The following is a 114,637-nucleotide window of genomic DNA, read 5'->3' on the forward strand; positions in this document are numbered from 1 at the left end:
AGTCGACGCGGGCCACCCTGAGCGTGCCCTCAGCGGCGACGGGCGGGGCGGTGTGGCCGGGGGCGAGCAGGAGGACCCGGTGCCCTTGCCGTGCGGCGGCGAGCGCGGTGGCCGCCGCGACGGTACTCCGCCCGGCGCCGCCGGGGCCGGTGACGAGAAGGGTGTGCATGCTGCTGCTCCTAGCTCCGCGGGTGCGTGGCCCCCGGAGCCCGGGCGGGGCGGACGGCGGCCGCTGCCAGCCTGCCACGCCCCCGAAGCCCACCCTGCCCCCGGGCCCCCGGCCGCCTGCGCGGGGCCATGGCCACGGTGGACCGCTGCGCGGGGCGGAGCCCCCTACCCGCCCTCGCCCGTTCCCCGGGCGCTGCCTGGGCCCCCTGCAGCTCTTCTAGCCGTCCGGCGTTTGAGAACCGGGGTCTGGGGCGGAGCCCCAGGGGGGGCCGGGCGCAGCCCGGGGAACGGGCGAAGGGCGGGTAGGGGACCTCGCCCCGCAGGGCCGACCCACCCGCACCCGCCCACCGGGCCCCACGCCGGGACGGCGGTGGCGGCAGCCCCGCCCGGCCACCGCCGGACGGAGTCCGGCGCAGCGGCGCGAAGCCGGTAAGGCCCGCCGGGGCCGCACCGCGCGAGCGGCGCGTCAGGAGGCGGCGGCGGGCCGGCTCTCGACGCGCTTCTTCAGGCCCGCCAGCGCCCGGTCGATGATGACCTTCTCCGCCTTGCGCTTGATCATGCCGAGCATCGGGATCTTGACGTCCACGGTCAGCGAGTAGGTCACCTCGGTGCGCGCACCGCCCGCGACCGGCGCGAGCTGGTAGGACCCGTCGAGCTGCCTGAGCATCTGGGACTTGTCCAGGGTCCAGCTGACCGTGTTCTCGCCGGGCCAGCTGTACGCCAGCGTGTGGTCGTCCTTGATCGCGCCCGCGTCCAGCAGGAGGCGGACGAGAGAGGCGCGGCCGGCGTCGTCCTTCGCCAGCACCTCGGCCTCCTTCACCTCGCCGGTCCACTCCGGGTAGCGGGCGAAGTCGGCGATCACGGCCATGACGTCGGCCGGGGACGCCTCGATCATGATGCTCGAGCTGGTGTGTTCCGCCATCGCGGTCGCTCCTCCGGGGGGAGTTCGAGGAAGTGTGCGGACGGCCGAGCCGCCGCGTGAAGGCTATCGCGCGTCATGGCCTCACCACTCCAGGGCCCACGGCCTTCCCGTGGCGGCGAAGTGCCCGACGTTCACGCACTCGGTGGCGCCGATCCGCATCCGCCGTGCGAGCGGCTGGTGCACGTGGCCGAAGAGCGCGTACCGGGGCTTCATCCGGCGGATCGCGGCGAGCAGCGCCCCGCTCCCCCGCTCGAAGCGCCGCGCCACCGTGTCGTAGCAGAGCTCCGGCACCTCGGGCGGGATGTGCGAGCACAGCACGTCGACCTCGCCCAGCGCCTCCACCTTGGCCGCGTACTCCTCCTCGGGCACCTCGTACGGCGTGCGCATCGGCGAGGGGAGTCCGCCCCCGACGAAGCCGAAGACCCGGCCCCCGATCTCGACCCGCTGCCCGTCGAGCACGGTCAGGCCGGGTCCGGCGTACTCGGGCCAGAGCCCGGGTACGTCCACGTTGCCGTAGGTGGCGTACGTGGGCCGCGGGAAGGCGGCGAACATCTCCGCGTACTGGCGCCGGACCGCGCCCTCGACGAGCCGTTCCCGGTCCAGCCCGGTCCACAGCCCGCGGGCGAACTCCCGGGCCTCCTCGAAACGGCGGGCGGTGCGCAGTTCGACGATGTGGTCGGCGTTCTCGACTCCGAACAAATCGGGGAAGATGCCGCGCGAGTGGTCGTCGTAGTCGAGGAAGAGGACGAGGTCGCCGAGGCAGATCAGCGCGTCGGCGCCTTCCCCGGCCCGGGCCAGGGCCTCGGTGTTGCCGTGGACGTCGCTGACGACGTGGACCCGTGTCCGATTCTTCGTACCACCCAGAGAGCCACCCATGCGGCCACCCTAGGGGCGCTTGGCCACCACGGGTAGGGAATCGGGCCAGGCTGCCGGACCTGCGGTTACTTCCGAGTCGCAAACCGGGTCGACTACTGTCGGCAGGACACGGCCGCTCCATGTGACGCATGGAACATCTGGCCGGTTCCCTCTATCCGGAACCCACTACCGGTGGGTAACGTCCGGTCGGTCCACATGGTGGCGATGGCGCCCAGAGGAGCAGCAGTCTTGCGCGAGTTCAGCCTTCCGGCCCTGTACGAGGTCCCGTCGGACGGGAACCTGACGGATCTCATCCGCCGCAACGCCGCTCAGCATCCCGACACCGCCGTCATGGCCCGCAAGGTCGGCGGCGCGTGGCAGGACGTCACCGCGACCCAGTTCCTGGCCGAGGTCCGTGCCGCGGCGAAGGGCCTGATCGCGGCCGGCATCCGGCCCGGCGACCGGGTCGCCCTGATCTCCCGCACCCGCTACGAGTGGGTGCTGATCGACTTCGCGATCTGGAGCGCGGGCGCCGTCACGGTCCCCGTGTACGAGACCAGCTCCCCCGAGCAGATCCAGTGGATCCTCGGCGACTCCGGCGCCGTCGCCGTCGTCGTGGAGTCCCCCGGGCACGCCGCGGTCGTGGCCGCGCTGCGCGACCGGCTGCCGGAGCTGCGCGAGGTCTGGGAGATCGAGCAGGGCGCCCTGGAGACGCTGAAGGCGGCGGGCGCCGAAATCTCCGACGCCGAGGTCGACGAGCGCAGCGCGCTCGCGGGCGCCGACGACCCGGCCACCATCGTCTACACCTCCGGCACCACCGGCCGCCCCAAGGGCTGCGTGCTGACCCACCGCAGCTTCTTCGCCGAGTGCGGGAACGTCGTGGCCCGGCTGCGTCCGCTCTTCCGGACCGGCGAGTGCTCCGTGCTGCTCTTCCTGCCGGCCGCGCACGTGTTCGGCCGCCTGGTGGAGGTGGCGGCCGTGCTGGCGCCGATCCGGCTGGGCTGCGTACCGGACATCAAGAACCTCACCGACGAGCTGCAGTCCTTCCGGCCCACGCTCATCCTCGGCGTGCCGCGCGTCTTCGAGAAGGTCTACAACTCGGCCCGCGCCAAGGCCCAGGCCGACGGCAAGGGCAGGATCTTCGACGCGGCGGCCGAGACGGCGATCGCGTACAGCCGCGCGCTGGACCTGCCGGGCGGGCCGTCCCTCGCGCTCAAGCTCAAGCACAAGGTCTTCTCCAAGCTGGTCTACAGCAAGCTGCACACGGTGCTCGGCGGGCGCGGCGAGTACGCGATCTCCGGCGGGGCCCCGCTGGGCGAGCGGCTCGGCCACTTCTACCGCGGCATCGGCTTCACGGTGCTGGAGGGCTACGGCCTGACCGAATCCTGCGCGGCCACGGCCTTCAACCCGTGGGACAAGACGAAGATCGGTACGGTCGGCCAGCCGCTCCCGGGCTCCGTGGTGCGCATCGCCGACGACGGCGAGGTGCTGCTCCACGGCGAGCACATCTTCAAGGAGTACTGGAACAACCCGACGGCCACCGCCGACGCGCTGACCGACGGCTGGTTCCACACCGGCGACGTCGGAACGCTCGACGAGGACGGCTACCTGGCGATCACCGGGCGCAAGAAGGAGCTCATCGTCACGGCGGGCGGCAAGAACGTGGCACCCGCCGTGATCGAGGACCGGATCCGCGCGCACGCGCTGGTCGCGGAGTGCATGGTGGTCGGCGACGCGCGCCCGTTCGTGGCCGCGCTGGTCACCATCGACGAGGAGTTCCTGGGCCGGTGGGCCGCGGAACACGGCAAGCCGGCCGGTGCGACGGCGGCCCAGCTGCGCGAGGACGCGGATCTCGTCGCCGCCGTCCAGCAGGCGGTGGACGACGGCAACGCGGCGGTTTCCAAGGCGGAATCGGTGCGGAAATTCCGCATTCTGCCCTCCCAGTTCACGGAGGAGTCCGGGCACATCACGCCTTCGCTGAAGCTGAAGCGGAATGTGGTGGCGAAGGACTTCGCGGACGAGATCGAAGCCCTCTACCGGGGCTAGGGACGGATTCCCGGGGTCGGCGGGAGCCGGCCCCGCGGCCGGAGGCCGCCGGTCAGCGCGGGTCGGCGAGGACCCTCTCCATGTTCCGTTCCGCCAGGGCGGTGACGGTCACGAAGGGGTTCACGCCGAGCGACCCGGGGATCAGCGAGCTGTCGGTGACGTAGAGGCCCTGGTAGCCCTTGACCCGGCCGAAGTCGTCGGTCGCGTCCCCGAGGACGCAGCCGCCCAGCGGGTGGTAGGTGAAGTTGTCGGCGAAGTTCCTGTTGTCGCCGAAGAGGTCGTAGCGGTAGATGGTGAAGTTGGCCCGGTTGATCCGGTCGAAGAGCCGCTTCGCGGACTGGACGGACGGGGCGTTCTGCGCCCGGGTCCACTGGAGCTTCGCCGAGTCGCTGGCGGCGTCGTAGGTGAAGTGCCCGCGCTCCGGATTCTTGGTGATGGCCAGGTACATCGAGATCCAGTGCTCGAACCCCATCGGGAGCGGGGCGATCTCGGCGAAGACCGGGTTCGAGGCGTTGTCCCAGTCGTCGATGCCCAGGGCGGGCATGGTGGCCTGGTGGGCGCCGACCGTGTCCCACAGGTGGTTGGCGCGGGCGGTCATGACGTTGCCGTTGGGGCCCCAGCCGAGGCCCACCTTGTCGCTGAGCGCGGGCAGGGTGCCGGTCTCACGGGCGCGCAGCAGGATCTCGGTGGTGCCGAGACTGCCGGCGCCGAGGAAGAGCTGTTTGCAGCCCAGTTCGCGGACGTGGGTGACGCGGCCGGCGAGGTCGCTGGTCCGGACGGTCAGGACGTAGCCGCCGGCCGGGTCCTGCCGTACGCCGACCACCCGCTGCATGGTCTCGATGGTGACGTTCCCGGTGCCCAGGGCGGCGGCGAGGTAGGTCTTGTCCACGCTCTTCTTGCCGTGGTTGTTGCCGTAGATGACCTCGCCGGCGAGGGCGGACTTGGCGGCGGTCCCGGCGGCCTCGCGCTTCATGTACTCGAAGTCGTAGACGTTGGGGACGAAGGTGGTCTTCAGCCCGGTCTTCTGGGCGTGCCTGCGGGAGACGCGGGCGAACCGGTACCACTCCGTGGACTCGAACCAGGCCGGGTCGATGTCGTTGACCCCGAGCATGGCGCGGGCCCGGGGGTAGTAGGTGCCGTACATCTCGTCGGCGTCCACCCGGGGCATGACCTCGGTGAAGTACGAGCGCTTCGGCGTGGGTGCCATACCGCCGTTGACCAGGGAGCCACCGCCGACGCCGCGCCCCACGTACACCGACATGTCGCCGTAGTTCACCCGGTCCAGGACGCCGGGGTACGGGCTGATGTTGCGGTTGACCACGTCCAGCCAGAGGAACTGGGCGAGCGGGGCCTCGGTGCGGTTGCGGAACCACATCGAGCGCTGGTCGGGGGCGGAGGTGGCGGGGAAGACCTTCCCGTCGGCGCCGGGGGTGTCCCAGAGCCGGCCCATCTCCAGGACGACGGTCCGCACGCCGGCCTGCCCGAGGCGGAGCGCGGCCACGGCGGATCCGTAGCCGGAGCCGACGACGATGGCCGGGGCGTACGTCGCGGCCGCGGGCTCGGCCGCGGCCGCGGACTGCAAGCCGATCCGGGTGAAACCGAGGGCCGCCGCGGTCTGGAGGGCGCCGAGACCGAGAACATGACGGCGTGTCAGGTTTGGTGTCATGGCCGCATCATGAGCGGATTCCGCTCAACCGGCCATAACCCGCACTGACACGCTTCTGAGTGACAGTCAGACATGGCTCGACCCTAGACAGGCCCGCCCCGGCCCGTGCGGTTTGATCGACTCTGCCCGCGATCGGCCCCTCGGGAGCGATAATCCCCCCTCCGTACGGAAAGGGGACCCCGGACGTCGTGCACGGCGGGTGGCCGCCCTGCGGACGCGGACTGCGGACGCGAACTACAGCAGCTCGCGCAGCCGTTCCGCCAGCAGGTCCCAGCGCCACTTCTCCTCGACCCAGGCCCGGCCGCGCTCGCCCATGCGTGCCCGCAGGGCCGGGTCCCGGAGCAGGGTCACGATGCGGTCCGCGGCCTCGGCCGGGGCGCCGCCGCGGACCACCCAGCCCGTCTCCCCGTCCAGTACCGCGTCCGGGGCGCCGCCGGAGTCTCCGGCGATCACCGGCAGCCCCGTGGCGGAGGCCTCCAGGTAGACGATGCCGAGGCCCTCCACGTCCAGCCCGCCGCGCCGGGTCCGGCAGGGCATCGCGAAGACGTCGCCGGCCCCGTAGTGGGCGGGCAGTTCGGACCACGGGACCGCGCCCGTGAAGACGACGGACTCCGCGACCCCGGTCGAGCCGGCCAGTGCCCGCAGGTCGGCCTCGTAGGGGCCGCCGCCCACGATCAGCAGGACGGCGTCGGGCAGCGCCGCCAGGATCCGCGGCATCGCCTCGATCAGCGTGTCCTGGCCCTTGCGGGGGACCAGCCGCGAGACGCAGACGACCACCGGCCGGTCCGTCAGGCCCAGCCTCGCCCGGACCTCCGCGCCGCCCGACCCCGGGTGGAAGGTCTTCTCGTCCACCCCCGGCGGGAGCTGCGTCATGCGCGCCGCCGCACGCTCCGTCAGGGCCGGGGCGATCCGCGAACGCGTGTACTCCCCCAGATACGTCAGGGTGTCCGTGCCCTCGCCGATGCGCCGCAGCAACTGACGCGCGCCGGGGAGCTGCGCCCAGCCCGCCTCGTGCCCGTGCGTGGTCGCCACGATCCGGCGCGCACCGGCCCTGCGCAGCGCGGGGCCCATCAGGCCCAGTGGGGCCGCGGCACCGAACCACACCGACGAGCAGCCGTGTTCGCGCAGCAGGCCCACGGCCCGGCGGGTGACCCTGGGGGTCGGCAGCAGCATCGTCGTGCGGTCGCGGACCACCTGGAAGGGCTGCTCCGCGTCGAAGGCGGCGGTGGCGGCGCGGGCCTCGGCCGAGTGCTTCCAGGTGGAGGCGTAGACCACGACCCGGTCGGGGTCCAGGCGCAGCGCCATGTTGTGCAGGAATGCCTGGATGCCCCCCGGCCGCGGCGGGAAGTCGTTGGTCACGATCAGCGTCTTGTCCATCGCCTGCCGACCCTACCGGAGCGGGGCCCTGCGGGGCGGTGCGCGGGCGGCGGCGCCGGGGGCTCGGAGCCGTGGAACCGGGCTGCGCCGGGGGCTCCTGGGGCTCCGCCCCAGACCCCGCGCCTCAAACGCCGGCGGGGCTGGATCTGGCCGACGGGGCGAAATCAGCCCCTCCGGCGTTTGAGGCGGGCGGAGCCGGTGCCGGGCTAGCGGAACTCTCGGCGCAGTGCCTCTTGCCAGGCCAGGGTCAGGCCGGCGGGATCCGTCCCGAGAGCCTCCGCCACCGCCGTCGGCAGGGACTCCCAGCCGGACTTCTCGTACAGGGAGACCAGCGCCGCCTCCCCCCACCGCCGGGCGATGAGGCGGCAGGCCAGCCAGGAGCCCTCGTAGGCCCGCGCCAGCGCGTCCGCGTCCCCGCCGAAGGCGAAGGCCCCGGGCTGCGGGAGAGCGGCCGGCAGGTCGCCCCCGCGCACCGCGCGGGCGAGGGCGGGCGCGGCCTCGGCCGGGGTGCGGCCGCTGTCGCGGTACGCGGCCCAGTCCGCGAAGCCCTCGGAGAGCCAGAGCGGGGTCCGGGCGGTGGTCACCGCCCGGGTGGCCACGTGCGTGGTCTCGTGGGTCAGGATCACCTGGCGGCCCTCCGCCGTGAGCTGCCCGTACCCCTCCGGGTTCACCACGACCCGGTCGGCGGGGGCGGGGCCCGCACCGGTCCGCCCGGTGGTGACGGCGCCCAGGCCCCGGTACTCGTCCGCGGGCCGCCCCAGCAGCGCCGCCATCGCGTCCAGCGAGCCGGGGACCAGCACCACCACCCGGCCCGCCCACGGCCGCGGCCAGGCCGCGCTCGCCGCGGGCACCGCCTCGTCGGCCTCGGCGGCGATCTCGGAGAGGGATCCCGCGCTCCGGCCGGCGCCGCCGAGCACCAGGGCGTGCGCCCCGCGCTCCACGGACACCGGGCCCTGGTCCCACAGCTGCGGCAGGGCCCCCGGGGCGGGCCGGTCGGCCACCACCGCCCAGGAGCCGCCGCCGCGGGCGAGCTCCACCTCGCGGGCGGAGCCGGCCGGGGCGGCGTCGTAGCCGGTGAGCCGGTAGCGCAACTCGGCGCGCGCGAAGGCCCGTACGCCGTCCACCCGGACCGCGGAGACCCCGTACGACCACCCCTCCAGCGGGATCGCCGCGAGGGCCGCGGGCGGGGCCGCCGACCAGTCGGCGACGGCCCGCCGGACGTCCCGCTCGGCGGGGTCGGCCGAAGGGCCCGCGGAGGCGGACACGGAACCGGAACCGGAAGGAGAACCGGAGCCGGAACCGGAGCCGCATCCGGCGAGCGGCACCCACAGCAGGAGCACGCAGAGCAGCACCAGCGGCAGTGCGCGCGGGCGCCGGCGAGGAGGACGGCCCAGGACCGGGAGCATCACCCGATCGTACGCAGGGCAGCCCTTGGGCCGTCTCCATCGGATCTCTCCCGGGCCGCGCCGCCCGGCGGGATCCGAAGGGAGGACCTACGGCCGGGTCACCGAGGAGACCGGCATCATCCCGACCGGGTCGTACCGCACCCGCGCTCCCGGGTACGGCGCGTGCACCACCTGGCCGTTGCCGACGTACATGCCCACGTGGCTGGCGTCCGAGCGGTACGTCACCAGGTCGCCCGGGCGCGCCTCCGACAGCGACACCCGCCGCCCGGCGTGCCGCTGTGCCTGCGAGGTGCGCGGCAGGGCGACGCCCGCCTGCCGGTACGACCACACCATCAGCCCGGAGCAGTCGAAGCCGGAGGGCCCGGTGGAACCCCATACGTAGGGCCGTCCGACGGCGGACCGGGCCGCCATCACGGCGGTCATGGCACGCCCGGAGGAGGGCCCCGCGGCCGCGGGGTCGGGCAGCTCGGGCAGGGCCTCGGGGCGGCCGCCGGAGCGCGAGGCCCGGTCGAAGTCGGCGCGCTCCTGCGTGGGCATCGCGTTCAGCAGCCGGCGGGCGGCGGCGAGCTTGGCGGTGACGGCCCGCTTCTCCTTGGCCACGTCGGCGCGCAGGGCGTCGAGTTCGGAGAGCTTGCGGGCGGCCTCCCCGCGTTCCTGGCCGAGCCGGCGCTGCTCGGAGCGCAGTTCGTCGAGCTGCCGGGCCTGCCGGCCGGACAGCCGGTCGATGGCCGCGGCCTTGGCGAGGTAGTCGTCCGGGTCGTCGGAGAGCATGAGCTCGACGGCGGGGTCGATGCCGCCGGCCCGGTACTGGGCTCCGGCGTAGGCGCCGAGCACCCCGCGCATGGTGTTGATGCGGTCCTGCCCGCGGGCCACGGCGTCCTGGATCCGGTCGACTTCGGCGCGGACCCGGCCGGCCCGCTCGCCCGCCTGGTTGAAGCGCTCGGTGGCCTGTTCGGCCTCTTCGAAGAGCCGGTCGACCTGGGCGCGGGTGCCCGCGGAGGGCTCCTGCGGGAGGCCGGGGGCCGCACCGGCGGGTGCGCCCGACATGGCGACCGCCGCTCCCGCCGCGGCGGCGGTGAGGACGGTGACCTTCGTGTTCCGGTCGAGGGCGCTGGGCCCGGACCGGCGATGGGACGCCACGTGAAACCGCTCCCTCCTGCTGAGCGGGACCCGGGTCCGCCCTCCGTGGACGGCCGTGTGCCGGGGTTCCGCGCTGGCAGACAGTAGCGGCGCCGGAGGGCACCGGCCAACGACCCCGGGCGGGCACGCACAGTGACGCCCCGTCGGAGACGCAGGTCACCGGCGGGGCGTGTGGTCGGAGCGGGGCCTCGGAATTCGCCCGGATGGGCGGTGTGCGGCGCGTCCGGTCGGGTCCTGGGCGGAGGGGGCGTCAGCCGACGCGCACGCCGAACTGGAAGGGCATGTTGTTGATCGATTCGTACTTCACGCCGCCGCGCGGGTTCGAGGCGTGCAGCACCATGTTGTTGCCCGCGTACAGGCCGATGTGGTGGAGGTCGCCGTAGAACAGCACCAGGTCGCCGGGCTGGAGCTGGCTCTTGCCGATCCGGGTGCCGTCGTTCGCCTGCGTGTACGTGACGCGCGATATGTTCACGCCGGCCTGCTTGTACGCCCACTGGGTCAGACCCGAGCAGTCGAACGAGTTGGGGCCTTCGTGCCCGGATATGTACGCGCTGCCGACCTTGGTCTGGGCGGCCGCGAGGGCGGCGCCGGCCCGGCCGGAAGGCTTCACGCTGCCGAGGTTGGGGACGCGGTCCCCGGCGCTGCGGCTGGCGCGGCTGTCCTCGTCCTTGATCTGCGCCCGCTCCTGGGCGGTCAGGGTGTTGAGGAGGGCCTGGGCCTCGGCGAGCTTGTCCGAGGAGGCCTTCTTCTTCTCGCCGAGCTCCTTGCGGGTGGCGTCGAGGTCGGTGAGCTTGCCCGCCGCCTCCTGGCGCTGCTGCGCGAGGGTTCGCTGCTTGGCCTGGATCTTCTGGACCGCTTCGACCTGCTGACCGCTGAGCTGCTCCAGCGTGGAGGCCTTGTCGAGGTAGCTGTCCGGGTCCGCCGAGAGGAAGAGCGCGAGGGACTGGTCGATGCCGCCGCTGCGGTACTGGGCGCTGGCCATCGAACCGAGCGTACCGCGGAGGGAGTTGAGGTCCTCCTGGCCGCGGGCGACCTGGTCCTGGAGCTGCCCGATCTCGGTTTCGAGCTTGTCCTGGCGCTCCTTGGCCCCGTTGAACTTCTCGGTGGCCTGCTCCGCCTCTTCGTAGAGGGCGTCGACCTTGGCCTTGACCTCGTCCTTGCTCGGCTTGGCGGGAGCGGCGTGGGCGGCCTGCCCCGAGAGGACCACGGCGGCTGCCGCGGTGACTCCGAGCACGGTCGTGCGCATGCGGGTCGGCTGCTTGGGTCGACGGTGGGACGCCACGAAGGCGAGCTCCTTCTTCCTAGAGCCGCCGAAAGAACGCAAGACTCGGCGACACCTTCGCTGTCACCCCGAATGAGTGAACTACCGCACGAAGGTTTGACTGACCCTAGTGACCCTTCTGTGATCAGTTCAAATCCTGTCGGCAAAAAAATCGCCGTCCGACCAGGATCTTTACCTACAGTGCACGCTCCGTGCCGACGGCTTGACGGTCCGTCCCCCCGATCACATGCCAATTCCGGCATATGTCCCAGCAGTTACGAAACGCGCGAAAGCCGCTTCAGCAGCAAGGCGGACGCCACGGGCCGCGCCCCGGCCTTGGCCACCCCGTCGGCGACCTCGCGGTCGGTGGAGACCACGACCACCGGACGGCCCGCCGGCTCGGCGCGCACCAGCTGGCGGATCAGCTCGTCCGCCGTCACCCCGGCCTTGGAGAACAGGACCCGCACCCCGCGCGGCGGCGCGAGCAGCACGGGGGCCGCCAGCTCCGCCCCGTCGAAGACACAGGTCATCTCGGCGCCCGTCTGCGCGGCGAGCATCGACAGCCCGCCCAGCAACCGCAGCCGCTGCTTCTCCAGCGGCATCGTCGGGTACCCGGTCTTGGTGACGTTGTAGCCGTCGACCACCAGATGGGCCTGGGGCAGCGCCAGCAACTGGTCCAGCAGCGCCGGATCGGTCTCCGACAGGGCGCGCGCCGCGATGTCCTTCGGGGTCATCCGGCCCGGCTCCACCGCCTCCACCGTGTCGGCGGGCCGCGTGGACACCGGGGGCAGGGCCAGCTCCCGGCGCAGTCCCGCGGCCGCGTCCAGCACGGTGTCCAGCAGCAGCCGCAACCGCATGTCCTCGATGCTGCGCCCCTCCCGGGTGGCCCGGCGCGAAGTCTCCAGCGCCGATTCCACCTCCGCGAGGCGGGACTTGAGCCGCCGGGTCTCGCTCTCCGCGGTGGTCACCTGGGCGGCCGCTTCGGCGCGGATGCCGTCGACCTCCGCATTGATCTTGCGCAGGGCGGCGTCACCCCGCTTGACGTCGCTCAGGGCGCTGCGCAGCTTGCGCTGAAGCGATTCCGCTTCCTTGCGGGCCGCGTCCAGCTCGGCCCGCACCTGGTCGACGCCCGTGCGCTGCAGTTCCCGTACGTGGGCCAGCTCCTCGCGGAGCCGCTCCATCTCGCGCCGGGCCTCCTCGTCGACCCGCTCGGCGTCGGCGCGCTGCGCCTCCTCGCCCGCGGCGGCGACCAATTTGACCCAGCCGGCCGGCCGCAGGACGTACGCGGCGGCCGCCACGTCCAGCGGATCGGCGGCGGCGGGCGGGGCGCCGGACTCCAGCGCGGCGGCCAGGTCGGCCTGCGCCTCGCGGAGCTTCCCGGCGACCCGGCCCCGGAAGACGGGGTCGCTCTCCACGGCCGTGGCCATGGCGTTGCCCGCGAACTTGGCGCGCCGGGTCGGGGTGAACCGGGCGTACTGGCGCAGCTGCGCCGGGAGGTCCGCGACCGTCAGCCCGCCGAAGGCGTCGGAGACGAGCGCGACGACCCGGCGCCGCACGCCTTCCGGCAGCGGGCGGTCGAGGACCTCCGCGGCGTCGCCGGCGTCGGCCGGCTCAGCGCCGCTTGCTGGCTCCACAATCCGTCACCCCTACCGTCATTCACCTGCGGGCGGGGCTCCGTCAGGAGTCCGCGCCCGGCCTGTCCACGAGCTCGATCTGGTCCACAGCGTTGCACCAGCGGCAGCGCACCGACTCGATGGTCTCATTGACCACCTCGCGCTCCTCGACCTTGGGCTCCCCGGCGAGGTCCAGGTGGACGTACTCCACGACCTTCGACGAACGGGTGACGTCGAAACGCGTGAGGTTGCCGCACAGGGTGCAGCGCCACCGGGTGGTGTCGGTCGGCAGGGGAACCGTCATCAGGCCGTTCTCTCCTTCTATCCTTCTATCGCGTACGTGTCGCACGCGGCGCACACGCCCGTGTCGTACTCGGGTACGTGCGTGCGTGCGTAGCTCGTAACCCTACGGCCTGCCGCACCCGCGGGTGGGCCCGGCTGGGTCATGCTCGGTCGCATGATCGTAAGGTGGCAGGCCGTACGCGAAGCTGCCCGGGGCCCGGTGGTCACCCACGCGCTGATCGCCGGCTGCTGCGTGGTGTTCGTACTGAGCCCGGCGTCGGGGCTGAACCCGGTCTACGGGACGGGCGACCAGCTCCTGGAGACGGGGACGGCGTACTTCCGGCGCTGGGGCGTGGTCCCGGACGAGCTGTTCACCGGCTCGGGCCGGGCCCTGCTCACTCCGCTGACGGCCCTGTTCGTGCACGGGAGCTGGCTGCACCTGCTCGGCAACATGCTCTTCCTCTACGTCTTCGGGGCGATGACGGAGCAGCGCATGGGCCGAGCCGGGTTCCTCTGCTTCTACGTCTGTACGGGCTACCTGGCCCTGGCGGCGTACGCGGCGGCCTACGCCTCCTCCGACCAGACCCTGGTCGGGGCCTCCGGGGCGATCTCCGCGGTTCTGGGGGCCTTCCTGTACCTGTTCCCCAAGGCCCGGGTGACGAGCCTGTTCCCGTTCCTCTTCTTCCTGCCGCTGCGCTTCCCGGCGTGGATCGTACTGATGTTCTGGTTCGGCCTCCAGTGGCTGGCGGCACACCGGGCGGCGAGCGGGCCCGGAGTCGCCTACCTGGCCCACGTGGTGGGCTTCTCGCTCGGGTTCCTGTACGCGTGGGCCCGCTACCGGCGCAAGGCTAAGGGGCGCTCCGTGATTCGGGAGCAGTTCCCTCAAGAGGACACGCTGTAGCGAGACAATCGCGTAGCGTTCCGTGTCCCCGACGAGTGCGTGAATGGAGGTGACGGTGATTGCAGGCTGATCACACGCGCACGTCCCGGGGGAAGAACAAGGCCCTGAAGTGGACCAAGCCCGCCAATGGGGTCGTGTCGGTGATGGTGCTGCCGCTGGCCGTCACCGACCCCTCTGAGCTGGCCCGACTGGAGAAGCTGTTCAGGGCAATGTGGTCGGTCAAACGCGCCGTCCAGCGGGATGCCCGTGCCAAGGTGGGCGCCTATTGGGCCGCGAAGCATGAACGCGAGCGCGACAAGGGCAAGTCCGCCCGACGGCGCCTGGGCCTGTCCCGTGAGGGCCTGGAGCGCAGTGCATACAAGCACTTGGAGGAGTCGGGACACCTCAAGCACCACGCTAGCAAGGCCTTGGCCATGCACATGGCCGATGAGGTCTGGAACGGGGTGCAGCGTCACCTGTTCCCCGACGCCACCGGCCAGCGCTTCGGTCGCCCGAAGGCCGGCAACTGGCACGACTTCACCCGCATCCCTGGACGCGCCCGCTCCCACACCACTGAGAACAAGTGGGAAACCTTCCGCCTGGTCGGCACCCTCCACGGCCACTCCATGGCCTACACCGACGGCGGCCAGCACCCGCTGACACAGCCCCGGCGGATGCCCAAACCCACCGTGCCCGGCGTCCGTGTGCCCACCGGCAAGGTCACTGCCTCGGGCAAGCCCGCCACCCGTAAGGCGACGTGGTGGGACCACACCGGTCCACTCGCCGTGGTGTTCACCTCAGGCCCCGACAGTAAGCGCGGTGACCTCGTACTCCCCGTCCGCATCCCCCAAGGTGCAGGCCAGGGGAAGCGCGTGCAGCACTTCCTCTCCAGCCCTGGCCGCTGGCACAAGGTGGACCTCGTCCGCCGCCGGAAGTCGTCCGCACCTGGCGGATGGGTGTACGAGGCGCACCTGATGATCCTCGGTCCTGGCTACACGGCACTCGGCGTACGGGCCATGCGCGACCGCGCCGCCCAGCTCGACCGTGTCGGCGGGGTGGACGGCAACGTCTCCAACCTCTCAGTCGTCTCCTTCCCCGCCGATCTCACCGGAGGCAAGCCCCTCTCCACCGAGATCACGCTCACCGAATCCGAGCGGGTCCTGTTGGAGAAGCAGGCGAAGAAGCGGCGGGACCGTGCGCGGGCGCTGGAGCGCTCCCGTCGTGCGACGAACGCCGCGCAGTACGGGCTGTCGAAGAAGCAGGTCAAGCAGGCCGCCCGGCGCGCCGAAAAGGGTCTGCGGCCCAAGGCCGTGACCGTGCCCGGTGGTGCCCGCGCCGCCCGTTCCGACGGGGTCCCGAAGCAGGCGTTCCGCCGTGACCGGCTCTCCGGCAACTACCGGGAGCAGCGCGCCCGCCAGGCCGAACAGGCAACGTCTACCGCCGAGCACCGCCGCCACCGCGCCCGTCTGGTGGCCCGCGAGATCATCGCCGCCCACGGCCCCGTACTCGTGGTCGAGGACTGCGACATCCGCACCTGGTACCGACTGTGGGGCAAACGCCTCTCCCAGACCACACCCGGCATGCTCATCTCCGCCCTCAAGGCCGAGTGCGAGGCCGCCAGCGGTCGGCTGGTCCGGGCCTCCACCTGGTCAACGGCCCTGTCGCAGCACTGCCTGTGCGGCGAGCGTGTCTCCAAGACCCTGCGGGACCGCGAGCACCACTGCACGGCGTGCGGCCTCACCGGCAAGCGGGACCTAGTCTCCGCCGCGCTGGCCGCGTTCGTCCGCTTCACCGACGTGGACGACCCCAGAACCGCGTACTTGGACACCACCTCATCCAGGAATGCCCAGATCACCTATGCGCAAGCGCTGGAAGAAGCGCTGCGGGAGTCAACCACACCGAGCCCGAAACCGCTCCGGCGGCCGGGTCGCGTGGCAGTCCCGCGGCAATGCCGTGAGACCACTGCTCCCCGAACCCCCGGACAGCGGAACCGAGCGACCCCGGATGAGCCACGCTTGCGCGGCCACGCCGGGAAGCCCGGTCCCCGCCCCGCGTGCAGTCCGCAGCTCACCCTTTGGTGACTTACGGATCAAGTCTTAGAGTGAGGCGACCAGTGCCTGACTGAATGCGCCGTCGAGGGAGACAGCCAACCGTGATCACCGCGATCGTGCTCATCAAGACCAGCGTGGACCGGATCCCCGAGATCGCCGAGGCCATCGCCGCGCTGGAAAGCGTCAGCGAGGTCTACTCGGTCACGGGTACCTACGACCTCATCGCGCTGGTCCGGGTGGCCCGCCACGAGAACCTGGCCGACATCATCCCGGGCCGCATCAGCAAGATCCCCGGCGTGGAGGCGACGGACACGCACGTGGCGTTCCGCACGTACTCCCAGCACGACCTGGAAGCGGCCTTCGCGATCGGCCTCGACGCGTAGCCGTTCAGAGCACGCCCGGGGCGCAGTCCCGGGCCCGGCACGCTCCGCCAGTCCCGCCGCTCCCATCCGTCCGGCGCCGACAGGGACCAGTCGTCTTTCACCAGGGCGCCGCTTCAACGTGGCAGCGGCTCGCCCACCAGGGCGCGGGCGGTCGGTATCGGGTCCCGGTACGTCATGCCCCGCGGCCTCTCAGACGGCCGGGACGCAGCGGCCCTCTTCGGTGCGGTACCGCCACTTGGCGCCGTCCGCGACGAGCTCCTTGACCGCGCGGACGAAGCGGTCCACGTGCTCGTCGGGGGTGCCGGCGCCGAAGCTGACGCGGATCGCGTTCAGGGACCGCTCCCCCGGTGCCGCCTCCGGGGCTCCGCACTCGCCCTGGGCCTGCGGCTCGCTGCCCAGCAGGGTGCGGACCAGCGGGTGGGCGCAGAACAGGCCGTCGCGGACGCCGATGCCGTACTCGGCGGAGAGCGCGGCCGCGAAGTGCGAGCTGTTCCAGCCGTCCACCACGAAGGAGATGACGCCGACCCGCGGGGCCTCGTCGCCGAAGAGGGACAGGACGCGGACGGCGGGGACCTCGGCGAGGCCTTCGCGGACCTTGGCGACGAGGCGCTGCTCGCGGGCGACGAGGTTCTCGAAGCCGGCCTCGTTCAGCGCCTTGCAGGCGGAGGCGATGGAGTAGACGCCGATGACGTTCGGGGAGCCGGCCTCGTGGCGGGCGGCACTGGTGTGCCACTCGACGTCCACGCCGCCGGCATCCTCCCCGCTGACGCGTCGCGTCACCTTGCGGGAGGCGCCGCCGCCGGCGAGGTACGGGTCCGCCTCCTGCAGCCAGTCCGCGCGGCCGGCGAGCACGCCCGAGCCGAAGGGGGCGTAGAGCTTGTGACCGGAGAAGGCGACCCAGTCCACGTCGAGGTCCTGGACCGAGACGGGGTGGTGCGGGGCCAGCTGGGCGGCGTCCAGGACGATGCGGGCGCCGTGGGCGTGCGCGGCGGCGGCGAGTTCCTTGACGGGCCACAGCTCGCCGGTGACGTTGGAGGCTCCGGTGACGCAGACCAGCGCCGGGCCGTAGCCCTCTTCGATCGCTGCGGTGCGGTCGGCGAGGGCGCGCTCCAGGGTGGCGACGGCCTCGTCCGGGGTGCGGGGGGCGTTGAGGTAGGTGACCTGCGCGTTCGTCCACGGGAGCAGCGAGGCGTGGTGCTCGGTCTCGAAGACGAAGACCTGGCAGTCGGCCGGGAGCACGGCGGCGAGCAGGTTGAGGGAGTCGGTGGTGGACCGGGTGAAGACCACCTGGTCGGATGGGCGGCAGTCGAGGAACTCGGCGACCGTGACGCGGCTCTGCTCGAAAAGGTCGGTGGAGAGCTGCGAGAGGTACCCGGCGCCGCGGTGGACGCTGCCGTAGTACGGGGCGTACGCGGCCACGTCGTCCCAGACCCGCTGCAGCGCGGGGGCGCTGGCCGCGTAGTCGAGGGCGGCGTAGGTGACCTCGCCGCCGGTGACGAGCGGCACGGTGACCTCGCGGCCGAGGACCGCCAGCGGCTCGGCACAGGCGGGGTCGACGGCGGCAGCGGTGGTCGCGGTGGCGGTGGCGTTCAGGGTTGCGGACATGGCGGTATCTCCCGGCAGGCAGGTCTGAATGGCTTCGGTGTGCCCGTACGCGGATACGGCGCTGCGGCCGTTCGGGGTACGGGAGTGCCCCGGAACGCGGATCGGCCGCCGCACACGGATGTGCTGCCGCAGGTGTCCTGCGGGTACGCGGAAGTGACCCTGTTCCGAGGGGAGAAGAAGGGGCGGACTCGCCCTATCGCATTCGCTTGCTCACGGAAACGCTCCTCGAGAGACCAGGACCCCTGGCCCAGCACCCCGATGAGAGTGTGAGGGATCCGCGCTTGCCGTAGACCTCACTGCCTACGACCTGGTCATCACCCGGGGCACCCCGCCACGGAAGGAGGGTTGCCGGACAGCAAGCCGGGGCCTAAACGCTGTCACTCGTGACCTGAGGAGAATCCTGCCACACGATCTTCCGAACGCAAGACCCCGGTCCACATGGCGGACCGGGGTCAGGGCTGGATCTTGGCCGGATCCCGTCGAAAACGGGGACGGGGACGGGGACGGGGACGGGGGGACGGGGACGGGGGGACGGGGGGACGGGGACGGCTACGCGTTGCTCGCCGCCACCCAGCGTGCCAGCGCCTCGCGAGCCGATCCCGAGTCCACCGACTCCGCCGCCCGTACGACACCGGCTGCGAGCTGCTCCTCCAGGGTGCCCGGGCCCGGGTCCAACGCGACCAGGGCCGCCGCCGAGTTCAGGAGCACCGCGTCGCGGACCGGACCGGTCTCGCCGGCCAGCAGCCGGCGGGCCACGTCCGCGTTGAACGAGGCGTCCGCGCCGGCCAGCGCGGAGACGTCCACCAGCGGGATGCCGATGTCGCGCGGGTCGAAGCCCTGCTCCCTGACCTCGCCGTCGCGGACCCACCAGACCCGGGAGGTCGCCGTGGTGGTGAGCTCGTCGAGCCCGTCGTCACCGCGGAATACCAGTGCCGAGGAGCCCCGCTCCGCCAGGACCCCCGCGACGATCGGGGCCACCCGCGCGTCGGCCACGCCGGTGGCCTGCGCCCGGACCCGCGCCGGGTTGGTGAGCGGGCCGAGGAAGTTGAAGGTGGTCCGGATGCCGAGCTCCCGGCGGGCCGCGGCCACGTGCCGCAGCGCGGGGTGGAACTTGACCGCGAAGCAGAAGGTGATCCCGGCTTCCTCGGCCACCTCCACGACCCGTGCGGGGGTGAGGTCGAGGTTGACGCCCAGCTTCTCCAGCACGTCCGAGGAGCCGCTCGCGGAGGACGCGGCCCGGTTGCCGTGCTTGACGACCTTGGCACCCGTACCGGCCACCACGATGGCCGACATCGTGGAGATGTTGACCGTCTTGGCCCCGTCGCCGCCGGTGCCGACGATGTCCACCGTCCGGCCCGGCACCTCGATCAGGTTGGCGTGTTCGTACATGGCGCGGACCAGGCCGTTGATCTCGGCCACGGTCTCCCCCTTGGCCCGCAGCGCGACGGCGAACCCGGCGATCTGGGCGTCGGTGGCCTCCCCGCGCATGATCCGGTCCATGGCCCAGGCCGTGTCGTCGGCGCCGAGGTCCCGGCCGGACAGCAGGGCGTCCAGAACGCCCGGCCAACCGCGGGCCGCCACGCTGTCGCCGCCTGCCGGGGTCACCAGGTTCATGGTCCGCTCCTGCTGCTCGTGGGGGATTCCACGTCGAATGGGAAGGGCTTCAGCCTATCCAGCGCCGGGGACGGCAAAGAGCCCCGTCCAGACACTGGACGGGGCTCTCGTCGTGGCGACACCAGGACTGACCGAAATCAGTCCCTCAAGCAGTCATGCGTCATGCGTGGTGCGTACTGCGTGAATCGTGAAGCTGTGAAGCGTGAAGCCGTGGTGCGGGAGATCAGTGGTGGCCGTGGCCGTTCTGGATCTCCTTGTACTCCTCCACCGTGGGCTTCGGGATCTGGTTGTTCTCCCCGTAGTAGCCCTTGCTGAGCTTGACGCGGAGCTTCTCCAGCGGCTTCACCTTGCGCTCGACACCGTTCTCGTCGACCGTGGGGCCGATCTCGGCGGGCTCGTACTGCTCGTACGAGGTGAGCGTGTGCAGCTTGCCCTGCGGGAGCGGCTCGTGGACCTCGACGAACTCACCGTGCGGCAGGCGCTTGATGATGCCGGTCTCGCGACCGTGCAGCACCTTGTCCCGGTCCCGGCGCTGGAGGCCGAGGCAGATCCGCTTGGTGATGACGAAGGCGATGACCGGACCGACGAAGAAGCCGATGCGGGCGAACCAGGTGATCGCGTTGATCGACAGGTGGAAGTACTGCGCGAACATGTCGTTTCCACCGGCGATCAGCAGGATGACGTACCACGTCAGCCATGCCACACCGAAGGCCGTACGGGTCGGGACGTTGCGCGGGCGGTCCAGGATGTGGTGCTCGCGCTTGTCCCCGGTGATCCAGGACTCGATGAACGGGTAGACCGCGATCACGACCAGGACCAGCGGGAAGATCACCAGCGGGATGAACACGCCCAGGACGAGGGTGTGGCCCCACAGGTTGATCTCCCAGCCCGGCATGGCACGGATCAGGCCCTCGGAGAAGCCCATGTACCAGTCGGGCTGCGCACCGGTGGACACGTGGTCCGGGCGGTACGGGCCGAGCGCCCAGATCGGGTTGATCGAGGCGATCGCCGAGACGGCCGCGATGACGCCGAAGACCAGGAAGAAGAAGCCTCCGGCCTTGGCCATGTAGACCGGGAGCAGCGGCATGCCGACGACGTTCTTCTCCGTCTTGCCGGGGCCCGCGAACTGCGTGTGCTTGTGGTAGAAGACCAGGATCAGGTGGGCCACCAGCAGGCCCATCATGATGCCGGGCAGCAGCAGGATGTGGACCGAGTAGAACCGGGCCACGAATTCGCCGCCGGGGAACTCCCCGCCGAAGAGGAACATCGACAGGTAGGTGCCGACGACCGGCACGGACAGCAGCGCGCCCTGCATGAAGCGGACACCGGTGCCCGAGAGCAGGTCGTCCGGCAGGGAGTAACCGGTGAAACCGGTGAACATGCCGAGGACCAGCAGCAGGAAGCCGAAGACCCAGTTGACCTCGCGCGGCTTGCGGAACGCGCCGGTGAAGAACACGCGCATCATGTGCACGAGCATCGCCGCGATGAAGATCAGCGCCGACCAGTGGTGGATCTGCCGGATGAGCAGACCGCCGCGGACGTCGAAGCTGATGTCGAGCGTCGAGGCGAAGGCCTCGGACATCATGACGCCCTGCATGGGCACGTACGAGCCGTGGTACACGACCTCGTTCATGCTCGGGTGGAAGAACAGCGTCAGGTACACACCCGTGAGGATGAGGATGATGAAGCTGTAGAGGCAGATCTCACCGAGCATGAAGGACCAGTGGTCCGGGAAGATCTTGCGCATGTTGGCCTTGGCCAGGCTGTAGATGCCCAGCCGGCCGTCGGCCCAGTCGGCTACGCGCTCGCCGGCCGGGGCCTTGCGCTCTTTGGTGTCTGAGGCAGTGCTCATCCGCGCTCCCAGAATGCAGGACCGACGGGCTCTTCGAAGTCGCCGAGCGCCTCGAGGAAACCTTCGTCATTGACGCCGATCCGCAACTGCGGGAGCGCGTGACCAGCCGGGCCGAAGATGACTCGGGCGCCGTCGGAGAGGTCGAAGGTGGACTGGTGGCACGGGCAGAGCACGTGGTGCGACTGCTGCTCGTACAGGCTGATCGGACAGCCGACGTGGGTGCAGATCTTGGAGTAGGCCACGATCCCGTCGTGGGACCACTCCAGTTCCTTCTTGTCCTTGATGTTCTCCGGCTGGATGCGGACGATCATCAGGGCAGCCTTGGCGATCTGCGTCTGGAAGTCGTGGGCGTGCTCGTCCAGGCCTTCCGGCATGGCGAAGGTCAGCGACCCGACGACGATGTCCTCGGGACGCAGCGGCTCCATCGTGTTCTGGTTGATGAGCATCTTGCCCCGCGCCCAGATCGTCTTGCGCAGCTTGTCCTCGGGCAGCGGGCCCAGGTCGCGCAGGATCACGACGGCGGAGAGCGGCAGCAGGGCCAGCGCACCGAACATCGTGTTGCGGATGAGCGGGCGGCGGCCGATGGCCGATTCGCGCGCGCCGTCCGCGAAGTCCTGCATGACCTGCGCCTTGACCTCGGGCGGCGCCGCGATCTCGTGGCGCTCGGCGGCGACCTCCACGTCGGACATCAGCGTGCGGGCCCAGTGGACCGCGCCCGCGCCGATGCAGAAGAGGGCCGTGCCGAGGGTCATGCCCAGGGCGAAGTTGAGAGCGCTCACCTTCCCGATGGGGAAGATGTAGACGATCTTGTCGACGGGCAGGGTCACGAACGAGGCGATGAAGCCGATCGTGGCCAGCATCGACAGGGTGAACAGGAAGGCCACCGTGCGCTCGGAGCGCTTCGCGGCCCGCTCGTCGATGTCCTGGATCCGCGGCTTGTGAACCGGCAGACCGGGGTCGGCGAACGGGTCGTCCGGTACTGCCACGGCACCGTGGTGCGCGTCGCCCTGCTCGCTCGGCAGGTGCTTCTCGGGAATGTCTTGGCTACTCATGACTTCTTGGCCTTAGCGGTGTGGGCCGCGACCCAGACGGCGACAGCGATCAGCGCACCCAGTCCGAAGATCCATCCGAAGAGACCCTCGGACACGGGGCCGAGGCCGCCGAGCTTGAGGCCACCGGGGTTGGTCGACTTCTCGCCGTTGACGTGCTGGAGGTACGCGATGATGTCCTTCTTCTGCTTCTCCGGCAGGGTGCTGTCGGGGAAGGAGGGCATGTTCTGCGGGCCGGTGAGCATGGCCTCGTAGACGTGCTTCGGCTCGACACCCTCAAGGTTGGGGGCGTACTTGCCGTTCGTCAGCGCGCCGCCCTCGCCCGTGAAGTTGTGGCACTGCGCGCAGTTGTTGCGGAACAGCTCACCACCCTTGGCGATGTCGGCACCCGCCGGGTCGTACTGCTTCTCGGTCGGCACGATCGGGCCGGCTCCGAGGGACGCGATGTACGCGGCGAGCTGGTCGGTCTGCGCCTGGGTGTAGATGACGGGCTTCTTCGGCACCTGGGCGCCGGGCTGCTGGGCGGGCATGCGGCCCGTCATCACCTGGAAGTCGACGGCAGCGGAGCCGACGCCTACCAGGCTGGGGCCGTCAGAGGAACCCTGACCGCCGGTACCGTGGCAGCTTGCGCAGCCGACGGCGTAGAGCTTCTGGCCCTCCTCGATGGCGAGGGACTGGACGGTTTCGTCGGCCTTCGCATTGCCCGCGGGCGCGAAGGCGGAGTACAGCCCCCCGGTAACCGCCAGCGCGAAGAGTAGAACGACGACCGCCGCCAGCGGATGGCGTCGTCGTGCGGAGAGCTTTTTCACGGATTACCCCGGTGTCAGGATCTTCTGCGTCGGTGTGTCTGGATGGAGTGCCGGGCCGGGCCCGGCGACGTGTTCGCTACTTGATCAGGTAGATCGTTGCGAAGAGGCCGATCCAGACGACATCGACGAAGTGCCAGTAGTAGGACACGACGATGGCCGACGTGGCCTGTTCGTGGGTGAACCTCTTGGCCGCGTACGTCCGGCCGAGGACCAGCAGGAAGGCGATGAGACCGCCCGTCACGTGCAGACCGTGGAAGCCGGTGGTCAAGTAGAAGACCGAGCCGTACGGACCGGACGAGAGGCTCATGCCCTCGTGCTTGACCAGCTCGGTGTACTCGAACACCTGGCCGCCAATGAAGATCGCACCCATGACGAACGTGATGATGAACCACGTCCTGAGCTTCTTCACGTCACCGCGCTCGGCGGCGAATACGCCGAGCTGGCAGGTGAGCGAGGAAAGCACCAGGATCGTCGTGTTCGTCGCCGAGAAGGGCAGATTCAAGGCCGAAGCCTGTTCTGTCCAGTACTCGGCGCCTGTCACGGATCGCAGGGTGAAGTACATCGCGAAGAGGGCCGCGAAGAACATCAGCTCGGAACTCAACCAGATGATGGTTCCCACGCTGACGAGGTTCGGCCTGTTGACCGTCGGGTGCGCGTGCCCGGTATCTACTGTCGTTGCTGTCGCCACGACCGACATTATGTCGGTCCCTTATCCCGCCCTCACCCCGGGGGGTGCCGTTCGGAGTGTCAGGGGCGTGTGCAAGGCCCGAACGGCCCATCAGATCGCCCTACGGACGCCCGCCGCACATCCCTCGGGCGAGGCTGTGCGAACCGATGTTGACACCGGGTCGGACGGAGTAGCATCCCGCGCAACATCAACGTGATTCACGGGACACGTGGAGGAACGAAATGCGGGCGACTGCGCGGGTTCTGGTCTACAGCGACGACGCGGGCACCCGGGAGCAGGTGCGGCTGGCGGCCGGGCGCAGGCCGGCCGCCGACCTGCCGCCGGTGGAGTTCCTGGAGTGCGCCACGCTGCCGGCCGTCCTGAAGGAGCTGGACGCGGGCGGCATCGACGTGTGCGTGCTGGACGGCGAGGCGGTTCCGGCCGGGGGCATGGGGGTGTGCCGGCAGATCAAGGACGAGATCTTCCAGTGCCCGCCCGTACTGCTCCTGATGGGCCGTCCGCAGGACGCCTGGCTGGCCACGTGGAGCCGCGCGGACTCCGCCGTCACCCTTCCGGTGGATCCGGTGGACTTCGCGCAGGCCCTGGCGGGTCTGCTGCGCGCGCGGCTCTCCCCGGCGGCGTAGCGGGGCCTGTACGCCCCGCACAGCCCCTCACCGGCGCATGCCGGGCCCACGGGTGCCCGTACGGTCCGTACGGGCACCCGTGCCCCGGCTGCGGCCCCTCCGGGCGCTCCTGGCCCGGTGGTTACACCTGCGGGCGCAGTCGGGCCTGGTCGACCGGGCTGCGGCCCTCCTGGGTGCCCTTGAGGAGGGCGCTGCCCTCGCGCCAGTCCTTCCAGTCCATGTTCCAGTCGCCGAAGCCGTTGCCGAAGATGTCCATGTCGTCGCCGATGCTGTTGATGACGCGGACGATGTCGCCTTCGGTGATGTTCTCGTAGAACCAGGCGGCGTTGCCCGTGCTCATGCCGGTGCAGCCGTGGCTGACGTTGGCGTATCCGTGGGAGCCGACGGACCACGGCGCGGCGTGGACGTATTCACCGCTCCAGGTGACGCGCGTCGCGTAGTAGACGGGCAGGTTGTAGTACTCGCTGCCGCCGATGCCCACGGTGTCTCCGCGCATCTGGACGTAGTACTGCTTGCCGAGGACCACCTTGACGCCGTTGCGGGTGGAGAATCCGGGCTTGCCGGTGGTCACCGGGATGGAATTGATCACTTCTCCGTTGCGCCTGAACGTCATCCAGTGCGAGGAGGCGTCCGTGGTGACCTCGACGCGGTCGCCGATCTCCAGCTTCAGCGGCTTGGAGGCGGCTCCGTGCAGGTCGTCGGAGATCTTGATGCCCTCGAGGTTGCTCCGGACGGACACGGTGGTGTTGGCGGGCCAGTAGTCCTTGGGCCGGTAGTGGAGCTTCTTGTCGTCGACCCAGTGCCAGGCGCCCTCGGCGCCCGGCGGGGTGTCGACGACCAGGCCGCGCTCGATGACGGCTCGGGCGGCCTTGTCCTTCACGGGTTCGTTGAGTTCGGCCGTGAGGGGCTGTCCGACGCCGTACTTGCCCTCGTCCGGGCCGAATTCGACCTTGAGGACCTTCTGGGCCGGAGTGGTGTCGAAGGTGAGCGTGCGCTGCCCGGGCGCGCCGCGTTCGTCCTCCGTACCCACGAGGACGGTGTAGCGGACGCCCGCGGCCATCGGGACGGTGCTGTGCCAGCGGTCGCCCGAGGCGGACAACTCGCCCGCCAGGCGGCGTCCGTGGGTGTCCACGGCGCTCACGTCGGTGATCCGGCCGTCGCCGCTCTTGGCGGTGACTTCCAGGGGCCGGTCCGGGTCGACCGGACGGCTGCCCGAGGACTGGTTGAGGGCGACTTGGTCGCCCGCGTCGTAGGGGCGGGCGGACAGCGGGTTGTCGTCGCCCGACCCGCATGCGGTGGCGCCGGCCCCGAGGGACGCGACCAGCAGGGAGCAGCCGATAACCGTCCAAAGACGCGGTGACTGGTTCATGGAGCCAACGCTATGAAGATATGACAATTACGGCGCGCGGGGTGACTGCAAACGAGGGGCCCGGACTCCTCCATTGGAGGTGTCCGGGCCCCTGGTCTCACGCTGTGGCCGCTGCGGGAAGCAGTGGCGCGGGTGGTGCGGCTACTGGTTCTGGTTCTCGCCGCGGTAGTACTCGTACACCCAGCCCCACAGACCGACCAGGATCAGCGGCGCCGAGAAGTACATCAGCCACCAGCCGAAGACGACGCCCATGAAGGCGAAGAGGCCACCGATGGCCAGCGAGAGCGGCTGCCAGCTGTGCGGGGAGAAGAACCCCAGCTCGCCCGCCTCGTCGGCTACGTCGGCTTCCAGGTTGTCCTGGGCCATCTCGTCCACGCGCTTGGCCGTGAAGGCCAGGTAGTAGCCGATCATGGCGCTCAGGCCGAAGGCCAGTGCGAGCGCGGTGGTGCCGACCGGCTCCTTCGACCACACGCCGTACACGACGGTCATGATCAGGATGAAGACGGCGAGCCACAGGAACATCCTGCCCTGGATCTTCACTTGCCGGCCTCCTTGCCACCAGCGACGGCCTTGGCGGCCACGGCGTGGTCCTCAAGGTGGTCGAGGGCCGCGATCTCGGGGTGGTGCAGATCGAATGCCGGGGATTCGGACCGGATCCTCGGCAGGGTGAGGAAGTTGTGCCGCGGCGGCGGGCAAGACGTCGCCCATTCGAGCGAACGGCCGTAGCCCCACGGGTCGTCGACCTCGACCTTCTTGCCGTACTTCGCCGTCTTCCAGACGTTGTACATGAACGGCAGCATCGACAGGCCCAGCACGAAGGAGCTGATCGTCGAGATGGTGTTCAGCAGCGTGAAGCCGTCCGCCGCGAGGTAGTCCGCGTAACGACGCGGCATGCCCTCGGCGCCCAGCCAGTGCTGCACCAGGAAGGTGCCGTGGAAGCCGATGAACAGCGTCCAGAAGGTGATCTTGCCGAGGCGCTCGTCCAGCATCTTGCCCGTGAACTTCGGCCACCAGAAGTGGAAGCCGGCGAACATCGCGAAGACCACGGTGCCGAAGACGACGTAGTGGAAGTGCGCGACGACGAAGTACGAGTCGGAGACGTGGAAGTCCATCGGGGGCGAGGCCAGGATGACGCCGGTCAGGCCACCGAAGGTGAAGGTGACCAGGAAGCCGATCGTCCAGAGCATCGGAGTCTCGAAGGACAGCGAGCCCTTCCACATCGTGCCGATCCAGTTGAAGAACTTCACACCGGTCGGAACCGCGATGAGGAACGTCATGAAGGAGAAGAACGGCAGCAGCACACCGCCGGTGACGTACATGTGGTGGGCCCACACGGTCACCGAAAGGCCGGCGATCGAGATCGTCGCGGCGATCAGGCCGATGTAACCGAACATCGGCTTGCGCGAGAAGACCGGAATGATTTCGGAAACGATTCCGAAGAACGGCAGCGCGATGATGTACACCTCTGGGTGTCCGAAGAACCAGAAGAGGTGCTGCCACAGCAGGGCGCCGCCATTGGCCGCGTCGAAGATGTGCGAGCCGAACTTGCGGTCGGCCTCCAGCGCGAAGAGCGCGGCGGCCAGCACCGGGAAGGCGAGCAGGACCAGGACACCGGTCAGCAGCACGTTCCAGGTGAAGATCGGCATGCGGAACATCGTCATGCCGGGGGCGCGCATGCAGATGATCGTGGTGATGAAGTTGACCGAGCCGAGGATCGTGCCGAAGCCCGAGAAGGCCAGACCCATGATCCACATGTCGGCGCCGATGCCCGGCGAGCGGACGGCGTCCGACAGCGGGGAGTAGGCGAACCAGCCGAAGTCGGCGGCACCCGAGGGGGTGATGAAGCCGGCCACCGCGAGGGTCGAACCGAAGAGGTACAGCCAGTACGCGAACATGTTCAGCCGCGGGAACGCCACGTCGGGCGCGCCGATCTGCAGCGGCATGATCCAGTTCGCGAAGCCCGCGAACAGCGGGGTGGCGAACATCAGCAGCATGATCGTGCCATGCATGGTGAACGCCTGGTTGAACTGCTCGTTCGACATGATCTGCGTACCCGGACGGGCCAGCTCGGCGCGCATGAAGAGCGCCAGGAGTCCGCCGATGAGGAAGAACACGAACGACGTGAGCAGGTACATCGTGCCGATGGTCTTGTGGTCGGTAGTGGTCAACCACTTCACGACGACATTGCCCGGCTGCTTGCTCCGGACCGGCAACTCGTTCTCGTACGAGTCGGCCTCGGCACCCTGAGGCTGATTGAGGATGCTCACAGTTGGTTCACCTCAGCATTGCGGGCCGGGTCGGTCTGCTGGATGCCGGCCGGGAGGAAGCCGGTCTGACCCTTCTCCGCGAGCTCCTTCAGGTGCGCCTTGTACGCCTCCGGGGAGACGACCTTGACGTTGAAGAGCATGCGGGAGTGGTCGACACCGCAGAGTTCGGCGCACTTGCCCATGAAGACGCCCTCTTCGGTCGGGGTGACCTCGAAGACGTTGGTGTGCCCCGGAATGACGTCCTGCTTGAACAGGAAGGGGACCACCCAGAAGGAGTGGATGACGTCGTTGGACGACAGGATGAAGCGGACCTTCTCACCCTTCGGCAGCCAGAGCGTCGGGCCGGGGTTGCCGGTCTCCGCGTTCCGGTCGCTCGGGACGCCCTTGGTGTAGACGCCTTCGGCGCCCGCGGGGAAGTCCTTGGTGTAGCGGTCCGGAATGGCGGCGAGTTCCTTGGAAACCTCGCCGGCCTTCGGAGTCGCCGCATCGCCGTCGACGTCCTCGACGTAGTTGAAGCCCCAGCTCCACTGGAACCCGACCACGTTGATCGTGTGCGCCGGCTTGGCGGAGAGGGCGAGCAGCTTCGACTCGTCACGCGCGGTGAAGTAGAAGAGCACCGAGACGATGATGAGCGGGACCACGGTGTACAGCGCCTCGATGGGCATGTTGTACCGGGTCTGCGGGGGAACCTCGACCTTGGTCCGGCTGCGCCGGTGGAAGATGACGCTCCACATGATCAGGCCCCACACGAGGATGCCGGTGATCAGAGCGGCCGCCCAGGACCCCTGCCACAGGGAGAGGATGCGAGGCGCCTCTTCAGTGACCGGGCTGGGCAATCCGAGGCGGGGGAAGTCTTTCCATGTATACGAGCAACCAGTGGCGGTCGCCAGGACCACGCCCGCAGTCAGCGCCTGCAGCAGCTTCCGCCGCATCGGGCGCCGCGGCGAGCGGTCGGAGCCGTAGGGACTCACGTAGCGCCTTCCCGAGAGTCTCGGCCCGCGCGGCCGGCCGCGGCCGCATTCGGGTCGGTCGCCGGCCCTGACGCAGGCAGGGGTTTGGATGTTTATGCGGACCAAACCCTACTGGACGCTATTTGGGGTCGCGCGGGGAGGGTGCCCAACGCGCCGTTACTGACCCCGAAGGGATGGATCCGCCGTACGGGGGACGGCCCAACGGGCCCCGAATGGCGGGGTCCCGACGACATCTGACGGGCCCTGACCTCGGCCGGTCGTCACGTCGGCGCGGCGGCCGGTTAGCGTGACCGGATGCCGTACTTCGACACCGCGTCCGCCGCCCCGCTGCACCCCGTGGCCCGGCAGGCGCTCCAGGCCTCCCTTGACGAAGGCTGGGCCGATCCGGCCCGGCTGTACCGGGAAGGGCGCCGGGCCCGGCTGCTGCTGGACGCGGCGCGGGAGGCGGCGGCGGAAGCGGTGGGCTGCCGTGCCGACGAGCTCGTGTTCACTCCTTCGGGGACGCACGCGGTTCACTCGGGCATGTCCGGGGTGCTGGCGGGGCGTCGGCGCGTCGGCGGGCATCTGGTCGTATCAGCGGTGGAACACAGTTCCGTGCTGCACGCGACGGAGATCCACGCAGCGGGCGGCGGGCGGGTCGAGGAGGTCCCGGTGGACCGGTTCGGCCGGGTCTCCGCCTCCTCCTACGGGGAACTCGTGGGGCCCTCCACCGCGCTGGCCTGCCTCCAGTCGGCCAATCACGAGGTCGGCACCGTCCAGCCCGTGGCGGAGGTCGCCGAGGTGTGCGCCGCCGCCGGGGTGCCGTTGCTGGTGGACGCCGCGCAGTCGCTGGGCTGGGGGCCGGTCCCCGGAGACTGGTCCGTGCTGTGCGCGAGCGCCCACAAATGGGGCGGTCCGGCCGGGGTCGGCCTGCTGGCGGTCCGCAAGGGAGTCCGCTTCTCCCCCCAAGGCCCCGCCGACGAAAGGGAGTCGGGGCGCTCCCCCGGCTTCGTCAACCTCCCCGCGGCCGTCGCCGCGGCGGCCTCCCTGCGGGCGGTGCGCGCCGAGGCGGACGCGGAGGCGGCCCGCCTGCGGATCCTGGTGGACCGGCTGCGGCGGCGGGTGGCCCGCCTGGTGCCGGACGTGGAGGTGGTGGGCCATCCCGACCTCCGGCTCCCGCACCTGGTCACCTTCTCCTGCCTGTACGTGGACGGGGAGACCCTGCTCCACGGACTGGACCGGGCGGGCTACTCCGTGTCCTCCGGCTCTTCGTGCACCAGCTCGACGCTGACGCCGTCCCATGTCCTGCGGGCGATGGGGGTGCTGTCGGAGGGAAACGTACGGGTGTCCCTGCCGGCCGGTACGACGGCCGCGGAGGTCAACGGCTTCCTGGAGGTCCTGCCGGGGCTGGTGGCGGGGGTCCGCGAGCAACTCGGCGTGGTGGAACCGGTGATGGACCCCGATCCGGAGGCGGCATCCCTGGAACTGGACACCCTCGGCCTGCGGTGTCCGCAGCCGGTGATCGAACTGGCCCGGGCCATCGGCCGGGTGCCGGTGGGGGGCACGGTGACCGTCCTGTCGGACGACGAGGTCGCGCGGCTGGACGTTCCGGCGTGGTGCGCGATGCGGGGGCACGTGTACGTGGGCGAAGCCCCGCGCCCCCTCGGTACCGCTTATACGGTCCGCCGGGCGGTCTGACCCGGCACCGGTCCTCAAACGCCGGACGGGCTGGATTTACCGCTGCGCGGCACAATTCAGCCCCGCCGGCGTTTGAGGCGCGGGTGCCGGGTCGGATCTCCAGGGGGTCCGGCCCGGCACCCGCCCACGGACGGCAGCGGTACCGGACGCCGCGAGGGGCTACGCCGGGAGGTGGGCCTGGACTTCCGCCGCCGCCTCGTCGCCGTACGCCTTCGCGAAGCGCTCCATGAAGTGGGCGCGGCCCAGGGTGTACTCCTGGGTGCCCAGGGTTTCGATGACGAGCGTGGCCAGCATGCAGCCGACCTGCGCGGCCCGCTCCAGGCCGACGCCCCAGCCCAGACCGGTCAGGAAGCCCGCGCGGAACGCGTCGCCGACGCCCGTCGGGTCGACCTTCGCGTTCTCCTCCGGGCAGCCGACCACGATCGGGTCGTGGCCGATGCGGTCGATGCGGACGCCGTTCGAGCCGAGCGTGGTGACCCGGGTGCCGACCTTCGCCAGGATCTCCGCGTCGGTCCAGCCGGACTTCGCCTCGATGAGGCCCTTCTCGTACTCGTTCGAGAAGAGGTACGTCGCGCCCTCCATGAGGGTGCGGATGTTGTCGCCGTCCATCCGGGCGATCTGCTGCGAGAAGTCCGCGGCGAAGGGGATCGCCCGCGTGCGGCACTCCTCCGTGTGGCGCAGCATCGCCTCGGGGTCGTCCGCGCCGATCAGGACGAGGTCCAGGCCGCCGACCCGGTCCGCGACCGACTTCAGCTCGATCAGGCGGGCCTCGCTCATCGCGCCCGTGTAGAAGGAGCCGATCTGGTTGTGGTCGGCGTCCGTCGTGCAGACGAAGCGCGCGGTGTGCAGGACCTCGGAGATCCGCACGGACTGGGTGTCGACGCCGTGCCGGTCGAGCCAGGCGCGGTACTCGTCGAAGTCGGAGCCGGCCGCTCCGACGAGGATCGGCCGGGCGCCGAGCTGCCCCATGCCGAAGCAGATGTTCGGGCCGACGCCGCCGCGCCGTACGTCGAGGTTGTCGACGAGGAAGGAGAGGGAGACCGTGTGCAGCTGGTCCGCGACGAACTGGTCGGCGAAGCGGCCGGGGAAGGTCATGAGGTGGTCGGTGGCGATGGAGCCGGTGACTGCGATACGCACGGCGTGGACGCTCCTGCGGAGGACGGCATGGGGACATTCAAAACTACCCGGTCGGCGGGCTCCCTGGCCGACCGGCAGAAACTACCCCGTAGTAGGTCTTTCTTCGCCCGCCGTGCCGTGCCTACCGTGCCCGCATGACCTACACGGATGGTTTTGGGCACGCCCGGCCCGCCCAGAACGCGGCGGACACCGAGTTCGAACAGCTGTTGGGCGACTGCGCCCGGATGGCCCCGCATTGGCCGGTTCCCGCCGATCTCCGACCGGATCGGGTGAGCCCCTCCCAGATCAACGGGATCCGCGTCCCGGCATCCTCGGCCCGGCTCATCGCCGGCACGGCGGTCTACGGCTACTAGGGCGTCGGCAGGTCCGGCCCCGGCGGGAACCGGATCCGCGTCTGTTCCGTCACACCCGCATCACCCCATGCGGGACGGGCAAAGGAGCGATGCGGTGACCAGCGAACAACCCGAGGCAACCGGGGCAGCCGATGCACCCGGCACACCCGAGGCATCACGTGCCACCCGACGGCGGCCGGCCTGGGTCGTCGGTTCGATCGCGGCCGCCGTCCTGCTCACCGGCGGCGGCACCGCGTACTGGGCGTCGACCGCCCACGGCGAGGGGCGTACGGGCGACAGCGCGGCCTCCGCGCCCCGCACGCTGCCCACTCCGCCCGGGCCCGGTATCGCCCCCGGCGAGCCCGACCCCTCCGGCGGCGGGGTCACGTACACCGCCGACGTCCGGCTCCCGGACGGCCCGGCCACGGCGCCTGCGTTCACGGCGAGCGGCGAGGTGACCGCCGCCGAGGTGGCGCGGCTCGCGACGGCGCTCGGTATCTCCGGCGCGCCCCGGCTCGCCGGCGGGACCTGGCAGGCCGGGGAGACCGCGGACGGCTCCGGGCCCCGGCTCACGGTGAACCTCAAGGCCCCGGGGACCTGGAACTTCTCCCGCTTCCAGGCCGGCGGCACCGGCGACGACTGCGTGCGCGGCAAGGACACCTGCGGACCGGCCACCCTCCCCGAGGACCTGGGCCAGGAGCACGGCGGCACCGTCGGGGCGCCCGTCTCCGAGGAGGCCGCCAAGGCCGCCGCCGCGCCCGTGCTGGCGGCCGTGGGCCAGGGCGCGGCCGCGCTCGACGCCCGGATCGCCCAGGGCTCCGTACGCCTGGTGACGGCCGACCCGGTGATCGGGGGCCTGCCCACCCAGGGCTGGTCCACCCGGATCGGCGTCGGGACGGACTCCCGGGTGGTGTCGGGCAGCGGCGAGCTGAAGGTTCCGGTGCGGGCCGCCGAGCAGCAGGTGATCGGCGCCGTGGACGCGCTGGCCCGGCTGAACGACAAGGCCCGGGGCTCCGACGGTACGGGCCCGGACCCGAGCGGCTGCGCCACGAGCGTCCCGCTGACTCCGGACGCCCCGGACGGCGCCACGGACACGCTCCCGTGCAACCCGGAGCCGCGGCCCATGAAGCCGCCGCGGACGGAGTCGGTGCGGGGCGCCGAGCTCGGGCTGGTCCCGGGCACCGTCGACGGGGCCCGCGGCCTGGTGCCGGCCTGGCTGTTCGAGGTGGCGGGCAAGGACGGCGGCCCCGGCCACACGGTGGCCCAGCCGGCGGCCCTGACGGAGGAGACTCCCCCGGTCGACCTGCCCACCCCGGTCGACCCGCCCGCGAAGGGGCAGACGGTGCCCGGGTTCTCGTACTCCTCGGCCGACCGGACGCTGACCGTGAACTTCTGGGGCGGGGTGTGCAGCGCGTACGCCCTGGAGGTCCGCGAGCAGCCGGAGTCGGTGATGGTGAAGATCACGGACACCCCGAACAAGCCCGGGCAGGCCTGCATCATGCTGGCGCAGGAGATGACGGTGACGGCCTCGCTCCAGCAGCCGCTCGGCGACCGCAAGGTGATCGACGCGACCACGGGCAAGGCGGTTCCCCGCCAGTAGGGGGCGCCGGGACGTGCGAGAGGGGCCCGCCCGCGGATGTCCGCGGGCGGGCCCCTCTCGTGGCCCTACGAGCTCAGCCGCGACTTACCAACCAGCCGGGCGGCCTGGGCCTAGCTGAAGGAGTCGCCGCAGGCGCAGGAGCCCGTGGCGTTCGGGTTGTCGATCGTGAAGCCCTGCTTCTCGATGGTGTCGACGAAGTCGATGGACGCACCGTGCAGGTACGGGGAGCTCATCCGGTCGGTGACGACCTTCACACCGTCGAAGTCCTTCACGACGTCGCCGTCGAGGGAGCGCTCGTCGAAGAAGAGCTGGTAGCGCAGGCCGGAGCAGCCGCCGGGCTGGACGGCGACGCGCAGCGCCAGGTCATCGCGGCCTTCCTGCGTCAGCAGGGTCCTGACCTTCTCGGCGGCGGCGTCGGACAGGAGGATGCCGTCGCTCACGGTGGTCTTTTCGTCCTGTACGGACATCTGCATTCACTCCCGAAGTGGGCGGCTCCCCACTCGAGGCGGGGAAACGTCGGACTCTTGCCGTCGGTGGCAACGAGCGGGACCGCGGATTCATTCCGGGACCCGACGCGTGTTTCAGAAATTCCATGCTCGCACACACCCGCGGGGTGGTGGGTCCCCGCGAGGTGCCCGCGCCGGGCGGGCGAATTCGTCACATCGACACTATCGGCATCGTCAAAGTGACGTGAAGCAGTTATGATAGATAGCGTCAATCAGACGAGAAGTCGAAGCGATGGCTTCAGAGTGGCTTCAGAAGTCCCTTGTCGCAGAACAGAAAGGGTGCGTGTCGTGACCACCGCCCAGCCTTTGGACAACCAGCCTTTGGACGTCCAGCCGACGCCCCTTGCCTTGCTGCTGCTCGGCCGCGAAGCCGACCCCAAGAGCGAGCGCGGGGTGGAGTGCCCCGGCGACCTGCCCTCGCCGTCGGACCCGAACCTCGTGGCGCGCGCCCGCGCCGCCAAGGAGAAGCTCGGGGACAAGGTCTTCATCCTCGGCCACCACTACCAGCGTGACGAGGTCATCGAGTTCGCCGACGTCACCGGTGACTCCTTCAAGCTCGCCAAGGACGCGGCCGCCAGGCCGGAGGCCGAGTACATCGTCTTCTGCGGCGTCCACTTCATGGCCGAGTCCGCGGACATCCTCACCTCGGACGACCAGAAGGTGGTCCTGCCGGACCTGGCCGCCGGCTGCTCGATGGCCGACATGGCCACCGCCGAGCAGGTCGCGGAGTGCTGGGACGTGCTGACCGAGGCCGGTATCGCCGGAGCCACGGTCCCCGTCTCGTACATGAACTCCTCGGCCGACATCAAGGCCTTCACCGGCAAGCACGGCGGCACGATCTGCACCTCGTCCAACGCCAAGAAGGCCCTGGAGTGGGCGTTCGAGCAGGGGGAGAAGGTGCTGTTCCTCCCGGACCAGCACCTGGGCCGCAACACCGCCGTCCGCGACATGGGCATGTCCCTGGACGACTGCGTGCTGTACAACCCGCACAAGCCGAACGGCGGCCTGACCGTCGAGCAGCTCCGCAACGCCAAGATGATCCTGTGGCGCGGGCACTGTTCGGTGCACGGCCGGTTCTCCGTCGACTCGGTCAACGACGTGCGCGCCCGCATCCCCGGCGTGAACGTCCTGGTCCACCCCGAGTGCAAGCACGAGGTCGTGGCGGCCGCGGACTACGTCGGCTCCACCGAGTACATCATCAAGGCGCTGGAGGCGGCTCCGGCCGGCTCCAAGTGGGCCATCGGCACCGAGCTGAACCTCGTACGCCGCCTGGCGAACCGTTTCGCCGCGGAGGACAAGGAGGTCGTCTTCCTCGACAAGACGGTCTGCTTCTGCTCGACCATGAACCGCATCGACCTCCCCCACCTGGTGTGGACCCTGGAGTCCCTGGCCGAGGGCAACCTCGTCAACCAGATCCAGGTCGACAAGGAGACCGAGAGCTTCGCCAAGCTCGCCCTGGAGCGGATGCTCGCGCTTCCGTAGCCGGACCCGGCAGCGACGACCGAAGGGCCGCCCCTCCTGTGAGGGGCGGCCCTTCGGCGTGTCCGGGTTCCCGGTGTCCGGGTTCCCGGCGTACGCGTTCCCGCGCGGGTCAGACCTTGACCGGGCTGTCGTCCTCCGCGGAGGCGGACGGGGCCGGGGCCACGGTCAGGCGGGCCGTCTTCTTCGCGCTGCGGCGCTCCTTGCGGAGCTCCAGCATCGTGTAGAGGGTCGGCACCAGCAGGAGGGTGAGCAGGGTGGAGCTGATCAGGCCGCCGATGACGACCACCGCGAGCGGCTGCGAGATGAAGCCGCCCTCGCCGGTGACGCCCAGCGCCATCGGGAGCAGCGCGAAGATCGTCGCCAGTGCCGTCATGAGGATCGGGCGCAGCCGGTGGCGGCCGCCCTCGACGACCGCCTCGATCACGCCGTAGCCCTGGGCCCGGTACTGGTTGACCAGGTCGATCAGCACGATCGCGTTGGTCACGACGATGCCGATGAGCATCAGCATGCCGATCAGGGCCGGGACGCCGAGCGGGGTGCCGGTGACCAGGAGCAGGCCGAGCGCGCCGGTCGCGGCGAACGGGATGGAGACCAGCAGGATCAGCGGCTGGACCAGCGAGCGGAACGTCGCGACCAGCAGCATGAACACGAGCGCGATGGCCGCGAGCATGGCCAGGCCCAGCTGTGCGAAGGCCTCGCTCTGGTCCTCCCCGACGCCGCCGATGGAGGCCGTGGCGCCCGCGGGCAGGTCCAGGGCCTTGATCTTCGACTGCAGGGTGGAGCTGACGGCGCCGGTGTTGTCGCCGATCGGCTTCGCGCTGATGGTCGCGGCGCGGGCGCCGTCGATCCGGGTCATCGCGACGGGGCCGGGGACCTCCTTGACCTCGGCGATGTCGCCGAGCCTGACCGGGCCGACCGGCAGCGCCTGCAGCTCGGCCAGGGTGGCGGCCGGCTGCGCGGACTTGATGACGATGTCCCGCTCGGTGTCGTCCAGTACGGCCTTGCCCGCCGGGTTGCCGCGTACGGCCTGTCCGACGATGGCGCCGAGCGCGGCCTGGTTCAGGCCGAACTCCGCCGCCTTGGGGGTGGCGGTGACCGAGATCCGGGGCACGGACTGGGACAGGTCGCTCTGGACGTCGGTGACGTCCTCGATCTTCGCCACCTCGGCGCGGACCTGCTCGGCGGCCCGGGCGAGTACGGCCCCGTCGCCGGCCTTGACGACGACGCTGAGGTTCTGGCTGGCGAAGCCGTCGCCGGCCGCGATGGTGGTCTCCCCGATGCCCTCGATCCCCTTGAGGGCGGTCTCGATGGTCTTCTTGGCGGACTCGGTCTTGTCCGATCCCTCCAGCGTGACCTGGTACGAGGCCTGGTTGGAGCCCGTACCGCCGCCGAAGGCGGCCATGAAGCCGGAGGAGCCGACGGTGACCTGGTAATCCTTGACCCCGTCGGTCTCGGAGAGGACCTTCTCGACCTTGCGGCTCGCCTCGTCGGCGGCGGCCAGCGAGGTGCCGGGCGCCAACTGCTGCTTGATGCTCAGGACTTCCTGCTCGCCCTGGTCGAAGAAGTTCGTCTTGAGCAGCGGGGTCATGCCCAGCGTCGCGACGAGCACCACGACGGCGACGGCCACGGTGGCGAGCCGGCGGCGGGTGACCAGGTCCAGCGCCCGGACGTAGAACTGCTGGAGCTTGCTGCGGGACTCCTTCTCCTCGGCCTCGCGGCGGGCCTTCTCGATGCTCGCGGCGTCCCCCTCCACGACGCCCTTCGGCGCGCGCAGGAACCAGTACGAGAGCACAGGCACGACCGTCAGGGAGACGATCAGCGAGGCCAGCAGGGCCGCGGTGACGGTGATGGAGAACGGGCCGAAGAACTGGCCGACCATGCCGCCGACGAAGGCGATCGGCAGGAAGACGGCGACGGTGGTGAGCGTGGAGGAGGTGACCGCGCCGGCCACCTCCTTGACCGCGGTGATGATCGCGTGCCGGCGCTCCTCGCCATAGCCGAGGTGGCGCTTGATGTTCTCCAGGACCACGATCGAGTCGTCGACGACCCGGCCGATGGCGATGGTGAGCGCGCCCAGCGTCAGCATGTTGAGGGAGAGGTCGCGGGTCCACAGCACGATCAGCGCGAGGACGACGGACAGCGGGATGGAGACCGCGGTGACCAGCGTCGAGCGCAGCGAGCCGAGGAAGACCAGGATCACGACGACCGCGAAGACCAGGCCGAGCAGGCCCTCGGTGGTCAGGCCCGAGATGGACTTGGCGACGGCCGGGCCCTGGTCGCTGACCACGGTCAGGTCGGCGCCGGAGCCGAGGGTGGAGCGGAGCTCGGGCAGCTTGTCCTTGACCGCGTCCGAGATGGCGACGGCGCTGCCGTCCTTGTCCATGGTGAGGACCAGGGCGAGGCTGGGCTTGCCGTTGGTGCGGGTGAGGGAGTCGGCCCTGGCGGGCTCCTGCTTCACGCCCGCCACGTCGCCGAGGCGGACGGCGGGCTTGCCCGGTCCGGCGGTGAGGCGCAGGTCCTCCAGCTGGGCGAGCGAGGTGTAGCCCGAACCGACGCGCACGGTGCGGTTCTTGCCCCCCTCGTCGAAGGAGCCCGCGGGGACGGTGGCGCCGCCCGCCTGGAGGCCCTGGGCCAGGGCCGCTCCGTCGAGGCCGGCGGCGGCGAGCTTGGCGTTGTCGGGGGTGACGGTGACCTGGAGGTCCTGGACCCCGTCGACGGTGACCTGGCCGACGCCGGCGATGTCCTCCAGCGCGGGGACCACCGACTTGTTCAGCTGGTCGGCCAGCGCCTGCTGGTCCTTGTCGGAGGTGACGGCGAGGACCACGGTGGGCATGTCGTCGGTGGAACCGGCGATCACCTGCGGGTCCACCTCGGCGGGCAGCCGTACGCGGGCCCGGTTGACGGCCTGCTGGACGTCGGCGACGAGCTGCTTGGTGCCGTCGTCGCCGTAGTCGAAGGTCGCCATGATGAGGGCGTTGCCCTCACTGGCGGTGGAGGTGATGCCGGTGATGCCGTCGACGCCCTTGAGCATGGCTTCGATCGGTTCGACGACCTGCTTCTCCACCACGTCGGGCGAGGCGCCCTGGTACGGCGCGAGCACGGACACCATCGGCAGGTCGATGGAGGGCAGCAGCTGCTGCTTGAGCTGCGGGATGGCTATGGCGCCGAAGAGGAGCGCGACGAGCGACACGAGGCCGATCAGCGCCCTTTGGGCGAGGCTGAAGCGGGACAGCCGGAACATGGCTATGGGGATCTCTCTGCAGGGACGCGGTGACGTCTACGAGGCATGACGGGGCCGTGCCTTCGGGCACGCGCGGGCTCCCTCAGCCTCTCCCGCACACGGGCCCGGCCACGTCGGCCCCAGGTCCCGTCCTTATCCGGGGCATACCGCGTCCGCAGTAGGCGGGGCTACTGCGAACTGCTCGGAACTCCCCCGAACTAGTCGGCCCTGGGCCGGACTAGTCCCGATTCGTAGGCGATGACCACCAATTGCGCCCGGTCGCGGGCGCCGAGTTTGGACATGGCGCGGTTCACGTGGGTCTTGACGGTGAGCGGGCTGACTTCCAGCCGGCGGGCGATCTCGTCGTTGGACAGGCCGGCCGCCACGAGGACGAGGACCTCGCGCTCGCGGACGGTCAGCGCGGCGAGGCGCTGTACGTGGTCGGCGCCCGCGGCGGGCGTGGCCACGGCGCCGCCGCCCTGCGCGAGGAAGGTGGCGATGAGCCCTTTGGTGGCGGCCGGGGAGAGCAGCGCGTCGCCGGCCGCCGCGACGCGGATGGCGTTGAGCAGTTCCTCGGGCTCGGCGCCCTTGCCGAGGAACCCGGAGGCGCCCGCCCGCAGGGCCGCCGCCACGTACTCGTCCACCTCGAAGGTCGTCAGCATCACCACGCGTACCGCGGCCAGTTCGGGGTCCGCGCTGATCAGCCGGGTGGCGGCGAGGCCGTCGGTGCCGGGCATCCGGATGTCCATCAGCACGACGTCGGGCCGCTCCGTGCGCGCCAGTTCGAAGGCCTGCGCCCCGTCGGAGGCCTCCCCGACGACGCACATGTCGGCCTCGGAGTCGACGAGCACCTTGAACGCGCTGCGCAGCAGGGCCTGGTCGTCGGCGAGGAGCACCCGGATGGGCGTCTGGGCCTGGTTCGGGGTCGTTTCCACGCCCTGACCCTACGTCGTCCCGCGACGGGGTCCGGGCGGGCGGCGCGGGCCAGGCAAGATCCGAAAGAGACGGCCTAGCCCAGGGCCAGTACCACCAGGGCCGTCGTCGCCGAGACCTCGGCCAGGGCTCCGAACACGTCGCCCGTGACCCCGTCGAAGCGGCGTACGCAGCGGCGGAGCAAGGCCTCCGCCACCAGCAGGGCGGCCAGGACCGCAGCCGCGTGCTGCGCGGCGGCCGGCAGGCCCAGCGGCAGCGCGGCGGCGGCGGACAGGGCCACCACCAGCGCGGCGACCGTCCCGGCGGCGCCGCCGGGAACCACTCCGGCGACCGCCGCGCCCAGCCCCTCGGGGCGGGCCGGGGGGACCCCGTCGCGGGAGGCCAGGGTCATCGCGAGCCGGGCGGTGACGGCGGCGACCACGGCGGCCAGCGCGCCCCGGGTCCAGCTGTCGGCGTACACGTTCGCCAGCGCCGCGACCTGGACCAGCAGCACGAACACCAGCGCCACCACCCCGAAGGGGCCGATGTCGGACTGCTTCATGATGCGCAGCGCGGCGTCGGCCGGCTTGGCGCTGCCCAGTCCGTCCACCGTGTCGGCGAGGCCGTCCAGGTGCAGGGCGCGGGTCAGGGCGGCCGGCACGGCGACGGTGACGGCCGCGGCGAGCAGCGGGCCGCCGCCGCACAGCAGCAGGAGCACCCCGGGCGCGGCCGAGAGGAGCCCCACGGCGAGCCCGGCGAGCGGGGCGCAGGCCATGCCGGTGCGGGCGGCGGGACGGTCCCAGCGGGTGATGCGCGCGGGCAGCACGGTGAGCGTGCCGAAGGCGAAGCGGACCCCGTCGAGCAGCGAGGCCCGGTCCGGGGGCGGGGTCAGGGGCGGGCCGTCGTACGAATCTGTCATCGGCGCGAACGCTACCCGCTCGACGGGACCGGTAAGTTACCCATAACGCCCCAAAGCGGAAGGTGGTGGCATGGGTCACTGGTGGTATCGCAACATTGTGGAGCCGGGGAAGCTCCCGCTGCTCCTCGCGCTGCTCGCCTTCGTGCTGTCCTTCCTGGTCACCCGCGTGATCACCCGGATGATCCGGGCGGGGCGCGGGCCCTTCAAGAACGTCACGCCGGGCGGGATGCACATCCACCACGTGGTCCCGGGAGTGATCCTCGTGATCATCGGCGGCTTCGGCGCGATCGGCAGCGCCCGGCACAGCTTCGGGGCGGGCCTGTCGGCCGTGATCTTCGGGCTGGGCGCGGGGCTGGTGCTGGACGAGTTCGCGCTGATCCTGCACCTGGACGACGTCTACTGGAGCGAGCAGGGGCGCAAGAGCGTGGAGATCGTGGTCCTGACGGCGGCGGTCGTGGCGCTGGTGCTGGGCGGCTTCCTGCCGTTCGGGGTCAACGACCTCACCGAGGACGAGCGGCACAACCGCGGCCTGGTCGCCATGAACACGGCGACCAACTTCTTCCTCGCCCTGATCGCCCTGTGGAAGGGCAAACCGCGCACCGCGTTCTTCGGCACGGTCATCCCCTTCGTCGCACTGATCGGCTCGGTCCGCCTCGCCCGGCCCGGCTCTCCGTACGCGAAGAAGTTCTACGCGAACCGCCCGAAGGCCCGCGCCAAGGCCCAGCTGCGCGCCTTCCACCACGACCGCCGGTGGGCCTCGCCGCGGCGCAGGTTCGAGAACTTCATCGGCGGCACGCCCGACCCGGAGCGGCAGGCGTCCGAGAAGGAGCCGCACTGAGCCGGCGGCCGGTACGGCGACGGCGCGAGGGCCCGTCCCCGATGGGGGCGGGCCCTCGCGTTCACGTCGTACGGCCGCGTACCGGCCGGGACCGGCCGGGACCGGTCGGGACCGGGCCGGGGGTCAGCCCGGGATCAGCCCGTCGTCGCCGAGCATCTTCCGCACCTCGTCCAGCGAGGCGTCGGGGGCGGGCAGGATCAGCTCGGACGGCTCCAGCGCCTCGTCGGGCAGCGGCTTGCCGAGCTGCCGTACGGCGTCCAGCAGGGTGCCCAGCGTGCGCCGGAAGCCCTCCTCGTCACCGCTCTCCATCTCCGCGAGCAGTTCGTCGTCCAGCGCGTTGAGCTCGGTGAAGTGGCTGTCCGCCAGCTCCACCTGGCCTTCCCCCATGATGCGGACAATCATGACGGGCCCCGTCCTACTGCTTGTCGAACCGGTGCTGGGTCTGCGACTGCTGGCCGGCACCCGGTGCGCCGCCCTCGAGGGCCTGCTGCTCGGCGGAGGTGCCGCCGGCCAGCTCGGCCTTCATGCGCTGGAGCTCCAGCTCCACGTCGGTCCCGCCGGAGAGGCGGTCGAGCTCGGCCTGGATGTCGTCCTTGGAGCCGAGGCCGCTCCGGTCGTCGAGCGCCCCGGAGGCGAGCAGTTCATCGATCGCGCCGGCGCGGGCCTGGAGCTGCGCCGTCTTGTCCTCGGCGCGCTGGATGGCGAGGCCGACGTCGCTCATCTCCTCGGAGATGCCGGAGAAGGACTCGGCGATCCGCGTCTGCGCCTGGGCGGCCGTGTAGGTGGCCTTGATGGTCTCCTTCTTCGTACGGAAGGCGTCCACCTTGGCCTGGAGCCGCTGCGCGGCGAGGGTCAGCTTCTCCTCCTCGCCCTGGAGGGTCTGGTGCTGCACCTCCAGGTCGCTGACCTGCTGCTGGAGCGAGGCGCGGCGGGACAGGGCCTCGCGGGCCAGGTCCTCACGGCCCAGGGCGAGGGCCTTGCGGCCCTGGTCCTCCAGCTTGCTGGACTGGCCCTGGAGCTGGTTGAGCTGCAGCTCCAGCCGCTTGCGGGAGGTCGCCACGTCGGCGACGCCGCGGCGCACCTTCTGAAGCAGTTCGAGCTGCTTCTGGTACGAGTAGTCGAGGGTCTCGCGCGGGTCCTCGGCCCGGTCCAGGGCCTTGTTCGCCTTCGCGCGGAAGATCATCCCCATACGCTTCATGACACCGCTCATGGGCTTCGCGCGCCCCCTTCTAGACGGACTTCGCTCCAGGTCACCAACAAGACCCACAGTACGGGCCCTGTCTCTATTACCGCACTGTTCGAGCGGGGATGCGCTCCTCCTCCAGGACGACTGATCGTCGGCCGTGTCAGGCGTAAGGAGTAGGTGCTCCCCTCAGGAGGACGCCCGCCGTTGCCGGATCGTTCCCCGCGGGGATGGGGCCCGTGCCCACAACCACGTACCCTTGGGTTTTGTGTTTGGTAGCCGATCCTCCAAGGAAGAGAAGGACGCCGCCACCGACAAGGTGAGCGCCGACCTCTCGCAGTCCCGTGACCCTCAGGCCCCGAAGGGCCGCCCGACGCCGAAGCGTGCTGTGGCCCAGTCGCAGCGCAAGGCCGTGGTGGCCTCGACCGGCAACCGCAAGGAGGATGCCAAGCGAGCTCGTGAGCGCCGCCGGGTCGAGATGGCCAAGCAGCGCGAGGCCCTCGCCAATGGCGACGAGCGTTATCTGCCCAACCGCGACAAGGGTCCCGTGCGCCGGTACGTGCGCGACTTCGTGGACTCCCGCTTCTCCGTCGCCGAGATGTTCCTGCCGCTGGCCGTGCTCATCCTGGTGCTGAGCATGGTGCGGGTGCCGTCCATCCAGAACATCGCGCTGCTGCTGTGGCTCGGCGTGATCGCGCTGATCCTCGTCGACTCCGTCGGCATGTTCATCCGCCTGCGCAAGGCCCTGAACGAGCGCTTCCCGGACGAGCCCAAGCGCGGCGCCGTCGCGTACGGCCTGATGCGCACCCTCCAGATGCGCCGGCTGCGTCTGCCGAAGCCGCAGGTCAAGCGCGGGGAACGGCCCTGAGCCGAGGAACGCCCGGAGCGTTCGGCGGGGGTGGATTCGCGGACGGGGCCCGTCTCTGGCTCGAAGGCCTGGGCGGGCTCCGCAACGCGGTGCGCCAAGAGCTCGTCGGCCGTCAGGTCGACGAGCAGATCGCGCACCGCTTCCCCGTCGGGCAGCGGCTGCGCGTCCTCGACGTGGGCATGGGCCAGGGCACCCAGGCGCTGCGCCTGGCCCGCGCCGGGCACAAGGTGACCGGCCTGGAGCAGGATCCGGCCATGCTGGCCGTCGCCCGTAAGGTGCTGGCCGCCGAGCCCGCCGGGATCCAGGACCGCGTCCGCCTCATGGAGGGCGACGGCCGGGAGACCGGCGTGCACTTCCTGCCGGGCAGCTTCGACGTGGTGCTCTGCCACGGCGTCCTCATGTACGTGCCCGAGCCGGACGCCATGCTCGCCGGGCTCGCCCGGATGCTGGCCCCCGGCGGACTGCTGTCCCTGCTGGTGCGCAACGGCGACGCCCTCGCCATGCGCCCCGGCCTGCACGGCGACTGGGCGGCCGCCCTGGCGGCCTTCGACAGCGTCGACTACACGAACCGGCTGGGCCTGGACGTGCGCGCCGACCGGCTGGCCACGCTCACCGCGACCCTGTCCGGGATCGGCGCCCCGCTGCAGACCTGGTACGGCGTACGCGTCTTCACCGACGGCACCGAGGCCGGGGACAAGCTCCCGGGCGAGGCGGAACTGGAGCGGCTGCTCGCCGCCGAGGACCGCGCCGGGCGGACGGACCCCTACCGCGGGGTCGCCGCGCTGCTGCACCTGTGCGGCGTAAGGGGCTGAGCCCGCGGGCGTCCGTGACACGGCGGAGCCCGGACCCCCTGAGGGGTCCGGGCTCTCGCGTACCCGGGGGCCGGCCGGAACGGTCGGAACCGTGCCGAGCCGGTCGGCTCCGGTTAGAGTTCCGCGGCCTCGCGCAGGCTCATCGTGTAGAGCTGGACCCCGTTGTCGTCGGAGAGCTTCACCTGTTCGGTACCGCCCTCCAGCAGGTCCTTCCAGTACTCGCCGATCCAGGATTCGGCGTCCCCCTGCGTGGTGAACTCCTCCGGCACCACCGACGGGCTCGTCTCACTGCCGTCGGCCGCCTCGAACCGCCACGTCCACGCCATGTCCGCCTCCGTTGCTCGTCCGCTTCTCACACGCTTGTCGCCTTGAGTGTGCCCGCAGACTACTGACGTTTGCGGGTTGTCGTCCCTAGACGGCCCTCAAGGGCCGATGATCAGCCCCACCGTCGCCAAGGCGCCGCCCGCGAGGGCCAGGAGCGCCATTCGCTGGGCGTTGCGCACGTAGCCCTGGCTTGCGCTACGCCACCGTCTGCCCCCCGACCGGGCGCGCAGCACTCCCGGCGACGCGGGAGGATCATCCTGTGGAACTCACTCTGCTCGGCACCGGCACACCCGAAGGACTGCCCCGCCCCGGCTGTCCCTGCGCCGCGTGCGCGCTCTCCGTGGGGCCCCGGGCGCGCGCCGCCACCTCCGTGCTCGTGGACGGGGCGCTGCTGCTGGACCTGACCCCCGGGGCGGTGCTCGCGGGCGCCCGGGCGGGGCATTCGCTGGCCGCCGTACGGCAGGTCCTGCTGACCCACCCGCACGACGGTCCCCCCGTCGAGCTGCCGCCGGGGCTGCCGGCGGCCGGGCGGGTGCCGGACGGGCGGGAGCTCGCGGTGATCTCCGGGCACCGGGTGCGGGCCGTGCCGATGGACGCGCCGGGCACCGGGTACGAGGTGACCGGGCCGGACGGCGCCCGGATGCTGTACCTGCCGCCGGGCGGGGCCCCCGCCGGGACGTCGGGCACCAGCGGGCGGCGCCCGTACGACGTGGTCCTCGCGGACGTCGTCGGCCGCCCTGAGGCGCTGGCGAGGCTGCGGGCCAGCGGCGCGGTGGGGCCGGCGACGGACGTGATCGCCGTCCACCTGGACCACGACACCCCGCCGGGAGCGGAACTGGAGCGCCGGTGCGCGGCCGCGGGCGCGCGGACGGTGGCGGACGGGACCACGGTGGCCGCCGGGGAGTACCGGCCGGCGCCGGAGGTGCCGCGGCGGACCCTGGTCCTGGGCGGCGCCCGGTCGGGCAAGTCGTACGAGGCCGAGCGCCGGCTGACCGGCTACCCGGAGGTGGTCTACGTGGCCACCGGCGGTACGCGCGAGGGCGACGCGGAGTGGGCCGCGCGGGTCGGGCTGCACCGCGAGCGCCGGTCCTCTTCCTGGCGGACGGTGGAGACCTGCGACCTGGTGCCGCTGCTGGAGGAGGAGGGCCCGGCGCTGCTCATCGACTGCCTGGCGCTGTGGCTCACGGAGGCGATGGACCGGGCCGGGGCCTGGGACGACGCGGTCTGGGCGGACAAGGGCGCCGCGGAGCTGCGGGAACGGACCGCGTCGCTCGTGGCCGCCGTCCGCGCGACCCGAAGGCCGGTGGTGCTGGTCAGCAACGAGGTGGGCTCGGGCGTGGTCCCCGCGACCGCGTCGGGGCGCCGGTTCCGGGACGAGTTGGGGAGGCTGAACGCGGGGGTCGCCGGGGAGTGCGAGCACGTGCTCCTCGTCGTCGCGGGCCAGGCGCTCGTCCTGAAGCAGTAACCGCGGGCACCTGCAACGGAACGCGGCGCACGGACCGTTCGGGCGCCGCGGGGGGCCGCTGTACCCTCTGGCAAATGACCACGCTGAATCTCGACGACTTCTCCGATCTGATCGAGCGCCCCGACGGGGGCGTCCGGCGTGACGCCGAGGAACGCCGTGAACGGCTGGCCGTGCCGGTCGGGGCGCTGGGGCGGCTCGACGAGCTCGCCGAGTGGCTCGCCGCCGCGCAGGGGCAGGTGCCGGTCAAGCCGATCGAGCGGCCGCGCGTCGTGCTGTTCGCCGCCGACCACGGGGTGGCCTCCGAGGGGGTCTCCGCGCGTCCCGCGGGCAGCGCCCACGAGCTGGTGCGGGCGGTCCTCGACGGCCGGAGCCCGGTGGCGGTCCTGGCCGGGCGGTTCGGCGCCTCCGTACGGATCGTGGACGCCGGCCTGGACTGCCACCTCGACCTGCTGCCCCAGGAGATCACCAAGCACCGCGTCCGGCGCGGCAGCGGGCGGATCGACGTCGAGGACGCGCTGACGACCGAGGAGGCCGAGGCCGCGCTGCGCCTCGGGATGCAGATCGCCGACGAGGAGGCCGACTCCGGGACCGACCTGGTCGTCCTCGGCGACCTGAGCGTCGGCGGGACCACCGTCGCCGCGACCCTCGTCGCCGCCCTGTGCGGCACCGACGCGTCCGTGGTCACCGGCCGCGGCGGCATGCCGATCGACGACCTGACCTGGATGCGCAAGTGCGCGGCGATCCGCGACGCGCTGCGACGCGCCCGGCCCGTCCTCGGGGATCAGGTCGCGCTGCTCGCCGCCGTCGGCGGCGCCGACGTCGCCGCGATCACCGGTTTCCTGCTCCAGTGCGCGGTGCGCCGCACCCCCGTGATCCTCGACGGGGTCGTCTCGGCGGCCTGCGGGCTGGTGGCCCAGCGGGCCGCTTTCCGCGCCCCGGACTGGTGGCTGGCCGGGCAGGCCAGCGGGGAGCCCGGCCAGGCCAAGGCGCTGGACCGGATGGCGCTCAACCCCGTGCTCGACCACGGCGTCACTGTGGGAGAAGGAACCGGGGCGCTGCTGGCTCTTCCCCTCGTCCAGGCGGCCGCCGCACTCGCGGCGGAACTCCCCCCGGGGGTCCCCCCGGAGGAAGTCTGGGGGAGAGTGGCCGAGCCCACCGAATGAGCCACCGGGGTCCGCGGTCCTGACCAGGCGGCGGTCCTCCGGAGCGAAGCACGGACCGCGATGCCCCATATCATCGCTTTTTATGGGAGAGGTCCGTTTGACCAGCGCAGAGACCGATCGGAAGACCGACCGAGGAACCGGTGGGGATCCGAACGGCAGAAACAAGCCGGGGGGCGGCAGCCCGGCGAACGTCGAGGGGGCCGGCCGGGGGAACGTCCGGGAAACCGGCCGGGGAAGCGTCCGCTCGCGGCGCAGCGCCACCTTCGCGGTGTGGTACTTGCGCGCCGTCACCTTCGTCAACCTGCTCAGCGCGGTGTGGTTCTCGCTCGGCCAGGACCTGCGCCGGCACAGCACCGCCGATTTCTACACCCCGTACCTGCTCACGGCGGGCTTCGCCTCCGCGGCGTTCTCGCTCCTGCTCACCGTCACCATGGGCCGCCGCAAACGCGCGGCCTGGATCCTGAACCTCGTGCTGAGCGGGCTGCTCCTGGCGGCCTTCGCCATGGCCGCCGTCGCCTCCTTCACCCCGTGCTCGGGGGGCTCGTACGAGTTCTGCTATCCGGAGTTCCGCGTCCACCCCCAGAACTGGGTGGCCTTCGGACTGACCGCGCTCTTCGTCGGCTCCCTGCTGCTGGGCCGCCGGGAGTTCTACGCCAAGGGCGACCGCTCCAACCCGCTGCTGGCCAGCCTGGTCGCCTCCGTCGGCCTGCTCGTGACCTCGCTGGTCGCGGCCCTGCTCGTCGGCGCGACGAACACCGACCCGGAGGCCGCGGACGCCACGTTCCTGGCCCGCTGGCGGTACGGCGTGATGCGGCTGGTCACCCTGGCCCCGGACGACAAGGCGTACCACACGATCACCACCCCGGGCTGGGTGGACGTGGCGATCAACGTCATGTCGACGCTGCTGCTGCTCGCCGTGCTGTTCGCGGCCTTCCGCTCGCGCCGCGCCGTCGACCCGATCGGCGAGGAGGACGAGGAGAAGCTGCGCCTGCTGCTCGCCCGGCACGGCGACCGCGACTCGCTGGGCTACTTCGCGCTGCGCCGCGAGAAGTCCGTCGTCTGGTCCCCCACCGGCAAGGCCGCGGTCACCTACCGCGTCGTCGGCGGGGTCTCGCTGGCCTCCGGAGACCCGATCGGCGACCCCGAGGCCTGGCCCGGCGCCATCGAGCCCTGGCTGGCCGAGGCCCGCGAACACGGCTGGGTCCCCGCCGTGATGGGCGCGAGCGAGGAGGCCGGGCAGATCTACGCCCGGCACGGACTGGACGCTCTGGAACTGGGCGACGAGGCCATCGTCGAGACCGACGAGTTCACCCTGGAGGGCCGCGCCATGCGGACCGTCCGCCAGGCGTACAACCGGGTCAAGCGCGCCGGGTACACCGTCCGCATCCGCCGCCACGCCGACATCCCGGCCGAGGAGATGGACGTGCTCCTGCTGCGCGCCGACGACTGGCGCGACGGCGCGACCGAGCGCGGCTTCTCGATGGCACTGGGCCGGCTGGGCGATCCCGACGACGGCCAGTGCGTGATGCTGGAGTGCTTCGACGGCGAGGGCGGTCTGCGCGCCGTGCTGTCCTTCGTGCCCTGGGGTCCCAAGGGCCTGTCGCTGGACCTGATGCGCCGGGACCGGGATTCCGAGAACGGCCTGATGGAGTTCATGGTCATCGAACTCCTGGAGCGTTCAAAGGAGATCGGGGTCACCCAGGTCTCGCTGAACTTCGCGATGTTCCGGTCCGTCTTCGAGCGCGGATCGAAGCTCGGCGCCGGTCCGGTGCTGCGGCTGTGGCGCTCGCTGCTGAGCTTCTTCTCGCGCTGGTGGCAGATCGAGTCCCTCTACCGGGCCAACGCCAAATACCGGCCGATCTGGGAACCGCGGTTCATGCTCTTCGAGAAGAGTTCGGACCTGCTGCGGATCGGGATCGCGGCGGGCCGGGCCGAGGGCTTCCTGGAAGCGCCCGGGCTGCCGAAGTGGATGCACCGCAGACATCTGGAGAGCAAGCGTTGACCACTGCCTCACTGCGGCGGTTCGCCCGCCGCGAGTGGGGGCCCCTGTACCGCACGGTCCGGGACGCGCTCGTCCGCGACAGGTGGCGGGCGATCCCGATGACCCTCGGCGCGGTCTGTCTGACCGCGGTCCTCCAGATCGTGCAGCAGACCTCATGGGGCTTCCAGCCGGTGCAGGACCTCGGGTCGGTCAAGGCCGTCGACCCGCTCTGGCTGGCCCTGCTGCGGACCCCGCTGTCGCTGTTCGTCCCGGCGCTGGACCTGCCGGTGTGGGGCGCGCTCGGGCAGATCCTGCTCGTCTTCGGGATCTCGGAGATCTGCATCGGCTGGTGGCGCACGCTGGTCATCGGCTACGTGGCCACCCTGGCCGGGACCACGTACGCGCGGATCGGGCTCTCGCTCGGCCCGGACCACCCCTTCGGGCTGCCCGCCTCGGACAGGATCGTCGTCGACACCGGGCCCTCGGCGGCGGTGGTCGGGCTCGCGGTCTACGTCTGCTGGCGCTACCGGGCCTACCTGACCGGCTCCGCCGTGATCCTGGTCATGATCGCCGAGCTGCTCTTCAAGGACAACCTGGCGGGCAAGGAACACCTGGCCGCCATCGCCTCGGTGATGCTGATCTGCCTGGTCCGCGCCAAGTGGGGCCCCGAGCGCTCCCGCGCCCCGCTGGGGCGGCCCCCGGCCGCGACCCCGCCCCCGGCCCCGCCGCCGGCGCCGCCCGGGACGCCCCCCGTACCGCCGCCACGGGTCTGAGAACGCGCACGGGGCCGTACCGTATCGGGGTGACGACACACCTCGGGCCGCTCGCTCCCACGCGGCAGTGGATGCGGGACCATCCGCTGGCCACCGATGCCCTGCTGGCGTTCGGGGCGCTCGTCGCCATGGTCGTCGGGTCCTTCGCCGACCCGCACGGGGAGCACGGGCCGACCTTCGGAACCCGCACCCCCGAGCCGTTCTCGCTGGTCCTCATCGTCGCCGGCGCGGGCGCCCTGGTGCTGCGGCGCCGGCGGCCCCGCGCGGTGCTGGCCGTGACCGTCGGGCTGTCGCTGCTGGAACTGACCACCGGGGAGCCCCGGGCGCCCGTCGCCATGTGCACGGTGATCGCCCTGTACACGGTGGCCTCCCGCACCGACCGGCCCACCACCTGGAAGCTCGGCCTGCTCACCATGGCCGGGCTGACGGGCGTGGCCATGCTGGCCGGACCACTGCCCTGGTACGCGCAGGAGAACCTCGGCATCTTCGCCTGGACCGGCATGGCCGCGGCCGCCGGGGACGCGGTGCGCAGCCGGCGGGCGTTCATCGACGCCATCCAGGAGCGGGCCGAGCGCGCCGAGCGGACCCGCGAGGAGGAGGCCCGGCGCCGGGTGGCCGAGGAGCGGCTGCGGATCGCCCGGGACCTCCACGACGTGGTGGCCCATCACATCGCCCTGGTCAACGTGCAGGCGGGGGTGGCCGCACACGTCATGGACAAGCGCCCGGACCAGGCCAAGGAGGCCCTGGCGCACGTACGGGACGCCAGCCGCTCGGCCCTGAACGAACTGCGGGCGACCGTCGGGCTGCTGCGCCAGTCCGGCGACCCGGAGGCGCCGACCGAGCCGGCGCCCGGTCTGGCGGTCCTCGACGACCTGGTGGACACCTTCCGCAACGCCGGGCTCCCGGTGAAGGTGATGGTCCAGCTGGGCCCGGCCGCCGCGGTTCCGCTGCCGGCCGCCGTGGACCTGGCGGCGTACCGGGTGATCCAGGAGGCGCTGACCAACGTCCGCAAGCACGCCGGCCAGGGGGCCGGCGCCGAGGTCAGCGTGGTGCGGGTGGGCGGCTCCGTGGAGGTGACCGTGCTGGACGACGGCGGCTCCGCGGCGGACCCCTCGCCGGAGCCCGGCGATGCCGGCGGCGGGCACGGGCTGCTCGGCATGCGCGAGCGGGCCGTGGCCCTGGGCGGCTCCTGCTTCGCCGGCCCCCGCTTCGGTGGCGGCTACCGGGTGCACGCGATCCTTCCGGTGGGCTGAGCGGCAACCGCTGTCGCCCTGCCCGCGGCGGCCGGCGGCAGGGGCCCGGCGGGGGGCTCAGCAGGCCTTCCGCCAGGCGCCGAGGTCGTACTTCTTCTCCAGCGAGCTGAGCTTCAGCTCGCGCGAGGCAGGGCAGAACCGGCTCGCCGGAAGCTCGTACTCCACGTGGAAGACGGCCTTGCCCGCCGCGATGAACGGGGTCAGCCGTTCGCACTCGTCGTACTGGGCGCACTGCTCGTTGACCGCGAAGTCGAAGTCGCCCACCAGCTCCGGGATCTGGTCCAGGTCGTTCTTGAGCCCGACCGACAGACCGCGGTCGTGCGCGAGGCGGACGATGAGCCGGTTGTAGTTCAGCTGGTCGCCCGCGGTGAGCGGGAAGCCCGACGTGTTGCGGTAGGCGTCCATGTTGTCCGGTTCCACCGCGTCGAAGCCCTTGTCCCGGCACATGTCGAACCGCTTGGCGATCAGCGGTTCCAGTTCCGCGAGGCGCCGGATGTCGAGCCAGCGCTCGCCCTCCCAGCCGTTGCCCTCCCCGCGCATCGACGGCGGGAAGGCCCCGGCGTCCGGCCGGAAGTCCTCCCAGGCGCCGGTGGAGAGGTAGCAGATGGTCCGCCGGCCGGCTGCCTTCAGCTCGGCAACCTGCTCCTTGGTGGTGGTGAACCCGTCGATGTCGTAGACCGCCGCCTTGACCGAGGTGTCGAGCTTCCCGGTGAGCTGCCACTGCCAGCTCACGCCGGGCGCCGGCTGCCAGCGCTCCCCCGGCGCCGGGGCGGGCGAGAGGTCGTCGGGCCGGGCTTCGTCGTCCCCGTCCGGGCCGGAGGTGCAGGCCGCGAGCAGCAGCATCGCGACGACGCCGTGGACCAGCAGGCGGCTGCGGCGGACGGACGAGCGGGTGGATGGGCGTCTCATCCGGTGGCCTCCAGGGCGTACGGCAGGGTCCCCCACGGGTGCGCGCCGGTCCCCGGGACCGCGCAGTGCACCCCCGCCCCCCGCTGGACCGCCAGCCGCTCGGCCAGTTCGGCGGCCGGGGCGCCCGGCGGGACGGCGTAGACGAGGTGGCAGAACCGGTGGGCGGGGTGGTCCGCGGTCCACGGGGGAACCGCGGCCGCGTCCCGGTAGGCGTCCCAGGGCCCCTCGAAGGTGACGAGCAGGTCGGCGAGTTCGGCGTAGCCCGGGTGCGGGTGCACTCCGTGGTTGAGGACGACGGTACGGGCCCCGGCGGCCCGCGCCGCGACGACGAGCCGCCGGTAGTGCGGCAGGAACTCCGGGCCGGCCGCTGCCTGGTCCAGGAAGGTCCCGTCGGTGCCGTACCAGTCACGGTGGCGCAGCAGGTCCTGGACCACGGCGGCGTGCGGGCGGCGCCCGTAGTCGGTGTCGGCGTACCCCAGGACGGGCACGCCGGCCCCCCGCAGCCGTGTCGCGACGGCGGCGAACCGCTCGTCGGGGGCCTCGCCGGGCCCGCTGGCGGGGTTGAGCACCACGGAGTGCAGCCGGCCCGCGGCGCGGATGAGCCGCTCCCAGTACTCGGGGCGGTCGGCGGGGTGCTCGTAGAGGGGCACCAGGAGCATGAGGTCCTTCTTCTCGTACGGGGTCACGTGCGACGGCGGTGACGGGCGGGGGTGAGCGGTGGGCGGGGTCAGCGGTGGGCCGTGGCGCGGCCCAGCAGCAGGCAGACCAGGGTGCCCAGGGCGAGCGCCGCGGCCCCGGCGACGGCCAGTTGCACGGCGCGCGGCTGGCCGAGGCCCAGGAGCAGGGCCAGGCTCTGCGCGACGGCGGCCGAGGCGCAGACCACCGCGGCGGGCCGGACCGCCCCGAAGGACTGCAGGAGCAGCCCGGTCCACATCACGGCCCCGAGCAGCAGCAGGGTGGCGACCCGGACCCCGGTCAGGCCGGGCGCGCCGGGCCAGAGCAGGGTGCCGGTGACGCCGAGGGCCAGCAGCACCGCCAGGTAGGTGGCGAGGCACCGGGCCAGGGTGGCGAGCATCCGCCGCCAGAACTGCCGGGGCGAGCGGGCCGCGCGCAGGCCGGCGAGGCTGCCGCTGCGGAACCTGTGGAGCAGCCATTCGGCGGGGCCCATGCTGAGGGTGAGCGCCACCGCCGAGGGGGCCGCGACCGCCTCGGCGGGGCCGCCGGCGAGGACCTCGCCGAGGGCCGCGTACAGCACGAGCAGGCCGGTGCCCAGGCCGAACACCCCGTAGGGGACGGAGTCCCCGAGCCGGGGTCCGCGCGGCGCGTACTCCTCCTCGGCGCCGCGCAGCATCTGCCAGCGCACCGGGCCCCGCTCGCCCGGCCGGTGCTCCGTCCAGCCGCGGACGCGGAGCACGAGGGCCCGTACGCCGTCGGCCAGCGGCAGTTCCCGTACGGCCAGGCCGCAGGCGGCCACGAGCGAGGCCGCCAGCAGGAACACCCGCACCGGGACGGGCAGTTCCAGGAGGAGGGAGAGCAGCGCCCCGACGGCCATCGGTGCGAGCGCGGCCAGCAGCAGCCGCTCCCGCCCGAGGACGAGCAGGACGGTGGCGGCCCCGACGTACAGGGCCTGGCCCGCGGCGAAGGCGTAGGAGAAGGGGGGTCCGCCGGGGACCGCCAGCGCGGCGGCGGTCCCCAGGAGGGCCCCGGCGGGGGCTCCGGCGAGCAGGGTCCGCCCGGCGGCGGCCCGGTCGCCGAGGCCGAGCCAGGAGTACGCCCGGTGGGACAGGGTCTGGTCCCAGACCCAGCCGATGAGCGCCCCGGCGAGCAGGGTGAGCGTCCCGGCGGGCAGCCCCAGCCGGTCCTTGGGCCCGTCCAGCAGCGGTGCGCCGAGCAGGTAGGCGAGCCCGGGCAGGGCGAAGATCACCCCGCGCAGGAGGCAGGCGCTGAGGGGGACCTTCCAGGGGTCGGGGACCCGGTCGGGCTCCGGGAAGGAGCGCGGCACCCGGGCATAGAGCTCCTCGGCGAGGCCGAAGGAGTCCTGGCGCCCGTAGGCGAGGCGGATGTGCTCGTCGGTCATTCCGTCGGATTCCAGGACGGCGGCGATCTCGTCGGGGTGGACGGCGGCGGCGATGAACGCGTCGAGGCGCTCGGCGAGTTCGTCCATCGGGTCGGCGGCCGGCCCCTCGCGGCGCGGCCGCGGGATGCCGGGCAGGGTGTCCGGGGCGTCCGCGCCGGGCGCCGTACCGCGCCCGGCGGCCGCGGCGTGGCCCACGGGGACCCAGGCCCCGTCCGGGCCGGGCGGCTTGAGCCAGAGGGATCCGCTCACCACAGGCTCCCGTCGGCGGCGAGTTCCTTGTACCAGGGGTCGGCGAGGCGCTGGGTCCACTCGTCGCCCGCGTGGACGGGCAGCACGGGCTGGCCCGCGAGCTCACGGTAGATGTGCCGGAAGCCGTCCACGGACTGGTGGAGCGTGAACTTCTCCACCACCCGCTTGCGGGACATCCGGCCCAGTTCCGCCCGGCGTTCGTCGTCGCGGAGCAGGGCGAGGGTGGCGCGGGCCATGGTCTCGGGCTCGCGCGGCGGGACGACGAGGCCGGTGTCGCCGACGGCCTCGCGGACCCCGCCCACGTCGGTGGAGACGGTGGTGCGGCCGCAGGACATGGCCTCGATGATCGAGAAGGGGAAGCCCTCGCTGATGGAGGAGAGCATCACGATGGAGCCGGCCGCATAGGCGCGCGCGACCTCCTCGATGCGGCCCTCGTAGGAGATCCCGTCGCCCACCCCCAGCTCGGCGGCGAGCTTCTCCAGCTTGAGCTTGTACTCCTCGCAGCCCGCCGGGACCGGGCCGAAGAGGCGCAGCCGCAGGTCCGGGAGCTCCTCGCGCATGAACGCGTAGGCGCGGATGAGGGTTTCGAGGTCCTTGATGGGGTCGATCCGGCCGCACCAGCTCAGGGTGGGGACCTCCGGCTCGGGACCGGCCTCGGGGAAGGCGTGCGGGTCGACGCCGTTGTAGACGGTGCGGATCCGCTCGGAGTCGGCGCCCCCGCGCTCCTCCCAGCGGCGGTTGTACTGGTTGCACGGGGTGATCAGGTCGGCCTGGCGGTAGCCCTCGGTGTTGAGCTCGCGGTAGAAGCCGAGCATGAGCGCCTTGACGGGCCAGCGCTGCTCGGCGCTGCGGTAGCCGAGGTAGCGCTCGCGGAGGTAGATGCCGTGCTCGGTGAGGAGGAAGGGCACCTGGTCGAGGTACTTGGCCGCGAGCGCCGGGAGGGTGGCCAGTCCGCTGCTGACGGCGTGCGCGACGCTGTCCGGCGGGATCCGCACGGACAGGGGGCGCAGCGCGTGTTCCAGCAGGTCCGTGGCGGTGAGCGCGTCGTGGATGGTGGGCTCGGCGGCGGCGGTGACCAGGCCGGGGCGGGTCCAGACGGTCATCAGCAGGCGCAGGACCGATTCGGAGCGCAGGGCCGCGGCGAGCCGCCCGGAGCGGGCCAGCAGGGCCAGCTCGCGCAGGGATTCGGAGAATCCGCCGCGAGCGGGGTCGAGCAGGGAGAGCAGGAAGGTCTCGTAGGTCTCGGCGAAACCGCGCTTGGCCTTCCCCCGCAGGCCGGAGCGCAGTCTGCGGGCCGGCGGGGCACCCCAGAGGGGGACGCTGGTGTGGCGGTACACGTTGCGCGGCAGTTCCCAGGTGACCGGCTCACGTCCGGAGCCGGTCAAGGCTATGACGTTGAAGTCGACCTCCGGCATGCCTCGGACCAGTTGGTCGCACCACGTGCTGACGCCCCCGTGGACGTGCGGGTAGGTGCCTTCGGTGAGCATGGTGACATGGCGCCCATGGCTCATGCGGTGTGTCCCCCCAGGACGGAAAAGGGGCCGGCGCCCGTGGTTCGCGGAGCGCCGGCGCTAGGTGGTACGCGTGGCTGTCTTGTTGCGTGCCCGCAGTGGTCGGGGCGGGTGGAGCGGGTGGAGCAGCAGAGCGGTGGAGCGTCAGAGCGGTGGAGCGTCAGAGCGGTGGAGCGTCAGGGCATGTGGAGCGTGACGGCGCTCTGGAGCAATTCGGGAGCCGTCCAGGTGGAGCGGGACCCGGCGTAGGCGGTGCCGAAGTCCGCGGTGCCCAGCAAGAGCTGCTTCTTGGTGCCGGTGGGCGCCGTGACCGGGGCCACGACGCCGGAGGGCGCCTTGACGGTGACGACCTTGCCGATGCGGTAGGCGGTGACCTGGTTGGCGGCGACCGCCGCGTTCCAGGCCGCGCGGCGCTGGAGCTCGACGCCGGTGTCCTTCATGCTCTGGTTCACGATCGGCGCGGAGGGCGCGTACAGGGTGCGGTAGGTGTCGAGGACCTGGTTCAGCACCGGGTAGAGGGTGCGGTCCTCGGCGAGGTTGGACTGGTGGACGTAGTGCGGGCGCGGGTCGTTGTTCAGGACGTGCCGCATGGCGGTCCTGGCCTCGGCCGGGACGATGTGGTCCAGGTAGCCCGTCTGGGCGTCGAGCGGGGCCGGCAGGCAGGTGGAGGTAGCGGGGTTGTCCTCGCAGATGCCGCTTCCGCCGTGGGCCCTGCTGGTGTAGATCCAGTTGTACTCGTCGGCCATCTCGGCGTTGGTGCCCGTGTTGTAGTACACGTTCATCGGGTGCCGGGGGACGGTCAGCGCGGCGCCGACGGCCCGCTGCGCGGGCTCGCGGGAGTTGTCGCTGCCCGCCCACTTCACGCCGTTGTCGGCGAGCGCGCCGGCCAGGTTCGGGTTGTCCTGGGGCTGCTGCGGGAGGGTCTTGAGGCCGGAGTGCTCACCGGTGACCAGTTCGGTGCGGTCGATGGCGATGCCCTTGGAAGCGGCCCAGTTGTTGTTGTCCCGGATCTGCGCGGAGATCTCGGCGCGGCTCATCCAGTTGATCGCGCCGGCGCTGTTCTTCGTACAGCTCCACGGGACGGTGGTGGTGTCCTGGACGCAGCCGAGGAACGGGTGGGTGTAGGTGTGGTTCATCCACCGGTACTTCGCCCGGTCGGCCACGAGCTGGGCGGTCAGGGCGTCGACGCCGCCGTTCTCCGCCTTCCACTCCTCACCGGCGCCGCCGTTGAAGAGCATGTCGAGCTTGAAGTTCTTGGACGTCTGCCACTGCGCCGCGTACACGGCGTCGGCGGCCGTCATCCGGATCGAGGACTCCTGGCCCTCGCCGCCGGCGCAGGCGTAGTCGCCCGGGGTGCAGTTGAGCTCCTTGTTCCAGCGGGCGTCCGGGGCGAAGACGTCGTCGACGTGGACCGCGAAGTAGTTGCGCTCCTGGCCGAGGTGGACGCCCTGGGTCATCCACTCGACGATGCCCCGGGCCAGCAGGCGGAACTGCTGCTGGTACTGGTTGTAGCCGAAGGTGACGACCAGTTCGCTGCGCCCGTCGTGGGTGTACTCGCCGACGAGCGAGGCCCGTCCGGAGCCGACCGGGGCGTCCAGGTAACTGGTGTAGCCCGGCCGCGGCTTGGCCATGAACCCGTAGCTCTCCGGGATCAGCGGCGAGTTGTCCTCGAAGGCCACCTGCCCCCCGAGGTAGGCGAAGGGGCCCGCCTTGCCGGCGGCGGTGACCGCGGCCTGGGTGCCGTCCAGGGTGCCGCTGAAGCCGCCGTTGTCGGTGTACTCCAGGCCGACGCCCGGGTGCGCCCAGGTGTAGGCGTCGACCTGGCGGATCCCGTACGCCGTCTCGTACGCGGTGAGCGCGGCCATCTCGGCCGAGCCCGCCCCGAACGGGTTCTCGTTCGGCAGCACCACGCTCTGGAACTTGGCGCGCGGCCGCCCGTCGACCGTGTCGGCGAGGAACGCCGCGTTGACCACCGGGCGGCTCCCGCTGCCCAGGTCGATGCGGGTGTACGGAACCCCCGTGTCGCGGAGTTCCGCCGTGATCGCCTCGACGGAGCTCCCGCCGTCGTCGACGACGAGCACCCGCAGGTCGACCCGCGGTGTCACCGCCGCCTGCGCGGCCGATCCGGGTACGGCGACGGATGCTATGGCGGCCGCGAGGCAGACGGCGGCGAGCCTGTTCATCCGGTTCTTGTGGACCATTTCGGCCTTTCCCCCCGCAGATCCTCGACTTCGGCATGTGGCGTTGAGCCAGACCGGGGAGGCTCTGTGGAAATGATGCAAAGGAACCCCGCGTCCCCTTGCGAGAGTGGTTCGAGTGTTTCGGACCTCGTCAGGCCTACGGGGCAAACCTGCAACACAGGCCACAGATGGGTGAACCTGACAGCCTCTTGATCGAACAACTTGCCAAACCTTCGAGTGGCGTGCGGGCGAGTGCGGGCGCGTAGGCTCGTTTCCGGCGGCCATCGGGCCCGAATACGATCGCTACGGACGGCCGTCCACCCACTCGGCCCACACCACCAAAACGGAAGCGAGAATTCACCACCGTGACTGCTCTGACTCTCAGCACTGCCGGACCGGCGACGCTGCGCGCCGACGCCCTCGTCGTCGGCGTGGCGAAGGGCCCCAAGGGCCCCGTCGTCGCCGCGGGCGCCGAGGCCGTGGACAAGGCGTACGACGGCAAGCTCGCCGCCGTGCTCGACGCGCTCGGCGCCTCGGGCGCCGAAGGCGAGACCACCAAGCTGCCGGCGCCGGACGGCCTGAAGGTCCCGGTCGTGCTGGCGGTCGGACTGGGCTCCCTGCCGGACGCGGACGAGTCCTACGACGAGGAGGCCCTGCGCCGCGCCGCCGGCGCCGCCGCCCGCGCCCTGCACGGCGTCAAGAAGGCCGCCTTCGCCCTCCCCCTCGACGACGCCTCCGCCGTCACGGCCGTGGCCGAGGGCGCGCTGCTGGGCGCGTACGCCTTCACCGCGTACCAGGGCGGGGAGAAGAAGTCCTCGGACGGCACCAAGAACAACGGGCCGAAGCAGCCGCTCGCCGAGATCGCCCTGCTCGGCGCCAAGCCGCGCGACAAGGAGCACAAGGCCGCGGCCGAGCGCGCCACGATCGTCGCGACCGAGATCAACATCGCCCGTGACCTCGTCAACACCCCGCCGAACGACCTCACCCCCGAGGCCTTCGCGGCGGTCGCCGGCGCGGCCGCCAAGGAGAACGGCATCAAGGTCCAGATCCTGGACGAGAAGGCCCTGGTCAAGGGTGGCTACGGCGGCATCATGGGCGTCGGCAAGGGCTCCGAGAACCCGCCGCGCCTGGTGAAGCTCTCCTACACCCACCCCAAGGCGGAGAAGACCCTCGCCTTCGTCGGCAAGGGCATCACCTACGACTCGGGCGGCATCTCCCTGAAGCCGGCCGGCCACAACGAGACGATGAAGTGCGACATGGCCGGCGCCGCCGCCGTCTTCGCCTCCGTGGTCGCGGCCGCCAAGCTCGGCCTCCAGGTCAACGTCACCGGCTGGCTCGCGCTCGCCGAGAACATGCCCTCCGGCTCGGCCACCAAGCCCGGCGACGTGCTGCGCATGTACAGCGGCAAGACCGTCGAGGTGCTCAACACGGACGCCGAGGGCCGCCTCGTCCTGGGCGACGCGCTGACCAAGGCCTCCGAGGAGAACCCGGACGCGATCGTCGACGTGGCGACCCTGACCGGCGCCATGGTGATGGCCCTGGGCGACCGCACCTTCGGCATCATGGCCAACGACGACGCCTTCCGCACCTCGATCCACGAGATCGCCGAGGAGGTCGGCGAGGCCTCCTGGCCGATGCCGCTCCCCGAGGACCTGCGCAAGACCATGGACTCCCCCACCGCCGACATCGCCAACATGGGTGTCCGCATGGGCGGCGGCCTGGTGGCCGGCCTCTTCCTCCAGGAGTTCGTCGGCGAGGGCATCACCTGGGCCCACCTCGACATCGCGGGACCGGCCTTCCACGAGGGCGCCCCGTACGGCTACACCCCCAAGGGCGGCACCGGCTCCGCCGTCCGCACCCTGGTCCGCCTGGCCGAGCGCACGGCCACCGGCGACCTGGGCTGACGCCCAGAAGCCGAGCTCCACGCAGGCCCCGGCCATGATCAGATTTTCTGATCATGGCCGGGGCCTGTTCGCTGCCAACGAAATCCGTAGGTTTCTACGCTGCGGTAACCCGTGGTTAGGTCAGAACGACGTGCCCCAGGGCAGGCCCGGCGTCCCGCGTTCCGCCGACAAATGCGAAGATGGGTTCTCGGCAGGACAGGGCCCCCACCACAGGGCCGAAGAAAAAGCGGCCGTATACCAGCCGCCGCCCGGTCACAGAGGACCGGTGCTCGGCGCACATGCATGGAGGACGTGACGTGGCGAACGACGCCAGCACCGTTTTCGACCTAGTGATCCTCGGCGGCGGCAGTGGCGGTTACGCCGCAGCGCTGCGCGCATCCCAGCTGGGTCTGGACGTTGCCCTGATCGAGAAGAACAAGCTCGGCGGCACCTGCCTGCACAACGGCTGCATCCCCACGAAGGCTCTGCTGCACGCCGGTGAGATCGCGGACCAGGCCCGCGAGGCCGCCCAGTTCGGTGTCAAGGCCACTTTCGAGGGCATCGACATCGCGGGTGTGCACAAGTACAAGGACGACATCATCGCGGGCCTGTACAAGGGCCTGCAGGGTCTGGTCGCCTCCCGCAAGCTGACCTACATCGAGGGTGAGGGCCGCCTCTCCTCGCCGACGTCCGTCGACGTGAACGGCCAGCGCATCCAGGGCCGCCACGTGCTCCTGGCGACCGGCTCCGTGCCGCGCTCGCTGCCGGGCCTGAACATCGACGGCAACCGCATCATCTCCTCGGACCACGCGCTGGTCCTGGACCGCGTGCCCGAGTCGGCCATCGTCCTGGGCGGCGGCGTCATCGGCGTCGAGTTCGCCTCGGCGTGGAAGTCCTTCGGCACCGACGTCACGATCGTCGAGGGCCTCAAGCACCTCGTACCGGTCGAGGACGAGAACAGCTCCAAGCTGCTGGAGCGCGCGTTCCGCAAGCGGGGCATCAAGTTCAACCTCGGCACCTTCTTCGACAAGGCCGAGTACACCGAGAACGGCGTACGGGTCACCCTCGCGGACGGCAAGACCTTCGAGGCGGAGGTGCTGCTGGTCGCGATCGGCCGCGGCCCCGTCTCCCAGGGCCTGGGCTACGAGGAGCAGGGCGTCGCGATGGAGCGCGGCTACGTCGTGGTCGACGAGTACATGCAGACCAACGTGCCGACCATCTCGGCCGTCGGCGACCTCGCCCCGACCCTCCAGCTCGCGCACGTCGGCTTCGCCGAGGGCATCCTGGTGGCGGAGCGTCTGGCCGGCCTCAAGGCCGTCCCGATCGACTACGACGGTGTCCCGCGCGTCACGTACTGCCACCCCGAGGTCGCCTCCGTCGGCATCACCGAGGCCAAGGCCAAGGAGATCTACGGCGCGGACAAGGTCGTGGCCCTCAAGTACAACCTGGCGGGCAACGGCAAGAGCAAGATCCTGAAGACCGCGGGCGAGATCAAGCTCGTCCAGGTCAAGGACGGTGCCGTGGTCGGCGTCCACATGGTCGGTGACCGGATGGGCGAGCAGGTCGGCGAGGCCCAGCTGATCTACAACTGGGAAGCCCTGCCGGCCGAGGTCGCGCAGCTCATCCACGCGCACCCGACGCAGAACGAGGCGATGGGCGAGGCGCACCTGGCACTCGCCGGCAAGCCGCTGCACGCACACGACTAATCGTCACTGGGCGCGACGACCACTTCCGCACATTCGTTAGGAGCAACTGAAACCATGTCGGTTTCCGTAACCCTTCCGGCGCTCGGTGAGAGCGTCACTGAGGGCACTGTCACCCGTTGGCTGAAGGCCGAGGGCGAGCGCGTCGAGGCCGACGAGCCGCTGCTCGAGGTCTCGACCGACAAGGTCGACACCGAGATCCCGTCCCCCGTGTCGGGCATCCTGGCCTCCATCAAGGTCGCCGAGGACGAGACCGTCGAGGTCGGCGCCGAGCTGGCCGTCATCGACGACGGTTCGGGCGCGCCGGCCGCGGCCGAGGCTCCGGCCGCCGAGGCCCCCGCGGCCCCGGTCGCCGAGGCCCCCGCGGCCGAGGCCCCCGCGGCCGAGGCCCCCGCGGCCCCGGCCGCCGAGGCTCCGGCCGCTCCGGCCCCCGTCGCCGAGGCCCCCGCGGCCCCGGCGGCCGCCGCACCGGCTGCCTCCGGCACTGACGTAGTGCTCCCCGCCCTGGGCGAGTCCGTCACCGAGGGCACCGTCACCCGCTGGCTGAAGCAGGTCGGCGAGTCGGTCGAGGCCGACGAGCCGCTGCTCGAGGTCTCGACCGACAAGGTCGACACCGAGATCCCCGCCCCGGTCGCCGGCGTCCTGCTGGAGATCCTGGTCGCCGAGGACGAGAACGCCGAGGTCGGCGCGCGTCTGGCCGTCATCGGCGCGGCGGGCGCGGCTCCCGCGGCCGCTCCGGCCGCCGCCGCTCCGGCTCCGGCCGCCGCCCCGGCCCCGGTCGCGGCTGCCCCGGCTCCGGCCGCCGCTCCGGTTGCCGCTCCGGCTCCGGTTGCCGCTCCCGCTCCGGTTGCCGCTCCGGCCCCCGTGGCCGCTCCGGCCCCGGTCGCCGCCCCGGCTCCGGTCGCGCCGGTCGCCCCCGCCGCCCCGGTCTCCGCCGGTGACGAGGGTGCCTACGTGACCCCGCTGGTGCGCAAGCTCGCCACGGAGTCCGGCGTCAACCTGTCCGCGGTCTCGGGCACCGGCGTCGGTGGCCGCATCCGCAAGCAGGACGTCCTGGCCGCCGCCGAGGCCGCCAAGGCCGCCGCCGCCGCTCCGGCGCCGGCTGCTGCTCCGGCCGCGAAGGCCCCGGCCGCCGCGGTGTCCGAGCTGCGCGGTCAGACGGTCAAGATGACCCGCATGCGCAAGGTCATCGGCGACAACATGATGAAGGCCCTGCACTCGCAGGCGCAGCTCAGCTCCGTGGTCGAGGTGGACATCACCAAGATCATGAAGCTGCGCGAGAAGGCCAAGGCCGGCTTCCTCGCCCGCGAGGGCGTCAAGCTGTCCCCGATGCCGTTCTTCGTCAAGGCCGCGGCCCAGGCGCTGAAGGCCCACGCGGTCGTCAACGCCCGGATCAACGAGGACGAGGGCACCATCACCTACTTCGACTCGGAGAACATCGGCATCGCCGTGGACTCCGAGAAGGGCCTGATGACCCCGGTCATCAAGGGTGCCGGTGGCCTCAACCTGGCGGGCATCTCCAAGGCGACCGCCGACCTGGCCTCCAAGGTCCGCGGCAACAAGATCACGCCGGACGAGCTGTCGGGCGCGACCTTCACCATCAGCAACACCGGCTCGCGCGGTGCGCTGTTCGACACGGTCATCGTGCCCCCGAACCAGGTCGCCATCCTGGGCATCGGCGCGACGGTCAAGCGTCCGGTGGTCATCGAGACCGCCGAGGGCACGAACATCGGCATCCGCGACATGACGTACCTGACCCTGTCCTACGACCACCGCCTGGTGGACGGCGCGGACGCGGCCCGGTACCTCTCGGCCGTCAAGGCGATCCTCGAGGCCGGCGAGTTCGAGGTCGAGCTCGGCCTGTAAGGCTCATCGCGGCAGCGCTTCACGACTGTCGCGCACGGCGCCCCCGCCCGGGTTGCACGTCCCGGGCGGGGGCGCCGTCGTCGTACCCTGGGCCCCTCCGGTTGACGGTTGTAACCAGCCTCACGCTGCGCCTCTGACCAGGAACGCATCGCGACGAGCGGCGCCGCCGTATTGTCTACGCATCAAGGCCCGCACGCCCCTGCACGTCCCCCAGGAGATGAAGCCCCGATGATCACCCCACCCGTCGTGCACTCGCTGCGCGAGCAGATCCGCGAGCACATCGTGGAGGGGATCGTCAGCGGGCGCTGGAAGCCCGGCGAGCGGATCGTGGAGCGCCGGATCGCGGTGGAGCTGGAGGTCAGCCAGACACCCGTACGCGAGGCCCTGCGCGAGCTCGAGACGCTGCGGCTGATCGAGTCGGCGCCGAACAAGGGCGTGCGCGTGCGGAACCTGTCGGCGGCGGACCTGGAGGAGATCTACCCGGTCCGGGCGGGCCTGGAGCAGATCGCGGCAGAGCTGGCGGCGCCCCGGCTGGCGTCCGACTGCTCGGCCCTGGAACCGCACGTGGCGGCCCTGTGGGAGGCCGACCGCAGCGCGGACGGCACGGCCCAGGTGCGGCACACCGTGGGGTTCCACCGCGAGATGGTGCGGGCCGCCGGGAACAGCGTGCTGCTGCACACCTGGGAGTCCCTGGGCATCGAGGTCTTCACGGCCCTGTCCATCCGGTGGCTGGGAACCGTCCAGAAGTCCTACGCCGAAGAGCACGAGGCCCTCGTGGACGCCTTCCGCAATCAGGACCCGGACATCGGACTGCTCGTGAAGCGGCACGTTCTGGGGTGCGCGCCGCGGGCTTGATCTCGCCCTTCGAGACCGGCTCCGCCGCCCGCCTTATCCTGATTTGCCCGGCACTGGGTGCCCATTTCCCTGGCACCCGGTGCCGACTTTTGTCATATGGACGTTTCTTCGTCACTTTTATTTGATCGATCATCGATCAGCGCCTTACAGTCATCCGCGGACCCCACCCGGGTCCAACGACCCTGTCCTGCCCGTCAGGGATTTCTTCACCACCTCTCCTTTATCCGGAAGGCGGCGCACACCGATGTCCGACCCCGTAGGAAAGCTTCCGAGCGAGCTCGACCAGCTCCCGGACCGCGACACCGAGGAGACCGCCGAATGGGCGGCCTCCCTCGACGCCGTCGCCAAGGCCGCCGGTACGCGCCGCGCCGAATACCTGCTCCGCCGCACCCTTCAGCACGCCGAGGCCGCCGGTCTCGCCCTGCCGAAGCTGCTCGAGACGGACTACGTCAACACCATCCCCACCTCCGCGGAGCCCGAGTTCCCCGGCGACGAGGCGATGGAAGCCCGGATCACCGCGTGGAACCGCTGGAACGCGGCCGCCATGGTGACCCGCGGCTCCAAGTACGGCGTCGGCGGCCACATCGCCACCTTCGCCTCCGCCGCGTGGCTGTACGAGACCGGCTTCCAGCACTTCTTCCGCGGGAAGGAGGCCGACGGATCGGGCGACCAGCTCTACATCCAGGGCCACGCCTCCCCCGGCATCTACGCCCGCGCCTTCCTCGACGGCCGGATCTCCGAGCAGCAGCTCGACAAGTTCCGCCAGGAGGCCGGCGGCAACGGCCTGCCGTCCTACCCGCACCCGCGGCGCCTGCCGTGGCTGTGGGAGTTCCCGACGGTCTCCATGGGCCTCGGCCCGCTCTCCGCGATCTACCAGGCGCGCTTCAACCGCTACCTGCAGAACCGGAGCATCAAGGACACCGCCAACTCGCACGTCTGGGCCTTCCTGGGCGACGGCGAGATGGACGAGCCCGAGTCGACCGCCGCCCTGGCCCTGGCCTCCCGCGAGCAGCTCGACAACCTGACCTTCGTCATCAACTGCAACCTGCAGCGCCTCGACGGTCCGGTCCGCGCGAACTTCCGCGTGGTGCAGGAGCTGGAAGCCCAGTTCCGCGGCGCCGGCTGGAACGTCATCAAGTCGCTGTGGGGCTCCGCCTGGGACGAGCTGTTCCAGCTCGACACCACGGGCGCCCTGGTACGCCGCCTGCGCGAGGTACCCGACGCGCAGTTCCAGACGTACGCGACCCGCGACGTGGCCTACATCCGCAACCACTTCTTCGGCGCCAACCCCGAGCTGGTCCAGCTCGCCGGCGTGCTGTCCGACGCGAAGATCGCGGAGTGCTTCCACAGCTCCCGCGGCGGCCACGAGCCCCGCAAGGTCTACGCCGCGTACAAGGCCGCCCTGGAGCACAAGGGTGCTCCGACGGTCATCCTCGCGCAGACCGTCAAGGGCTACACGCTGGGCGCCGGGTTCGAGTCGAAGAACGCGAACCACCAGATGAAGAAGCTGACGATCGACGAGTTCAAGGACATGCGTGACCTCCTTGGCCTCCCGATCCCGGACAGCGCCTTCGCCGACGGCCAGGTCCCGTACGGCCACCCGGGCGCGAACAGCCCCGAGGTCCAGTACCTGAACGAGCGCCGCGCGGCGCTCGGCGGCCCGGCCCCGGCCCGCAAGGTCAAGCACGTGGCCCTGCCGGCTCCGGCGGACCGTTCCTTCGCCCCGCTGCTCAAGGGCTCCGGCAAGCAGGAGATGGCCACCACCATGGCCTTCGTCCGGCTCGTCAAGGACCTGATGCGGGACAAGGAGACCGGCAAGCGCTGGGTGCCGATCGTCCCCGACGAGGCCCGCACCTTCGGCATGGAGTCCCTCTTCCCGTCGGCCGGCATCTACTCGCCGCTGGGCCAGACGTACGAGCCGGTCGACCGCGACCAGCTCATGTACTACAAGGAAGCCAAGGACGGCCAGATCCTCAACGAGGGGATCACCGAGGCCGGCGCCATGGCCGACTTCATCGCCGCCTGTACGTCGTACGCGACGCACGGCGAGCCGATGATCCCGTTCTACATCTTCTACTCGATGTTCGGCTGGCAGCGCACGGCCGACCAGATGTGGCAGCTCGCCGACCAGCTCGGCAAGGGCTTCATCGTCGGCGCCACCGCCGGCCGCACCACCCTGACCGGTGAGGGCCTGCAGCACGCGGACGGCCACTCGCACCTGATCGCGTCCACGAACCCGGCGTCGCTCAACTACGACCCGGCCTTCGCGTACGAGATCGCGGTGATCGTCAAGGACGGTCTGCGCCGGATGTACGGCGAGAAGCCGGAAGACGTCTTCTACTACCTGACGGTCTACAACGAGCCGAAGCCGCAGCCCGCCATGCCGGAGGGCGTGGAAGAGGGCATCCTGCGCGGTCTGTACCGCTTCAACACGGCGGCCGACCTCGCGGAGGCGGCTCCGGCCGCCGACGCCCCGAAGATCCAGCTGATGGCCTCCGGTACGGCCATCCACTGGGCCCTCGACGCGCAGAAGCTGCTCGCCGCCGACTGGAACGTGGCCGCCGACGTCTGGTCCGCCACCTCCTGGGGCGAGCTGCGCCGCGACGCGCTGGAGTGCGACGAGGCGCTGCTGCGCGGGGAGATGCGCACCCCGTTCGTCACCCGCGCGCTGGAGGGCGTCACCAGCCCGGTGCTCGCAGTCTCCGACTGGATGCGTCAGGTCCCGGACCAGATCAGCCAGTGGGTCGAGCAGGACTACACCTCGCTGGGCACGGACGGCTTCGGCCTCTCCGACACCCGTGAGGGCGCCCGCCGCTACTTCGGTGTCGACGCCCAGTCGATCGTGGTGGCCGCGCTGGCCCAGCTCGCCCGCCGCGGCGAGGTCCCGGCGTCCGCCATCAAGGAGGCCCGGGAGCGCTACGGCCTGTAAGGCCCCGCGCGTCCGTCCGTGAGGCGGCCCACCCCTTCGGGGGCGGGCCGCCTTCCGCGTTCTACGGCTGCGGTTCTCCGGCTGGGGCCGTAGCGGACGCGAGCCGGTCCGCGCGCGCCCTGGCCTCGTCGAGCAGGCGCAGGGCCTCCTCCTCCGCCTCCCGCACGATGACGTCGGCCCGGGCCTTGGCGTCGTCCAGCACGGTCCGGGCGGCTGCCCGGGTCTCGTCGAGCAGCCTCCGGGCAGCCGCCCGCGCTCTGGTCACGTCCTCGGCTGCCTGCTCGCGCACGTGCCGGACGTCCCGCTCGATCTGCGCGCGCAGCGCCCCCGCGGCCTCCTCGTCGGCCTCGGCCGTACGGGGCCGCGGGCCCGGCCGCGGCCCCGCGCCAGGCAGCTCCGCGTGCAGCCGGGCCACCACCGCGGCGGCGTCCGGCGGGCGGTGCGCGGGGTTCTTGGCGAGCAGGCCCGCCACCAGGTCGGCGATGCCGGGCGGGACCCCGGGCGCGTTCTGGGCGGTGAGCGGGCGCGGAGCCTCGTAGAGCTGCTGTCGGAGCAGGGCGTGCGGGGCCGGGTTCGTGAAGGGCGGGCGCCCGGTGAAGCCCTCGTAGAGCAGGCAGCCGAGGCTGTACAGGTCGGTGCGGTGGTCGATGCCCGGGTCCCCGCGGCACTGCTCGGGGGACATGTAGGGGAGCGTGCCCAGCGCAGTGCCGGCGGCGGTGAGTTCGCCGAGGCGCAGGCTTTCGCGCAGGATCTTGGCGAGGCCGAAGTCGAGCACCTTGACGACGCCCTCGCCGGTGAGCATGGCGTTCTGCGGCTTGATGTCCCTGTGCAGGATGCCGCGCCCGTGCGCGGCGACGAGCGCGGAGCCGATCTGGCCCGCCCAGTCGACGACCTCGTACCAGGCCGGGCGCGGGCCGGAGTGGAAGACCTCCCCCAGGTCCCGCCCGTCGACGTGCTCCATGACCAGGTAGAGCGTCCGGCGGCCCGCCACCTCGGCCTCGCCGCAGTCGTGGACGGTCACGGTGTGCCGGTGCGGGAGGTTCGCCGCGGAGCGCACCTCGTGGACGAAGCGCCGCTCGACGTGGTCCGCGTACCGGCCGGGTGCGACGTCGACGAGTTTGGCGGCGACCGGCCTGCGCATCCGCACGTCCTCGGCGGCCCAGACCTCGCCCATGCCTCCCCCGCCGAGGCGCTCCCCGAGCCGGTATCGGCCCCCGAGTAGTTCCCCCCGCATCCCCGCGCCCCTTCCCGCCCGCTCCCGGTCGCCGTTCGCCGGTTCCCTGTCCGAGCATGCGGCCGTGCGGGGGGCTCGGACCGGCCTTTCGCGGTACGCGCGGTGGCGGCGAGGGGGTGTACCCGTGATGCTTGAGCGGTGATGGACGAGACGGAGTTCTGGGAGCTGGTCGACCGTACCCGCGAGGCCGCCGAGGGCGACCCCGAGGAACACGCGGAGTTGCTCGTGGAGCGGCTGGCGCAGCTCGACCCGGACTCCGTGCTGGACTTCGCCCGGCACTTCGAGTCGCGGTACAACCGGGCGTACACCTGGGACCTGTGGGGCGCCGCGTGGGTGCTGCTCGACGGGGCGAGTGACGACGCCTTCGACTACTTCCGGTGCTGGCTGATCGGCCAGGGCCGGGAGGTCTTCGAGGGCGCGGTGCACGACCCGGACCAGTTGGCGGAGCTCCTCGACGAGTTCGACGAGGAGATCGACGGGGACGGCGAGGAGCTGGGGTACGCGGCGGACGAGGCCTACGAGCAGCTGACCGGGTCGGTCGCGCCGGATCTGGGGATCCCGCTGCAGGCGGCGGAGCCGGAGGGCGCTGCGCTGGACTTCGAGAACGAAGCCGTGCTCGCGGAGCGCTTCCCCCGGCTGTGGGACCGCTTCAGGGGCTGACCGCGTAGACGGCCTAGTAGTGCGTGCCGCCGTCGATGCGGATCTCCGTACCGGTGATGAAGGCGCCGTCCTCGGAGCCCAGCATGGCGACGACGCCGGCGACCGTCTGCGGGCCGGCGAAGCCCTGGCCGAGGGCGGGGGCGAGCTTGGCGAACAGGCTCCAGTCGGTGTCGTCGGGCAGGCCGGGGCCGGTGCCGGTGGTCATGCCGCTCTCGATGGAGCCGGGCGCGACGGCGACGAAGCGCAGCCCCTGCTTGCTGTACTCGGCGGCCAGCGCGTGGGTCATGGACTGGATGCCGCCCTTGCTGGCCGCGTACGCGGACATGTAGGGGTGGGCGAAGGACGCCGAGGTCGAGCTGAAGTTGACGACGACCGGCTGGTCGCCCGCCAGCAGCGCCGGGAGCGACTCGCGGATGACCAGGAACGTACCGGTCAGGTTCACCGAGATGATCTTGTTCCAGAATTCGAGCGTGGTCTGGTGGGTGTGCGCGGAGCGCAGGATGCCCGCGGCGTTGACCAGTACGTCGATGCCGGTGAGGGTGTCGACCGCGGCGGCCACGCCCGCCTTGACGGCGGCCTCGTCGGATATGTCGAGGACCGCGGTGGTGAGGCGGTCCGCGTGACCGTCGGCGGCGGCCCGGTCGGCGGTGGCCTTGAGACCGGCTTCGTTGACGTCCACGGTGTGGACCCGGCCGCCCTCGGAGAGGATGCGGTGGACGGTGGCCTGGCCGATGCCCGAGCCGCCGCCGGTGATGAGGACGCGACGTCCTTCGTAACGGTTCATGGGGGCGAGCGTACTCCCGTGATGACACGTTTTGCCACCCTGTCAAAACACGCAATTACGCCTCGGGGCCGAGGTATCCTTCCCCGGTGAGATCCCCTCGTCCGTACTCTCCCCAGGCCGGGCCCGGAGCCCAGTCGCTGAACGAGCGCCGCAAGGCGGCCACCCAGCTCGACATCGCCCGCGCGGCCTGCGAACTCTTCGCCGAGCACGGCCCCGACGGCACAACCGCCGAGGACATCGCCCACCGGGCCGGCGTGGCCCTGCGCACGTTCTACCGCTACTTCCGCAACAAGCAGGAGGCCGTCGCCCCGCTGCTCGCGGGCGGCGGCGACGCCTGGCGCGCGCTGCTCGCCGAGGAGGACCCGGGCACCCCGCTCACCGAGGCCGTGGAGCGCGCCGTCACCCGCTCCCTCACGGCCCCCCAGGCACTCGACGAGGGCCTGGAGGTCACCCGCGGCCTCTTGCGCGCCGCCACGACCGACGAGGCACTGCGGGCCGTCTGGTACCGGGTCAACCAGGACTCCGAGGAGCGGCTGGTCCCGGTCGTGGCCCGGCTCGCCGGCCCGGACGCCGAACCCCTCGCCGTCCGCCTCCTCGCCGCGGCGGCCACGGACGCGATCCGCATCTCCCTGGAACTCTGGTCCACCACGGACACCCCGCCCTCGGGCCCCGGCTCCCCGTCCGAACTCGCGATCCGCTGCCTGCGCGACCTCACGGGCGCGATGCCCCTGATGCGCTGAGCGCACCCGCCGCGGGAGCCGCTCGGACTTCGCCGGGCCCCCGTACACCTGGGCCGCGCGGCCCCACGACGAAAGCCCCGCCCCCTCTCGAAGAGGGAAGCGGGGCTTCGTTCGATCAGTGCGTCAGCACGGCACGGCTTAGAGGTCGAAGTAGAGCTCGAACTCGTGCGGGTGCGGGCGCTGGGCGATCGGGGCGATCTCGTGGGTGCGCTTGTAGTCGATCCAGGTCTCGATCAGGTCGGGGGTGAAGACACCGCCGGCCAGGAGGTACTCGTGGTCCTCCTCCAGGGCCTTGAGGACGTCCTCGAGGCTGGTCGGGACCTGCGGGACGCTCGCGTGCTCGTCCGGGGAGAGCTCGTAGAGGTCCTTGTCGATCGGCTCCATCGGCTCGATCTTGTTCTTGACACCGTCGAGGCCCGCGAGGAGCAGGGCCGCGAACGCCAGGTACGGGTTCGAGGACGGGTCCGGGGCGCGGAACTCGACGCGCTTGGCCTTCGGGTTCGAGCCGGTGATCGGGATGCGCATCGCGGCGGAGCGGTTGCGCTGCGAGTACACCATGTTGACCGGCGCCTCGAAGCCCGGGACCAGGCGGTGGTACGAGTTCACCGTCGGGTTGGTGAAGGCGAGCAGCGACGGGGCGTGCTTGAGGATGCCGCCGATGTAGTAGCGGGCGGTGTCCGAGAGGCCCGCGTAGCCGGCCTCGTCGTAGAACAGCGGGACGCCGTTCTCCCACAGCGACTGGTGCACGTGCATGCCCGAGCCGTTGTCACCGAAGATCGGCTTCGGCATGAAGGTCGCGGTCTTGCCGTTGCGCCAGGCGACGTTCTTCACGATGTACTTGAAGAGCATCAGGTCGTCGGCCGCGGCGAGCAGCGTGTTGAACTTGTAGTTGATCTCGGCCTGGCCACCGGTGCCGACCTCGTGGTGCTGGCGCTCGACCTGGAGGCCCTGGGCGTCCAGCTCGAGGGAGATCTCGGCGCGCAGGTCGGCGAAGTGGTCGACCGGGGCTACGGGGAAGTAACCACCCTTGTAGCGGACCTTGTAACCACGGTTGTTCTCCTCGGAGCCCGTGTTCCAGGCACCGGCCTCGGAGTCGATGTGGTAGAAGCTCTCGTTCGCGGAGGTCGCGAAGCGCACGCTGTCGAACACGTAGAACTCGGCCTCGGGGCCGAAGTACGCCGTGTCGGCGATGCCGGTGGAGGCGAGGTACGCCTCGGCCTTCTTCGCGACGTTGCGCGGGTCGCGGCTGTAGGCCTCGCCCGTGATCGGGTCGTGGATGAAGAAGTTGATGTTGAGCGTCTTGTCCTTGCGGAACGGGTCCAGGCGCGCGGTGGTGATGTCGGCGCGCAGCGCCATGTCGGACTCGTGGATCGCCTGGAAGCCGCGGATCGAGGAGCCGTCGAAGGCCAGCTCCTCGTTCGGGTCGAACGCCCGCCCCGGAATGGTGAAGTGCTGCATCACACCAGGCAGGTCGCAGAAGCGGACGTCAACGAACTTGACGTCGTTCTCCTTGATGTACTGCGTCACTTCGTCGGCGTTCTTGAACATCCAACTCCTCCTACTCCCGGCCCCGGGGCAGGGGCGGGTTTTATAGCTAGTGGTGCGTCAGTGCGGTGCCGCACGCTGACCCGACCATAAGCAGACGGGGTTTCTCAAGCATGACCCATTTGTTTCGCACAAGTTAACCAGGGTCCCGCCGGAACCGCGTCGAGCCGCACAGGTACCGTGTTCGCGTGGACAAGAGGCAAGCAATCGGATCCTGGCTCTCCGGCCCCCGCGAGGCCGCCGAGGAGATGGGTGCCGACTTCGGGTACCCCGGCAAACAGCTCGGCCTGCCGCAGCAGGGGCCCGGCTCGGTGGCCCGTTTCGGCCGCCGGCTCGGAGCCGTGGCCATCGACTGGCTGGCCTGCCAGCTGATCGCGTACGGCCTGATCACGGGCCGTGACTGGAACGGCTCCGGCAACTGGACGCTGGCGGTCTTCGTCACCCTGGTGGTCCTGACGGTCGGCACCGTGGGCTTTACCCCCGGGAAGCGGATCCTGGGCCTCCGGGTCGTCTCGCAGGACGGCGGCCGGCTCGGCTTCGGCCGGGTGGTGGTGCGCACCGCACTCCTCGCCCTGCTGATCCCGGCCCTCGTCTGGGACCGCGACGGCCGCGGACTGCACGACCGCCTCAGCCGCGCCGTGCAGGTCAGGATCTGAGACGAGAACGAAAACAGAGGGGCGCCCCGGGCCGTCGGCCCGGGGCGCCCCTCTGTGTCGTATACGAAAAGCTGACTAGCGCATCTTTCCGCCGCGCGGCATGCGCATCCCCTTGGGCATCGGGCCCTTCGGGATCGGCATGTTGCTCAGCAAGTCGCCCATGGCCCGCAGTTTGTCGTTGACCTGGGTGATCTGGGGACCCGAGAGCACGCGGGGCAGCTTCATGAGGGTCGTACGGACCTTCTTGAGCGGCACCTCGCCCTCGCCCTTGCCCACGATGAAGTCGTGGACCGGGATGTCGGGCATGATCCGGGCCAGCTTCTTCTTCTCGTTCGCGAGCATCGGCTTCACCCGGTTCGGGTTGCCCTCGGCGATCAGGACCACGCCGGCCTTGCCCACGGCCCGGTGGACGATGTCCTGCTGCTTGCTCATCGCGACGGCGGGGGTGGTGCTCCAGCCCCTGCCGACGTTGTCCAGTACGGCCGCGGCCGCGCCCGGCTGTCCCTCCATCTGTCCGAAGGCGGCCGTCTCGGCTCGCCGTCCGAAGATGATCGCCATCGCCAGGAACGCCACCAGGAAGCCCAGGATGCCCAGGTAGACCGGGTGGTCGATCAGGAAGCCGATCGCAAGAAAGACACCAAAGGTGACGATTCCCACGCCCGCGACGATCAGACCGACCTTCGGGTCGGCCTTGCGCGTCATCTTGTACGTCAGGGCGATCTGCTTCAGTCGCCCGGGGTTCGCAGCAGTCTCTGCGTTTGACTTCCTCGCCATGCAGCGAAGTTTACGTGGCCTTCTCGGTGCGGGTCGCCGCGGCCTCGAGTACGTGCTCGGTTTCGACGCGGTCCTTGGCCCTGCGGCGGTCTTCGAGGACGGCCGTCCAGGCATTCCGACGGGCGCCGCTCATGAGCAGCGACTCCAGGCCGCGGACGGCGTCGGTGAAGGACGGGATGGCGATGGCGCGTACGGGCGCGGCCTGCATGGTGTCGACCCTTTCACGGAGCTCACGTCGGGGGTGCCAAGCGTGTGTGCGGTGCGTCGAACTATCGTCACTGACTGGTGTTACCAGGGCGTGACCGACTGGTCAAACAGTGATGAAACCTTGATGCGGCCCACTAGAGCCTTCCAAGGAAGAGCCTAGGGGCCGCATCAGTGCGTGTTACCCGTAAGTAAGACTTTGTGCGCCAGTTCACATACCCCTGGCACCACGCGTCTCGCGTGCCACTCAGGCCTCACACGCCTGGCGTGCGGACGGCCGTCAGACGGTCGCGCGCTTCTCCATCGCCTGCTGGTAAAGACGGCCCGCGCGGTACGAGGACCGGACCAGCGGGCCGGACATGACGCCGGAGAAGCCGATCTCCTCGGCCTCCTGCGCCAGCTCCACGAACTCGGCCGGCTTCACCCAGCGCTCGACGGGGTGGTGGCGCGGCGAGGGCCGCAGGTACTGGGTGATCGTGATGAGCTCGCAGCCCGCCTCGTGGAGGTCCTTCAGCGCCTGGCTGACCTCTTCGCGCTCCTCGCCCATGCCCAGGATCAGGTTGGACTTGGTGATGAGGCCGTAGGCCCGCGCCCGGGTGATGACGTCCATCGAGCGCTCGTAGCGGAAGCCGGGGCGGATCCGCTTGAAGATGCGCGGCACCGTCTCGATGTTGTGGGCGAAGACCTCGGGGCGGGAGGCGAAGACCTCTTCCAGCAGCTCCGGGACGGCGTTGAAGTCCGGGGCGAGCAGCTCGACCTTGGTGTGGCCGCTCTCGCGACCCGCCGTCTGCTGGTGGATCTGGCGCACGGTCTCCGCGTAGAGCCAGGCTCCGCCGTCCGCCAGGTCGTCGCGCGCGACGCCCGTGATGGTGGCGTAGTTCAGGTCCATGGTGACGACGGACTCGCCGACGCGGCGGGGCTCGTCGCGGTCCAGCGCCTCGGGCTTGCCCGTGTCGATCTGGCAGAAGTCGCAGCGCCGGGTGCACTGGTCGCCACCGATGAGGAAGGTGGCCTCGCGGTCCTCCCAGCATTCGTAGATGTTCGGACAGCCGGCTTCCTGGCACACCGTGTGCAGTCCTTCGCCCTTCACCAGGGCCTGCATCTTGGTGTACTCGGGACCCATCTTCGCCCGGGTCTTGATCCAGTCGGGCTTGCGCTCGATGGGGGTCTGGGCGTTACGGACCTCGAGGCGCAGCATCTTGCGTCCGTCGGGTGCGACTGCGGACACGACCGGCTCCCTGTGACTTCGATTCTTCGGCGCCCACCAGGGTACGCCCGTAATTTCATACGCTCTTACGTCGGCCAACCTGCGGGGGGCCGGGCCCATTCCCGGGCCCCTCCCCCGGGCCGTACCGGGCCTACGAACCCACGGCGGGCTCTATCTCCCGGGGCCGCAGCTCCGCCTGCTCCAGTACGTCCTTCAGGTGCCGTTCGATCACCGGCAGCACCTCGGCGATGGTGATCTCGCGGCCCAGCTCGTAGGAGAGCGAGGTCACACCGGCGTCCCGGATCCCGCAGGGGACGATCCGGTCGAACCAGGTGTTGTCGGGGTTCACGTTGATCGCGAAGCCGTGCATCGTGACGCCCTTGGCGACCCGGATGCCGATGGCGGCGAGCTTGCGGTCCTCGCGGCGCTGGCCGGCGTTGGACGGGGCGTACTCGGGGCCGTTCAGCCGGGGGTCGAACTCCTCGTCGTGCAGCCTCGGGTCGAAGTCCAGCGAGAGTCCGCCGATCTTCGGGCGCTCCGCCACCGGGTCGCCGAGCACCCAGACCCCGCTGCGCCCCTCGACGCGGGTGGTCTCCAGGCCGAACTCGGCGGCCGTGCGGATCAGCGCGTCCTCCAGGCGGCGGACGTGGGCGACCACGTCGACCGGGCGGGGCAGCTTCATGATCGGGTAGCCGACCAGCTGGCCCGGCCCGTGCCAGGTGATCTTGCCGCCGCGGTCCACGTCCACCACGGGCGTGCCGTCGAGCGGACGCTCGCTGTCGGCGGTGCGCCGGCCGGCCGTGTAGACCGGCAGGTGCTCCAGCAGCAGGCAGGTGTCCTCGATCTCGTCCGCGAAGCGGGCCGCGTGCACCCGGCGCTGCTCTTCCCAGGCCACCGTGTACTCGACGGCCTCCGGGCCGAAGCCCATGCGGACAAACCCAAGCTCAGCCACCGCGGCGCCTCCTCGTTGAACCTGCCGACGAACTTGCTGTGTGCACCTATCGCACCAGGCAAGGGTACGGCGGCCCCCGCGTGCCCCGTCAGCCGCCCGTCCCGGGCACCGGCCGGGGCCCGGGATACGGGGGTCCGGGGAGCTGTTTCGGCCGCCTGCGGCCCTTCGGCGGCCGGTCCGGGTCCTCGTCCGCCCGGGGCAGCCGGCGGTGCCCTTCGGAGTGGTCGTTCACCCAGCCGCAGACCCCGCACGCATAGCGCCCGTCGAGACCCGCGATGTAGGTCCCGCAGCGCCGGCACTCCGCCTCGGTCAGCTCGGGCGCGGCCGGTACGGGCACGTGCGGCGGGGCCGTGGACTCTGCGTGGCTGTCGTCGCCGTCGGGGCGCTCGCAGTTGCCGGGGGGAAGTTCCCCGGTGGGCCGGCGGGTCATGGGGCGCAGCGTACGCGGGTGGAGGGGGTCGGTCCGTAAAGAGACCCACCGGTTCTGCACACGATCGGATGAATGTGGGACAGAGAGGGCGGTCTGGGCGAGGTTCGCCGCTACATTCACGCCGATCACAGGGCCGAAACTCCGGTCCGTCACGTCAGGAGACCGTGGAGCCGATGACGGAACGACCTGCCCAGCGCGTCCCCAACCGGCAGCTCTCGGCACTGATCGCCGAGGCCGGGTTCTCCAACGCCGGGCTCGCCCGCCGTGTCGACCAGCTCGGTCTGGAGCACGGTCTCGATCTGCGGTACGACAAGACCTCCGTGACCCGCTGGCTGCGCGGGCAGCAGCCGCGCGGCACGACCCCGGCGCTGATCGCGGAGGTGTTCACCCGGCGCCTGGGGCGACGGCTGTCCGCCCAGGACCTGGGCCTGGACGCGTGCGCCCCGGTGTACGCGGGGCTGGAGTTCGCGGCCACCCCCGAGGAGGCCGTCGACATCGCGAGCGGGCTGTGGCGCAAGGACTCCGGTTCGCACGCCGAGCTGCGCAAGATCGCCTTCACCCCGGCCGGGCTGGTGGTGCCCAGCCGGGACTGGCTGATCGGGCGGGCCGACGAGCGGGTCGGCCGGGGCGCGGACCAGGCCGCCTTGCGCGTTCCCGAACAGGGCCGTCCGGAGCAGAGCCGTCCGCTGCCCGGACGGGCTTCGGTGCCCCGGCAGCGGCAGATCGACCGCGGTCCCGGACAGCGGGTGACGGGCGGTGACATCGCGGCGCTCAGATCGGTGGGCGAGCTGTTCCGCACCCTGGACCACGCCTACGGGGGCGGCCACGCCCGCCAGGCCCTGGTGCGGTACCTGGAGCACGAGGCCGAGCCGATGCTGCGCGGCACCTACGGGGAGACCACGGGGCGCCGGCTGTTCTCCGCCGCCGCGGATCTGACCCGGCTCGCGGGCTGGACCTCGTACGACATCGCCGCGCACGGGCTCGCCCAGCGCTACTTCGTCCAGGCGCTGCGCCTGGCCCAGGCCGCCGGGGACCGGCCGTACGGGGCGTACGTGCTGATCACGATGAGCCGGCAGGCGGTCTACCTCGGCCACGGCCGGGAGGCGGTGCAGCTCGCCCGGGTGGCGCAGCAGGGCGTGGGCTCCGGGCCGCCACCGGTGGTGCAGGCGCTGCTGCACTCGGCGGAGGCGCGCGGGCACGCGGTGCTCGGGGAGGTCAGGGCCTCCACGGCCTCGCTGGTGCGGGCCGAGCGGGCGCTGGGCGCGGCCCGGCCGGGGGACGACGTACCGCACTGGGCGCGGGACTACGACGAGGCGCAGCTCGCGGACGAGTTCGCGCACTGCCACCGGGACCTTCAGCAGTACCGGGCCTCTGCGCAGCACGCGGAGCGGTCGTTGCAGCTCCGGGCGCCGTCGTACGCGCGCTCGCGGCTGTTCTGCCGGGTGGTGCTGGCCACGGCGCGGCTCGGGCTGGGCGAGCTGGACCAGGCGTGCGCGCTGGGTGCGGAGGCGGCGCAGCAGGCGATGGAGATGCGGTCGGTGCGGGCGGTGGAGTACGTACGGGACTTCGAGCGGCGGCTGGAGCCGTTTCGGGACGCGTCGGCGGTGCGGGGGTATCGGGACCGGGTGGCCGCGCTGTCCTGACCCTGCGGGTCGGCTGCGGGGGCGGCTGCGGGTGGCTGCGCCCCCGGGCCCGGCGGGTGGCCGCGCGGTGGTGCCCCTGCGGGTCCGCTCCCGGGGCTCCGCCCCGGACCCCGCGCCCCAAACGCCGGCGGGGCTGATTTCGCCCGGCGGGCGACCAGCCCCCCCGGGAGGGTGGTCGCCCGTCGGGCCGTCGGCTTCGGGTGGTGTCAGGCTGCGGCCGGGAGGGCGGCTTCCGGGGTGGTGGGGACGGGGATGCCGAAGTCGCGCAGGACGGCGGCGGCGGCGCGGCGGGCGGAGCGCAGGGCCCCCTCGACGGTGTTGGTGTCCCGGTGGTCGCCGCACACGTACAGCCCGGCCAGGACCCGGACGGTGCGCCGGGTGTCCTGGGGCGGCGGCATGGCGGGGACCGCTTCGGGGGTGTGGTGGACGGCGAGCAGCTCCCAGTCCCGGGTCGCGGTCTCGTAGAGCCGGGCCAGCCGCGAGGCGACCGTCCGGATGGGCGGCGGCGGGCCGAGCACGGTGGTGGTGACCAGGCTGCGGCCGGCGGGGGCGCGCGTCGGGTCGACCGCGCTCATCACGGCGGTGTGGGCGACGGGCCGGTCCGGGTCACCGTCCAGGAGCAGCGAGCCGTCCCAGGGGAGCGGGGTGGTGGTGGCGTGGTGCATCACGGTGACCCGGTGGAAGTCGGGCACGCGCAGTCCGGGAAGCAGTTCGGCGGCGGCCCGGGCGCCGGTGGCCAGGACCGCGGAGCGGCAGCTGAAGTCGCCGTGTTCCTCGGTGGTGACCAGGTTGGTGGCGACGGAGCGGACCCGGACCCCGGTCCGTACGGTGCCGGGCGGCAGTGCGGCGGCGAGCAGTCCGGGCAGGGTGGCGGCGCCGCCCTCGGGTACGGCGAGGCAGCCGCGCGCGAAGGTGCGCAGGGCCATGTCGGCGACGCGGCTGGAGGTGGTGAGCGCGGGGTCGCGCAGGAGCGCGGCGAGGAGCGGGCGCAGCGTCGTACCGAGGCTCCTGGAGCTCAGGGCGGCGTGCGCGGTGCGCTCGGGGCGGGCCAGGAGGCGTTCCTCGGGCAGTGCGGCGAGGCGGGCGAGCGCCGCGCCGATCCGCGCCTGGTCGAGGGAACCGCTGGTCAGGGCGCGGGCGGGGGTGAGGGCGCCGGCGCGCAGCGTGCGGCCGTCGCTGTGGACGAGGGCGCCGGGCGCGAAGGGCTTGAGGACCAGGCCTTCCAGGCCCGGGGTGCGGGCCGGTTCGGTGTAGGCGGTGTTGAGGAGCTGGCCGATCCGGTCGAGCCGGAAGCCGTCCACGGTTTCGGTGGCCATCCGGCCGCCGGGGGCGTCGGCGCTCTCCAGGACGATGACCGTGACTCCGGCCGCGATCAGGTGGTGCGCTGCCGCGAGTCCGGAGACTCCGGCTCCTACGATGACCACGTCCGCGTGGTGTGCGTGTGTGCTGTTGAGCACGTGCCCCTCCCCGAGGTCGGCCCGGCTGTGTGGGGAACCTCCTTCCCCCAACGGGGTCCGGCGGAACCAGAGTTGGTCGGCCCATTACAGGTAACCCGGTCAACTCCGGTCGCACGGCGGTCGCATTCGGCTCACGTACGGTCGCACGCGTGCGCCGGGGCGCTCCCCCCGGAGCCCCGGGGCCTTCAGGTCCGGGCCCCGGGGTGCTTCAGGCCTCCAGCGCGGCCTTGATCGACTCCTCGATCCCGGGGTACCGGAAGACGAACCCGGACTCCATCAGCCGGGCGGGGCGCACCCGCTGACTGCCCAGCACGTCCTGGGCGAACTCCCCGAGCACCACGCGCATGACCGGGGCGGGCACGGCGAACACCGCCGGGCGGTGCAGGACCCGGCCCATCGCGGCGGTGACCTCGCGGTTGGTCAGGGGCTCGGGGGCGGTCAGGTTCACCGGCCCGGTGAGGGCCGGCGTGTCGACGATGTGGCGCAGGGCGGCGATCTCGTCGTGCATCGAGATGTGCGACCAGTACTGGCGGCCGTCGCCGAGGCGGCCGCCCAGGCCCGCCTTGAAGATCGGGAACAGCTTCCCCCAGGCCCCGCCCTCGGCGGCGACGACCAGTCCGGTACGGGCGAACACGGTCCGGACCCCGGCCTCCCGGGCGGGCGCCGCGGCGGCCTCCCATTCCACGCAGACCTCGGGCAGGAACCCCTCCCCGGCCGGGGAGTCCTCGTCGACCGTCCGGTCCCCCGTGTCGCCGTAGTACCCGACGGCGGATCCGCAGACGAGCGTCGCGGGCGGGTCGGCCATCGCGGCGACGGCCGAGGCGATGGCGGCCGTTCCCTTGACCCGGCTGTCGCGGATCTCCCGCTTGTAGGCGGCCGTCCAGCGGTGGTCTCCGACCCCGGCCCCGGCGAGGTGCACGACGGCTTCGCACCCGGCGAGCCCGGCCGGGTCCACGTACCCGCGCGCGGGGTCCCACCGCGCCTCGCCGGGCCCGGCCGGCTCCCGCCGCACGAAGCGGACGAGTTCGTGTCCGTCGGCCTTCAGTGACCGCCCGAGGGCGCTGCCGATGAGCCCGGTCGCACCGGTGACTGCGATACGCATGGGCCCCATCTTGGCAGCGGGCCCCCACGCGCGGGGCCGTCCGGTCCGGGAGCCCCGGCAGAGGGCTCCCCGACCCTCAGGTGGCTGCGCCCAGCCAGGTGCCGACCGCGTAGGTCACCGTCATCGCCAGCGCGCCGCCGGCGACGTTGCGCAGGATCGCCCGGGCCGCGGGCGCCCCGCCCAGCCGGGCACTGAGCACTCCGCACAGGGTGAGGGACAGCAGGACCGCGACCACGGTCACCGGGACCCGCTCCGAGGCCCCCGGCAGGACGATCGCCAGCAGCGGCAGCAGCGCCCCCACGGTGAACGCCACCAGGCTCGCCGCCGCCGCGTGCCAGGGGTTGGCCAGCTCGTCGGGGTTGATCCCCAGCTCCACCCGCGCGTGCGCCCGCAGCGCGTCCCGCTCCGTCAGCTGCTCCGCCGCCTCCCGCGCCACCGGCTCGCTCAGCCCCCTGCCCACCAGCAGCCCGGTCAGCTCCTCCAGCTCCTCCTGCGGCGACTCCTCCAGCTCGCGCCGCTCCACGTCCAGCGCGGCCTTCTCCGAGTCCCGCTGGGAGCTGACCGACACGTACTCCCCCGCCGCCATCGACAGCGCGCCCGCCAGCAGGCCGGCGACGCCCGCCGCCAGGATCGCCGTCCGCGAGGTCGTGGCCCCGGCCACGCCGACGACCAGGCCCGCCGTGGAGATGATCCCGTCGTTCGCGCCGAGCACCCCCGCGCGCAGCCAGTTCAGCCGGGTACTGATCCGCGCGCTCCGCGCCGCACCATCCGCTTCCGTCACGCCACCACTGTCGCGGGCGCCGCCGGAAGGAGCCACCCGGCGTGCGCGCCTTCGGTCCCGGGATCAGGGTGGAGGGGTGAGACGCAGACGCGAGGAGCCGGGCTGGCTGCGCGGGGCGCCGCCGCCGCGCTGGGCCCGCCTCGCGCCGGCGGTGGCCCTGGTGGTGCTGGTGTTCGTGCAGCGCATCACCCCGGGCGATGTCGAGCTGGGCTACTTCCTGGCCGGGCTCCCCCCGGTGGCCGCCTTCGCCTACGGGGCCGGCGGGACGGCCGTCTTCGCCGGAGTGGTGCTGGTCCTCATCGGGCTGCCCTCCCTCGGGATCGCCCACGCCCGGGGCTCCGACCTCGCGACCGTGGCGGCGATCGGCCTGCTCAGCGTGATGGTCGCCTGGGTCCGAAAACGCCGCGACGCCCAGCTGGTGAGCGTGCGCACCGTCGCGGAGGCGGCGCAGCTCGCGGTCCTGCCGCCCGTCCCCGAACGGGTCGGCGCGGTCGGCTGCTCCGGCCTCTACCGGGCGGCCCAGCACGGCACCCTGGTCGGCGGCGACCTGTACGACGTACGGGTCGGCCCCTACGGCGTGCGCGCGCTGGTCGGCGACGTCCAGGGCCATGGCCTGGCCGCCGTCGGCACCGTGGCCTCGCTGCTCGGCGCCTTCCGGGAGGGGGTGCTGGACGACGCGGAGCTCACGACGGTGGCGGCCCGGCTGGACCGGCGGCTGCTGGCGGACTCGGCGGCCGAGTCGGTGGCGCACCCGGAGCTCTTCGCGACGGCGGTGCTGCTGGAGTTCCCGCCCGGGCTGGACGTCGTACGGATCGTGTCGTGCGGGCATCCGCCGCCCCTGCTGCTACGGGGTTTCACGGTCTCGGAGGTCGACGTGGCCCCGGGGCCTCCGCTGGGCCTGGGCCTGGCCGGTCCCACCCCGGGGGCGCCGGCCGAGCTCCGCATCGTCCCCGGGGACCGGCTCGTGATGTATACGGACGGGGTGACGGAGGCCCGCGACGCGGCGGGGAACTTCTACCCGCTGGCCGCGCGCGTGCCCGTGCTGGCGGCGGACCCGGCGGGGCTGGCCCCTGCGGTGTGGCGGGACTTGCGGTCCTTCACCGGGGGCGGGCCGCGCGACGACGTGGCCCTGCTGGTGCTGTCCCTGGACGCCCCGGCGCACGATGACCACGCCGTACTGAACACATGACCACACGATGACAAGCGGCCATATGGGTCAATTTCCGTGTTTTGCTCGAGTCTTCCAGCCCTCCGAGCACGGAATCCGAGGCCCATTCGATGCGCGCACCGTACAAGCACAACCAGCGGATCACGGCGGTCGTCGCGGCGGCCGGAGCCGTCGCCCTGATCACCGGCGCGATCGTGGTCGGCCCGGCCGGGGAAGAGGCCGTGGCGGAACCGGATTCGGCACAGAACCAGCAGATCAAGGCTCCCGCCCCGCTCCAGGTGGGCTCGGCACTGACCACAGCCCAACCTCAGTACGGTGATCGGCATGCAGCTTCGGTACGGCTTCCGCCTGTACCCGAACGGTCCTCAGCGCGCGGCGCTGGCGAGGGCGTTCGGGTGTGCGCGGGTGGTTTACAACGATGCCCTCCGGGCTCGCGAGACCGCCCGTGCCGCAGGCGAGGCATTCCCTAAGGCCGGGGACCTATCAAAGCTGCTGATCACCGAGGCGAAGAAGACTGGGGAGCGGGAATGGCTCGGCACGGTCTCCGCCGTGGTGCTCCAACAGTCCTTACGGGATCTGGATGCTGGAGTACAAGGCGGCCCGGTACGGGCGCGCCTTCGTGCGGATCGGCCGATTCGAGCCGACCTCTCAGGTCTGCTGCGTGTGCGGCGTCAAGGACGGCCCCAAACCCCTGCACATCCGCGTGTGGGAATGCAGGGCATGCGGGGCCGTCCTGGACCGGGACATCAACGCGGCGGTCAACGTCGCCAAGGCCGCCGGACTGGCGGTGTCAGCCTGTGGAGCGCAAGTAAGACCGGGACTCGTCCCGGCGCAGCGCGGTGAAGCAGGAACCCACCGAGACGGTCGCACGACCGTGGCAGGAATCCCCGCCCTGTAGGGCGGGGAGCGGAAGTCAAGGCTTCAGCTTCCCGAAGGTCCCCGACGCGGGCTGAGACCTGCCGGCCCCGCCCGGCCCTCCTCCGCCCCGCCTACCCGGCTTCGCGGATGAAGGAGCGGACCAGCTTGCAGGTGACGTTCGACGGCCGGCGGATGCCCGTCCGGACGGCCATCGTGCGGATCTTGCGGTTGGTGGCGCGCTGAGCGTCGTACGTGCCCGAGTCGAGCAGCGATATCGCCAGCCGCATCGCCTTCAGCCGCCGGTTGTGGCTCTCGTACCACTCGCGGGGAAGCCCCGCCGGCAGCGGCTTCTTCTTGACGGGCCCGATGGTGTGCAGGGTCATGGCAGTGGCCATCTACAGCCTCCCAAACGGTAGTTGGCGTCCTGTCCTTCTCCTTAGATTTTACCGGCGACCACTGACAAAGGACCTGGCCAGACGGCGCCTCGCTAAGCTTTTCGGCATGGAGATCTGGATCAACCCCGCCTGCTCGAAGTGCCGTAGCGCGCTGACCCTGCTGGACGCGGAGGGCGCCGAGTACACCGTCCGCCGCTACCTGGAGGACGTGCCCTCCGAGGCCGAGATCCGTGAGGTCCTGGGGCGGCTGGGCCTGGAGCCCTGGGACATCACCCGCACCACGGACCCGCTGGCCAAGGAGACCGGTGTACGGGACCTGCCGCGCGCGGAGACCGAAGCCGCCCGCGGGGCCTGGATCAGCCATCTCGCGGCGCACCCGAAGCTGATCCAGCGTCCGATCATCACGGCCGAGGACGGCACGGCGGTGGTGGCCCGCACGGAGGAGGCCGTCCGCGAAGCCCTCTCCCGCACGACCGGCCCCCGCTAGCCGGGGCCCGGGCCCGGACCCGTACTCCCCCGCCGGCACCCGTCGCTGGTGCACCCGCAGTTGGAGGGCGGCGGGGTCGTGCCGGCCCGGGCCGTCCGGGCCGGGCGGGCGCCGCAGCAGACGCCCGCGGGGCCGGCTCCGGCCGGCAGGATCCTCAGCCGGCGGAGCCCGCCGGCCGGACCGCCTTCGCCAGGGCGGCGCGGACCGTCTCGACGTCGGCGACGGCTGCCGGGGTGTCGGCGAGGCCGTTCGGACCGGCCGGGCCCGCGGCGTACGGGAGGACGTACACGGGCGTGTCGCGCTGGAAGCGCCAGCTCTCGGTGAGTTCCCCCGCGTCGACCGCGTCGTAGCCGAGCAGGTCGAGGAGGCGGGTGGCGGACGCGCGGGCGGCCGGGTCCTCGCCCGCGATCGGCAGGGCCGAGCGGTCCGGGGAGCCGGCCGGGCGGGCGAGGGAGAGCAGGTGCTTGAAGTAGATGTTGTTGAACACCTTGACGACCCGCGCCCCGGACAGGTGCTCCTGGACGAGCCCGCTGGTGGTGGACTCCTCCGCCTCCAGGGCGGGGAAGACGCCGTCCCGCTGCGGGTAGTAGTTGAGCGTGTCGAGCACGACCTTGCCCGCCAGCACGTCGGCGGGCAGCTCGCGGTAGTTCTTGAGCGGGATGGTTGCCACGACCCAGTCGCCGGCGGCCGCCGCCTCGGCCGGGGTGGCGGCCCGGGCCCGCGGGCCGAGCTCGGTGACCAGTGCCTCCAGTGTCTCCGGTCCCCTGGAATTGCTGAGGACCACGTCCAGCCCCGCGTCCACGGCGAGCCGCGCGAGGGTGCTTCCGATGTTGCCGCTTCCGATGAGTCCAAGAGTTGCCATGCGGGGTTCAAGTCGCCCGCGATCCAAGGTATTCCGCAGCTGGGCCACCGGGGCGCGTCGTCCCGGCCACCGTCCGCACCCGTCCCCGCCGCCGTCCGCGCCGCCGTCCGCGTGCCGCCCCGCCACCGCCGGTGCGCCGCCCCCGTGCGCCGCTCCTGCTCAGGGCCTTCGTCCCGGCCCCATCCCGCGCCTCGTAGGGTGGGCTCAGCACAAAGGGGACGTACCGCACCAAAGGATTCACAGTGAACGAGCAGCAGCACCCGCGATCCACCGCGCCCGGCGAGCCGCCGGCACCTCCGTCGGCGACGGTCGTCCCGGTGTCTCCGATCCCCGCCCTTCCCCCGCCCCGGCTCGGCGCCGACTGGATGTTCGGCGGGGTGTACGGGACCGTCCTCGCCTCCGGGCTGCTGGCCGCGCTCGACCAGAAGGGCGGGGAGTACACCCCCTTCTACGACGCCAGTTGGGTGCTCGTCACCGCCGCCACCGCCGGACTCGCGCACGGGTACTCGCACCACATGAGCACCCACCAGGCCGGCTCCGCCGGGCACCGGTGGCGGATCCTCGGGCGGGCCCTGTGGAACGAGTGGCCCATGATCGCGGCCACCCTGCCCACGGTCCTGCTGCTGCTCGTCGCCGGACTCACCGGCTGGGACTCGCACGGGGTCACGGCCATCGGGCTCGGCGTGAACACCGCGATGCTGTTCGCCTGGGGCGCCTTCGTGGCCCTCCGGGTCGGCTACAAGCTCGCCTCGGCGCTGCTCATCGGGGTCGCCGACGCCACGATCGGGCTGGCCATCATCGCGGCCAACGCGGTCATCAAGTAACGCCCCCGCCCCGCACGGCGGGGGCGGGCGCTACTCCGGCAGTTGCCCCTCCGCCTCCGCCAGGATCTCCGTCAGCCGGGCTCCGAACTCCGCCCCCCGCACGTCCGGCACCCCCGTGCGGGCCGAGGTGAGGAGCGCGTCCAGGGCGCGGCCGTAGGCGCCCGGAACGTTGCTCCACTCCGGCATGCCGAAGACGCCGGCGGTCCCGCGCAGTTCCAGCCCGACCCCGGCGGCCGCGCGCGGGGAGCTGAGGCTGAGCACGGCGGTGCTGGCCGCGCCGGAGCTGTGGCGCAGCGCCAGCTGGACCACGTCGGCGGGTCCGCGGGTGGCGCTGACCGCGGTGACGTCGCCGAGGACCGGAAGGAGTACGGACAGGGCGTGCGGGCCCACGTCCCACAGCCCGCCCTTGGCCTTGCGCCAGGGCGAGTCCGCGTAGGCGCTGGGTTCGCCGTCGGGCGGGAAGACCGCGCCGAGCCAGTGCGCGGCGGCGGTGAACCAGCCCGTGCGCTGCGCCTGCTCCTCCACCCAGCCGGCGGTCGGCTCGGCGAAGCGCAGGGTGAGGAAGACGACGGAGGCCACCCGGTGCTCGGCCACGGCCGCGGCGACCGCGCGCGCTGCGGCCGGGGTGGTGGCGACGGGCTTGTCGAGCAGCAGATGGCAGCCGGCGGCCGCCGCGCGCACGGCGAGCGGGGCCTGCACGTCGGGCGGCAGGGCGAAGGCGACGGCGTCACAGTCGGCGAACAGCGCGTCGGGGTCTTCGTACACCTTCACGCCGTACTCACGCGCCAGCTCCGCCGCGGCTTCGGGGCGACGGCCCCAGACTCCCGCGAACTCGGAGCCGGGGTGCGCGGCGAGGGCGGGGGCGTGCGTGCGGCGGGCCCAGGGGCCGGTGCCCAGCAGCCCGACCCGGAGTCGGGGTCCGGAAGCGGCCTCTGCGGCGGCATCTCCGGCGGACGTCAAATCGTACGAAATGCTCACCCGCCCAGTCTGCCCCACTCGGACGGGCGTCCGGACGCCAACCCTCTCGCCCGCGCCCACCTGCGGCGCAAACCTCGGTAACACGGGGTTCACACACGGGCAACGGAAGAGAAATCGCGAGCGGGCACTCTGCGGTCTACACCGCAGAACGAATTCGCAGTACGCGAGCCACAGGGACGTGAACCGCCGTACGCGATCCGCAGGACGCAACGCAGCACCCGCAGAGTCTGCGCCGGAGCGACGCACCGAAGGATGGGGCCCGTGAGCTACAAGGCTGAGTACATCTGGATCGACGGAACCGAGCCGACTGCGAAGCTGCGCTCCAAGACGAAGATCCTTGGCGACGGCGACGCGCTGCCGATCTGGGGCTTCGACGGATCGAGCACCAACCAGGCCGAGGGCCACGCCTCCGACCGCGTGCTGCAGCCGGTGTTCTCGTGCCCGGACCCGATCCGCGGCGGCGACAACCTCCTCGTGCTGTGCGAGGTCCTGAACATCGACATGACCCCGCACGAGTCGAACACCCGCGCACTGCTGCGTCCGATCGCCGAGAAGTTCGCCGCTCAGGAGCCGATCTACGGCATCGAGCAGGAGTACACCTTCTTCGACGGCACCCGCCCGCTCGGCTTCCCGGTCAACGGCTTCCCGGCCGCGCAGGGCGGCTACTACTGCGGCGTCGGCTCGGACGAGATCTTCGGCCGCGACATCGTCGAGAAGCACCTGGACCACTGCCTCGCGGCGGGTCTGGCCATCTCCGGCATCAACGCCGAGGTCATGCCCGGCCAGTGGGAGTTCCAGGTCGGCCCGGTCGGCCCCCTGGAGGTCTCCGACCAGCTGTGGATCGCGCGCTGGCTGCTCTACCGCACCGCCGAGGACTTCAACGTCTCCGCGACGCTGAACCCGAAGCCGGTCAAGGGCGACTGGAACGGCGCGGGCGCGCACACCAACTTCTCCACGAAGGCGATGCGCGAGGACTACCGCGCGATCATCTCCGCGGCGGAGTCCCTGGGTGAGGGCAGCAAGCCGCTGGACCACGTCAAGAACTACGGCGCGGGCATCGACGAGCGCCTGACGGGCCTGCACGAGACGGCCCCGTGGAACGAGTACAGCTACGGCGTCTCGGACCGCGGCGCCTCCGTCCGCATCCCGTGGCAGGTGGAGAAGGACGGCAAGGGCTACATCGAGGACCGCCGCCCGAACGCGAACGTGGACCCGTACGTGGTGACCCGCCTCATCACGGACACCTGCTGCACCGCCCTGGAGAAGGACGGCCTGGTCTGACCCCGGCCGCCCACCCCTGACACCACCCCGGCGCCCGCCCTCCCCTCGGGGAGGGCGGGCGCCGCGCTGCGTGGGACGGATCCACCCACGATGCGATACGGGTCGCGGGGGTGGAGTCGTAGGAGCAGCTGGGTGGGTGACGGTTCGTCGGGATTGCAATGGTGCGTTCACGGCATGATCACGGAATATGGGATTCCGCTCCACTGCGTGAGACGGGATCTGCCCCGGCGCCCGCGCATCTGCTTGAATGGAGCCATGGCCAGCCACTCGCACACCTCGACCGGTCGCAGCGACCTCGAGCCGTTCTGGCCTTCCCGTCAGGACCACGATTTCGACCGGGTGTGTTGCCGCGCGAAGAACGCGCCGGCCCTCTAAAGCCTCCGGGACCTCCAACCGACCTCCCCCGAGGCCTTCGGTCTGCGCGGTACGACACAAGACGACGCCTTTACGTACGTCTCCTGCCGACCACTCCGCGTGAAAGAGCTGACCACTCATGACGAACACCCGTTCCTTCGCTTCTGCCGCCTCCGCTGCGACCGCTCCCCTGGCCTACCCGACGTTCCCGCCCAGTCCGCGCCACCGCCTGCGGGCCGTGGACCGGGACGAGGTGGGCGCCGTTGCCCGCGTAGCGGACTTCCTGCCGCCCGGCGCCACCTGGCTGCCTGCTCCCGCGCACACCCTGCCCGCCCTCCCCGGCCAGCCGCCGATGGTCGGCTACCTGGTGCTCGTACCGGCGGACCAGCAGCCGCCGATCGGCTTCTCCCCGCAGTCCGTTCCCGCCGCCCCGGCACCCGGCTCGGCGGCCGTCACCGGCGACGCCCTGGTCCGCATCGACCCCGCGCAGCGCACCGCCGAGGTGGACGGCGAGGTCCTGGACCTGACGTACCTGGAGTTCGAGCTGCTGGCCCACCTGGTCGCGCACCCGCACCGGGTGCACAGCCGCGACCAGCTCGTGACCACCGTCTGGGGCTACGGCCACGTCGGCGACGGCCGCACGGTCGACGTCCACGTCGCGCGACTGCGCCGCAAGCTGGGCGCCTCCCACCGCGGCGCGATCCAGACCGTACGCCGGGTGGGGTACAAGTACGCCCCCTGACCGGGACGATGGCCGACCCGCGGACATGACTGCGGGCCCGTACTCGCGAGAGGGACCGGAGTACGGGCCCGGTCGGATGGGTGGCCGGACGGGTTGATGGACGGGTTCATCAACTCCGCTGCCGCAAAGGGGATTTCTCGTACGTCCGTGCTGATCAGCCCCGGTTCCTGCCGTAGGATTTTCCGACGTGACCATCGGAACGGGCAGCGTGCTTGCCCCACTTGAGCCCCAGGACCCCGCGAGACCGCCGGCTACCGCCTGATCGCCCGGATCGGCGAGGGCGGGATGGGCACCGTCTACCTCTCGCGCACGCGCGGCGGACAGCCGGTCGCGCTGAAGGTGATCCGCCGGGAGTTCGGGCAGGACCCGGACTTCCGCAGCCGGTTCGAGCACGAAGTGCGGGCCGCGCGCCGGGTGCAGGGCTACCACCTCGTCCCCGTCCTCGACCACGACACCACGGGCACCGCGCCGTGGCTCGCCTCGGAGTTCGTACCGGGACTGTCGCTGCACGACGCCCTGAACGCCTACGGTCCGCTCCCGCTGCCCACCGTCTTCCAGTTGATCGGCTGCACTGCGCGGGCCCTCGGCTCCATCCGCCCCTCGGCTCCATCCACGCCGCGGGCGTCGTGCACCGCGACCTGAAGCCCGCAAACCTCCTGCTCGGCGCGGCCGGGCCGTACGTCATCGACTTCGGGATCGCCCGGGCCGCCGACAGCACGCAGCTCACGCGCACCGGCGGCGCCATCGGCACTCCGCAGTACACGTCCCCCGAACACGCGCTGGGCGCCGAGGTCACCACCGCGAGCGACCTGTTCGCGGTCGGGCTCATCGCGGCGGTCGCCGCCACCGGGCGGCACCCGTACGGGGAGGGCGGGGCGACGGCCCTCGGTGTGCGGATCGCCAACACCGACCGGCTGCCTCCGGGCCTGGGCGGTTACCCGGTCGAACTGCGGCCGCTGCTGGAACGCTGCCTGACGGCGGATCCGGCGGCGCGGATCGGTACGGACGAGCTCGCCGCGCTGTGCGAACTGTTCGCCGGGCGGCCGCTGAACGACTTCGACGGCTGGCTCCCGGAGCCGGTCGGCCAGGAGATCGCCCGCCGGGTGCGGGCCGCGGAGAACCCGCCGGCGCCGACGGTGGCGGACTCGGGCGGGAGTGCGCGCGCAGCCGCGGGCGGGTCCGGCCCGGGCGGGTCCGGCACCTTCGGCGGGGTGTACGGAGAGCCGACGGTGGACGCGCCGCCACGGCCCACCGGTCCACCGTCGGCCTGGTCCGGCGGCCGTCCGACTCCCCCTCCTGCGCAGGCCCCGGTGCCGGTCACGGCTCCGACACGTGTGCAGGGGGCTCTGGTCGTCGGCGGCCTCGTCCTGGCCGTCCTCGCCGGCGGCTTCGCGGTCGAGCTGGTGGACGGCGACAGCTCCGGCAAGGACGAGGCCCGGCAGGAGGGCCCGGTCACGCCCGCGCCCTCGGGCCCGGAACCCGCCGCGGCCCCGTCCGGAGCCAAGGCCTCGGCCTCCGCCTCCACTTCCGCCTCCGCCTCCGCCTCCGCCTACACGGTGGTCTTCCAGGACAAGCCGCTGACCCTGCGCACGCCCTCCTCCAACACGGGAACCCACGTCGACCTGGACGCCCCGAAGGTCCTTCCCGACGGAGAGATCGGCAAGGTCCAGGGAATGGAACTGACCTACCAGGACTGGAGCGACGCGGGCCTGGCCTTCCTGACGGCCGCGGGCAAGAGTCCGGGCAGCACGCGTGAGGAGTGCAAGGACGCCGTCGCGACGAACACCCTGGCCTCCAAGCTGTCGAGTTCCCAGCTCGAACAGGGCAAGGAGCTCGCGAAGGGCACCGTGCTGTGCACGGTCACCAGCGACGGGAACCTGGCGATGCTCCGCATCACCGACGTGGTGACCGCCAAGAGCAAGGGGGCGATCGTCCCCATGCCCGACTACGTCACCACGCTCACCCCGTGGAAGACGGGCTGACCGGGACCGGGACGGCCGGGACCCCGTCGGGCGGGGTCCCGGCCCAACGGGCCGCCGCTGTCTAGGCCTTCGCGGTCCGCCGCGCCGCGACGAAGCCCAGCACCAGGTCCCCCGCCAGGAACACCAGCAGGCTGATGCCCAGCATCGGCACGAACCACCCCACGACGGCCGTCGCCGCGGCCGACGGCAGCAGCAGCGTCACCGGCAGCTTCCGCCACGCCCCGCGCGGCTGGGGGCGGCCGGCCGAGAGCGTGCGCTCCTTGGTCGGGCGGCGCAGCCACCACATGCGGTAGCCCCAGATGACCATGAACATCACCAGGACCGCGAGCGCGGCCAGGGCCACCTGGTTGGCGAGCCCGAAGGTCAGGCCCATGTGCAGGTCGATGCCGAAGCGGGTGAGCTGCGCGAGCAGCGGGTGGTCGGCGAACCGGAGTTCGTCCATGACCCGTCCGTCGGCGGGGTCCACGGCGACCGCGTCCAGGTGCACCGGCACCTGCTTGTCCTGCTCCTTGACCACGTAGCCCTTGCCCTGGGCGGGCAGGGTGATCCGCAGTGACTCGGTGACCCCGGCGGACCGGGCCGCGGCCACCGCCCCGTCGATGCCGATGCCATCGACCGGAGCGGGCATCGCCTCCTGCGCTCCGTCGGCCGCGCCGTGCCCGGCATGCTCGCCGCCCGCGTCGGCGGACGGCGCGCCGGTGAGCTTGGCGGCCACGGCCGGGGTGCTCCCGCCGAGGCGGTCCTGGAGCTCCCCGATGTTCTCGCCGGCGTACCTCGACCAGGTCAGGCCGGTGGCGGAGAGGCCGACGAGGCCGACCGCGATCCAGACGCCGACAGAACCGTGCCAGGAGAGGGTCTTGCGGCGACCGGTCGCCGCGCGGTCGGGCACGACGAGTGCGGCCTTGCGGGCGCGCTTGCGCCCTATCCACAGGGCGAGCCCGCCGAGCGCGACCACCCACAGCCAGCTCGCGGCGAGCTCGCTGTAGTTCCGGCCGAACTCCCCCAGGTGGAGGCTGGAGTGGAACTCGCTCAGCCAGGCCCGCAACGGCAGCGCGTCCCCGACGGTGGTGAGCTTCCCGCGGACCTCGGCCGTATACGGATCGACGAACACGGTGAGGGTCTCGCCCTCGGCGAGACCCGGGCTCTCCATGATCACCCGGGTGGTGGCATCCGCCTCGGGCGCGGGCCACACGGCCGTCACCTCGCCCTGGGGCGCGGCTTTCGCGGCCGCGCCGACCTGCGCGCTGAGCGGCTGCGCGCTCGCGCCGACGCGGTCGACCGTGAGCTCGTCGGCGTAGAGGATCTTCTCGGCCTGCCAGGAGCCGGCGTAGAGCAGGCCGGTGGTGGCGGCGACGAGCAGGAGCGGGGCGATCAGCAAGCCGGCGTAGAAGTGCAGCCGCAGGATCAGCGGCCGCAGCGCGGCCCAGGTGCCGGGCGCGCGGGCGGGGGCGGGCTCGGCCACGGCCAGGGGGGTTTCGGGGTCGTCGTGGGCGTCGGGGTCCGCTGCGCGGAGTTCCCCGACCTCGTCGAGAGACATGGGTGTCCTAGGTGTTGGCGAAGACATGGGTGAGCGGCCCCAGGTCTCGCCCCCTCGCCCGGGGCCCGTCGTCCCGGGGCCGCCGTCGCCCGAAGGCGAGGCGGCGGCACTGAGACGACGGGCCCCGGGGAGGTGCGCCGTTCGGTCAGGCGCGGGCAGGACGGCCGGGGGCCGTGGTACGGATCCGTCCGCGCGCGGGCGGCCCGCGCCGCTCGGCGGTGTGCGCGTGCACGGCACCGCGCAGGGTGCGCGGCCGCTCGTACCCGGCGGGCCGGAAGGGCCGGGCCGGCGGTACGGCGATCCCGCGCGCCCGGAGCAGGGCGAGGACCCGGGAGAGCGGCCGGGCGGCGAGCAGCGCCCCGGCCGCGAGGGCGGCGGCGAGCCGGAAGACGGCGGCCTCGCCCCAGGCCAGCCAGAGCGCGCAGAACAGCCCGGCGACGACGTGCGCGGCGATCATGCCGAGCCCGTCGTGGGCGTGGCTCGCGGCCATGTCACCCATGCCTGCCATCCCGCTCATGCCGCTCATGCCGTCCACGGCATCCATGGCGTCCACGGCGTGCGTGCCGTGCACGCCCTGCACGGCGCCGGCGGCCACGCCCTCCAGGCCGGCCTCCGCGCCCCCCATACCCATGCCCATGCCCGGCGCCGCGCCCGAACTCCCGCCCGAACTCCCGCCCGCACCCGCGTCCGCGCCCGCCCGATGCCGGCTGCCGGCCGAGGCGGAAACGGAAACGGAGAAGACGAGGTGCAGGACCGCCTGTACGGCGAGCAGCGCCCCGGCGATGGAGAGCGGTCCGCGCCGGCGCCCGGCGGAGAGCCAGGCGAGCCCTCCGGTCAGTCCGAATGCGGACAGAAGGCCCAGTGCGGGAAGATCCGTACCTGACATGTACGAATGCCCCGCGGCGCCCAGTGCGACGGCCACCGCCGCGAAAACCGCGGCCCGCGTGGCGCGCATCGGCGCGGGGCTGACTGGCATGACCTGCGCATATTGCCACGGGCCCCCGCCTCGCCGTACGGCACCCCCGTGGCCGATCATGGTCCGATGAGCCCACTGCCGTTGACGGTCCCGTTGAGCACGGTGTACACGGGCACGGTCCAGCTCGGGGCGTACGCCCTGGAGCGGCTGGATCCGCAGGCGCGGGAGCGGCTGCTGCGACGCTGCTCCACCAACGCCGACAACCTGGACGCCGGCCGCTGGGAGACCCTGGCGGCCAGCGCCTTCCTCGTCGAGGAGCCGATGCCGCTGCCGTACGCCCTCCTGCTGGCGGCCGTCCTCGGGTACGCCGAGTACGCCTACGGGGCCTGGTGGACGGCCGCGGCCTTCCTGTTCGGGCACGTCACGGCCACCCTCCTGGTCTACGGGGTGCTGCGCCCGACGGCCCGCCCCCACACCTGGCGGGCACAGCAGACCCGGCGGGCGCTGGACGTGGGCACCAGCTACGGGTTCAACACCGTGCTCGGGGCGCTGACCTCGGGGCTTCCGCGCGGGCCGGTGCGCACCACCGCCCGGGTCGGGCTGCTGGCGCTCGCCGTCCGGCCGGTGCTGCGGCGGGAGCGGACCTTCACCGACGCCGGGCACCTGGTGGCCCTGGGGCTCGGCCTCGGGGTCTCGCTGGCCGCCGATTACCTTTCCGGACCGAAATCTCCGAAAATCATCAGGATGACACGCGTCACCCAGCGTGCTTCATCTTGAGCCGTCCAGTTCTCCGATCATTCGATTGTCTGATCACGTTTCTCTGATCATGTTGGAGTCCCCACGATGACCGTCATCCCCGCCAAAACCGTCGCCAACCTGCGGGACCTCGGCGGCACCCCGCTCGCCGGTGGCCGCAGCGTCCGGCCGGGCCTGGTGCTGCGCTCCGGCCAGCTCGACCGGCTCGACCTCGACGTCGACCGGGCGGTGGCCGCGCTGGGCATCGGCACCGTCATCGATTTCCGCAGCGGCCCGGAGCGCGGCGAACACCCCGACCGGATGCCGCCCGGCGCCCGGCTGCTCATAGCCGACGCCCTGGCCGACAAGATGACGGCCGACGCCGGGGGCGACGGCGGCCCCGGGAAGATTCCCGCCGCCCACCTCAAGGACCTCCTGTCCGACCCGGCGGTGGCCGAGGAGCACCTGGGCGGCGGCAAGGTGCGGGCCCTGTTCATCAGCCTCTACGGCTCGCTGGTGAGCTCCGCCTCCGCGCAGTCCGCGTACCGTCTGCTGCTCACCGAGCTCGCCGACCCGCGGTCCGGGCCGCTGCTCTTCCACTGCACGGCGGGCAAGGACCGTACGGGCTGGGGCGCGACCGTGATCCTGTCGCTGCTCGGCGCCGACGACGAGACGCTGATGGCCGAGTACCTGTCGGTCAACCCGGCGGTGCGGATCGCCTTCGGCCCGATGATCGAAGGCTTCACGGCGGCCGGCGGGGACCCGGACATCGCGCTGTCGCTGATCGGCGTCTTCCCCTACTACCTGGAGGCCGCGCTCGACGAGGTGAACACGCGTTACGGCTCGATGGAGAAGTACGTGCGCGAGGGTCTGGGCGTCCCCGACGAGACGGTCGAGGCACTGCGCGCCCGCCTCGTCGTCTGAGCCCTGCGGCGGGACCTCGTCGGCCCGGCGGGCCGACCCGTGCGGGCCGACCCGTGCGGCCCCTCCCGGAGGACCGGCCCGAACATGCGCGCTGGGACCCGGTGACCATCCGACCATTCGCTCGTTCTGCTGAACGTGACTGCGCCGGATACCGCCACCCGCCCCCTCCCACCCGATGTCGAGCAGGCCGAGGCCGCCATCGTCGAGCACTATCCGCGGCTGGTGCGGCTGGCCTACCTGGTGCTGCCGCCCGCCCTCGGACGCAATCGGCGGGTCCTCACCGCCCACTCGCTGGCCCAGCGCGCCCTGCCGCGCGGGCGGCGGGCCGGGGTGGCCGCCGCGCAGGCCGCGGTGCAGGGCGGGGTTCCGGGGCAGCGCGGCGGGGCGGGGCCCGAGTCCGGGTACGCGTACGTACGCCTGCGCGTGCTGCGCTCCGCGCTGGAGGCGGGGGTCCCGCTGACGTTCCGCGCGCTGCCCCGGCGGGCGCAACTGCCGCCGCTGCTCCCCCAGGTGTGGGGGCTGCGGCTGTTCCCGCGCTCGGGCGGGGCCGAGGAGCTGGCGCTCGACCAGTGGCTGGCCACCCTCGACGGGCCGGGCCGGGCCGCGTGCGTCCTGCGGGCGCTGGAGCGGCTGCCCGAACCCGAGGTGCTGCGGGTGCTGACCGAGGCGGGGGTGGCCAACCCGGCCGCCGCCGTGGCGGAGTCCGGGGATCCGTCCACCGACGAGCTGTTCGCCTCCCCCGAGTTCGACCCCTGCGTGCTCCAGGCGCGGCCCACCGACCTGCTGCGCCGCCGCCGTCTCGTGCGGGCCGGGATCGCCGCCGGGATCGCCCTCGCGGTGTGCGGGGTGCTGCTGTCCCTGCCCGGCGGCGGGTGGGGGGCCGACGGGGCGGCCGCCCCGATCTACGCGAAGAACGCGGCGGCGGAGCAGGCCCTGGATCCCGGGCAGCTGGTCCGGGTGGCCCCCACGGTCTGGCGCACGTCCTCCCGTACCGACTACTCCGGCTGGCCCGCGCGCGGCGACCGCGTCGACGACACCGCGCTGTTGCGGCGGGCGCTGGCCGTCTGGGCCCGGCCGGGCCGCACGGTCGTGGTCTCCGCCACGCCCGGGACCCCGTCCGGACCGCCGATGGGGCCCCCGCAGCTGCTGTTCGCCGGTACCGTCGACCAGGCCGTGGTGGTGCTGCTGTACGACGGCCTGCGCGTGGCGCGGTACGCCGAACCGCGCTCCGGCACCGACATCGCCGCCCTCGACTTCGCCCGGACCGACGGCGCCTCGGCGGACACGGCGGCGGCCCTGGTGCTCAGCCGCGTCGACGGCAACGTCCGCTATCTGACGGCTCCTTGGGTGACGGGCGCGGCGCAGCGGGACCTGCTGAAGCCGGGGGGCGCGCCGGCGGAGCTCAAGCTGACTCCGGACGGGATCACTCCGCCGGTGCCGAGTCCCGCCCCGGACGGCACCTGTACGAGCTGGAACGCCCTGGCCGTGACCGGTGACGGGGCGACCCGGCTGATCACCGACCTGGGCGAGCTGACCCCGGCCCGGCTGACCTCGGGGGCGCCCGGCGCCGAGCGGAACGTCACGGAGGGCGCGGAGCTGGGCGACTGGTCGCGGATCGCGTGCCTGCTGCCCTCGGTGCGCTCGCACGGGGTCCGTACGGTCAACGCGTGGACGTACGCGAAGCAGCCGCTGCCGGAGGGCGACGGCACGGCGACGTGGCTGTGCACCCGGGCGGAGACCTGGCAGGGCACGGCGGACCGGGTGCAGGCGCAGTTCCTGGCCCCGGGCGCGCCGCTGGCGGCGCAGGCGGCGAAGGCGGAGGGCTCGCCGGCGTGCGGGCCGCGGGAGCCCCGGGTGCTGGCCGGTGTGCTGTGGAAGTCGAAGGCCGGGCAGTGGTACGTACTGGCCGCGGGCAGTGCGCAGTTCGCTTCACTGACCGTGGGCGGTGGCCAGGTGAGCGGTGTCGCGGTGGGCAACCGGCTGGCGGTGAAGGCTCCGGCGGGGGCGCAGGTGGAACTGACGGGCAAGCTCACGGACGGCTCGGAGGCGGGGGTGTTGAGGTAGTCCCGGCCCGGCGCCGCGAGGGAGTCCCGGCCCGGCGCCGGGACGAGTCCCGTCCCGGCTCCGGGGGGCGAAGGAAGTGACGGTAGAGGGGTTTCCCTCCCCTCTACCCATCAGTACATTGACGCCATGTCTAATACGCCGCCCGCGTCGCCCGCCCCCGTGGCGTCCGAACACATAGATCTGAAGGCCCGCAACGTGTCCTTCTCCTGGGAGGACACCCCGCTCCACTGGCTGCCCGGCGACCCCTTCGCCAACCACACCATCAACGTGCTGCACCTGCTGCTCCCGGCGGGCGAGCGCTGGTTCGTGCACGTCTACAAGCAGGTGCTCCCGTACATCACGGACGAGCGACTGCGCGAGGACGTCGTGGGGTTCATCGGCCAGGAGGCCATGCACGCGAGCGCGCACGACGACGTGCTCCCGCACCTGAAGCGGCTGGGCCTGGACCCCACGCCCTACACGGCGCAGATCGACTGGCTCTTCGAGAAGCTGCTCGGCGACCGGACGCTGCCGCCGGGGAGGCCCCGCAGGTGGTGGCTGATGGAGCGGGTGGCGATGATCGCCGCGATCGAGCACTACACGGCCTTCCTGGGCAACTGGGTGCTCAACGCCGACGAACTGGACCGGCGCGGCGCGGACCCGGTGATGCTGGACCTGCTGCGCTGGCACGGCGCGGAGGAGGTGGAGCACCGGTCGGTGGCCTTCGACCTGTTCATGCACCTGGACGGCAACTACCGCCGCCGGGCGCGCACCTGGGCCACGGCCTTCACGGCGCTGGTCTTCCTGTGGCAGCGCGGATCGCGCTACTTCATGGAACACGACCCCGGACTCCCGCCCGGGTCCAAGGCCTCGGTGGGCCAGTTCTACCGCTCGGGCCGCAGGGGGACCCTGCCCTCCACGGGCGCGATGCTGAAGTCGATCCCGACCTACCTCTCGCGCACCTACCACCCCTCGCAGGAGGGTTCCACGGCGCAGGCCGTCGCCTACCTGGCCTCCTCCCCCGGCGCGAACGGCGGTGCCCGCGGATGAGGCGCGCCCTCAAGGTGACCGCGCTCGCGGGCGCCGCCTGGCTGGCGAAGCGCGCGATCGGCCGGCGCATCGACTCCGGATCGCCCCTCTGGCCGCTGCCCGCCCTGGAGACCCCGGTCTCGGGGTACTCGCCGCGCCGGTGGATCCCGGCGCTGATCGTCTCCCGTACGGAGCCGGCGGACGGGGTGCTGTCCCTGACCCTGGAATCGGCGGAGCTCCCGGAGTGGGCCCCGGGTGCGCACCTGGACGTGCAGCTCCCGTCGGGGCTGGTCCGCCAGTACTCCCTGTGCGGCGACCCCGCCGACCGGGGCCGCTACACGATCGCGGTCCGGCTCGTGGAGGACGGCCGCGGCGGCTCGCGCGAGGCGCACGCCCAGCTGGTGGAGGGTGCGGAGCTCCCGGTCCGGCCGCCCCGCAACCGCTTCCCCCTCGTCCCCTCCCCGTCCTACGCGTTCGTCGCGGGCGGGATCGGCATCACCCCCGTCCTCCCGATGCTCCGGGCGGCGACGGCGGCGGGCGCGGACTGGACCCTGGTCTACGGGGGCCGCTCGCGGGCCTCGATGCCCTTCCTGGGCGAACTCGCGCGGTTCGGGGACCGGGTCACGGTGGTCCCCGAGGACGAGGCGGGCCTCCCCGGCCTGAGCGGGCTCGGCGCGCTCGGCCCGGACACGCTGGTCTACTGCTGCGGCCCGGCCCCCCTGATGGCGGCGGTCGAGGCGGCCGCGCCGGCGGGCACCCCGGTCCACTTGGAGCGGTTCGCCGCGGCGGCCGCGGGCGGGGACTCGAAGCCGTTCACGGTGGAACTGCGCCGCTCGGGGCGGGTCGTGGAGGTGGCGGCGGCGGAATCGGCCCTGACCGCCGTCCGCCGGGAGCTCCCCAACACCCCGTACTCCTGCGAGCAGGGCTTCTGCGGCACCTGCCAACACCGGGTCCTGGCAGGGGACATCGACCACCGCGACACCCTCCTCACGGACGGCGAACGCGAGGACTCCATGCTCCTGTGCGTCTCCCGCGCGGCCTCGGAGCGCCTGGTCCTCGACCTGTAGGCGGCCCCGACGGGGGTGCGCAGTATGGTGTCCGCATGACAACCGGGGTGCGGCGCAGGATGGGTGTCGAGGAGCGGCGGCAGCAGCTGATCGGGGTGGCGCTGGAGCTGTTCAGCCACCGGTCCCCCGACGACGTCTCCATCGACGAGATCGCGGCGGCCGCGGGCATATCGCGGCCGCTCGTCTACCACTACTTCCCCGGCAAGCTGAGCCTGTACGAGGCGGCGCTGCGGCGGGCGGCCGACGAGCTCGCGCTGCTCTTCGTGGAGCCCCGTGAAGGGCCGCTCGGGGCCCGGTTGCTCCGGGTCATGGGGCGGTTCTTCGCCTTCGTCGACGAGCACGGGCCCGGCTTCTCGGCGCTGATGCGGGGCGGTCCGGCGGTCGGCAGCAGCCGGGCCAACGCGATGATCGACGAGGTGCGGCAGGCGGCGTACGAGCAGATCCTCTCGCACCTGGGCGTCGACCTGCAGGCCCCGCCCGCCCGGCTGGAGCTCGTGGTGCGGTCGTGGGTGTCGCTGGCCGAGTCGACGGCGCTGATCTGGCTGGACGGCCGGCGGATCCCGCGCGCCGAGCTGGAGTTGCAGCTCGTGCACGATTTCGCGGCGCTGGCCGCGGTGAGCGCCGCCTACGACGCGGAGATGGCGGGCATCCTCGTACGGATCCTCGTGGACGAGCCCGCCGACGGGCCGTTCGGGGAACTGGTGGGACGGCTGGTGGCCCTGGTGCCCACGGGACCCAGCCCCACGGGATCCAGCCCTTCCGGACCCAGCCCCTCCGGACCCAGCCCCACGGAATCCGGCCCCTCGGTGCCCGGTCCGCGTTGATCGACCGTCCTTGATCGAATAGCGCGCAATAATGCCCGCGTGATCATTGACGACGGGATCGTGTTCCGGCAGGCCGAGGAGAAGGACGCCGGCACACTGGTGGCCCTGTACGACCAGGCCGCCCGCTGGATGGCCGCGCACGGGATCGAGCAGTGGAAGCCCGGGGAGAAGGACGCCGCGCACTTCCGGGCGGTCATGCGCGCGGGCGAGGTGTGGATCGCCTCGGACGGCAACGGGCACGCCGTCGGGGCCTACGAGCTGTGGTGGTCCGACGAGGAGGCCTGGGGCATCCAGCCTCCCGTGGCCGGCTACGTGCACCGCCTCATGGTCGAACGCGAGGCCGCGCCCGCCGGGGCCGGCCGGCGGCTGCTCGAACACTTCGAGCGGCGGATCGCCAGGACCGGCCGCGAACGGGCGCGGCTGGACTGCGTCTCCACCAACCCCCGGCTGCTCGCGTACTACCGTGAAGCGGGCTACCGGGTGGTCGGGGAGTTCCCCCACAAGGAGGACGGGAACGGTCGGGTGTACGGGGTGATCCTGCTGGAGAAGCGGCTGGATCAGCTCACTCTGGTCAACTCGGCCTGAGCCGCCCCCGCACCGTCATCCCCGCTTGAAGACCGCCGCCGTGCGGGCCGGGACGGCGAACTCCCCCTTCGCCGGGTCGTACGCCGCCTGCCGGACCACCGGGTCCGTGCCCGAGGCCTGGACCGGGTGGAGGGCGTAGGCCGTGCCCGTGAGGGCCGGGACCCGCTGGGTCTGGGCGGTGGGGGCCGCGTTGAAGACCACCACCAGGTCGCCCAGGGCCATCGTGATCACGCCCGGGGTCTCCTGGGGCCCCGAGAGCGGGAAGGCCAGCTTCGCCTGGACCGCCTCGGCGGTGGTGAGGGCGAAGGACGGTTCCGTCGTACGGATCTTCAGCAGGTCCCGGTACGCGGACGAGGCGCCGCCGATCTCCGCGCAGCCGGGTGCGGGCGCTGCCAGCAGGGGCTTCGCGTAGGGCCACTTCGCGCGGTTGTCGGCCGCCGGGGGCAGGCCGCGGCCGAAGCCGTTGCCGTCCCCGCAGTTCCAGTGGATGGCGTTGAACCAGTCCCCGCTGTCGTAGGAGTTGCGGTCCAGGGACTTGGAGCGGAGCAGGTCCGTGCCCGCCTGGGAGAGGGCCGGGCCCTGGGAGAGGGCGGCCACGGACATGGCCAGGACCTGGGCGCGGGCCCGGTCGGACGGCGAGGTGCCCTCCGGGAGCTTGAAGGCCAGGGCGTCGAAGAGCGTCTCGTTGTCGTGGGCGTCGACGTACGCGAGCGCGTCGCCGGGAGCTGCCGCGTACCCGGCCGGGGCTCCGTTGTAGTCCACCTCGGAGCCCTTGACCGCGCGTCCGGTGGAGTCCGTGAAGGCGTACGCGGCGAGGTTGCCGGTCAGTCCGACCTTGATCAGGTCCTGGTCGTGGAGGAGCCGCACGCGCTGCTGCTCCGGGGTGCCGTTCGCCGGGGCGGTGTTGGGGGCGGTGAACAGGCCGGAGGCGAAGCCCTGGACGCGCGGGTCCTCGTCGAAGGGTCCGCCGCCGCGGACCGCGTCGCGGGCGCGGTCGGAGAAGGTGGCGATGCCGGTGCCGGCCATGTTCCGCTGCGTGGCCTGGACGAAGCGGGCGTCGTCGGCGACCTCGCCGAAGTTCCAGCCCTCCCCGTAGAGGACGATCTTCTTCCCGTCGACCCCGTCCTTCTGGGGCGTCAGCGCGTCGAGGGCGGCGCGCACGGCCAGGATGTTGGCCTTCGGGTGGTGGCCCATGAGGTCGAAGCGGAAGCCGTCGACCTTGTACTGCTTGGCCCAGGTGACCACCGAGTCCACGACGAGGCGGCCCATCATGGCGTTCTCGGGGGCGGTGTTGGCGCAGCAGGTGGAGGTGGCGACGGAGCCGTCGGCCAGCAGCCGCTGGTAGTAGCCGGGGACGATGCGGTCGAGCACCGACTTGTCGGACTGGCCGGCGGCCACGGTGTGGTTGTAGACCACGTCCATGACCGTGCGCAGGCCCGCGCCGTTCAGGGACTGCACCATGCGGCGGAACTCCACCGTGCGGGCCGTGCCGTTCGGGTCGCTCGCGTACGAGCCCTCGGGGACCGTGTAGTGCAGCGGGTCGTAGCCCCAGTTGTACGCGTCCTTCGCGGCCGCGGCGGACACGCAGGCCTGCTGCTCCTCGGAGTCGGGGGCGTAGACCTTCAGGTCGCAGGCGGGCTCGGTGCGGTCCTCGGGCTTCTCGGGGATGGTGCCGATGTCGAAGGCGGGCAGGAGGTGGACGTACGAGGTTCCGGCGGCGGCCAGGTCGCGCAGGTGGCGCATGCCCGCCGAGGCGGTGTCCGAGAAGGCCAGGTACTGACCGGGGTGGGCGCTGGTGCGGTCGGCGACCGAGAAGTCGCGGATGTGCAGCTCCTGGATCTGCGCGGACGTGAAGGGGACGGGCGCGGGCTTCTTCAGCTCGCGCCAGCCGGCCGGGGCGAGCTTCGGATCGGTGAGGTCCACGGCCAGGCTGTACGCGGAGTCCGTGGTCAGCGCGGTGGAGTACGGGTCGGTGACCAGGTTGCGGACCACCTGTCCGGTGCTGGGGGCCCAGACGGTGACGGCGTAGCGGTAGCGCTTGCCGGTCCAGTCGCGTTCACCGCGCACCGACCAGACGCCGGTGGTGTCGTCGCGGCGCATGGCGACGGTGCGGCCGCCGTCGAGTTCGAGGGTCACCTGCTGGGCGGTCGGGGCCCAGACGGAGAGGGTGGGGCGGCCGTCCTTGAAGACGGGGCCGAGGGCGGCCTGCGTCGTGTAGAGGTCGTCGAGGACCCCGGCGAGCTGGACGCCGGTGGCTGCGAGGACGGCGCCGTTGGCGGCGCGGGCACTGGCCACGAGCTGGCCGCGCAGGGCTTCGCGGACGCGGTCCCGGTCGCGCGGGTCGACCGTGAAGGCGGCGTACGCGGCCAGGTGCGGGTACTTCTCCTTCTGGGCGGCGGTCAGCTCGGTCTTGGCCAGGCGCAGCCACTGGGCCCGGCCGGTCAGGGTGCCGTTCTCGGCCTTGACGGCGCCTTCGCGGGAGGCGAGGAGCTGGAGGGAGGCCGCGGCGGGCGGGGCGTTCCAGGCGACGGTGTCGCGGTCGATCCAGACGGCCTGGGCCTTGGTGAGGTCCAGGGCGGCGGCGCTGCCGGCGGGCTGCGGCAGGAGGTACTTCTCCTTGCCGCCCAGCATCCACACCTCGTGCCCGTTGCTCTTCAGGTCGAGGGACTGGTCGGACGGGAGGTCCTTCTCGTCGCCCTTGTGGAGGATGTAGCTGAGGCTGGTGGCTCCGGCGGCGAGGGGGACCTCGTAGACGGCGCCGTAGGAGTCGGTGCGGGTGGGGAGGATCGGCTTGGACCAGTCGGTGGGCGTCGCCGCGCCGGTCCAGACGTGCAGGCCCCAGCCCTCGTAGGCGCCGTCGGGGCGCTGGTAGTGCAGGACCGCCTTCGACTGGTCCTGCGGCGGGTGGGCGGGGCGGTCGGTGCGGGCGGGCTCCTTGCCCTGCTCCAGCCAGATCTCGCCGGTCTTCGTCACGTCGATGGTGCGGTCGGCGGCGACGTCCTTGGTGCCGTCCTTGTCGATGACGAGGTATCCGACGCTGCTCGCGCCGGGCTTGAGGCGCACGTAGGCGAAGGCGCCGTAGGCGTCGCGGCCGGTGAAGTCGTGCCCGGCGGGCCAGGGGGTGGCTTCGCCCTCCGCGATGTCGCCCCAGGCGAACAGGCGCCAGTTCGCGTAGTCGCCGTCGGGGCGGTTGTAGTGGACGATCGCGTAGTCGCGCTGGGTGGCGGTGGGGACCTCGGCGGGCGGGGTCTGCCCCGCGGCCGACGCGGCGAGGGCGCTCGCGGTGCGGCCGAGCGAGTCGACGACCACGGCCTTGTAGCGCAGCGGGGTGCCGGCGGCCACGTCGGCGTCGATGAACTGGGTGACCTTGTACGGGGCGTGGTCGGCGGAGCCGAGGACCCGCCACTTGTCCGTGCCGGTCTGGGCGGCGAAGACGACCCGGCTCAGGGGGTCGCCCGAGACCTCGGCCGACAGCTCGACGGTGCCGGTGGCGCCGGGGGCCGGGGCCTTGAGGGTGAGGGCCGGCTCGGCGGTGGGCTTGGCGGCCGGGGCGATCGCCTGGAGGACGGCGGAGCCGAGGGCCGGGACGGGGACGGTCAGCTTGCCGGCGGCCGAGGAGCGGAGCAGCGCGGTGCCTCCGTAGAGGGTGCGGTACTGGGAGCCGGCCGGGGCGTCGAGTTCGATGGTGCGGGGCTCGGTGGCGTTGTTGGCCGCGACCAGGTACTCGGTGCGCGTGCGGGTGTCGGTGCGGGCGAAGGCGTAGGCCGAACCGTTGGAGAAACGTTCACTCTGGACGCCGTCCCGGAGCGCCGGGTGGTCCTTGGTCAGCTTCGCGAGAGCACTGATCTGTTTGTAGAGCGGGTGCTCCGGATCGTAAGCATCGCTCGCGTGTGTGCGCACCGTTCCGAGCTGGTCGTCGTCCAGGTAGTCGGCCGCCCGGGAGGCGAAGAGGGGCTGGCGGGCGTCCTTGTCCCCGCCCGCGCCGGTGAAGCCCTGCTCGTCGCCGGAGTAGATCACCGGATTGCCCCGGGACAGGAACATCAGCTCGTTGGCCAGCCGGTACCGGTCCAGCAGCTCCTGCTCCCCCGCCCCCGGCCGGTCCTGCTTCAGGAAGGTCCCGAAGCGGCCCATGTCGTGGTTGCCGAGGAAGGTGACCTGCTCGTAGGCGTTCGCCTTGTCGGTGGTGTACCGGTAGTCGTCGCCGAAGACGGAGGCCAGCCGCCCGGCCTCCGCGCCCTGGGCGGCGTACGAGCGGATCGCCTCCTGGAGCGGGAAGTCGAGGGTGGCGTCCAGCCGGCCCCGGGTCACGTACGGGGAGGTGATCGCGGTGTCGGCGGAGTAGACCTCGCCGAACATGAAGAAGTCCTTGCGGCCCTGCCGGGCGGCGTACGCGTCGAGGGCGGTGGCCCACTGGGTCCAGAAGCCGGTGTCGACGTGCTTGACGGTGTCGACCCGGAAGCCGTCGACGTCGAACTCCTCGACCCACTTCTCGTAGATCTTCTCCATCCCCTCCACCACCTCGGGACGCTCGGTCCACAGGTCGTCGAGGCCGAAGAAGTCGCCCTGGTCGGAGGATTCGCCGGCGAAGGTGGAGTCGCCCCGGTTGTGGTACATCGTCGGGTCGTTGAGCCAGGCCGGGACCTTCAGGTTCTTCTTCGCCGCGGGGACGAACGGGGTACGGGGGAAGGAGTCGCCGTCGGTCTTCGGGAACTTCCCCCGGCCCCCGGAATAGTCGGAGTCCTCGAACGGCACGCCGTCCTTGGTCAGGTACGGGAAGGCGCCCTTGGACAGGTACCCGTAGGACGCCTCCCGGTAGTCCACGACGTCGGCGGTGTGGTTGGTGATGACGTCGAAGAAGACCTTCATCCCCTTCCCGTGCGCCTTGTCGATCAGCCGCTCCAGATCGGCGTTGGTCCCGAAGTGCGGGTCGACCTGGGTGAAGTCGGTGATCCAGTATCCGTGGTAGCCGGCCGAGGCGTCCTTGCCCGTCCCCTGCACCGGCTGGTTCTTGAAGATCGGCGCCATCCAGATGGCCGTGGTGCCGAGCCCCTTGATGTAGTCCAGCCGGTCGGTGATCCCCTTGAGGTCCCCGCCCTGGTAGAAGCCCTTGTCCGTCGGGTCCAGGCCGGTCTCCAGCCGGGAGCCGGTCAGCCCGCCCCGGTCGTTGCGCGGGTCGCCGTTCGCGAACCGGTCCGGGAGCACGAAGTAGAACTGCTCCCGGGTCAGGTCGTGCCGTGCGGACTCGGCGGCCAGCTTGGCGTCGGACGGCGGGGCCGGTGGCGCTTTGGCGGCGGCCGCCGCGGCGGCGGGCAGGGCGGGCAGGAGCGTCACGGCCAGGGTGGCGGCGAGCACTCCCGCGGCGCCGGCGAGGGCGGGGCGTATCAAGGCGGATCTCCTCGGGTGCGGGACGGGGTGGGGCGGGAGGGTCAGTTGCGCCAGGTGTCGGTCAGCGTGACCTTGCCGTTGGCGGGGACCGTGGCGGAGCGGTTGGCTCCGCTCTCCCAGGTGACGTTCCCGGCGGCGTCCTTGCGGACGTACTTGTACGCGAAGACCGTGCCGGGCGGGAGCGTGACGTCGAGCTTCCAGACGGGGTAGGCGGCCGGGTCGAGCTTGAGCGCGGCGCCGGTGTTCCAGCTGCCGAGCTCGGCGCGGTCACCGGTGACGTAGACGTTCTGGCCGACGACGGTGGTGGCGTTGACGGCGAAGGAAGCACCGGCGGTGGCGGGGGTGGACGTCGGGGTGGGAGTGGGGCTGGGGGTGGAAGTGGCTCCGCACCCGCGGGCGCCGACGTGCAGGGCGACGGCCGTCCCGGCGCCGAGGGTGGCGGTGAACCGCCCGCCGGAGTCCACGGTGACCGTGCGGCCGCTCTGCACGTCGCAGTAGTCGCCGCCCGCGAGGGAGGTCTGGAACGTCCGGGTCAGCGCCGAGGACTCGTGGTTGATGGCCACGTACGCCTTGGCGCCCCGACCGAAGGCGATGCGATCCCCGCCGTTGTCCCACCAGTCGGTGACGGCCTGGCCGCGCGCGGAGTTGCGGAAGCCGACCATGGAGGAGATCTCCCGCCAGGCGTGCTGGCACTTCCACCCGTCGGCGTAACAGGCGCTCACCGCACCACCGTTGGGCGGGCCGGCATCCCGGTCGGTCCACTCGTAGCCGGAGTGCACGTCGGGCGACCCGTAGGGCCACGCCAGCATGAAGACGCTCGCGAGCGTGTAGGAGGACCCGTCCTTGTAGCTGAGGGTGTCACCGCCGCGCTCGGTGTCGTGGTTGTCGACGAAGACGGCGGACTGGCCGGAGGGCATGTGCCCCCACGCCTCCCCGAAGTTCTTCAGGTAGGCGAGGTTCTCGCCCTGGAAGATGCGCTTGAGGTCCCGCGCGTAGCGGAACTCCTGCACGTCCCCGCTCCCGAGGTACTCGCTCGGCGAGACGGCCTCGCCCGCCCCGTGGATCGCCTCCAGCTTCCAGTAGGCGTTGGGGTTCGACATCCGCGACTTGATGTTGGCGAGGTCGGCGGCGGGCATGTGCTTGGCGGCGTCGATCCGGAAGCCGTCGACGCCGAGGGAGAGCAGGTCGTTGAGGTAGCCGGCGATGCGGCCGCGCACGTAGTCCTCACTCGTGTCCAGGTCGGCGAGCTGGACGAGCTCGCAGTTCTGGACGTTCCCGCGGTCGCCGTAGTTCGATATCGAGGACCGGCAGTCGTCCATGTCGCCGCCGGAGTAGATGCCGGGGTAGTTGTACTTCGTGTACGAACTCCCGCCCGTCCCGGTCCCGTCCGCCGCCGCCATGTGGTTGATGACGGAGTCGGCGACGACCTTCACACCGGCGGCGTGACAGGCGTCGACCATGGCCTTGAAGGCGGTCCGGTCACCCAGCCGCCCGGCGATCTTGTAGCTGACGGGCTGGTACGAGGTCCACCACTGACTGCCCTGGATGTGCTCCTGCGGGGGCGACACCTGGACGTAGCCGTACCCGGCGGGCCCGAGGCTCTCCGCACAGGCCTTGCCCACGGCATCGAACCGCCACTCGAACATGACGGCGGTGACGTCCTTCTCACCCGGCGCGGCGGCCACGGCCGGCTGGGCGGACCCCCCTACGACGGCGAGGGCGGCCACGGCGGTGACGGCGGATACGGAAAGCAGCGCGGCGGCGGCTCTGACGGCGCGAGCACGGGTTGACATGCGGTGTTCCTCCTGGCGGAGAGGCACGGACCGGGTGGGGACCGGTCACGGCCGAGTTGGGGATTGCAGCGACCGTAGGTGCCAGGCGGAACGGCTGCAAGACCTTGCGCAAGAGATTGCAGAATTGTTTCCGGACGGAGTCGGGGGCGGGGGCACTTGGGCTGCGGGCCGGCCGGTGGCTGCGTGGGTGCCGGGCGGCGTCCCGGCAGTCGAGCGTCCTTCCGTGGTGGGACGGTCCGTCAAGGGCGCTCCTACGTCGCGTCGCTGCGCGATGGCCTTCGGCCACCCTTGACGGACCGTCCCACCAAGGAAAAACACAAGACTCCCGGGATCCCCCCGGGGAATGGCCGGGGGGAGGAGTAGGGAGGAGCGGCCCCGTCTGAGATGCCCGCGCCCGCCCCGGCCGGTGGTCATCCGCACACGGCCCCGGCAGGACCGGAAAGCTGAGCCGGAACGGACGCGCGGGGCGATCAGAGCATCCAGGACCGGGCGCCCGGACACCCTTCCTGTGACCGTCGACCGCCACCACGAGCGAGAGGTGGATGAGAAGACCCTCAGGGCCGGTGGGCGCGACAGATCGCTACACGCTCCCACTCGGCTTAGTGGCTACCGACCGTCTGTGGCCGGACAGGGGACAGGCACCCCAGCGGACCAGAAAACGCATTGGCCGGTGGCCACCGAGGTGCAACGATGCGTCTGTTTCCCACCGGGAGGGGTCCTTGTTCGTTTTCGTCTGCGCGAGGTGTGATGCCGAGCTGACCGTCCCTTTGTCGCAGGTCTGTCTCCCTGTCCATGCCCATCAGAAGTACGGGAACGGGGCCCGGATGCCGGTACTCATGGAGCCGGGGACGTTCGCCGTGTCGCCGGAGCCCTGGGGCCAGCCTTGGCGACCGCTTGATCGATCCGGCGGAGGGGCTGAGGCCCGCGGAATCCACGCACCGGCCCACGCACAGACCTCGGCCGAGACGATCGTGATCGCACCCGGAGACACCCGCGGTACGCGACTGATGCCCGAGAGGCACAGCGGTTCCTGTTGCGGGCTCGACGGGAGTGACGGCCCCAACCTGGCCTGCCTGACGTGCGGGTTGGCCGTGGCGAGCAGAATCGACGACTGCTCGCTCTGGCAAGCGGTGTGGCTCGCTCCAGACGCCGTGCGCCGCCTCCTCGTCGACGGTGTCGACGCCGAACCGCCTTCCTGGGAGGAACTGCTGGAGGAAGGGGAGGGCATACCCCCGTACGAGCCGATTGGCAGATGGGGAGGATACGGAGGGAGGCTCGGGTTGGACCACTACTGGTCGTGGAGTCCGCACTGGGAGGCCGCGGCCGGCCAAGCGCTCGCCCACCTGCTGTCAGCCTCCGAAGGGCGCCCGGTGAAGGTTCCGAGCGGCCTTGTCGCGGACGTGTTCCAACGCGCCCTCGACGCACTGCTTCCGACGGGACCGCCGATGCGGCGCGCCGTCCTTGCCGGACCGGGACAGCCTGCGCCCGACGCATCCATGGACATCCTGATCGTCCCGGTCCATCCGCAGACGGGTCTGCCGTGGACACCCACCGGCCTGGCCGCATCGGCCCACCTGGTGCCGGTGCCGCTGGGGGTGTGGCTGTGGATGGCCCTTCCGCCGCCCTACCTACCCGTTCCCGCCTCGGGCCGCATGCCCCACGACGCCCTCCGCGACGATCCACTTCCACCGCGCCCCAACTGCCTGTTCCAGCCGGACCAAAAAGCCTTCCGGCACGCCCTGGCCCGGCTACCGGCCGTGCGCAGCCCATGGCTGCGCACGATCGTCGGGAACCTCCCGCAGCACTGGTCAGCCGGCCTCTTCTAGCCTTGCCCCGGTCCACCACCATCTCCACGGCTGTCTCGGCGGTGTCAGCCTCGCCCACAGATTCCCCCTGGACTGCCAAGCCCCCACCCCGTCGCGGGGCTACGCCGTCTTCCGCCGTGCCTGCTGAATCCATGGGAGCGGGGTGTCAGATCCATGCATCGAGCGACGGAGCGCATGGCGAAAACACCTCGAGGCCGTCCAGCACAACGGCCCTTCTCGGCCCTCGGGTATCCGAAGGGGGGTGCTCTCGTGCGTCCGGGGTCAGTCCAGCGGGAGTGCCTGGTGCGCGGCCACGATGGCGTCGATGCGGTGTGCGAGGTCGAAGTCCGCGTGGGTCAGGCGGTGGCCGGCATCATGCGTGGTGATCGACGCGCGCAGACTGTCGATGCGGAGGTCCAGGTCAGCATGGTGCTGGATACGTCGGGACCGGTCCGCGATGGTCACGATCGCGGCGACGGCCGCGTGGTAGCGGATCTCGTAGGTTCGGGTGATCTCATCGCCCTTGCGCTCCCACCCCGGCAGCCCGGCCAGGTGCTCGGCGATCGCCTCGTCGGACAACGGCTTCGGTACACCCATGTCAGCTCCCCTCGTTCACGGGCGCCAGGACCTCCGCGACGTCCCGGCCTACCGGAGCATCGTGCCACGGCCTCATCTCCCGCTCCAGCGCGTGCAGTTCGCGCAGCATGCGCGCGGACCGGGTCTCTGTCGCGATCTCTACTGCCGCGCGAGCGATCTCCAGTGCCTGTTCTGGTTCCCGGGCCACGGCGGCCGCCGTGGCGTGCCGGGCGAGGTACACGCCGCGGTCCCTCCGGGCGGTCGCGGGAACCGCGTCCAGGACTTGCGACCACAACGACTCCGCCTCCCGGCCCAGGCCCAGACGGCCGTAGCAGGTGGCTCGCTGCACCTCAAGGTAGCCCGGCGTGCGCCGACAGGCGTTACCCCACGGCAGGTCGTCGTCCACGCGGGCGATGAGCCCACCCGCAGCGTCGATCAGGCGGTCGACGGCGGTCCGGTCACCCGTGAGACTCGCACCGTGGGCCTGCTGTTGCATCGCCATGACCCGTACTTTGGGGACGATGCGACCGTCATCAAGTACCGCCTCGCACAGGTCGATTACGCCGTGCCCGTCACCGAGGTCGGTGCGAACCTGGGCGAGGTTGACGAGTGAGTACCCGACAAGGTGCGGATCCCGGGCGCGGGCCGCGATCTCCTGCGTTACGCCACGCCAGAACGCGGCCGCGCCAAGGTCTCCGGCGTCCTGGTAGAGCCAGCCGACGAGCGCGGCGTATGCGGCACCCACGCGAAGAAGTCCGCGGCGAGTCTCTCCCTTCGCACTGCGGACGAGCTTGTCGATGAGCTGGAACTGCGCGCTGACGGTGCCGACAAGATCATGAGGGCCAAGAAACATGTCGGCGCGGTAGTGACCTTCCAGCTGTTGCTGGAAGTAGTCGATGAGGGCTGGGTCGACATGCTGCGTGGCAACGGGTCCGGGCATGAGCGCGGCCGCCGTGACAGATACGAACGTCCTGCGTTTCACGTCGTCCTCTGGGTGGGCTTCAGGTCGGACACAGCCGACAGGTACTCGGAAACCGAGGTCCTCGGGCCATCGGCCGAGAGCATCGTGCAGCACGGCCGCCGTCTCTTCCGACGGCCAACCCGGGCTGGTGCCTTCCCAACGCCGCCACGTTCGTGCGGACACCTCGTACGAGCGGTCGTCAAGGAACCGCTGCCCGTGAAGGCTGAGTGCCGCCGCAGCGGCGTCCATGCTGCGCCATCCGACCCGAAGTCGGGCCGCCCTGAGCGTGTCGTTTCGGTGGCCCATGGCCCCAGTGTGAGATGTCATCGCGCGTATCCCCGGCCATGGCCGCCACGTGGCCATCGATGGCCACGCGATGGCCTATCCGCCCATCTGCGTGCAGCGACATCATCCACCTACAACCACAGAACGCGCTGACGAACCGGGGTAAACGGTGACGACGCAAGCAGGCAGGAACATCCAGGAGTTGATCACCGCGGCTCTTGGCCCGTATCCGGAGCGCCCGTCCGCTGAGGGCGTGGCACAGCTCGTCGATGACCTCATCACCTGCGGTCAGCAACTCCACGATGCCGTGAAACGCATTCCCCAGAGCCGGCGGGGCCCGCGAGCCTCCAATGCGGTCGAGGAATGGGAGTACACCTCAGCGGTAGGCCCACGGACTTCCGAACCGAACGCGCATTGGAATCACGCCCGCGGCCTGGCCAGAATTGCGCGGGCCTTGACGTCAGTTCTCAGTGACTCCGAGCGCCCAGCAACCCGCTTCTGTTGCCTCTGCGACCGACCGATCCTGGGTGAGGACTACGAGACAATCCCCGGGCATTCAATGTCCGGCGCCCGCCCAGACCAGCACACTCACGAGCGGACGGATCCGGAGTGCCGGCCGATTCGGGCGCGTGACCGGTGACCGAGCGCTTGCGGCAGATCCTCTACGTCCTGATCGCCCTCGGAGTCTTAGCCGTCATCGTCGCCAGCACCGACTGACCACACAGAGGGCGCCTGCGAGGGCCAACGGTCGTACGCAGAGGCTTCCCAGCCCAAGACGGCCCGCTGTCGCTGAGCCGAGCGAGAGTGTGTAGCGATCTGTCGCGCCCACCGACCCTGAGGTCGCTCCCGTCCCCTTCTCGCTCGTGGTGGCGGTCAAAGGTCACGGGAAGGGTGTCCAGGCGCCCGGCCCTGGATGCTCTGACCGCCCCGCGCGTCTGTTCCGGCCGGGGTCACGGTCCTGCCGGGGGCGTGTACGGATGACCGCCGGCCGGAGAAGGGCTGCGCATCTCAGACGGGCCCGCTCCTCCCAGGTCCTCCCCCCGGCCATTCCCCGGGGGATCCCGGAAGTCTTGTGTTTTTCCGTGGTGGGACGGTCCGTCAAGGGTGGCCGAAGGCCATCGCGCAGCGACGCGACCGCAGGGAGCGCCCTTGACGGACCGTCCCACCACGGAAGGACGCTCGACTGCCGGGACGCCGCCCGGCACCCCACGCAGCCACCGACCAACCCGCAGCCTACTGACCCCGGACATGCAGAAACGGCCTACGAGACGGGCTCCCTGCGCCGGCATTACCCGGATCAGGTAGTGGGGGTCGCCTTCCGGTCTTGCGACCTTCCGGCCTCTCAGCCCGACCGTCGACGTCGGCCCCGGCGGCCTCAAAAGCTCTCCGCCAAAGTCGGCTACTCCGGTTGAACTCCCTCGCTCATCCCGCAGACCTGCTTTCAGAATAGCGCTCCAGAGGCGGGACAGAAGGGGCCATAACATGATTTTTCGCCACCGTCCGCCGGGCATGCCAGAGGCCTGCCTCCCCGGAACCGGGGAGGCAGGCCTCTGGCGCTCCAGGGCCGGACAGCGCCGGGCGGGCCACCGGCGCCGTCACGATGGCGGCACCGGCGCCGTCACGATGGCGTCGGCCCCTGCCCCGTGGACCCCCGGACCACCAGTTCCGGCTGGAAGACGTATTCCGTGCGTTGCACCGGGGTGCCGGCGACCGCCTCCAGGAGGGCGCCCACCGCCGCCGTGGCCATGGCGCGGACCGGCTGGCGGACCGTCGTCAGCGGGGGGTCGGTGAAGGCGATGAGCGGGGAGTCGTCGAAGCCGACGACCGAGACGTCCTCCGGGACGCGCAGGCCCCGCTCGCGGGCCGCCCGTATGACGCCGAGTGCCATCGGGTCGCTGCCGCAGACGATGCCCGTGCAGCCCCGGTCCAGGAGGGCTCCGCCCGCCGCGTGGCCGCCCTCGACCGTGAACAGGGTGCGCTGGATCAGGCCGTCGGCCGCCGCCGTCGGGAGGGCGGCGACGAAGCCGGCCTCCTTGCGGGCCGAGGGGACGTAGCGGGTCGGGCCGATGGCCAGGCCGATCCTGCGGTGGCCCAGGTCCTCCAGGTGGCGGACCGCCATCTCCGCCGCCGCGCGGTCGTCCGGGGAGATGAAGGGGGCCTGGACCTGTTCGTTGAAGCCGTTGATGAGGACGAACGGGACCCCCCGGGCCGCGAGCCGCTGGTAGCGGGACGGGTCGGCCGAGGAGTCCGCGTGCAGGCCTGACAGGAACACGATGCCGGTGACCCCGCGCTCCTCCAGCTGCTCCACCAGCTCGTCCTCGGTGGCGCCGCCCGGGGTCTGCGTGCACAGCACCGGGGTGTAGCCGTGGCCCGCCAGGGTCTGCTCGATGACCTGGGCGAACGCCGGGAAGATGGGGTTGGTCAGCTCCGGGGTGAGGAGACCGACCAGGCCGTTGCTGCGCCTGCGGAGCCGGACCGGGCGTTCGTAGCCCAGCAGGTCCATGGCGGCCAGCACCCTGTGCCGGGTGCCGGACGCCACGCCCGCCTTGCCGTTGAGCACGCGGCTGA

The 114,637-nt window shown here is 71.8% G+C and carries 97 protein-coding genes, 1 pseudogene and 1 riboswitch (2 of these 99 cut by a window edge); of the genes and pseudogenes, 44 read left to right on the forward strand and 54 right to left on the reverse strand.

The annotated features are described in order from the left end of the window. The 3 genes from AC6CKD_RS10450 to AC6CKD_RS10460 all read right to left on the reverse strand — a co-directional run. A protein-coding gene (locus tag AC6CKD_RS10450; protein WP_498326680.1) for an ArsA family ATPase crosses the window boundary here: on the reverse strand, nt 1-169 show its 5' portion. It extends 980 nt beyond the left edge of the window; 169 of the gene's 1,149 nt are visible here — the first part of the coding sequence; the start codon lies at nt 167-169; the stop codon falls past the left edge of the window. 465 nt (nt 170-634) lie between these two features. Beyond that, nucleotides 635-1,090 (reverse strand): SRPBCC family protein, encoded by a 456-nt coding sequence (locus AC6CKD_RS10455; protein WP_498326682.1) that lies wholly within the window; start codon nt 1,088-1,090, stop codon nt 635-637. 81 nt (nt 1,091-1,171) lie between these two features. Further along, a complete protein-coding gene (locus tag AC6CKD_RS10460; protein ID WP_498326683.1) occupies nt 1,172-1,966 on the reverse strand; it encodes a metallophosphoesterase family protein in 795 nt (264 codons plus the stop codon). Between the two features lie 228 nt (nt 1,967-2,194). Here AC6CKD_RS10460 and AC6CKD_RS10465 point away from each other — a divergent pair, with 228 nt between their 5' ends. Further along, the gene (locus tag AC6CKD_RS10465) at nt 2,195-3,991 is read left to right on the forward strand and encodes an AMP-dependent synthetase/ligase (protein ID WP_498326684.1); all 1,797 of its coding nucleotides are present in this window, start codon (nt 2,195-2,197) and stop codon (nt 3,989-3,991) included. Nucleotides 3,992-4,043: 52 nt separating this feature from the next. Here AC6CKD_RS10465 and AC6CKD_RS10470 read toward each other — a convergent pair whose 3' ends face one another. From AC6CKD_RS10470 to AC6CKD_RS10500, 7 genes are all read right to left on the reverse strand, one after another. Then, nucleotides 4,044-5,657 (reverse strand): GMC oxidoreductase, encoded by a 1,614-nt coding sequence (locus AC6CKD_RS10470; protein ID WP_498326686.1) that lies wholly within the window; start codon nt 5,655-5,657, stop codon nt 4,044-4,046. A 234-nt stretch (nt 5,658-5,891) separates the two neighbouring features. Beyond that, the gene (locus tag AC6CKD_RS10475) at nt 5,892-7,034 is read right to left on the reverse strand and encodes a glycosyltransferase family 4 protein (protein ID WP_498326687.1); all 1,143 of its coding nucleotides are present in this window, start codon (nt 7,032-7,034) and stop codon (nt 5,892-5,894) included. A gap of 206 nt (nt 7,035-7,240) precedes the next feature. After that, on the reverse strand, nt 7,241-8,440 hold the full coding sequence (locus AC6CKD_RS10480) for a hypothetical protein (protein WP_498326689.1): 1,200 nt from the start codon (nt 8,438-8,440) through the stop codon (nt 7,241-7,243). Between the two features lie 87 nt (nt 8,441-8,527). Continuing rightward, a complete protein-coding gene (locus AC6CKD_RS10485) occupies nt 8,528-9,580 on the reverse strand; it encodes a C40 family peptidase (RefSeq protein ID WP_498326690.1) in 1,053 nt (350 codons plus the stop codon). 250 nt (nt 9,581-9,830) lie between these two features. Beyond that, nucleotides 9,831-10,862, reverse strand: coding sequence for a C40 family peptidase (locus AC6CKD_RS10490; RefSeq protein ID WP_498326691.1), 1,032 nt, complete (start codon nt 10,860-10,862; stop codon nt 9,831-9,833). Nucleotides 10,863-11,116: 254 nt separating this feature from the next. Further along, nucleotides 11,117-12,478: an NYN domain-containing protein gene (locus tag AC6CKD_RS10495; protein ID WP_498326954.1), complete on the reverse strand. Its 1,362-nt coding sequence runs from the start codon at nt 12,476-12,478 to the stop codon at nt 11,117-11,119. Nucleotides 12,479-12,518: 40 nt separating this feature from the next. Next, nucleotides 12,519-12,758, reverse strand: coding sequence for a hypothetical protein (locus AC6CKD_RS10500; RefSeq protein WP_008738811.1), 240 nt, complete (start codon nt 12,756-12,758; stop codon nt 12,519-12,521). A gap of 141 nt (nt 12,759-12,899) precedes the next feature. Between AC6CKD_RS10500 and AC6CKD_RS10505 the strand changes: the two genes are divergently transcribed. The 3 genes from AC6CKD_RS10505 (at nt 12,900) to AC6CKD_RS10515 (ending at nt 16,050) form a co-directional block, all read left to right on the forward strand. Continuing rightward, nucleotides 12,900-13,637, forward strand: a complete 738-nt coding sequence (locus AC6CKD_RS10505) for a rhomboid family intramembrane serine protease (protein ID WP_498326692.1) — start codon at nt 12,900-12,902, stop codon at nt 13,635-13,637. Nucleotides 13,638-13,696: 59 nt separating this feature from the next. Next, the gene (locus AC6CKD_RS10510; protein WP_498326694.1) at nt 13,697-15,697 is read left to right on the forward strand and encodes a zinc ribbon domain-containing protein; all 2,001 of its coding nucleotides are present in this window, start codon (nt 13,697-13,699) and stop codon (nt 15,695-15,697) included. A 71-nt stretch (nt 15,698-15,768) separates the two neighbouring features. Continuing rightward, the gene (locus tag AC6CKD_RS10515; protein ID WP_328925285.1) at nt 15,769-16,050 is read left to right on the forward strand and encodes an Lrp/AsnC family transcriptional regulator; all 282 of its coding nucleotides are present in this window, start codon (nt 15,769-15,771) and stop codon (nt 16,048-16,050) included. 189 nt (nt 16,051-16,239) lie between these two features. On the opposite strand, the gene AC6CKD_RS10520 is transcribed toward AC6CKD_RS10515, so the two are convergent. The 6 genes from AC6CKD_RS10520 to ctaE form a co-directional block, all read right to left on the reverse strand. Then, nucleotides 16,240-17,655: an aminotransferase class V-fold PLP-dependent enzyme gene (locus AC6CKD_RS10520; RefSeq protein WP_498326696.1), complete on the reverse strand. Its 1,416-nt coding sequence runs from the start codon at nt 17,653-17,655 to the stop codon at nt 16,240-16,242. Nucleotides 17,656-17,927: 272 nt separating this feature from the next. Next, nucleotides 17,928-18,044, reverse strand: a riboswitch (SAM riboswitch). Nucleotides 18,045-18,204: 160 nt separating this feature from the next. Beyond that, nucleotides 18,205-19,269, reverse strand: coding sequence for an anthranilate phosphoribosyltransferase (gene trpD / locus AC6CKD_RS10525; protein ID WP_498326697.1), 1,065 nt, complete (start codon nt 19,267-19,269; stop codon nt 18,205-18,207). A 223-nt stretch (nt 19,270-19,492) separates the two neighbouring features. Next, complete coding sequence (gene qcrB / locus AC6CKD_RS10530; RefSeq protein WP_498326699.1) at nt 19,493-21,121, reverse strand: cytochrome bc1 complex cytochrome b subunit; 1,629 nt, start codon at nt 21,119-21,121, stop codon at nt 19,493-19,495. Beyond that, entirely contained in the window at nt 21,118-22,173 is a 1,056-nt protein-coding gene (gene qcrA / locus AC6CKD_RS10535) for a cytochrome bc1 complex Rieske iron-sulfur subunit (RefSeq protein ID WP_498326700.1), read from the reverse strand. Before qcrA ends, qcrB begins: the two co-directional genes overlap by 4 nt. After that, on the reverse strand, nt 22,170-22,979 hold the full coding sequence (qcrC, locus tag AC6CKD_RS10540; protein WP_498326701.1) for a cytochrome bc1 complex diheme cytochrome c subunit: 810 nt from the start codon (nt 22,977-22,979) through the stop codon (nt 22,170-22,172). Before qcrC ends, qcrA begins: the two co-directional genes overlap by 4 nt. A 76-nt stretch (nt 22,980-23,055) precedes the next feature. Next, nucleotides 23,056-23,676, reverse strand: a complete 621-nt coding sequence (ctaE, locus tag AC6CKD_RS10545) for an aa3-type cytochrome oxidase subunit III (protein ID WP_008738823.1) — start codon at nt 23,674-23,676, stop codon at nt 23,056-23,058. Between the two features lie 212 nt (nt 23,677-23,888). Here ctaE and AC6CKD_RS10550 point away from each other — a divergent pair, with 212 nt between their 5' ends. Then, nucleotides 23,889-24,290 carry a DNA-binding transcriptional response regulator gene (locus tag AC6CKD_RS10550; protein WP_383952646.1) on the forward strand — a complete coding sequence of 134 codons (402 nt, stop codon included), beginning with the start codon at nt 23,889-23,891 and terminating at the stop codon, nt 24,288-24,290. Between the two features lie 121 nt (nt 24,291-24,411). Here AC6CKD_RS10550 and AC6CKD_RS10555 read toward each other — a convergent pair whose 3' ends face one another. From AC6CKD_RS10555 to ctaC, 4 genes are all read right to left on the reverse strand, one after another. Next, entirely contained in the window at nt 24,412-25,659 is a 1,248-nt protein-coding gene (locus AC6CKD_RS10555; RefSeq protein ID WP_498326703.1) for a L,D-transpeptidase, read from the reverse strand. Between the two features lie 141 nt (nt 25,660-25,800). Beyond that, nucleotides 25,801-26,199 carry a cytochrome c oxidase subunit 4 gene (locus tag AC6CKD_RS10560; RefSeq protein ID WP_498326704.1) on the reverse strand — a complete coding sequence of 133 codons (399 nt, stop codon included), beginning with the start codon at nt 26,197-26,199 and terminating at the stop codon, nt 25,801-25,803. Next, nucleotides 26,196-27,926 (reverse strand): aa3-type cytochrome oxidase subunit I, encoded by a 1,731-nt coding sequence (gene ctaD, locus AC6CKD_RS10565; RefSeq protein ID WP_498326706.1) that lies wholly within the window; start codon nt 27,924-27,926, stop codon nt 26,196-26,198. Before ctaD ends, AC6CKD_RS10560 begins: the two co-directional genes overlap by 4 nt. Continuing rightward, nucleotides 27,923-28,897 (reverse strand): aa3-type cytochrome oxidase subunit II, encoded by a 975-nt coding sequence (ctaC, locus tag AC6CKD_RS10570; RefSeq protein ID WP_498326707.1) that lies wholly within the window; start codon nt 28,895-28,897, stop codon nt 27,923-27,925. Before ctaC ends, ctaD begins: the two co-directional genes overlap by 4 nt. Nucleotides 28,898-29,191: 294 nt before the next feature. Here ctaC and AC6CKD_RS10575 point away from each other — a divergent pair, with 294 nt between their 5' ends. After that, nucleotides 29,192-30,574 (forward strand): cysteine desulfurase/sulfurtransferase TusA family protein, encoded by a 1,383-nt coding sequence (locus AC6CKD_RS10575; RefSeq protein ID WP_498326709.1) that lies wholly within the window; start codon nt 29,192-29,194, stop codon nt 30,572-30,574. 159 nt (nt 30,575-30,733) lie between these two features. On the opposite strand, the gene AC6CKD_RS10580 is transcribed toward AC6CKD_RS10575, so the two are convergent. Further along, nucleotides 30,734-31,711: a carbohydrate kinase family protein gene (locus AC6CKD_RS10580; RefSeq protein ID WP_498326710.1), complete on the reverse strand. Its 978-nt coding sequence runs from the start codon at nt 31,709-31,711 to the stop codon at nt 30,734-30,736. Between the two features lie 134 nt (nt 31,712-31,845). Here AC6CKD_RS10580 and AC6CKD_RS10585 point away from each other — a divergent pair, with 134 nt between their 5' ends. Beyond that, nucleotides 31,846-32,064 (forward strand): hypothetical protein, encoded by a 219-nt coding sequence (locus tag AC6CKD_RS10585; protein WP_498326711.1) that lies wholly within the window; start codon nt 31,846-31,848, stop codon nt 32,062-32,064. A 94-nt stretch (nt 32,065-32,158) separates the two neighbouring features. Then, nucleotides 32,159-33,643 (forward strand): hypothetical protein, encoded by a 1,485-nt coding sequence (locus AC6CKD_RS10590; protein ID WP_498326713.1) that lies wholly within the window; start codon nt 32,159-32,161, stop codon nt 33,641-33,643. A 110-nt stretch (nt 33,644-33,753) separates the two neighbouring features. Here AC6CKD_RS10590 and erpA read toward each other — a convergent pair whose 3' ends face one another. Beyond that, nucleotides 33,754-34,110: an iron-sulfur cluster insertion protein ErpA gene (erpA, locus tag AC6CKD_RS10595; RefSeq protein ID WP_478690100.1), complete on the reverse strand. Its 357-nt coding sequence runs from the start codon at nt 34,108-34,110 to the stop codon at nt 33,754-33,756. A gap of 318 nt (nt 34,111-34,428) precedes the next feature. On the opposite strand from erpA, the gene nadA reads away from it, so the two are divergent. Further along, nucleotides 34,429-35,631: a quinolinate synthase NadA gene (gene nadA / locus AC6CKD_RS10600; protein WP_498326715.1), complete on the forward strand. Its 1,203-nt coding sequence runs from the start codon at nt 34,429-34,431 to the stop codon at nt 35,629-35,631. A 109-nt stretch (nt 35,632-35,740) separates the two neighbouring features. On the opposite strand, the gene AC6CKD_RS10605 is transcribed toward nadA, so the two are convergent. The 3 genes from AC6CKD_RS10605 to AC6CKD_RS10615 all read right to left on the reverse strand — a co-directional run bounded on the left by AC6CKD_RS10605 (nt 35,741) and on the right by AC6CKD_RS10615 (nt 40,682). Continuing rightward, a complete protein-coding gene (locus tag AC6CKD_RS10605; protein WP_498326717.1) occupies nt 35,741-38,872 on the reverse strand; it encodes an efflux RND transporter permease subunit in 3,132 nt (1,043 codons plus the stop codon). A gap of 197 nt (nt 38,873-39,069) precedes the next feature. Next, nucleotides 39,070-39,786: a response regulator gene (locus AC6CKD_RS10610; protein ID WP_498326718.1), complete on the reverse strand. Its 717-nt coding sequence runs from the start codon at nt 39,784-39,786 to the stop codon at nt 39,070-39,072. Nucleotides 39,787-39,860: 74 nt separating this feature from the next. Further along, on the reverse strand, nt 39,861-40,682 hold the full coding sequence (locus AC6CKD_RS10615; protein ID WP_498326719.1) for an adenosylcobinamide-GDP ribazoletransferase: 822 nt from the start codon (nt 40,680-40,682) through the stop codon (nt 39,861-39,863). Nucleotides 40,683-40,752: 70 nt separating this feature from the next. On the opposite strand from AC6CKD_RS10615, the gene AC6CKD_RS10620 reads away from it, so the two are divergent. Further along, entirely contained in the window at nt 40,753-41,520 is a 768-nt protein-coding gene (locus AC6CKD_RS10620; RefSeq protein WP_498326720.1) for a hypothetical protein, read from the forward strand. A 123-nt stretch (nt 41,521-41,643) separates the two neighbouring features. On the opposite strand, the gene pspAA is transcribed toward AC6CKD_RS10620, so the two are convergent. Both pspAA and AC6CKD_RS10630 read right to left on the reverse strand, forming a co-directional pair. Then, nucleotides 41,644-41,922 (reverse strand): PspA-associated protein PspAA, encoded by a 279-nt coding sequence (pspAA, locus tag AC6CKD_RS10625; RefSeq protein ID WP_498326721.1) that lies wholly within the window; start codon nt 41,920-41,922, stop codon nt 41,644-41,646. Between the two features lie 13 nt (nt 41,923-41,935). Continuing rightward, nucleotides 41,936-42,730, reverse strand: coding sequence for a PspA/IM30 family protein (locus AC6CKD_RS10630; RefSeq protein ID WP_498326723.1), 795 nt, complete (start codon nt 42,728-42,730; stop codon nt 41,936-41,938). 232 nt (nt 42,731-42,962) lie between these two features. Here AC6CKD_RS10630 and AC6CKD_RS10635 point away from each other — a divergent pair, with 232 nt between their 5' ends. Both AC6CKD_RS10635 and AC6CKD_RS10640 read left to right on the forward strand, forming a co-directional pair. After that, nucleotides 42,963-43,571, forward strand: coding sequence for a DUF3043 domain-containing protein (locus AC6CKD_RS10635; protein WP_478690537.1), 609 nt, complete (start codon nt 42,963-42,965; stop codon nt 43,569-43,571). 89 nt (nt 43,572-43,660) lie between these two features. Next, the gene (locus AC6CKD_RS10640; protein WP_498326724.1) at nt 43,661-44,383 is read left to right on the forward strand and encodes a class I SAM-dependent methyltransferase; all 723 of its coding nucleotides are present in this window, start codon (nt 43,661-43,663) and stop codon (nt 44,381-44,383) included. A gap of 113 nt (nt 44,384-44,496) precedes the next feature. Here AC6CKD_RS10640 and AC6CKD_RS10645 read toward each other — a convergent pair whose 3' ends face one another. Further along, complete coding sequence (locus AC6CKD_RS10645; RefSeq protein ID WP_450909737.1) at nt 44,497-44,709, reverse strand: hypothetical protein; 213 nt, start codon at nt 44,707-44,709, stop codon at nt 44,497-44,499. Nucleotides 44,710-44,966: 257 nt separating this feature from the next. On the opposite strand from AC6CKD_RS10645, the gene AC6CKD_RS10650 reads away from it, so the two are divergent. The 5 genes from AC6CKD_RS10650 (at nt 44,967) to AC6CKD_RS10670 (ending at nt 51,342) form a co-directional block, all read left to right on the forward strand. Next, nucleotides 44,967-46,172 (forward strand): bifunctional adenosylcobinamide kinase/adenosylcobinamide-phosphate guanylyltransferase, encoded by a 1,206-nt coding sequence (locus AC6CKD_RS10650; RefSeq protein ID WP_498326726.1) that lies wholly within the window; start codon nt 44,967-44,969, stop codon nt 46,170-46,172. Between the two features lie 74 nt (nt 46,173-46,246). Further along, nucleotides 46,247-47,335 (forward strand): nicotinate-nucleotide--dimethylbenzimidazole phosphoribosyltransferase, encoded by a 1,089-nt coding sequence (gene cobT, locus AC6CKD_RS10655; RefSeq protein WP_498326728.1) that lies wholly within the window; start codon nt 46,247-46,249, stop codon nt 47,333-47,335. An 82-nt stretch (nt 47,336-47,417) separates the two neighbouring features. Beyond that, complete coding sequence (locus tag AC6CKD_RS10660) at nt 47,418-49,337, forward strand: phosphatidylglycerol lysyltransferase domain-containing protein (RefSeq protein WP_498326729.1); 1,920 nt, start codon at nt 47,418-47,420, stop codon at nt 49,335-49,337. Next, a complete protein-coding gene (locus AC6CKD_RS10665) occupies nt 49,334-50,089 on the forward strand; it encodes a hypothetical protein (RefSeq protein ID WP_498326731.1) in 756 nt (251 codons plus the stop codon). Before AC6CKD_RS10660 ends, AC6CKD_RS10665 begins: the two co-directional genes overlap by 4 nt. 71 nt (nt 50,090-50,160) lie before the next feature. Beyond that, nucleotides 50,161-51,342, forward strand: coding sequence for a sensor histidine kinase (locus tag AC6CKD_RS10670; protein ID WP_498326955.1), 1,182 nt, complete (start codon nt 50,161-50,163; stop codon nt 51,340-51,342). Nucleotides 51,343-51,399: 57 nt separating this feature from the next. Here AC6CKD_RS10670 and AC6CKD_RS10675 read toward each other — a convergent pair whose 3' ends face one another. The 5 genes from AC6CKD_RS10675 to AC6CKD_RS10695 form a co-directional block, all read right to left on the reverse strand. Next, entirely contained in the window at nt 51,400-52,251 is an 852-nt protein-coding gene (locus AC6CKD_RS10675) for an endo alpha-1,4 polygalactosaminidase (RefSeq protein ID WP_498326732.1), read from the reverse strand. Then, on the reverse strand, nt 52,248-52,910 hold the full coding sequence (locus AC6CKD_RS10680) for a spherulation-specific family 4 protein (protein ID WP_498326956.1): 663 nt from the start codon (nt 52,908-52,910) through the stop codon (nt 52,248-52,250). Before AC6CKD_RS10680 ends, AC6CKD_RS10675 begins: the two co-directional genes overlap by 4 nt. 68 nt (nt 52,911-52,978) lie before the next feature. After that, nucleotides 52,979-54,577 carry a hypothetical protein gene (locus tag AC6CKD_RS10685; protein ID WP_498326733.1) on the reverse strand — a complete coding sequence of 533 codons (1,599 nt, stop codon included), beginning with the start codon at nt 54,575-54,577 and terminating at the stop codon, nt 52,979-52,981. Further along, nucleotides 54,574-56,088: a GT4 family glycosyltransferase PelF gene (pelF, locus tag AC6CKD_RS10690; protein ID WP_498326735.1), complete on the reverse strand. Its 1,515-nt coding sequence runs from the start codon at nt 56,086-56,088 to the stop codon at nt 54,574-54,576. The genes AC6CKD_RS10685 and pelF overlap by 4 nt, the downstream gene beginning before the upstream one ends. 176 nt (nt 56,089-56,264) lie before the next feature. Further along, nucleotides 56,265-58,289, reverse strand: coding sequence for a hypothetical protein (locus AC6CKD_RS10695; RefSeq protein WP_498326737.1), 2,025 nt, complete (start codon nt 58,287-58,289; stop codon nt 56,265-56,267). A gap of 344 nt (nt 58,290-58,633) precedes the next feature. Here AC6CKD_RS10695 and AC6CKD_RS10700 point away from each other — a divergent pair, with 344 nt between their 5' ends. The 5 genes from AC6CKD_RS10700 (at nt 58,634) to aceE (ending at nt 67,504) form a co-directional block, all read left to right on the forward strand. Continuing rightward, nucleotides 58,634-60,172: a leucyl aminopeptidase gene (locus AC6CKD_RS10700; protein ID WP_498326738.1), complete on the forward strand. Its 1,539-nt coding sequence runs from the start codon at nt 58,634-58,636 to the stop codon at nt 60,170-60,172. A 296-nt stretch (nt 60,173-60,468) separates the two neighbouring features. Beyond that, a complete protein-coding gene (gene lpdA, locus AC6CKD_RS10705; protein ID WP_498326740.1) occupies nt 60,469-61,857 on the forward strand; it encodes a dihydrolipoyl dehydrogenase in 1,389 nt (462 codons plus the stop codon). 54 nt (nt 61,858-61,911) lie between these two features. Beyond that, complete coding sequence (gene sucB / locus AC6CKD_RS10710) at nt 61,912-63,720, forward strand: 2-oxoglutarate dehydrogenase, E2 component, dihydrolipoamide succinyltransferase (protein ID WP_498326742.1); 1,809 nt, start codon at nt 61,912-61,914, stop codon at nt 63,718-63,720. Between the two features lie 231 nt (nt 63,721-63,951). After that, on the forward strand, nt 63,952-64,575 hold the full coding sequence (locus AC6CKD_RS10715) for a GntR family transcriptional regulator (RefSeq protein WP_403710130.1): 624 nt from the start codon (nt 63,952-63,954) through the stop codon (nt 64,573-64,575). A gap of 244 nt (nt 64,576-64,819) precedes the next feature. Then, complete coding sequence (aceE, locus tag AC6CKD_RS10720) at nt 64,820-67,504, forward strand: pyruvate dehydrogenase (acetyl-transferring), homodimeric type (protein ID WP_498326744.1); 2,685 nt, start codon at nt 64,820-64,822, stop codon at nt 67,502-67,504. 61 nt (nt 67,505-67,565) lie between these two features. Here the strand turns inward: aceE and AC6CKD_RS10725 are convergent, their stop codons facing one another. Beyond that, nucleotides 67,566-68,738 (reverse strand): serine/threonine-protein kinase, encoded by a 1,173-nt coding sequence (locus tag AC6CKD_RS10725; protein ID WP_498326746.1) that lies wholly within the window; start codon nt 68,736-68,738, stop codon nt 67,566-67,568. Nucleotides 68,739-68,879: 141 nt separating this feature from the next. On the opposite strand from AC6CKD_RS10725, the gene AC6CKD_RS10730 reads away from it, so the two are divergent. After that, complete coding sequence (locus AC6CKD_RS10730) at nt 68,880-69,398, forward strand: DUF4240 domain-containing protein (RefSeq protein WP_498326958.1); 519 nt, start codon at nt 68,880-68,882, stop codon at nt 69,396-69,398. Between the two features lie 13 nt (nt 69,399-69,411). On the opposite strand, the gene AC6CKD_RS10735 is transcribed toward AC6CKD_RS10730, so the two are convergent. After that, on the reverse strand, nt 69,412-70,182 hold the full coding sequence (locus AC6CKD_RS10735; protein WP_498326747.1) for an SDR family NAD(P)-dependent oxidoreductase: 771 nt from the start codon (nt 70,180-70,182) through the stop codon (nt 69,412-69,414). Nucleotides 70,183-70,268: 86 nt separating this feature from the next. Here AC6CKD_RS10735 and AC6CKD_RS10740 point away from each other — a divergent pair, with 86 nt between their 5' ends. Beyond that, nucleotides 70,269-70,922 carry a TetR/AcrR family transcriptional regulator gene (locus AC6CKD_RS10740; protein ID WP_498326748.1) on the forward strand — a complete coding sequence of 218 codons (654 nt, stop codon included), beginning with the start codon at nt 70,269-70,271 and terminating at the stop codon, nt 70,920-70,922. A gap of 138 nt (nt 70,923-71,060) precedes the next feature. Here AC6CKD_RS10740 and glnA read toward each other — a convergent pair whose 3' ends face one another. After that, complete coding sequence (gene glnA, locus AC6CKD_RS10745) at nt 71,061-72,470, reverse strand: type I glutamate--ammonia ligase (protein ID WP_498326749.1); 1,410 nt, start codon at nt 72,468-72,470, stop codon at nt 71,061-71,063. A gap of 185 nt (nt 72,471-72,655) precedes the next feature. Between glnA and AC6CKD_RS10750 the strand changes: the two genes are divergently transcribed. Next, on the forward strand, nt 72,656-73,123 hold the full coding sequence (locus tag AC6CKD_RS10750) for an RDD family protein (RefSeq protein ID WP_498326750.1): 468 nt from the start codon (nt 72,656-72,658) through the stop codon (nt 73,121-73,123). Nucleotides 73,124-73,198: 75 nt separating this feature from the next. Here AC6CKD_RS10750 and AC6CKD_RS10755 read toward each other — a convergent pair whose 3' ends face one another. The 5 genes from AC6CKD_RS10755 to AC6CKD_RS10775 all read right to left on the reverse strand — a co-directional run bounded on the left by AC6CKD_RS10755 (nt 73,199) and on the right by AC6CKD_RS10775 (nt 76,690). Further along, complete coding sequence (locus tag AC6CKD_RS10755) at nt 73,199-73,897, reverse strand: DUF4191 domain-containing protein (protein ID WP_327252398.1); 699 nt, start codon at nt 73,895-73,897, stop codon at nt 73,199-73,201. Between the two features lie 10 nt (nt 73,898-73,907). Then, complete coding sequence (locus AC6CKD_RS10760; protein ID WP_250743563.1) at nt 73,908-74,105, reverse strand: SCO2195 family GlnR-regulated protein; 198 nt, start codon at nt 74,103-74,105, stop codon at nt 73,908-73,910. 276 nt (nt 74,106-74,381) lie between these two features. Then, nucleotides 74,382-75,329, reverse strand: coding sequence for a lipoyl synthase (gene lipA / locus AC6CKD_RS10765; RefSeq protein WP_498326751.1), 948 nt, complete (start codon nt 75,327-75,329; stop codon nt 74,382-74,384). A 130-nt stretch (nt 75,330-75,459) separates the two neighbouring features. Continuing rightward, a complete protein-coding gene (gene lipB, locus AC6CKD_RS10770) occupies nt 75,460-76,260 on the reverse strand; it encodes a lipoyl(octanoyl) transferase LipB (RefSeq protein WP_498326753.1) in 801 nt (266 codons plus the stop codon). Nucleotides 76,261-76,348: 88 nt separating this feature from the next. Next, the gene (locus AC6CKD_RS10775) at nt 76,349-76,690 is read right to left on the reverse strand and encodes a hypothetical protein (RefSeq protein ID WP_498326754.1); all 342 of its coding nucleotides are present in this window, start codon (nt 76,688-76,690) and stop codon (nt 76,349-76,351) included. A 173-nt stretch (nt 76,691-76,863) separates the two neighbouring features. Between AC6CKD_RS10775 and AC6CKD_RS10780 the strand changes: the two genes are divergently transcribed. Next, nucleotides 76,864-78,333, forward strand: coding sequence for an NsdA family TPR-like regulatory protein (locus tag AC6CKD_RS10780; protein WP_498326756.1), 1,470 nt, complete (start codon nt 76,864-76,866; stop codon nt 78,331-78,333). Between the two features lie 206 nt (nt 78,334-78,539). On the opposite strand, the gene AC6CKD_RS10785 is transcribed toward AC6CKD_RS10780, so the two are convergent. From AC6CKD_RS10785 to AC6CKD_RS10795, 3 genes are all read right to left on the reverse strand, one after another. Beyond that, nucleotides 78,540-79,790, reverse strand: a complete 1,251-nt coding sequence (locus AC6CKD_RS10785; RefSeq protein ID WP_498326758.1) for an FAD-dependent oxidoreductase — start codon at nt 79,788-79,790, stop codon at nt 78,540-78,542. A gap of 208 nt (nt 79,791-79,998) precedes the next feature. After that, nucleotides 79,999-80,901, reverse strand: coding sequence for a TIGR01777 family oxidoreductase (locus tag AC6CKD_RS10790; RefSeq protein ID WP_498326760.1), 903 nt, complete (start codon nt 80,899-80,901; stop codon nt 79,999-80,001). A 67-nt stretch (nt 80,902-80,968) separates the two neighbouring features. Next, a complete protein-coding gene (locus AC6CKD_RS10795; RefSeq protein ID WP_498326761.1) occupies nt 80,969-81,673 on the reverse strand; it encodes a VIT1/CCC1 transporter family protein in 705 nt (234 codons plus the stop codon). 76 nt (nt 81,674-81,749) lie between these two features. Here AC6CKD_RS10795 and AC6CKD_RS10800 point away from each other — a divergent pair, with 76 nt between their 5' ends. From AC6CKD_RS10800 to AC6CKD_RS10810, 3 genes and pseudogenes are all read left to right on the forward strand, one after another. Beyond that, nucleotides 81,750-82,862, forward strand: coding sequence for a PP2C family protein-serine/threonine phosphatase (locus AC6CKD_RS10800; protein WP_498326762.1), 1,113 nt, complete (start codon nt 81,750-81,752; stop codon nt 82,860-82,862). A gap of 303 nt (nt 82,863-83,165) precedes the next feature. Beyond that, nucleotides 83,166-83,237 (forward strand): annotated as a pseudogene (locus AC6CKD_RS10805) (helix-turn-helix domain-containing protein); the annotation flags it as partial. A gap of 184 nt (nt 83,238-83,421) precedes the next feature. Further along, nucleotides 83,422-83,739 (forward strand): zinc ribbon domain-containing protein, encoded by a 318-nt coding sequence (locus tag AC6CKD_RS10810; protein ID WP_498326764.1) that lies wholly within the window; start codon nt 83,422-83,424, stop codon nt 83,737-83,739. Between the two features lie 91 nt (nt 83,740-83,830). Here the strand turns inward: AC6CKD_RS10810 and AC6CKD_RS10815 are convergent, their stop codons facing one another. Next, nucleotides 83,831-84,094, reverse strand: a complete 264-nt coding sequence (locus tag AC6CKD_RS10815) for a hypothetical protein (protein ID WP_478690306.1) — start codon at nt 84,092-84,094, stop codon at nt 83,831-83,833. 106 nt (nt 84,095-84,200) lie between these two features. On the opposite strand from AC6CKD_RS10815, the gene AC6CKD_RS10820 reads away from it, so the two are divergent. Next, nucleotides 84,201-84,581: an ArsC/Spx/MgsR family protein gene (locus AC6CKD_RS10820; RefSeq protein WP_498326765.1), complete on the forward strand. Its 381-nt coding sequence runs from the start codon at nt 84,201-84,203 to the stop codon at nt 84,579-84,581. A 154-nt stretch (nt 84,582-84,735) separates the two neighbouring features. Here the strand turns inward: AC6CKD_RS10820 and AC6CKD_RS10825 are convergent, their stop codons facing one another. After that, complete coding sequence (locus AC6CKD_RS10825; RefSeq protein WP_498326767.1) at nt 84,736-85,443, reverse strand: NADPH-dependent F420 reductase; 708 nt, start codon at nt 85,441-85,443, stop codon at nt 84,736-84,738. A gap of 242 nt (nt 85,444-85,685) precedes the next feature. Here AC6CKD_RS10825 and AC6CKD_RS10830 point away from each other — a divergent pair, with 242 nt between their 5' ends. Further along, on the forward strand, nt 85,686-86,267 hold the full coding sequence (locus tag AC6CKD_RS10830; protein ID WP_498326768.1) for a hypothetical protein: 582 nt from the start codon (nt 85,686-85,688) through the stop codon (nt 86,265-86,267). 30 nt (nt 86,268-86,297) lie between these two features. Here the strand turns inward: AC6CKD_RS10830 and AC6CKD_RS10835 are convergent, their stop codons facing one another. Beyond that, entirely contained in the window at nt 86,298-87,227 is a 930-nt protein-coding gene (locus tag AC6CKD_RS10835) for a Gfo/Idh/MocA family protein (protein WP_498326959.1), read from the reverse strand. 279 nt (nt 87,228-87,506) lie between these two features. Here AC6CKD_RS10835 and glnII point away from each other — a divergent pair, with 279 nt between their 5' ends. The 4 genes from glnII (at nt 87,507) to AC6CKD_RS10855 (ending at nt 91,604) form a co-directional block, all read left to right on the forward strand. Next, the gene (glnII, locus tag AC6CKD_RS10840; RefSeq protein ID WP_498326770.1) at nt 87,507-88,526 is read left to right on the forward strand and encodes a glutamine synthetase; all 1,020 of its coding nucleotides are present in this window, start codon (nt 87,507-87,509) and stop codon (nt 88,524-88,526) included. Nucleotides 88,527-89,019: 493 nt separating this feature from the next. Further along, complete coding sequence (locus AC6CKD_RS10845; RefSeq protein ID WP_498326772.1) at nt 89,020-89,622, forward strand: winged helix-turn-helix domain-containing protein; 603 nt, start codon at nt 89,020-89,022, stop codon at nt 89,620-89,622. Between the two features lie 285 nt (nt 89,623-89,907). Then, nucleotides 89,908-90,264, forward strand: a complete 357-nt coding sequence (locus tag AC6CKD_RS10850; protein WP_498326773.1) for a protein kinase family protein — start codon at nt 89,908-89,910, stop codon at nt 90,262-90,264. After that, complete coding sequence (locus tag AC6CKD_RS10855; RefSeq protein ID WP_498326774.1) at nt 90,249-91,604, forward strand: serine/threonine protein kinase; 1,356 nt, start codon at nt 90,249-90,251, stop codon at nt 91,602-91,604. The genes AC6CKD_RS10850 and AC6CKD_RS10855 overlap by 16 nt, the downstream gene beginning before the upstream one ends. Nucleotides 91,605-91,665: 61 nt before the next feature. On the opposite strand, the gene AC6CKD_RS10860 is transcribed toward AC6CKD_RS10855, so the two are convergent. After that, nucleotides 91,666-93,141: a PepSY-associated TM helix domain-containing protein gene (locus tag AC6CKD_RS10860; RefSeq protein WP_498326775.1), complete on the reverse strand. Its 1,476-nt coding sequence runs from the start codon at nt 93,139-93,141 to the stop codon at nt 91,666-91,668. Between the two features lie 145 nt (nt 93,142-93,286). After that, nucleotides 93,287-94,117: a hypothetical protein gene (locus AC6CKD_RS10865; RefSeq protein WP_498326777.1), complete on the reverse strand. Its 831-nt coding sequence runs from the start codon at nt 94,115-94,117 to the stop codon at nt 93,287-93,289. Nucleotides 94,118-94,183: 66 nt separating this feature from the next. Here AC6CKD_RS10865 and AC6CKD_RS10870 point away from each other — a divergent pair, with 66 nt between their 5' ends. The 7 genes from AC6CKD_RS10870 (at nt 94,184) to AC6CKD_RS10900 (ending at nt 101,264) form a co-directional block, all read left to right on the forward strand. After that, entirely contained in the window at nt 94,184-94,834 is a 651-nt protein-coding gene (locus AC6CKD_RS10870) for a rhomboid-like protein (protein ID WP_498326778.1), read from the forward strand. A gap of 66 nt (nt 94,835-94,900) precedes the next feature. Further along, nucleotides 94,901-95,716 carry a tyrosine-protein phosphatase gene (locus AC6CKD_RS10875; protein WP_498326779.1) on the forward strand — a complete coding sequence of 272 codons (816 nt, stop codon included), beginning with the start codon at nt 94,901-94,903 and terminating at the stop codon, nt 95,714-95,716. A 135-nt stretch (nt 95,717-95,851) separates the two neighbouring features. Continuing rightward, nucleotides 95,852-97,780, forward strand: a complete 1,929-nt coding sequence (locus AC6CKD_RS10880; protein ID WP_498326781.1) for a hypothetical protein — start codon at nt 95,852-95,854, stop codon at nt 97,778-97,780. Nucleotides 97,781-97,906: 126 nt separating this feature from the next. Beyond that, nucleotides 97,907-98,809, forward strand: a complete 903-nt coding sequence (locus AC6CKD_RS10885; RefSeq protein WP_498326782.1) for a metal-dependent hydrolase — start codon at nt 97,907-97,909, stop codon at nt 98,807-98,809. Then, nucleotides 98,806-99,855: a PDR/VanB family oxidoreductase gene (locus tag AC6CKD_RS10890; RefSeq protein WP_498326783.1), complete on the forward strand. Its 1,050-nt coding sequence runs from the start codon at nt 98,806-98,808 to the stop codon at nt 99,853-99,855. The genes AC6CKD_RS10885 and AC6CKD_RS10890 overlap by 4 nt, the downstream gene beginning before the upstream one ends. 35 nt (nt 99,856-99,890) lie before the next feature. Then, on the forward strand, nt 99,891-100,679 hold the full coding sequence (locus AC6CKD_RS10895) for a TetR/AcrR family transcriptional regulator (RefSeq protein WP_498326784.1): 789 nt from the start codon (nt 99,891-99,893) through the stop codon (nt 100,677-100,679). A 39-nt stretch (nt 100,680-100,718) separates the two neighbouring features. After that, nucleotides 100,719-101,264, forward strand: coding sequence for a GNAT family N-acetyltransferase (locus AC6CKD_RS10900; RefSeq protein ID WP_498326786.1), 546 nt, complete (start codon nt 100,719-100,721; stop codon nt 101,262-101,264). Nucleotides 101,265-101,279: 15 nt separating this feature from the next. Here the strand turns inward: AC6CKD_RS10900 and pulA are convergent, their stop codons facing one another. Together pulA and AC6CKD_RS10910 are read right to left on the reverse strand one after the other, a co-directional pair. Continuing rightward, the gene (pulA, locus tag AC6CKD_RS10905; RefSeq protein ID WP_498326787.1) at nt 101,280-106,649 is read right to left on the reverse strand and encodes a pullulanase-type alpha-1,6-glucosidase; all 5,370 of its coding nucleotides are present in this window, start codon (nt 106,647-106,649) and stop codon (nt 101,280-101,282) included. A 41-nt stretch (nt 106,650-106,690) separates the two neighbouring features. Then, entirely contained in the window at nt 106,691-108,442 is a 1,752-nt protein-coding gene (locus AC6CKD_RS10910) for a carbohydrate-binding module family 20 domain-containing protein (RefSeq protein ID WP_498326789.1), read from the reverse strand. A 1,091-nt stretch (nt 108,443-109,533) separates the two neighbouring features. On the opposite strand from AC6CKD_RS10910, the gene AC6CKD_RS10915 reads away from it, so the two are divergent. Then, nucleotides 109,534-110,268 carry a hypothetical protein gene (locus AC6CKD_RS10915; protein WP_498326790.1) on the forward strand — a complete coding sequence of 245 codons (735 nt, stop codon included), beginning with the start codon at nt 109,534-109,536 and terminating at the stop codon, nt 110,266-110,268. Nucleotides 110,269-110,529: 261 nt separating this feature from the next. Here AC6CKD_RS10915 and AC6CKD_RS10920 read toward each other — a convergent pair whose 3' ends face one another. Next, the gene (locus AC6CKD_RS10920) at nt 110,530-110,844 is read right to left on the reverse strand and encodes a 4a-hydroxytetrahydrobiopterin dehydratase (RefSeq protein WP_498326791.1); all 315 of its coding nucleotides are present in this window, start codon (nt 110,842-110,844) and stop codon (nt 110,530-110,532) included. 1 nt (nt 110,845) lies between these two features. Then, a complete protein-coding gene (locus AC6CKD_RS10925; RefSeq protein WP_498326792.1) occupies nt 110,846-112,111 on the reverse strand; it encodes an NsdA family TPR-like regulatory protein in 1,266 nt (421 codons plus the stop codon). A gap of 127 nt (nt 112,112-112,238) precedes the next feature. Between AC6CKD_RS10925 and AC6CKD_RS10930 the strand changes: the two genes are divergently transcribed. Next, nucleotides 112,239-112,709, forward strand: coding sequence for a DUF6415 family natural product biosynthesis protein (locus tag AC6CKD_RS10930; protein WP_498326793.1), 471 nt, complete (start codon nt 112,239-112,241; stop codon nt 112,707-112,709). 978 nt (nt 112,710-113,687) lie between these two features. Here AC6CKD_RS10930 and AC6CKD_RS10935 read toward each other — a convergent pair. Then, nucleotides 113,688-114,637 carry the 3' portion of a LacI family DNA-binding transcriptional regulator gene (locus tag AC6CKD_RS10935; RefSeq protein WP_498326794.1) on the reverse strand. The gene runs 61 nt beyond the window's last position, so 950 of the gene's 1,011 nt are visible here — the last part of the coding sequence; its start codon lies off the right edge, out of view; the stop codon is at nt 113,688-113,690.

This window comes from Streptomyces sp. GQ60, assembly GCF_059758875.1.

Bases quoted from the DNA above. Each gene is read 5' to 3' on its own strand.
- AC6CKD_RS10730 (WP_498326958.1), top strand. From the start codon at position 68,880: ATGGACGAGACGGAGTTCTGGGAGCTGGTCGACCGTACCCGCGAGGCC.
- AC6CKD_RS10890 (WP_498326783.1), top strand. From the start codon at position 98,806: ATGAGGCGCGCCCTCAAGGTGACCGCGCTCGCGGGCGCCGCCTGGCTG.
- AC6CKD_RS10725 (WP_498326746.1), bottom strand. From the start codon at position 68,738: ATGCGGGGGGAACTACTCGGGGGCCGATACCGGCTCGGGGAGCGCCTC.
- aceE (WP_498326744.1), top strand. From the start codon at position 64,820: ATGTCCGACCCCGTAGGAAAGCTTCCGAGCGAGCTCGACCAGCTCCCG.
- AC6CKD_RS10460 (WP_498326683.1), bottom strand. From the start codon at position 1,966: ATGGGTGGCTCTCTGGGTGGTACGAAGAATCGGACACGGGTCCACGTC.
- AC6CKD_RS10895 (WP_498326784.1), top strand. From the start codon at position 99,891: ATGACAACCGGGGTGCGGCGCAGGATGGGTGTCGAGGAGCGGCGGCAG.
- AC6CKD_RS10845 (WP_498326772.1), top strand. From the start codon at position 89,020: ATGACGAACACCCGTTCCTTCGCTTCTGCCGCCTCCGCTGCGACCGCT.
- AC6CKD_RS10755 (WP_327252398.1), bottom strand. From the start codon at position 73,897: ATGGCGAGGAAGTCAAACGCAGAGACTGCTGCGAACCCCGGGCGACTG.
- cobT (WP_498326728.1), top strand. From the start codon at position 46,247: ATGACCACGCTGAATCTCGACGACTTCTCCGATCTGATCGAGCGCCCC.
- AC6CKD_RS10675 (WP_498326732.1), bottom strand. From the start codon at position 52,251: ATGAGACGCCCATCCACCCGCTCGTCCGTCCGCCGCAGCCGCCTGCTG.
- AC6CKD_RS10680 (WP_498326956.1), bottom strand. From the start codon at position 52,910: ATGCTCCTGGTGCCCCTCTACGAGCACCCCGCCGACCGCCCCGAGTAC.
- AC6CKD_RS10470 (WP_498326686.1), bottom strand. From the start codon at position 5,657: ATGACACCAAACCTGACACGCCGTCATGTTCTCGGTCTCGGCGCCCTC.
- AC6CKD_RS10550 (WP_383952646.1), top strand. From the start codon at position 23,889: ATGCGGGCGACTGCGCGGGTTCTGGTCTACAGCGACGACGCGGGCACC.
- AC6CKD_RS10735 (WP_498326747.1), bottom strand. From the start codon at position 70,182: ATGAACCGTTACGAAGGACGTCGCGTCCTCATCACCGGCGGCGGCTCG.
- AC6CKD_RS10645 (WP_450909737.1), bottom strand. From the start codon at position 44,709: ATGGCGTGGACGTGGCGGTTCGAGGCGGCCGACGGCAGTGAGACGAGC.
- AC6CKD_RS10660 (WP_498326729.1), top strand. From the start codon at position 47,418: ATGGGAGAGGTCCGTTTGACCAGCGCAGAGACCGATCGGAAGACCGAC.
- AC6CKD_RS10815 (WP_478690306.1), bottom strand. From the start codon at position 84,094: ATGGCCACTGCCATGACCCTGCACACCATCGGGCCCGTCAAGAAGAAG.
- AC6CKD_RS10850 (WP_498326773.1), top strand. From the start codon at position 89,908: ATGGGCACCGTCTACCTCTCGCGCACGCGCGGCGGACAGCCGGTCGCG.
- AC6CKD_RS10670 (WP_498326955.1), top strand. From the start codon at position 50,161: ATGCGGGACCATCCGCTGGCCACCGATGCCCTGCTGGCGTTCGGGGCG.
- AC6CKD_RS10575 (WP_498326709.1), top strand. From the start codon at position 29,192: ATGCCGTACTTCGACACCGCGTCCGCCGCCCCGCTGCACCCCGTGGCC.
- AC6CKD_RS10780 (WP_498326756.1), top strand. From the start codon at position 76,864: ATGACGGAACGACCTGCCCAGCGCGTCCCCAACCGGCAGCTCTCGGCA.
- AC6CKD_RS10520 (WP_498326696.1), bottom strand. From the start codon at position 17,655: ATGTCCGCAACCCTGAACGCCACCGCCACCGCGACCACCGCTGCCGCC.
- AC6CKD_RS10870 (WP_498326778.1), top strand. From the start codon at position 94,184: ATGAGCCCACTGCCGTTGACGGTCCCGTTGAGCACGGTGTACACGGGC.
- AC6CKD_RS10825 (WP_498326767.1), bottom strand. From the start codon at position 85,443: ATGGCAACTCTTGGACTCATCGGAAGCGGCAACATCGGAAGCACCCTC.
- AC6CKD_RS10820 (WP_498326765.1), top strand. From the start codon at position 84,201: ATGGAGATCTGGATCAACCCCGCCTGCTCGAAGTGCCGTAGCGCGCTG.
- AC6CKD_RS10790 (WP_498326760.1), bottom strand. From the start codon at position 80,901: ATGGGGCCCATGCGTATCGCAGTCACCGGTGCGACCGGGCTCATCGGC.
- AC6CKD_RS10925 (WP_498326792.1), bottom strand. From the start codon at position 112,111: ATGACATCTCACACTGGGGCCATGGGCCACCGAAACGACACGCTCAGG.
- AC6CKD_RS10505 (WP_498326692.1), top strand. From the start codon at position 12,900: ATGCTCGGTCGCATGATCGTAAGGTGGCAGGCCGTACGCGAAGCTGCC.
- pspAA (WP_498326721.1), bottom strand. From the start codon at position 41,922: ATGATTGTCCGCATCATGGGGGAAGGCCAGGTGGAGCTGGCGGACAGC.
- AC6CKD_RS10500 (WP_008738811.1), bottom strand. From the start codon at position 12,758: ATGACGGTTCCCCTGCCGACCGACACCACCCGGTGGCGCTGCACCCTG.
- AC6CKD_RS10455 (WP_498326682.1), bottom strand. From the start codon at position 1,090: ATGGCGGAACACACCAGCTCGAGCATCATGATCGAGGCGTCCCCGGCC.
- AC6CKD_RS10605 (WP_498326717.1), bottom strand. From the start codon at position 38,872: ATGTTCCGGCTGTCCCGCTTCAGCCTCGCCCAAAGGGCGCTGATCGGC.
- qcrB (WP_498326699.1), bottom strand. From the start codon at position 21,121: ATGAGCACTGCCTCAGACACCAAAGAGCGCAAGGCCCCGGCCGGCGAG.
- AC6CKD_RS10865 (WP_498326777.1), bottom strand. From the start codon at position 94,117: ATGCCAGTCAGCCCCGCGCCGATGCGCGCCACGCGGGCCGCGGTTTTC.
- erpA (WP_478690100.1), bottom strand. From the start codon at position 34,110: ATGTCCGTACAGGACGAAAAGACCACCGTGAGCGACGGCATCCTCCTG.
- AC6CKD_RS10860 (WP_498326775.1), bottom strand. From the start codon at position 93,141: ATGTCTCTCGACGAGGTCGGGGAACTCCGCGCAGCGGACCCCGACGCC.
- AC6CKD_RS10585 (WP_498326711.1), top strand. From the start codon at position 31,846: ATGACCTACACGGATGGTTTTGGGCACGCCCGGCCCGCCCAGAACGCG.
- AC6CKD_RS10810 (WP_498326764.1), top strand. From the start codon at position 83,422: ATGCTGGAGTACAAGGCGGCCCGGTACGGGCGCGCCTTCGTGCGGATC.
- AC6CKD_RS10620 (WP_498326720.1), top strand. From the start codon at position 40,753: ATGGGTCACTGGTGGTATCGCAACATTGTGGAGCCGGGGAAGCTCCCG.
- AC6CKD_RS10910 (WP_498326789.1), bottom strand. From the start codon at position 108,442: ATGTCAACCCGTGCTCGCGCCGTCAGAGCCGCCGCCGCGCTGCTTTCC.
- AC6CKD_RS10555 (WP_498326703.1), bottom strand. From the start codon at position 25,659: ATGAACCAGTCACCGCGTCTTTGGACGGTTATCGGCTGCTCCCTGCTG.
- glnA (WP_498326749.1), bottom strand. From the start codon at position 72,470: ATGTTCAAGAACGCCGACGAAGTGACGCAGTACATCAAGGAGAACGAC.
- AC6CKD_RS10475 (WP_498326687.1), bottom strand. From the start codon at position 7,034: ATGGACAAGACGCTGATCGTGACCAACGACTTCCCGCCGCGGCCGGGG.
- AC6CKD_RS10875 (WP_498326779.1), top strand. From the start codon at position 94,901: ATGACCGTCATCCCCGCCAAAACCGTCGCCAACCTGCGGGACCTCGGC.
- pelF (WP_498326735.1), bottom strand. From the start codon at position 56,088: ATGAGCCATGGGCGCCATGTCACCATGCTCACCGAAGGCACCTACCCG.
- AC6CKD_RS10480 (WP_498326689.1), bottom strand. From the start codon at position 8,440: ATGCTCCCGGTCCTGGGCCGTCCTCCTCGCCGGCGCCCGCGCGCACTG.
- AC6CKD_RS10760 (WP_250743563.1), bottom strand. From the start codon at position 74,105: ATGCAGGCCGCGCCCGTACGCGCCATCGCCATCCCGTCCTTCACCGAC.
- AC6CKD_RS10630 (WP_498326723.1), bottom strand. From the start codon at position 42,730: ATGAGCGGTGTCATGAAGCGTATGGGGATGATCTTCCGCGCGAAGGCG.
- trpD (WP_498326697.1), bottom strand. From the start codon at position 19,269: ATGAACCTGGTGACCCCGGCAGGCGGCGACAGCGTGGCGGCCCGCGGT.
- sucB (WP_498326742.1), top strand. From the start codon at position 61,912: ATGTCGGTTTCCGTAACCCTTCCGGCGCTCGGTGAGAGCGTCACTGAG.
- AC6CKD_RS10615 (WP_498326719.1), bottom strand. From the start codon at position 40,682: ATGACAGATTCGTACGACGGCCCGCCCCTGACCCCGCCCCCGGACCGG.
- ctaE (WP_008738823.1), bottom strand. From the start codon at position 23,676: ATGTCGGTCGTGGCGACAGCAACGACAGTAGATACCGGGCACGCGCAC.
- AC6CKD_RS10775 (WP_498326754.1), bottom strand. From the start codon at position 76,690: ATGACCCGCCGGCCCACCGGGGAACTTCCCCCCGGCAACTGCGAGCGC.
- qcrA (WP_498326700.1), bottom strand. From the start codon at position 22,173: ATGAGTAGCCAAGACATTCCCGAGAAGCACCTGCCGAGCGAGCAGGGC.
- AC6CKD_RS10695 (WP_498326737.1), bottom strand. From the start codon at position 58,289: ATGGTCCACAAGAACCGGATGAACAGGCTCGCCGCCGTCTGCCTCGCG.
- AC6CKD_RS10920 (WP_498326791.1), bottom strand. From the start codon at position 110,844: ATGGGTGTACCGAAGCCGTTGTCCGACGAGGCGATCGCCGAGCACCTG.
- AC6CKD_RS10885 (WP_498326782.1), top strand. From the start codon at position 97,907: ATGTCTAATACGCCGCCCGCGTCGCCCGCCCCCGTGGCGTCCGAACAC.